115 protein-coding genes, 2 tRNA genes and 1 pseudogene (2 of these 118 cut by a window edge) are annotated in these 115,343 nt (G+C 36.6%); 44 read left to right on the forward strand and 74 right to left on the reverse strand.

Features of this window, described 5'->3' with window-relative positions; translation table 11 throughout:
- From WC614_01695 to WC614_01885, 39 genes are all read right to left on the reverse strand, one after another.
- Positions 1-559: the 5' portion of a class I SAM-dependent methyltransferase gene (locus WC614_01695; GenBank protein ID MFA5031708.1), read on the reverse strand. 239 nt of this gene lie to the left of the window's left edge; only the first 559 of its 798 coding nucleotides appear in the window; it begins with the start codon at positions 557-559; the stop codon falls past the left edge of the window.
- Between the two features lie 33 nt (positions 560-592).
- A complete protein-coding gene (locus tag WC614_01700) occupies positions 593-1,864 on the reverse strand; it encodes a hypothetical protein (GenBank protein MFA5031709.1) in 1,272 nt (423 codons plus the stop codon).
- A gap of 11 nt (positions 1,865-1,875) precedes the next feature.
- A complete protein-coding gene (locus tag WC614_01705; protein ID MFA5031710.1) occupies positions 1,876-2,400 on the reverse strand; it encodes a GNAT family N-acetyltransferase in 525 nt (174 codons plus the stop codon).
- Between the two features lie 8 nt (positions 2,401-2,408).
- Positions 2,409-3,155, reverse strand: a complete 747-nt coding sequence (locus WC614_01710; protein MFA5031711.1) for an HAD family hydrolase — start codon at positions 3,153-3,155, stop codon at positions 2,409-2,411.
- 5 nt (positions 3,156-3,160) lie between these two features.
- Positions 3,161-3,835, reverse strand: a complete 675-nt coding sequence (locus WC614_01715) for a class I SAM-dependent methyltransferase (GenBank protein ID MFA5031712.1) — start codon at positions 3,833-3,835, stop codon at positions 3,161-3,163.
- 19 nt (positions 3,836-3,854) lie between these two features.
- Positions 3,855-4,574, reverse strand: a complete 720-nt coding sequence (locus tag WC614_01720) for a polysaccharide lyase (protein MFA5031713.1) — start codon at positions 4,572-4,574, stop codon at positions 3,855-3,857.
- The gene (locus WC614_01725; GenBank protein MFA5031714.1) at positions 4,571-5,506 is read right to left on the reverse strand and encodes a methyltransferase domain-containing protein; all 936 of its coding nucleotides are present in this window, start codon (positions 5,504-5,506) and stop codon (positions 4,571-4,573) included. Before WC614_01725 ends, WC614_01720 begins: the two co-directional genes overlap by 4 nt.
- Before the next feature lie 3 nt (positions 5,507-5,509).
- Entirely contained in the window at positions 5,510-6,328 is an 819-nt protein-coding gene (locus WC614_01730; protein MFA5031715.1) for a sugar phosphate isomerase/epimerase family protein, read from the reverse strand.
- A gap of 48 nt (positions 6,329-6,376) precedes the next feature.
- Positions 6,377-7,357, reverse strand: coding sequence for a hypothetical protein (locus tag WC614_01735; protein MFA5031716.1), 981 nt, complete (start codon positions 7,355-7,357; stop codon positions 6,377-6,379).
- The gene (locus WC614_01740; GenBank protein ID MFA5031717.1) at positions 7,354-8,031 is read right to left on the reverse strand and encodes an FkbM family methyltransferase; all 678 of its coding nucleotides are present in this window, start codon (positions 8,029-8,031) and stop codon (positions 7,354-7,356) included. Before WC614_01740 ends, WC614_01735 begins: the two co-directional genes overlap by 4 nt.
- Positions 8,028-8,609 (reverse strand): hypothetical protein, encoded by a 582-nt coding sequence (locus tag WC614_01745; protein MFA5031718.1) that lies wholly within the window; start codon positions 8,607-8,609, stop codon positions 8,028-8,030. The genes WC614_01740 and WC614_01745 overlap by 4 nt, the downstream gene beginning before the upstream one ends.
- 27 nt (positions 8,610-8,636) lie before the next feature.
- Complete coding sequence (locus WC614_01750; protein ID MFA5031719.1) at positions 8,637-9,434, reverse strand: class I SAM-dependent methyltransferase; 798 nt, start codon at positions 9,432-9,434, stop codon at positions 8,637-8,639.
- A 27-nt stretch (positions 9,435-9,461) separates the two neighbouring features.
- Complete coding sequence (locus WC614_01755; GenBank protein ID MFA5031720.1) at positions 9,462-9,860, reverse strand: GNAT family N-acetyltransferase; 399 nt, start codon at positions 9,858-9,860, stop codon at positions 9,462-9,464.
- Positions 9,861-9,878: 18 nt separating this feature from the next.
- Positions 9,879-10,463, reverse strand: coding sequence for a GNAT family N-acetyltransferase (locus WC614_01760; GenBank protein ID MFA5031721.1), 585 nt, complete (start codon positions 10,461-10,463; stop codon positions 9,879-9,881).
- Between the two features lie 13 nt (positions 10,464-10,476).
- Complete coding sequence (locus WC614_01765; protein MFA5031722.1) at positions 10,477-11,241, reverse strand: class I SAM-dependent methyltransferase; 765 nt, start codon at positions 11,239-11,241, stop codon at positions 10,477-10,479.
- Positions 11,238-12,347 (reverse strand): hypothetical protein, encoded by a 1,110-nt coding sequence (locus tag WC614_01770; protein MFA5031723.1) that lies wholly within the window; start codon positions 12,345-12,347, stop codon positions 11,238-11,240. The genes WC614_01765 and WC614_01770 overlap by 4 nt, the downstream gene beginning before the upstream one ends.
- A 13-nt stretch (positions 12,348-12,360) precedes the next feature.
- Positions 12,361-13,359, reverse strand: coding sequence for a hypothetical protein (locus tag WC614_01775; GenBank protein MFA5031724.1), 999 nt, complete (start codon positions 13,357-13,359; stop codon positions 12,361-12,363).
- 40 nt (positions 13,360-13,399) lie between these two features.
- Positions 13,400-14,194 carry a sugar phosphate isomerase/epimerase family protein gene (locus WC614_01780; GenBank protein ID MFA5031725.1) on the reverse strand — a complete coding sequence of 265 codons (795 nt, stop codon included), beginning with the start codon at positions 14,192-14,194 and terminating at the stop codon, positions 13,400-13,402.
- Between the two features lie 33 nt (positions 14,195-14,227).
- The gene (locus WC614_01785; GenBank protein MFA5031726.1) at positions 14,228-15,973 is read right to left on the reverse strand and encodes a metallophosphoesterase; all 1,746 of its coding nucleotides are present in this window, start codon (positions 15,971-15,973) and stop codon (positions 14,228-14,230) included.
- 57 nt (positions 15,974-16,030) lie between these two features.
- The gene (locus tag WC614_01790; protein MFA5031727.1) at positions 16,031-16,666 is read right to left on the reverse strand and encodes a hypothetical protein; all 636 of its coding nucleotides are present in this window, start codon (positions 16,664-16,666) and stop codon (positions 16,031-16,033) included.
- 57 nt (positions 16,667-16,723) lie between these two features.
- The gene (locus WC614_01795; protein MFA5031728.1) at positions 16,724-17,515 is read right to left on the reverse strand and encodes a class I SAM-dependent methyltransferase; all 792 of its coding nucleotides are present in this window, start codon (positions 17,513-17,515) and stop codon (positions 16,724-16,726) included.
- 84 nt (positions 17,516-17,599) lie between these two features.
- Positions 17,600-19,387 (reverse strand): ABC transporter ATP-binding protein, encoded by a 1,788-nt coding sequence (locus WC614_01800; GenBank protein MFA5031729.1) that lies wholly within the window; start codon positions 19,385-19,387, stop codon positions 17,600-17,602.
- A 477-nt stretch (positions 19,388-19,864) separates the two neighbouring features.
- Positions 19,865-20,560, reverse strand: a complete 696-nt coding sequence (locus WC614_01805; protein ID MFA5031730.1) for a hypothetical protein — start codon at positions 20,558-20,560, stop codon at positions 19,865-19,867.
- Entirely contained in the window at positions 20,535-20,930 is a 396-nt protein-coding gene (locus WC614_01810) for a hypothetical protein (protein MFA5031731.1), read from the reverse strand. Before WC614_01810 ends, WC614_01805 begins: the two co-directional genes overlap by 26 nt.
- A 57-nt stretch (positions 20,931-20,987) precedes the next feature.
- Positions 20,988-21,680, reverse strand: a complete 693-nt coding sequence (locus WC614_01815) for an HAD family hydrolase (GenBank protein MFA5031732.1) — start codon at positions 21,678-21,680, stop codon at positions 20,988-20,990.
- Entirely contained in the window at positions 21,677-22,696 is a 1,020-nt protein-coding gene (locus WC614_01820) for a phosphotransferase (GenBank protein MFA5031733.1), read from the reverse strand. Before WC614_01820 ends, WC614_01815 begins: the two co-directional genes overlap by 4 nt.
- Positions 22,697-22,703: 7 nt before the next feature.
- Positions 22,704-23,462, reverse strand: coding sequence for a class I SAM-dependent methyltransferase (locus tag WC614_01825; GenBank protein MFA5031734.1), 759 nt, complete (start codon positions 23,460-23,462; stop codon positions 22,704-22,706).
- The gene (folK, locus tag WC614_01830; GenBank protein MFA5031735.1) at positions 23,455-23,946 is read right to left on the reverse strand and encodes a 2-amino-4-hydroxy-6-hydroxymethyldihydropteridine diphosphokinase; all 492 of its coding nucleotides are present in this window, start codon (positions 23,944-23,946) and stop codon (positions 23,455-23,457) included. The genes WC614_01825 and folK overlap by 8 nt, the downstream gene beginning before the upstream one ends.
- A 113-nt stretch (positions 23,947-24,059) precedes the next feature.
- On the reverse strand, positions 24,060-25,583 hold the full coding sequence (locus tag WC614_01835; GenBank protein MFA5031736.1) for an NAD(P)H-hydrate dehydratase: 1,524 nt from the start codon (positions 25,581-25,583) through the stop codon (positions 24,060-24,062).
- 284 nt (positions 25,584-25,867) lie between these two features.
- Positions 25,868-26,356, reverse strand: a complete 489-nt coding sequence (locus WC614_01840; GenBank protein MFA5031737.1) for an NYN domain-containing protein — start codon at positions 26,354-26,356, stop codon at positions 25,868-25,870.
- 252 nt (positions 26,357-26,608) lie between these two features.
- Positions 26,609-27,550 (reverse strand): hypothetical protein, encoded by a 942-nt coding sequence (locus tag WC614_01845; protein MFA5031738.1) that lies wholly within the window; start codon positions 27,548-27,550, stop codon positions 26,609-26,611.
- Positions 27,551-28,085: 535 nt separating this feature from the next.
- Positions 28,086-29,030: a serine hydrolase gene (locus WC614_01850; GenBank protein ID MFA5031739.1), complete on the reverse strand. Its 945-nt coding sequence runs from the start codon at positions 29,028-29,030 to the stop codon at positions 28,086-28,088.
- 308 nt (positions 29,031-29,338) lie between these two features.
- A complete protein-coding gene (locus tag WC614_01855) occupies positions 29,339-31,510 on the reverse strand; it encodes a T9SS type A sorting domain-containing protein (GenBank protein MFA5031740.1) in 2,172 nt (723 codons plus the stop codon).
- Positions 31,511-31,679: 169 nt separating this feature from the next.
- The gene (locus WC614_01860) at positions 31,680-32,249 is read right to left on the reverse strand and encodes an N-acetyltransferase (GenBank protein MFA5031741.1); all 570 of its coding nucleotides are present in this window, start codon (positions 32,247-32,249) and stop codon (positions 31,680-31,682) included.
- Positions 32,250-32,339: 90 nt separating this feature from the next.
- Positions 32,340-33,152 (reverse strand): UbiA family prenyltransferase, encoded by an 813-nt coding sequence (locus WC614_01865; protein MFA5031742.1) that lies wholly within the window; start codon positions 33,150-33,152, stop codon positions 32,340-32,342.
- Positions 33,153-33,367: 215 nt separating this feature from the next.
- Positions 33,368-34,567, reverse strand: a complete 1,200-nt coding sequence (locus WC614_01870; protein ID MFA5031743.1) for a radical SAM protein — start codon at positions 34,565-34,567, stop codon at positions 33,368-33,370.
- Complete coding sequence (locus WC614_01875) at positions 34,564-35,877, reverse strand: acetyl ornithine aminotransferase family protein (protein ID MFA5031744.1); 1,314 nt, start codon at positions 35,875-35,877, stop codon at positions 34,564-34,566. The genes WC614_01870 and WC614_01875 overlap by 4 nt, the downstream gene beginning before the upstream one ends.
- Before the next feature lie 184 nt (positions 35,878-36,061).
- Positions 36,062-37,303, reverse strand: a complete 1,242-nt coding sequence (locus WC614_01880) for a DUF1015 domain-containing protein (GenBank protein ID MFA5031745.1) — start codon at positions 37,301-37,303, stop codon at positions 36,062-36,064.
- A 182-nt stretch (positions 37,304-37,485) separates the two neighbouring features.
- Positions 37,486-38,634 carry an FG-GAP-like repeat-containing protein gene (locus WC614_01885; protein MFA5031746.1) on the reverse strand — a complete coding sequence of 383 codons (1,149 nt, stop codon included), beginning with the start codon at positions 38,632-38,634 and terminating at the stop codon, positions 37,486-37,488.
- Between the two features lie 267 nt (positions 38,635-38,901).
- Between WC614_01885 and WC614_01890 the strand changes: the two genes are divergently transcribed.
- Genes WC614_01890 through WC614_01910 form a run of 5 tightly spaced genes read left to right on the forward strand, consistent with a single transcriptional unit; the run spans position 38,902 to position 42,503 of the window.
- Positions 38,902-39,885: a beta-ketoacyl-ACP synthase III gene (locus WC614_01890; GenBank protein ID MFA5031747.1), complete on the forward strand. Its 984-nt coding sequence runs from the start codon at positions 38,902-38,904 to the stop codon at positions 39,883-39,885.
- Positions 39,886-39,892: 7 nt separating this feature from the next.
- A complete protein-coding gene (locus tag WC614_01895; protein MFA5031748.1) occupies positions 39,893-40,105 on the forward strand; it encodes a 4Fe-4S binding protein in 213 nt (70 codons plus the stop codon).
- Entirely contained in the window at positions 40,095-41,225 is a 1,131-nt protein-coding gene (gene vorB, locus WC614_01900; GenBank protein MFA5031749.1) for a 3-methyl-2-oxobutanoate dehydrogenase subunit VorB, read from the forward strand. Before WC614_01895 ends, vorB begins: the two co-directional genes overlap by 11 nt.
- Positions 41,222-41,968, forward strand: a complete 747-nt coding sequence (locus WC614_01905) for a thiamine pyrophosphate-dependent enzyme (protein ID MFA5031750.1) — start codon at positions 41,222-41,224, stop codon at positions 41,966-41,968. The genes vorB and WC614_01905 overlap by 4 nt, the downstream gene beginning before the upstream one ends.
- A 1-nt stretch (position 41,969) precedes the next feature.
- Entirely contained in the window at positions 41,970-42,503 is a 534-nt protein-coding gene (locus WC614_01910; GenBank protein MFA5031751.1) for a 2-oxoacid:acceptor oxidoreductase family protein, read from the forward strand.
- A 26-nt stretch (positions 42,504-42,529) separates the two neighbouring features.
- On the opposite strand, the gene WC614_01915 is transcribed toward WC614_01910, so the two are convergent.
- The 12 genes from WC614_01915 to WC614_01970 form a co-directional block, all read right to left on the reverse strand.
- The gene (locus WC614_01915; GenBank protein ID MFA5031752.1) at positions 42,530-43,702 is read right to left on the reverse strand and encodes a DegT/DnrJ/EryC1/StrS family aminotransferase; all 1,173 of its coding nucleotides are present in this window, start codon (positions 43,700-43,702) and stop codon (positions 42,530-42,532) included.
- A gap of 70 nt (positions 43,703-43,772) precedes the next feature.
- Positions 43,773-44,477, reverse strand: coding sequence for a 50S ribosomal protein L25 (locus WC614_01920; GenBank protein ID MFA5031753.1), 705 nt, complete (start codon positions 44,475-44,477; stop codon positions 43,773-43,775).
- 13 nt (positions 44,478-44,490) lie between these two features.
- The gene (locus WC614_01925; protein MFA5031754.1) at positions 44,491-45,447 is read right to left on the reverse strand and encodes a ribose-phosphate pyrophosphokinase; all 957 of its coding nucleotides are present in this window, start codon (positions 45,445-45,447) and stop codon (positions 44,491-44,493) included.
- 8 nt (positions 45,448-45,455) lie between these two features.
- Positions 45,456-45,527: transfer RNA gene (locus WC614_01930), tRNA-Gln, on the reverse strand.
- Positions 45,528-45,533: 6 nt separating this feature from the next.
- Positions 45,534-45,800, reverse strand: a complete 267-nt coding sequence (gene spoVG / locus WC614_01935) for a septation regulator SpoVG (protein MFA5031755.1) — start codon at positions 45,798-45,800, stop codon at positions 45,534-45,536.
- Positions 45,791-46,675: a 4-(cytidine 5'-diphospho)-2-C-methyl-D-erythritol kinase gene (gene ispE / locus WC614_01940; protein MFA5031756.1), complete on the reverse strand. Its 885-nt coding sequence runs from the start codon at positions 46,673-46,675 to the stop codon at positions 45,791-45,793. The genes spoVG and ispE overlap by 10 nt, the downstream gene beginning before the upstream one ends.
- 7 nt (positions 46,676-46,682) lie before the next feature.
- The gene (locus WC614_01945) at positions 46,683-47,267 is read right to left on the reverse strand and encodes a D-sedoheptulose 7-phosphate isomerase (protein ID MFA5031757.1); all 585 of its coding nucleotides are present in this window, start codon (positions 47,265-47,267) and stop codon (positions 46,683-46,685) included.
- A 20-nt stretch (positions 47,268-47,287) separates the two neighbouring features.
- The gene (locus WC614_01950) at positions 47,288-47,701 is read right to left on the reverse strand and encodes a putative toxin-antitoxin system toxin component, PIN family (protein ID MFA5031758.1); all 414 of its coding nucleotides are present in this window, start codon (positions 47,699-47,701) and stop codon (positions 47,288-47,290) included.
- Complete coding sequence (locus tag WC614_01955) at positions 47,677-47,907, reverse strand: hypothetical protein (GenBank protein ID MFA5031759.1); 231 nt, start codon at positions 47,905-47,907, stop codon at positions 47,677-47,679. Before WC614_01955 ends, WC614_01950 begins: the two co-directional genes overlap by 25 nt.
- A 129-nt stretch (positions 47,908-48,036) precedes the next feature.
- Positions 48,037-48,903, reverse strand: a complete 867-nt coding sequence (gene rfbD / locus WC614_01960) for a dTDP-4-dehydrorhamnose reductase (protein MFA5031760.1) — start codon at positions 48,901-48,903, stop codon at positions 48,037-48,039.
- Positions 48,830-49,600 (reverse strand): sugar phosphate nucleotidyltransferase, encoded by a 771-nt coding sequence (locus tag WC614_01965; protein MFA5031761.1) that lies wholly within the window; start codon positions 49,598-49,600, stop codon positions 48,830-48,832. Before WC614_01965 ends, rfbD begins: the two co-directional genes overlap by 74 nt.
- Before the next feature lie 10 nt (positions 49,601-49,610).
- Positions 49,611-50,333 (reverse strand): geranylgeranylglyceryl/heptaprenylglyceryl phosphate synthase, encoded by a 723-nt coding sequence (locus tag WC614_01970; protein ID MFA5031762.1) that lies wholly within the window; start codon positions 50,331-50,333, stop codon positions 49,611-49,613.
- A gap of 528 nt (positions 50,334-50,861) precedes the next feature.
- Between WC614_01970 and WC614_01975 the strand changes: the two genes are divergently transcribed.
- Positions 50,862-52,079, forward strand: coding sequence for a T9SS type A sorting domain-containing protein (locus tag WC614_01975; protein MFA5031763.1), 1,218 nt, complete (start codon positions 50,862-50,864; stop codon positions 52,077-52,079).
- A gap of 100 nt (positions 52,080-52,179) precedes the next feature.
- A tRNA-Met gene (locus tag WC614_01980) sits at positions 52,180-52,256 on the forward strand.
- A 257-nt stretch (positions 52,257-52,513) separates the two neighbouring features.
- Here WC614_01980 and WC614_01985 read toward each other — a convergent pair.
- From WC614_01985 to WC614_02035, 11 genes and pseudogenes are all read right to left on the reverse strand, one after another.
- Positions 52,514-55,930 (reverse strand): DUF5107 domain-containing protein, encoded by a 3,417-nt coding sequence (locus tag WC614_01985; protein ID MFA5031764.1) that lies wholly within the window; start codon positions 55,928-55,930, stop codon positions 52,514-52,516.
- Positions 55,931-56,013: 83 nt separating this feature from the next.
- On the reverse strand, positions 56,014-57,810 hold the full coding sequence (locus tag WC614_01990; protein MFA5031765.1) for a sodium:solute symporter family protein: 1,797 nt from the start codon (positions 57,808-57,810) through the stop codon (positions 56,014-56,016).
- Between the two features lie 107 nt (positions 57,811-57,917).
- Positions 57,918-58,196 (reverse strand): annotated as a pseudogene (locus WC614_01995) (GIY-YIG nuclease family protein).
- A gap of 357 nt (positions 58,197-58,553) precedes the next feature.
- Complete coding sequence (locus WC614_02000; protein ID MFA5031766.1) at positions 58,554-59,633, reverse strand: galactokinase family protein; 1,080 nt, start codon at positions 59,631-59,633, stop codon at positions 58,554-58,556.
- Between the two features lie 226 nt (positions 59,634-59,859).
- A complete protein-coding gene (locus WC614_02005) occupies positions 59,860-61,128 on the reverse strand; it encodes a T9SS type A sorting domain-containing protein (GenBank protein ID MFA5031767.1) in 1,269 nt (422 codons plus the stop codon).
- On the reverse strand, positions 61,118-61,885 hold the full coding sequence (locus WC614_02010; GenBank protein MFA5031768.1) for a sugar phosphate nucleotidyltransferase: 768 nt from the start codon (positions 61,883-61,885) through the stop codon (positions 61,118-61,120). The genes WC614_02005 and WC614_02010 overlap by 11 nt, the downstream gene beginning before the upstream one ends.
- A gap of 545 nt (positions 61,886-62,430) precedes the next feature.
- Entirely contained in the window at positions 62,431-62,946 is a 516-nt protein-coding gene (locus tag WC614_02015) for a hypothetical protein (protein ID MFA5031769.1), read from the reverse strand.
- A gap of 2 nt (positions 62,947-62,948) precedes the next feature.
- On the reverse strand, positions 62,949-63,152 hold the full coding sequence (locus WC614_02020) for a hypothetical protein (GenBank protein ID MFA5031770.1): 204 nt from the start codon (positions 63,150-63,152) through the stop codon (positions 62,949-62,951).
- A 29-nt stretch (positions 63,153-63,181) separates the two neighbouring features.
- Positions 63,182-63,385, reverse strand: coding sequence for a hypothetical protein (locus tag WC614_02025; GenBank protein MFA5031771.1), 204 nt, complete (start codon positions 63,383-63,385; stop codon positions 63,182-63,184).
- Between the two features lie 5 nt (positions 63,386-63,390).
- Positions 63,391-64,893: a sodium/solute symporter gene (locus WC614_02030; protein ID MFA5031772.1), complete on the reverse strand. Its 1,503-nt coding sequence runs from the start codon at positions 64,891-64,893 to the stop codon at positions 63,391-63,393.
- A 15-nt stretch (positions 64,894-64,908) separates the two neighbouring features.
- The gene (locus WC614_02035) at positions 64,909-67,188 is read right to left on the reverse strand and encodes a glycoside hydrolase family 9 protein (GenBank protein MFA5031773.1); all 2,280 of its coding nucleotides are present in this window, start codon (positions 67,186-67,188) and stop codon (positions 64,909-64,911) included.
- 31 nt (positions 67,189-67,219) lie between these two features.
- Between WC614_02035 and WC614_02040 the strand changes: the two genes are divergently transcribed.
- The 22 genes from WC614_02040 to WC614_02145 all read left to right on the forward strand — a co-directional run bounded on the left by WC614_02040 (position 67,220) and on the right by WC614_02145 (position 85,646).
- Complete coding sequence (locus WC614_02040) at positions 67,220-67,540, forward strand: hypothetical protein (protein ID MFA5031774.1); 321 nt, start codon at positions 67,220-67,222, stop codon at positions 67,538-67,540.
- Between the two features lie 17 nt (positions 67,541-67,557).
- Positions 67,558-68,697: a THUMP domain-containing protein gene (locus tag WC614_02045; protein MFA5031775.1), complete on the forward strand. Its 1,140-nt coding sequence runs from the start codon at positions 67,558-67,560 to the stop codon at positions 68,695-68,697.
- 336 nt (positions 68,698-69,033) lie between these two features.
- Positions 69,034-69,471 carry a DUF192 domain-containing protein gene (locus WC614_02050; GenBank protein ID MFA5031776.1) on the forward strand — a complete coding sequence of 146 codons (438 nt, stop codon included), beginning with the start codon at positions 69,034-69,036 and terminating at the stop codon, positions 69,469-69,471.
- 341 nt (positions 69,472-69,812) lie between these two features.
- Positions 69,813-70,532, forward strand: a complete 720-nt coding sequence (locus WC614_02055) for a biosynthetic peptidoglycan transglycosylase (protein ID MFA5031777.1) — start codon at positions 69,813-69,815, stop codon at positions 70,530-70,532.
- A gap of 302 nt (positions 70,533-70,834) precedes the next feature.
- On the forward strand, positions 70,835-72,118 hold the full coding sequence (gene serS, locus WC614_02060) for a serine--tRNA ligase (protein MFA5031778.1): 1,284 nt from the start codon (positions 70,835-70,837) through the stop codon (positions 72,116-72,118).
- Between the two features lie 9 nt (positions 72,119-72,127).
- Positions 72,128-72,682, forward strand: a complete 555-nt coding sequence (gene frr / locus WC614_02065; protein ID MFA5031779.1) for a ribosome recycling factor — start codon at positions 72,128-72,130, stop codon at positions 72,680-72,682.
- Positions 72,683-72,713: 31 nt separating this feature from the next.
- Entirely contained in the window at positions 72,714-73,430 is a 717-nt protein-coding gene (gene uppS / locus WC614_02070) for a polyprenyl diphosphate synthase (protein MFA5031780.1), read from the forward strand.
- Between the two features lie 77 nt (positions 73,431-73,507).
- A complete protein-coding gene (locus tag WC614_02075) occupies positions 73,508-74,413 on the forward strand; it encodes a phosphatidate cytidylyltransferase (GenBank protein MFA5031781.1) in 906 nt (301 codons plus the stop codon).
- A gap of 135 nt (positions 74,414-74,548) precedes the next feature.
- Positions 74,549-75,466, forward strand: coding sequence for a phosphoribosylaminoimidazolesuccinocarboxamide synthase (locus tag WC614_02080; GenBank protein MFA5031782.1), 918 nt, complete (start codon positions 74,549-74,551; stop codon positions 75,464-75,466).
- A gap of 85 nt (positions 75,467-75,551) precedes the next feature.
- On the forward strand, positions 75,552-76,949 hold the full coding sequence (gene gltX / locus WC614_02085; GenBank protein ID MFA5031783.1) for a glutamate--tRNA ligase: 1,398 nt from the start codon (positions 75,552-75,554) through the stop codon (positions 76,947-76,949).
- 206 nt (positions 76,950-77,155) lie between these two features.
- Positions 77,156-77,515: a hypothetical protein gene (locus WC614_02090; GenBank protein MFA5031784.1), complete on the forward strand. Its 360-nt coding sequence runs from the start codon at positions 77,156-77,158 to the stop codon at positions 77,513-77,515.
- Between the two features lie 276 nt (positions 77,516-77,791).
- Positions 77,792-78,211 (forward strand): nickel-responsive transcriptional regulator NikR, encoded by a 420-nt coding sequence (nikR, locus tag WC614_02095; GenBank protein MFA5031785.1) that lies wholly within the window; start codon positions 77,792-77,794, stop codon positions 78,209-78,211.
- A 75-nt stretch (positions 78,212-78,286) separates the two neighbouring features.
- Complete coding sequence (locus WC614_02100) at positions 78,287-78,916, forward strand: hypothetical protein (protein ID MFA5031786.1); 630 nt, start codon at positions 78,287-78,289, stop codon at positions 78,914-78,916.
- Positions 78,917-78,925: 9 nt separating this feature from the next.
- Positions 78,926-79,555 carry an energy-coupling factor ABC transporter permease gene (locus WC614_02105; GenBank protein MFA5031787.1) on the forward strand — a complete coding sequence of 210 codons (630 nt, stop codon included), beginning with the start codon at positions 78,926-78,928 and terminating at the stop codon, positions 79,553-79,555.
- A 9-nt stretch (positions 79,556-79,564) separates the two neighbouring features.
- Positions 79,565-79,855 (forward strand): PDGLE domain-containing protein, encoded by a 291-nt coding sequence (locus WC614_02110; protein ID MFA5031788.1) that lies wholly within the window; start codon positions 79,565-79,567, stop codon positions 79,853-79,855.
- A 3-nt stretch (positions 79,856-79,858) separates the two neighbouring features.
- Positions 79,859-80,665: a cobalt ECF transporter T component CbiQ gene (gene cbiQ / locus WC614_02115; protein ID MFA5031789.1), complete on the forward strand. Its 807-nt coding sequence runs from the start codon at positions 79,859-79,861 to the stop codon at positions 80,663-80,665.
- On the forward strand, positions 80,662-81,354 hold the full coding sequence (locus WC614_02120) for an ABC transporter ATP-binding protein (GenBank protein ID MFA5031790.1): 693 nt from the start codon (positions 80,662-80,664) through the stop codon (positions 81,352-81,354). Before cbiQ ends, WC614_02120 begins: the two co-directional genes overlap by 4 nt.
- A 351-nt stretch (positions 81,355-81,705) precedes the next feature.
- Complete coding sequence (locus WC614_02125) at positions 81,706-82,086, forward strand: GntR family transcriptional regulator (protein MFA5031791.1); 381 nt, start codon at positions 81,706-81,708, stop codon at positions 82,084-82,086.
- 318 nt (positions 82,087-82,404) lie between these two features.
- Complete coding sequence (locus tag WC614_02130) at positions 82,405-83,103, forward strand: ABC transporter ATP-binding protein (GenBank protein ID MFA5031792.1); 699 nt, start codon at positions 82,405-82,407, stop codon at positions 83,101-83,103.
- Complete coding sequence (locus WC614_02135) at positions 83,100-83,828, forward strand: ABC transporter permease subunit (protein ID MFA5031793.1); 729 nt, start codon at positions 83,100-83,102, stop codon at positions 83,826-83,828. Before WC614_02130 ends, WC614_02135 begins: the two co-directional genes overlap by 4 nt.
- A 196-nt stretch (positions 83,829-84,024) precedes the next feature.
- Positions 84,025-84,423 carry a hypothetical protein gene (locus tag WC614_02140; protein MFA5031794.1) on the forward strand — a complete coding sequence of 133 codons (399 nt, stop codon included), beginning with the start codon at positions 84,025-84,027 and terminating at the stop codon, positions 84,421-84,423.
- A 236-nt stretch (positions 84,424-84,659) separates the two neighbouring features.
- Positions 84,660-85,646, forward strand: a complete 987-nt coding sequence (locus tag WC614_02145; protein ID MFA5031795.1) for a DUF4097 family beta strand repeat-containing protein — start codon at positions 84,660-84,662, stop codon at positions 85,644-85,646.
- A gap of 289 nt (positions 85,647-85,935) precedes the next feature.
- Here the strand turns inward: WC614_02145 and WC614_02150 are convergent, their stop codons facing one another.
- The gene (locus WC614_02150; protein ID MFA5031796.1) at positions 85,936-87,441 is read right to left on the reverse strand and encodes a PQQ-binding-like beta-propeller repeat protein; all 1,506 of its coding nucleotides are present in this window, start codon (positions 87,439-87,441) and stop codon (positions 85,936-85,938) included.
- 382 nt (positions 87,442-87,823) lie between these two features.
- A complete protein-coding gene (locus WC614_02155) occupies positions 87,824-88,687 on the reverse strand; it encodes an EFR1 family ferrodoxin (protein MFA5031797.1) in 864 nt (287 codons plus the stop codon).
- Between the two features lie 388 nt (positions 88,688-89,075).
- Between WC614_02155 and WC614_02160 the strand changes: the two genes are divergently transcribed.
- The gene (locus WC614_02160; protein ID MFA5031798.1) at positions 89,076-89,723 is read left to right on the forward strand and encodes a hypothetical protein; all 648 of its coding nucleotides are present in this window, start codon (positions 89,076-89,078) and stop codon (positions 89,721-89,723) included.
- A 61-nt stretch (positions 89,724-89,784) separates the two neighbouring features.
- Here WC614_02160 and WC614_02165 read toward each other — a convergent pair whose 3' ends face one another.
- Genes WC614_02165 through pilB form a run of 4 tightly spaced genes read right to left on the reverse strand, consistent with a single transcriptional unit; the run spans position 89,785 to position 95,187 of the window.
- Complete coding sequence (locus WC614_02165; protein MFA5031799.1) at positions 89,785-91,353, reverse strand: ATP-binding protein; 1,569 nt, start codon at positions 91,351-91,353, stop codon at positions 89,785-89,787.
- Positions 91,350-92,411, reverse strand: a complete 1,062-nt coding sequence (locus WC614_02170) for a type II secretion system F family protein (protein MFA5031800.1) — start codon at positions 92,409-92,411, stop codon at positions 91,350-91,352. Before WC614_02170 ends, WC614_02165 begins: the two co-directional genes overlap by 4 nt.
- A 7-nt stretch (positions 92,412-92,418) precedes the next feature.
- On the reverse strand, positions 92,419-93,483 hold the full coding sequence (locus WC614_02175; protein ID MFA5031801.1) for a type IV pilus twitching motility protein PilT: 1,065 nt from the start codon (positions 93,481-93,483) through the stop codon (positions 92,419-92,421).
- A gap of 6 nt (positions 93,484-93,489) precedes the next feature.
- Positions 93,490-95,187, reverse strand: a complete 1,698-nt coding sequence (pilB, locus tag WC614_02180; GenBank protein MFA5031802.1) for a type IV-A pilus assembly ATPase PilB — start codon at positions 95,185-95,187, stop codon at positions 93,490-93,492.
- 138 nt (positions 95,188-95,325) lie between these two features.
- On the opposite strand from pilB, the gene WC614_02185 reads away from it, so the two are divergent.
- From WC614_02185 to WC614_02205, 5 genes are all read left to right on the forward strand, one after another.
- On the forward strand, positions 95,326-95,874 hold the full coding sequence (locus tag WC614_02185; protein MFA5031803.1) for a Mov34/MPN/PAD-1 family protein: 549 nt from the start codon (positions 95,326-95,328) through the stop codon (positions 95,872-95,874).
- Entirely contained in the window at positions 95,871-96,836 is a 966-nt protein-coding gene (gene purM, locus WC614_02190) for a phosphoribosylformylglycinamidine cyclo-ligase (GenBank protein MFA5031804.1), read from the forward strand. Before WC614_02185 ends, purM begins: the two co-directional genes overlap by 4 nt.
- 69 nt (positions 96,837-96,905) lie before the next feature.
- Positions 96,906-97,544: a 50S ribosomal protein L4 gene (gene rplD / locus WC614_02195; GenBank protein ID MFA5031805.1), complete on the forward strand. Its 639-nt coding sequence runs from the start codon at positions 96,906-96,908 to the stop codon at positions 97,542-97,544.
- Between the two features lie 97 nt (positions 97,545-97,641).
- Entirely contained in the window at positions 97,642-99,084 is a 1,443-nt protein-coding gene (locus WC614_02200) for an HD domain-containing protein (protein ID MFA5031806.1), read from the forward strand.
- Positions 99,081-99,494, forward strand: a complete 414-nt coding sequence (locus WC614_02205; protein MFA5031807.1) for an OsmC family protein — start codon at positions 99,081-99,083, stop codon at positions 99,492-99,494. The genes WC614_02200 and WC614_02205 overlap by 4 nt, the downstream gene beginning before the upstream one ends.
- Before the next feature lie 469 nt (positions 99,495-99,963).
- On the opposite strand, the gene WC614_02210 is transcribed toward WC614_02205, so the two are convergent.
- The 3 genes from WC614_02210 to WC614_02220 are packed head-to-tail and all read right to left on the reverse strand — an operon-like array spanning position 99,964 to position 102,810.
- Positions 99,964-100,602 (reverse strand): tetratricopeptide repeat protein, encoded by a 639-nt coding sequence (locus tag WC614_02210; GenBank protein ID MFA5031808.1) that lies wholly within the window; start codon positions 100,600-100,602, stop codon positions 99,964-99,966.
- Entirely contained in the window at positions 100,586-102,271 is a 1,686-nt protein-coding gene (gene recJ, locus WC614_02215) for a single-stranded-DNA-specific exonuclease RecJ (GenBank protein MFA5031809.1), read from the reverse strand. The genes WC614_02210 and recJ overlap by 17 nt, the downstream gene beginning before the upstream one ends.
- Positions 102,268-102,810, reverse strand: coding sequence for an epoxyqueuosine reductase QueH (locus WC614_02220; GenBank protein MFA5031810.1), 543 nt, complete (start codon positions 102,808-102,810; stop codon positions 102,268-102,270). The genes recJ and WC614_02220 overlap by 4 nt, the downstream gene beginning before the upstream one ends.
- A 152-nt stretch (positions 102,811-102,962) precedes the next feature.
- Between WC614_02220 and dnaJ the strand changes: the two genes are divergently transcribed.
- From dnaJ to WC614_02235, 3 genes are all read left to right on the forward strand, one after another.
- Positions 102,963-104,078: a molecular chaperone DnaJ gene (gene dnaJ / locus WC614_02225; protein MFA5031811.1), complete on the forward strand. Its 1,116-nt coding sequence runs from the start codon at positions 102,963-102,965 to the stop codon at positions 104,076-104,078.
- A 564-nt stretch (positions 104,079-104,642) separates the two neighbouring features.
- Positions 104,643-104,819: a hypothetical protein gene (locus WC614_02230; protein ID MFA5031812.1), complete on the forward strand. Its 177-nt coding sequence runs from the start codon at positions 104,643-104,645 to the stop codon at positions 104,817-104,819.
- Positions 104,820-104,915: 96 nt separating this feature from the next.
- Positions 104,916-105,407, forward strand: a complete 492-nt coding sequence (locus WC614_02235; GenBank protein MFA5031813.1) for a T9SS type A sorting domain-containing protein — start codon at positions 104,916-104,918, stop codon at positions 105,405-105,407.
- 84 nt (positions 105,408-105,491) lie between these two features.
- Here WC614_02235 and WC614_02240 read toward each other — a convergent pair whose 3' ends face one another.
- Positions 105,492-106,733: a hypothetical protein gene (locus WC614_02240; GenBank protein MFA5031814.1), complete on the reverse strand. Its 1,242-nt coding sequence runs from the start codon at positions 106,731-106,733 to the stop codon at positions 105,492-105,494.
- 504 nt (positions 106,734-107,237) lie between these two features.
- Between WC614_02240 and prfA the strand changes: the two genes are divergently transcribed.
- From prfA to WC614_02270, 6 genes are all read left to right on the forward strand, one after another.
- The gene (gene prfA / locus WC614_02245; GenBank protein ID MFA5031815.1) at positions 107,238-108,326 is read left to right on the forward strand and encodes a peptide chain release factor 1; all 1,089 of its coding nucleotides are present in this window, start codon (positions 107,238-107,240) and stop codon (positions 108,324-108,326) included.
- Positions 108,277-109,194, forward strand: coding sequence for a peptide chain release factor N(5)-glutamine methyltransferase (gene prmC / locus WC614_02250; GenBank protein MFA5031816.1), 918 nt, complete (start codon positions 108,277-108,279; stop codon positions 109,192-109,194). The genes prfA and prmC overlap by 50 nt, the downstream gene beginning before the upstream one ends.
- Before the next feature lie 182 nt (positions 109,195-109,376).
- Entirely contained in the window at positions 109,377-109,946 is a 570-nt protein-coding gene (locus tag WC614_02255; GenBank protein ID MFA5031817.1) for a hypothetical protein, read from the forward strand.
- A 221-nt stretch (positions 109,947-110,167) separates the two neighbouring features.
- On the forward strand, positions 110,168-110,938 hold the full coding sequence (gene dapF, locus WC614_02260; GenBank protein MFA5031818.1) for a diaminopimelate epimerase: 771 nt from the start codon (positions 110,168-110,170) through the stop codon (positions 110,936-110,938).
- 8 nt (positions 110,939-110,946) lie between these two features.
- On the forward strand, positions 110,947-112,905 hold the full coding sequence (locus tag WC614_02265) for an elongation factor G (GenBank protein MFA5031819.1): 1,959 nt from the start codon (positions 110,947-110,949) through the stop codon (positions 112,903-112,905).
- Between the two features lie 237 nt (positions 112,906-113,142).
- Positions 113,143-113,442: a polyhydroxyalkanoic acid system family protein gene (locus tag WC614_02270; GenBank protein MFA5031820.1), complete on the forward strand. Its 300-nt coding sequence runs from the start codon at positions 113,143-113,145 to the stop codon at positions 113,440-113,442.
- Between the two features lie 129 nt (positions 113,443-113,571).
- On the opposite strand, the gene WC614_02275 is transcribed toward WC614_02270, so the two are convergent.
- Both WC614_02275 and WC614_02280 read right to left on the reverse strand, forming a co-directional pair.
- Positions 113,572-114,177: a sugar transferase gene (locus WC614_02275; protein MFA5031821.1), complete on the reverse strand. Its 606-nt coding sequence runs from the start codon at positions 114,175-114,177 to the stop codon at positions 113,572-113,574.
- Between the two features lie 22 nt (positions 114,178-114,199).
- Positions 114,200-115,343, reverse strand: partial view of a T9SS type A sorting domain-containing protein gene (locus WC614_02280; GenBank protein MFA5031822.1) — the 3' portion only. 1,115 nt of this gene lie beyond the right edge of the window; only the last 1,144 of its 2,259 coding nucleotides appear in the window; its start codon lies off the right edge, out of view; its stop codon occupies positions 114,200-114,202.

Consider the following 115,343-nt stretch of genomic DNA (forward strand, 5'->3'; position numbering starts at 1 on the left):
GATTTTGTTTTTCTCTTTTGGAATAGTTATCAACCCCGCGATATTGGTAATCGCCCTCTTTTATCCACCATACGTGTCCCGGCATAGTGGTAAAACAGGGATGAGGAATAGAAAATATGAATTTCCCTTGTTTTTTTAATACTCTATAAACTTCTTTTGCAACAGGGAAAAATTTCTCCATATCCATTATTGCCATAAACGACACGACAATATCAAAATACGAATCTTTTAACACTTTCATCCTCCCGGCATCACTGCAATAATATTTTATACCCAGTGGTTTTTCTTTTTCGGATTTTTGAGCCAACTCAATCATTTTATAAGAACCGTCTATGCCTACAAGCTCTTGAATATCTTTTTGAGCTAATATTCTTGTATTATACCCTTCACCGCATCCTAAATCCAGGATCTTTTTGCCTTTTATGTTTCCCAAAACTTTCAGTATTGCCGGCAAAGAATAAAATTCACGATAAATATCACCTTTTTCCCTGACTGCTTCAGCCCATTTAGGTGCTATCTTATCCCATTCTTCAATAAGAGAGATAGGTTCCTTTTTCATTCCGTTATATTACTATATACTATACATCTATTCTTATCTTTGTAAAAGATTTCTAACCTCACTTAAATCAATATTAGGATATTCCTTTTGAATAAGACTCAATGTATCATCCCATAACTGAAAAAACTCTTTTATCTTCTCCTGATAGGTTGAAAAAGAAAATTCTGTATTAACAATATGAACTAATCTTGAATAAAAATCTTTGGGCTTAATCTTCATTCGCGACTCGGTTTGTTTCATCCACTTCGGGAAAACCAGGAATACTCCATTTAATGCAAAAATGACATTGCATAAAGCATACATTCCTTCTACCAGATAAAAATATATACTAATCAAATCTTTTGAATCTATGCCTTTCTTCAGCGAAAAACTCCACCATTTTGTGTCACTCAGATAAACATTAATGCGATTAATGGTTGTATCATGAGAAACATTTTCTAATCTATCTTTCCACTGAAGTACCCTATCATTAGAATCAAAGCAAATAATACCCGATTGCACGGCTTCTAATTGGTCATCATCGCTCCAGTAAAAATTTGGAAATCTGGCAAGTATCTCATCTATTTTGCGTGATTCTACAAAGTTAATGTGAAGGTAGTGACCTTCTATCCAAAACGTATCTTCATCATCAGATTGCTTAAAGTCTTTAACTTCGGGAATTATACTTTTTATCGTCTCCATTCTCATATCTTTGGGAGGAATAGAATCGCAATATACTTGCATATCAGCATCTGAATCACTATCAGGTTGTCCCATTGCAAATGAACCATATATAATAATTGACCATGATTTATTATCTTCGTGAAGCCCGCGGATAATTTTATCCGCAATACAACGAAGATTATTAACATTTCGGGATGAATTATTTGTTAATTTCTGCGTGTTTTGTTCCAACAAACATTTGCATTCGTTGCTTAATTCAGGGTAATTATCGGCTATAAGGGAAAGGATATCTTTTATGAGCACAAGAATTTGTTCTATCTCGTCTTTAAGTTCAACATTACGAATACTTGCTTTTAACCGCTCAATAGTATTCTGTGGTTTAATAGGCAACATATTTGAATCTTTTTCAAACTCATATCCATAGCCTTTTTTTATGGATAATCCATTAATGGCAAAAAGAGTATCTACTATTTGACCTATTTGAAAATACTTGCTAATAGCAAGACGGATAAAATCCTCTCGCCGGAGTTGGCTGAATACAGGCAAAAGAAGCCAACCTGCAAATTGTCCATCAATAGCCCGGTGCAAAATAATTTTAATACAATCTTTCCTTTTCTCTATTTGAAATTTATTGTTTAACATTTTAATTTATCTTATAATTCCTTTTCCATATCAACAACCCAGTCTTCGTAAATTTGCTCTTTACCATCATTATCAATATAAGGATACTTGCCATCTAAATGAAACGAATCTTTAATTTCCTTGTAACCCAATCGTTCATACCCTTTCTTTATTTTAGCATTATCTTTCGGATTAGCTCCAAGCCCTATTCTTTTAAAACCCCTTTCCTTGCATAAAGATTCGGCAAATTCTAATAATCGGAACCCTATGCCTAATTGTCGTAATGCGGGGACAAGAAATATATCTTCAATTTCAGCATAATCTAGTTCATCTTTTCTTTCTTTCCACTTTAATAATAAGATACCAACGGGAAGTTCATTTATTGTAGCAATTAAATAAGTAACTTCTCCTTTTTCCTGTCTGTTAAATCTATCTTTGTGTAATTCCAAATCATCTTTAACGTATTTCAATACTCGTATATCTTCCTTCTTTACCGGTCGTATGCATACCTTTATCCCATTTAAAATAAAACTTATTTCATTGTCGTTAATTTCCATTTTTTTTCTTATTTTTTAGTCGCATTATTCATAACAGTTTTCTTTTCTAACAAATCCGGCAATTCATTTAAACTTGTTATTCTCTCTGCCCATTTTGGTGTCTTAGCTTTTCCTTTACGGACTATATGAACAAATCGTATGCTTGATACACGAGCCCCTATTCCATCAATTTTAACCTGATCTCCTACCATTACGGCATTTTGGGGAGATATTTTTAGTTCATTTAACACCCCTTTATAACATTCCGGAGAGGGTTTTTTAGATTGATAAGTGTTAAAACCTGCAATCACATTGAACAATTTCTTGTCAATGCCTGTGATGTTGAAAGCATCATATATCTCTTCTTCAAACGCGTTTGAAAGTATGGCAAGTTTATAGCCATCCGACTTAAGTTTATTTAGGGTTTTTATAGTATCATTAGGGGTAATTATTTTATTATAATCAAGCCACATATCCTGTATCTTTTGGGCAAGACTTGTTAAATTTCCTTTAATCCCTAGATAACTCAAAATCTCCTTGTCGTAAAGGGTCCAGAATTTATTCATTCCTCCTTCATAGGTCTCAGGTGAAATTCCTGCTTTTAGTAATTTCATCTCCACTGTTTTCATTGATTTTCTTATCTTTTTCAGGGATACCCGGTATCCTATGTGTCTTAGCACGTTTTGCCATCCGACATCTCCAGTTGAACCAATGACTAAGGTATTCCCAAGGTCAAAAATAATTCCGGTTGGCTTTGCTAAACTAAGTGTTGTCATAATTTTCACCCCAATTTTTTCCTCACTTCATAACATACATACCAGAAACACTTGCCAAAATATATATCAACAATACTTACGTTTTTTCCTAAAATATCTACGATTTGTTTTTCAGAATAATAATTTTTCAATATTTTATATTCTTTGTCATCTTCAAGAGTTCTTATCTTATAGGTATTATTGTCGCCCTTCCTGCCGTTAATCAGTTTCCCGCCAACGCCTTCGTTATATATATTATCACACATAAAAACTATAGCTTTATCTTTAAGCACTCTGTGGAAATTATTTAAGAAAGACTTTATCTTGCTCTTTGGAATATGGGAAAACCAGAAATTTGCAAGCCCGCCGTCGAACTCTCCTTCTGTAAATGGTAATTTATAAGCATTCCCCTTACGAAAAGTTATCTTGCATTTATAGGATTTTGACTTCGCAGATGTTAAAACCGCCTCACTGCTGTCGATAGCTACGATACTTTTCGCCACCTCAGATAAAAAAGTCGTCCAATACCCTGTTCCGCAAGCAATTTCAAGAACCTTTCTGCCGGAAAAGTATTTCTTTATTGCCTTTGTAATGTCTCTTTGCTCGCCTTGCCTTACAGGCTCATCCCTGTGATAAATAGATTCGTAATAATTTTCCATCTCTTTAACACGCTTGGAATAATATTCAGTTAGTTTATCCATTTTCTCCTTTTGTAATCTTCTATACCCGTACTTTTGTTTGTCCGACAGATAATTGATTTTTGCGATACTCATCTAAGTAAATAGTCATAGGTTCGTCCATTTGGTCTCGATAAAGCCCCATCTTAAAATAAAAATATCCCAGCTTCAGGTAATTATATTTTTCGGAATAGGCAGTTATACCTGTATAATTAATAATTTCTTTTCCATTCATCCATACCTTTACAAAACCGGATTCTATGCGTGTAAATTTCATATGAAATACATAGTCTATCCACTGCCCTCTTATTTCTTCTTTGGTTTGAAATAAACGTATACTTTTTTCAGTTGTTTGTAAGGTTATATATAATTCTCCGTTTTGATATCGTAAAGCAAGAAGAGGATTGATTACCAGAGCAGTATTATTTTCATCGCTTTGCTTCCATTGAGCCAAAACTAATCGAGTAGGGACTATTGGAAAATCTTTAGGAATATAAAGGCTAAAGGAATAACTATAACTTTTGCCTTCTTTGGGACCAAGTTCTTTTCGTTCTACCAACTCATCACGTTCACTTGTTTTAACTATTCCATACCCTGGCTGAATACGATCCCCTTTGTGAATAGTAATCTTTATTGCGCTCTTTCCTTTTCGCACAATATCTGACTGGATTTCTACTGCCCCAGGTTCAATTTTTGTTTGATCCCATATGTTACTTAAGGTCTTTTCTTCGAACCCATCATAAAGTTCTTCTAATTTATTCATTTTTCCCCTATTATTACATAGAAAAAATTCGCTCCTACAGAATACAAACTCTCTTCCTTTAACATACGAATTACCTCTCCGGATTCCTTACCCCATTTTTTCTCCTGGTTTTTTATATAACTTTCAAATCCCTTTTCACTGCCTCCGCCTGCTAAATAAAACTGCTTCCCTTCTAAAATATTTTCCTTTCTCTTCTTTTTTGTGGATTTTAAAAAATCTTCTAAACTTTTTAGATGTTCGTTACTCCTTTTCTTGAGTTCAGGAGTGTTATAAGGTGGAATAATTGCATGAATTTTCTCATTCATCCGTACCTCAATATTCTTAAGTCCACATTTCTTAAAAAGATATGGCATCTTTTCTCCTATACGCCAATCCCCGAATCCAAGTTTTTCTAAGCCCTTGTATATCCGGTAAGTATGCTCTACCCTTTCAAGTAAATCTTCAAGAGGAGTTTCCTTTAAATTATTCCATCCCGAACAAATACCGCCAAAATTATTGGGTTCAAAGGCAATTACTTTGCCGCGTTTTTTCGTAATACGAATCATATCTTTTATGGCAATCTCAGGTTCTTTTAAGTGTAGTAACAAAGTATGGCACATCGCAAAATCAACGGATTCATCTCTTAAAGGAATTTTCTCCGCACCACCTCTTATGAACTTAAAATCCTTATTCGCCTTACTTCCCATAATTAAAAGTTTTCCGTTTTTGTCAACCCCAATGTATTTCCCACTCGGAGTTATGAATTTACCATATATGTGGCCGAGATAACCAAGCCCACACCCAATGTCTGCAATGATATTCCCCGGTTTTAAACCGATAAGTTTTACTAATAAATCAATATAATCTTCGTTCCATAGGAATTTCCGCTGCTCGACAAGAGTCCTGACGTGTTCCCGGTCACTCCAGTTAATTGGTTTTTCAGTTTTTTTCATCTTTCACCTCTTACTAGAACTATCCGAAAATATTTTATCATAAATCAAACAACCTTCTTTATATGCTGATTCTAAAAATAATGGTACTTCTTTTACCCTTGAATACTTCATCATAAGTTCCAGAAGAACAGGAGAATTAAAACTGGAATTTTTTAATTGTCTTATTGTTTCATCCCATTGGATAAAACCTTCCCCCGGTATTGCGTGGTCTTCAAAGTCTTTTATCCTGTCAGATAAATGCACGGCAAATAATCGGTCTTTAAACTTTTCTATTAAATTGGAATTTCTCGGCCCTCCAATCTGGTCATGTGAGGAATCATAACAAAATCCAAAATGTTTTGGGTCTAATTCCTTCAAGGCGCATTCCATTAAATCTGTTGCCAAACCGGGTAAAAGATTTTCAAATGCAAAAGTAACACCCGTCGCTTTTAGAATTGGCTCAAGAATCGTACAATTTTCTAGTAAAAAATCTAGATTCTCAGAAAACTCTTCCTGCTGTATCTCAAACAGACTTCCATGTATAACAATAACGGGTATGGATAAATCTTGAGCCGCAAAAATAATGTCTTTGAATCCTTGTATGCTGGTTCCCATTGAACCAATCTGCGGTCCATGAATGCTGTCGATTTGAAGTTGATAGGTGTCTAAAAGTTCCTTAATCTTCAACCGACCTTCTTTCGAAAGATACCGGGAATGGTTTATATAAGAACCAAGCGAAAAATGAGAAAACCCTGCCTTGCTAATCAACTCTACTTGCTTATCAAAAGAGATGTTGTAGTCAAAACAAGTAGAAATTGATATTTTTCTTCTATCTTTTAACATATCTTTTGCCTACTCATTAAAACTTATTTTTTGGGACTCAAATTGCTTCTATAGTGTATCTATATCTGGCCAACCTTCCATACTCTTCCGTAATTTTTGATATTCAGGTCCAAGACTATCAATCAAAGAAACAACCTCCCGGGTAAATTGTCTCATATTCTGATAAGTAACGCTGAGTTCAGTTCGCTTCAACGAACCTGTTGCTATTTTTTCGAGTTTTTCAAGACCACCGACAGGAATTATCTTAAAATTCTTTGCGTCCGTAAGTACTCTTTTTACCCCACGGAAGTAAGTTTTGTTTATTGCCGAGAGAATTCGAAGAGTACAAAAGAGTATCTTTGACTGCACAAGACGACAAAATATTACGTCATTAAGCTCAGAAGCCCTTCTGAGAAAAGACAACATAAAGAGAATGTCGAAGTAGGATTCACCGATAACTTCTCTTCTAAACCGCTCAGGATAAACTTCTACTTTTTTCTTCCAAGCACAGATAAGTCCCTCGGGATCCCATATCACTGTGCTGCGAATTATTTCTCCACAAATAGTTTCCGGACACAGACCAAAAATAGCCCCGTAAGCTGGTTGATAAGCAACATTTGGATTTCCGAATACTTTCTGTAGTGATTGTTCAACTTCATTAACAAGCCAGTAGTCTACTCCGCCTAAGTTGCGAGAATTAACCTTGAATCGGTCACAAGTATGCCCGCAGACAACTTCGCTTATTCCCGGTAGATGCGCCAATTGTTTCTGCCAGAATTTTTTACGCTCTTCTATAGGCAGAATATGGGGAACAATTACGGTTACATCAATATCTGAACCTGAATCAGCTTGGTCTGCACCCATAGCAAGCGACCCGCCAATCATTACTCCCTTGGTTCCCGGGAGTTCCTTGGATAAATCCACAAGCGAATAAGCTATTTTGAGAAGTTCTGCAATCTTCTGACTTTTCTGCATATTTATGATTTCGCTATTCTTGATAATATTACTATTGTCTTCTTTCCTTTGCAACTTATTTTCTAAATTTTTCACTTCTTTGCAAACAACTCGCCATCTTCATCAATTACTTGAAAGCCTTTCTTTCTCAGAACTCTTACAATGTCTGAAGCTTTATATTTTGGATGACAGGGATGACACTCCATTCCAATCTTTTTCACCTTGTCCAAAAAAGAAATATCTCCTTCTAAAAAGATATCATATTCTGCGCCTTCCGCATCTATTTTCAGAAACTCAACTTGTTTAATTTTCTCTTTAGACAGGAACTCTGGCAAAGTAATGCAATTCACATTAATTGCTTTCCCGAACTTAAAATCTTTATGCTTGTAAAATGTATGCCCGTCTGTACGTTCTGTACAAGTGAAAAGGTTTCTTTTCCTGTTAATATTACTAATAGCGAGTTTGTAAGGAGTAATAACTTTATCCAAATTGTTTTCACAAATGTTTTTCTTTAACAGGGCAAAGTTCTCGGGAAAAGGCTCAAAAGCATATACTTTTACATTTTTTGCCGCTGTTGCCATTCGCAGGCTGACAGTGCCTATATGAGCGCCTATATCTATAATTACACTGTTGTCTGGTATAGATAACCCCTTAACATTATAAACAGGTTCCCCATGTATCCAGTAGTAAAAAACGGTTTCGCAATCCTTTGAATGTGGTCTGACGTGAAAAACAACTCCAGCTGGAGTAGTTAAAGTAAATGTTTTCATAATACCCCTTTATTTTTTGCAAGCCAAATTGAAAATTCTTCAATGGTTTTTACATTGTCTTTAATTACCGCATTGTAAATATCCATACTTGTGAATTTTTTTCGGTGTTCGGGATGCCTGTGGTACAGGTTCTTTATTGTTAATATTGTAATACGATTTTCTTTATTGATTTTTGATTTCAAATCCTCAAATTGTCTTTCATGAACTTCTGTCTGATTTGAATCCATAGCCCAGATATCAATTTTCCACGTATCCTGTGAAAGAATTTTTGTGTATACGCCCCAGTAAAGTCCCATCGGAAGCCTAATATCTTTCATAATAAGCTCATTCCTGTAATGCATCCTGTCAGGTTTTAGTTTTGACATTATCTCCTTGCCCAGTTCAAAGAATTTATGTCCGTCAAACTTTTTTACTTCAATGTGTATGTCCAGATCCCGCCATGTCATTAGTTTTAACACATAACTTCCGGTTATAATGGGAGTCCCATATTTAGATAATGTTTTCAATAGTCCGAAGTCCTTTAATAATATATCCGCTTCCCTGACAAGCTTTGTGTTTAATCTCTCTACCTTATTCATTTTTATCTTTTCAATTCTGTCTTGTATTTAATTTTTTATTCGCGGCCCTTCACGGATGAACTTTATCACTAGTTCCTTCCCTTGACCATACTTCTCACCGTGATACCCACCGTATTTTTCCTGAATCTCAAACCCTGCATTTAATATGATTGATTCAAATTCCTCAGGATAATAATACTTCATAACAATGTCCTGTCTTACCTCATTTATCAACTTGTCCCCATCATATACCCTATATATCATTGTAGGGTATAAAACCTGATTTGCAGGGTCTATTTTTTGTCTTTCATCAAAATGTATTATTTTATGTCCTGTCTCAGAGTCAATTTTTTCCCAGCAGAATGTTTCTCCCTCTTTTCGCCACGATTTCTCCATTTCTTCTTTTAAAAGAGACGGATTGAACGCGTTTAAGATACAAAACCCTCCCGTAGATAGATGTTTTTTAATACAATCTAAACAGTTATTAAGTTCTTCAATAGTTTCAAGCGCTTGTATAACACGGAAAGAAGCAATAATCATATCAAAAGTCTTATCCAATTGAAAATCACAAATATCTCCCATAATAGCATTTGCTTTTCCGGTTAATTCTTGTTCTTTTATTTTCCGTAAGCACTCCGTAATCATCGCCGGGGAGTAATCAATTCCTGTTATGTTTACTTCTTTTTTTGCTAATGGAATAAGTACTCTTCCTGTCCCACAGCCTAATTCCAGGACATTATGAATCTTTTTGTCAATTTGCGACAGGTAGAATTCGATATCATCAACTGCATTACTTAAGTCATATAAATGGGGAGAATATTCCCGCTGGTCTTTAATAATTTTCATATATTCCTTCCCTCTGGAATAAAAACCTTAATTGTCATTTTCAAAATCTATCACCCCGCCGGACATTATCGTAAATCCCACCTTTTTATAAAATCTGGTAAGTTCCGGGTCGAAAATAGTATTTATCATTTTTATACCATCTGATTTAACTTGCTCAATAACCATATTGAGTAACTTTGTTCCAATATTTCGACGCTGATAATCAGGATGAACCATTAAATCCCTTACATACGCATCATCAATTTTATCACTTACCACATCTATATATCCTACTAATTTGTCCTCTGAAAAACACACTGCGCAAAAATAAGTATTCCCAAGAATTTTCTTATATTTTTCAACCCTGCTATCCCACCCAACGGATTTTCGCAAATCAGCAACCTGTTCAGCTTTTAGCCCGGGATTCTTCTCAAATCGTAAATCCATAGCTTGTCTCCTTTTAATTTAGTTTATCCTTTTGTACCATAACAATTGAATTTCATCAGGACATTCCTTGTAAACACCATAATGTATTCCTTCCAAATAGCATCCTTGTTTACTATAAAACTTACATGCGTCTACATTGTTATTTTGCGTTTCTATTTTAATACGTTTACAATTTCTTTCTTTTGTATACTCTACTGCTTTATTAAACAATAATTTCCCTATTCCTTTTCCTCTATATTCAGGTTGAACTCTAATATCCCATAGAACTGTCAAATCTTTCCGACCTTCAAGCATACATAATTCAGGAGTGTCATATGCGATAACAACTCCACCTATTGTTTCGTTTCTATCATTTTTTGCTATGAATAATCCCCAGTTTTCAAGATTCCATTTATCTTTCCATTCTATTGGCTTTTCGTAGTTATCATAATCTTTAATAAGTGGATTAGCTGTGTTTTCTTCATAAATTTTTATTCCACCTAAACCATTTTCTAAATGATTAATTCTTAAAATACTAGAAACTTTAAAAGCACCGGATATCTTTGAGTATTCGTTTAATTGACTCGGTTGTATCGGTATTATTTTTATCATTTTATCTTCCATATTTAGCTGCTTTTTATGTTTCACGGAATGATAATTTGCCTTTGAGACCTGCTATAATAAGCTGATTATACTTTTGATATATCATTTTAGCTTCATTAAACCCTGCTTTTTTAAGTTTAGCAATATGGCATTCAGCCGAATAATATTTCACTACTTTCAGTATGTCTTTTCCATTAACTTTCTCAACCCATTCTTTACGGGAAGTAAATTCACGCCAGGGTTTAGTTGAATTGTCTTTTGTTTTGGTATCGTTTATCATATCGCCTATCATTAACAATTTACTGGTTCGTCTTATGGGTAATGCATCCTCTCCTATGAGTATTACCCCATTTTTTTTCAAAATGTTATAAAAATTCAGGTATAACTTAGAATAATCTACAAAAGACAATCTCATTGCATCAGTAGTATAAATTGCGTCGTATTTACCTGAAAAGGAACAATCCGAATTATCTTTTTTCAAAAACCGTATTCTATTACCGAATCTTTCCGTCTTTTCCCTTACTATCTTTAGTGTTTCTTTAGAAATATCAGTAACATCAATTGAAATATCATCTAATTCTTTCAAGAGCATTTCTGCCAATATCCCGGTTCCACAAGACACCTCTAATATATGAGATTTCGGCGGCAATATCACCTTGAAAATATCAACAATATAATTCAATAAGTCCAAATAAAAAGGTTGTCCTAATAGAAAATTATCTCGTATTTTATATTCCTTCGCAATCAGGTCGCTTCCTATTTCCATATTTCTTTTATAATATTCAATATCCTTTTTCATTTTTCTCCTTTTTTATCTCTTTTCCCTGATGGTTTGGTCCCAAGTAATTTGCCAAGATTATCATGTTTTTCTAAAAGTTGTAGTTTATGTCGTAGTATCCTTGCAAGCCAGTGCTTAACGGGAGTTATTTTTCCAAGTTCATTCAAAGCTTTAGAATCGCCTTTAAGCCAACCCGATAGGGAAGACATAAAAGAAGAGTGCCATTTATTACAAGATAAGATATTTGGATATGTGTCTTCGCATTGGAGTATGCCTTTCTTTTTGGGAATATTCTTTGAATTAAGATTCCCGATTTTTATGATAACCTTTTCAAGATGCCTGAATACTTTTGGCGCGCATAACCAGATTTGTTCGGTATTATCCAATAGATTCTTGCCATCAGATACTTTTTTACAAATCTTTGCTCTAAGTTTCTTTATTTCCGGTAACTCCAATTCTGCAAAATACGGGTCCCCAAAAGGAGAGTTTCCATACGCGCTCCAGTTTGTTTCATCTCCACATATATCACCGGAATAAACGTCTAACATATAACGATTTCTCTTATCATCCGACCATATAAGCGTTTTTATCCACCAACGGAGTCTATGTATCAATCTCGTCACAAGAAGTATCTTCTGCTCCGAAGGTTTCCCTAAAGTAGCATAAATCGCTGTAATAATACTATCCCAATCTTTGCCAAGGTTATCTCGCATAGCGAGTTCGGCTTTAGCTATATCAAGAGGCGCATTTTTAAGCCACGCATCAAGACAATATACATAATAAGACATCAAAGTTTTCCGTTTAGAGTCAGCCGTATAACATCCATAAATAAATTCAGGACAGGTTTCTTTTTTAATAGCCTCGCAAACCTGCATTAAAGGGTTTGGAAACGTATAATGCCCACAGGGAGGCAAATGTTTTATCATTCTATTTAATATTTCGGATGCCCAATTTGGAATCTTACCAATAGCAACTTCTTCCTCAAATATCGCTTTTAATTCAATAGATGAAGGAATATCTTCGCCATATTTCTTACTTTTATCCCAACCGGCATCATATGGAGTTGAATTCCATGCCCGGCTTGTGATACTTTTTTCGTAATTCTCTTTACACCATTCTTTTTTCATTGGTATTTACAATTTATTTTAGTTGCTTTGCTTCCAAATAAGCCATATGAGCCCATGTTTTTGGAGTATATCCGGAAAAATTTCGAAAAATAACTTTCGTAATAATATTTTTTTCTTCTGCTAATTTTATCAATTCGGAAGACTTTGGTAATCCTTCAGGGATAAGAAGCATAACAAGCAATGGTTCTAAATCTAGCTGATTATGGATTTTTACCATATGAAGCCCATCGCAGCAAAACTCAGGATGATTAGTTAAATCAATAGTGCGAAAGAAAAACTTAACAGCAGGTTGAAAGTTTTCTTCAAACTCTTCCCATGTCGGAACTCTTCCAATAATTCGCTCATACACAACTTTGTCCGGAGAAGGACAATTTCCTGCAGTAAACATAATATATTCAAAGTAATCAGACGGATCCCCGGCAGCATTTCGTGGACCATTTGCTAAAAATTCACCCGGCATATTAAGAGCTTTACAGGCGGATAGAATACATCCTGAAGCAAGTATCTTTTTCGCAGTTTCTACAGACGTGCCATGACATAGCATATCAGTTAGACATCCTTCCGCAGTGCAGAAACGACATCTGGTAAGCTTCTCTACTTCAGGTAGGACAAGTCTTCGATCGCGTTGTGTCTTCATAGCCTTCTGGATAAATGCATCGAGATTGTCAATTCCGGGATGAAAAAATGTACGTATTGAATCGGCAACAATGTTGCGAATTTTTGAGTCCTCAAACCAAATTGGTACTTTTCGCCCATGAACTAACTCATAAAGACAATATTCATTTAAATCCTGTAAATCCCTTTTTGTGGGATTTTTATAGTCAGAAAAACTACATTGATAGTGTCTTAATTTTGTATCAAGTCCCCAACTAAAGGTGCAATCGTAATCCCCTACGGTGATTATAAGGGAAAAACCCTGTTCCAGAAGCCATTTCTGTACTTCTGGTGATTCTACCGGGTTTTCTGTATTAAGTAAGCAAATATGCTTATCCACTAACCGTTCTATATTCATTTGTTAATATTATTTTTTCTATCGTTTACAACTTATTAGCTTATTTCAATAATATTTGCGCCCTTTTAAAAGCTTCATTCAAAAACTCCTGTGGTTTTTGAAAAGCCGACCTTCGCATTTCTACCTCGAGAAGAAAAATGCCTTCAAATCCTATCTTGTGAAAAACCTTAGTAAATTCATCCCACTTAAATGTCCCCTCAAAAGGCAGGATATGGTCATCTTTTTCGCCTCTGTTGTCGGAAATATGAGTAGTAAATAACCTATTCCCGTATTTGCCCAAAATTGTAAGAGGTTCGGATAAAAGATTATCATGGGACGAATCATAACATAAGCCATATTTAGAGTTGTCTATTCTATCCAGCGAGAAATAAACTAAATCGTTTATTAGTCCGGATGGCAGGTTTTCAATGGCTAATTGTATATCTTTTTTCCCTATATATTCAAGCAAAGAATAAACCTGTTTAAGAAGGATTTCTTTTCTATCTTCAATAGAATCAACCCTTGAAATAGAAACAGGATGAAATATAATCGTTTTTGCTCCCAAAAACAAAGCAGAATCTATACACCTTTTAAGTAAATCCATAGCATTTAATGAAATACTTTTCTCGGGAGAGGAAACATCAACATCCTTGAACGGAGCATGAATAGAGCAAATTTTCAGTCCCGAATCCTGTATCATTTCTTTAAGATTTCTTTGTCCGGTTATGTTTAAATACCCGGAATGTTCGAGATTGCCTCCTCCCAAGGAAATATGTGTAAATCCGGCTGCCTTTATCATAGGCAATTGTGTTTTTAATGGTATATCGTAATTAAAAGTAGTCCCTATAGATAACATTTTCTTTCCTCCACTCTTCTTTGTTTTTACTGCTTACTTCATAATAAGGATTCCGTATGTATTTGGGTCATAACTTATTGGGACTTGCCAATCACCGGCATTATCCATTCTTTTTTGCTTACGTCTGAAGTTCAGTCTCCATTCTTGTCCATTTTTGCCTGATACTTCAAATTGGTTGAGCGGAATACGTGCTTCTACAACCCAAAAATTATTCCCTTTTGTTGCCTTTACTTCATAATTTCCATTCCAATTTCTATCAATACCTTTAATTCCCCCATTATTGTCTGTTGATATTTTTTGGTCAAAAGCCGTTCCAAGAGGATTAAAATAAATCTGGTAAACTATACCTTTTGACGGGTCCGGGCATAAAAAGAAACCTATGCAATCCTCTGCATAAACAGCGTCATCTTGTTTCACTGCAGTAGCAAAAATGGAATCCATTTGGGATTCTTTACAATGTGCAGCAACATAAAGGTTACTGTCATCATAAGAAAAATAGAAATATGTAGAATCTATCTTCATCGGGTTTCCATCAGCAGAAAAAAGCAATGAAGCAGGTTTTCGCCATATAGATTCGGATAATTTGGCATCCATAACAGGTGAGGTTTTTGCCCGATTAGCATATGCTTTACGGGTAATAGACAAAGGTTTTGTAACGCCATACTTTTTGCCTTTAGCATAAGGAAAATTAATGGAAGCCTGTGGAACAGGGTAAAGCTTTTTGCTTTTGTTTTTAATACTGAATTTTAATATGGAGCTATCTTTTGCCGAAATCTTTACCAAAAGACTCTTAGGTGTTACAGACCATCCTTCCGGTATTTTCCATTGTAGCGTATCCTCAAGAACACAATCGGGACTTAAATTAGTCAGTTTTACAATTATGGTATCAGAAATGGGAACATTTTCACTTGCCGATAAAGAGTTCCTGAATGTAAGTCCTGCAACTGCTATTGTATCCATAAATATGCCTTCTTTTATTGTAACTTCTTCCCATGGCAACACACTACCTATTTTTACCGGGGCAATTGAAATTCCATTTTTATCAACGGTTACCCATGTAAAATGATATTCCAAACCGGTTGGTCCGGGGGCACAAGCGCCGCCAGAACTTCCTACGATAGTATAAAGAATGTTATCAAGTTTTCCGCTAAAATAAGAATGTAAATGTCCGTTAAACACCGCATCAACTCCATAATTACGGAATAAACTGTGTAATGTATCCGTTTTGCCGTTAAATATGGTTTCAATCCAGAGGGGTTTATGAAAAAAAGCAAAAGTATAATCGGCTTTTTGATGTTCTTGTAAATCTTTAGTTAGCCAGTCAATCTGTTCTTTGGGGAGTTCTACGGTGGATTCCCAGCGACTATTATCAAGAAAAATAAAGTGTAGGTTCTTATAATCAAAAGAATAGTATGGTTTGCCGATTTGATTTTCATATATCCTGCAAGTTGTGTCGTCACGAATATCATGATTACCCGGTGTAAAATAAATAGGCATTGAAAGAGGAGATATTATTTTCTTATATTCTTTCCATTCATTATCCTTGTTATCCCCTTCTATCATATCTCCCACTGTAATTACAAAATCGGGTTTTACCCTTTCAACTTCTTTGACAATTTCGTCATATATACCCGGCATAATCTGACCTGCGCGGTCACCGATAATTGCAAAACGAACAGGAGATTCGTTGTTTGTTACTACCTGTTTAGCCGCATACCCAACGTTCAAACTTAACAACAAAACCAATAAAACTTTTACAGATAAAACATATCTTTTCATACATCCTCCTTTATATTTTTAATAAAATTATACGTATACTTGTAAAACTGTTTCCTCTCAACACTTTATTTTGCTGTTTATCCATCCGGTAATTTTAAGAATAGTATCCTGAACAGTAATATCGGAATTATCCAAAACATCTACGGAGTATTGTTTTTTATAAAAATCTTTCAAGAATGACTGATTCCAATCAAGATGAACTTGTATTTGTTTATCCCTTTCCTCAGGAAAACGCCAGAGTTCTCTTTTATACAACCTATCTTTAAGCTCTTCATTTCTACAAACCAATGCCAAATAATGTATTTCAGAAAAATATTTTCTATTAGGGCATTTTTCAAACTCTCCCGGACTTATACTTAAAAATAAGGCTACAGGCAGTTTATTTTGTGAAATATGAGAACAAACTAATAACCATACATTCCGATACTCCGGAATCCCACCTTCTGCATCCGCAAACCCTTTTCGCCATAAAAGGTCACCCTCCAACATAATGGCATTCGGTTTCTTATCCGAATATAAAAGTTCCTTGTAAGCTGAAGATTTACCTGTCCCACTTGCACCGGTTATAACGAGTAAAGGCATTCTGAGAAATTTCTGCCTGTAGTTACAGAAAGGACATATAAGAAATGACCCGTCAGGAATAACTTCCTTGTCTTCACTATATTTCCCACAATTCGGGCAAATTCCAAACATAGTTTCACCTCTCTTAAATTATGCCTGCATCCCCATTTTTGCGGATAGTAGGTTCACTCAATCTTTCACGGCTACCAGAGTAACAAACGCAAATCGTGATTCAGGATTCTGTTCTCCCTGAAACCGTATGATACGCAAATTACATTTTTCAACTTCTTCCCAAATTTCTCGTGGGTCTACTGAATAATTTGGGACCAAAGTCTTCGCATTAACATCTCCCTTGCAAGGATGGTAAAGTTTTACCTCCACGCCTTTTTCTTTCATAAGGTTCCATTCTTGTTTCTTTTTTAGATTTTCTATACGCTTTGGTTCCCATTTGGGTCTTTTAAGATTTATATTTGGATGTGTCCTATCCGCTCCTTGCATCATAACAACACCACCCGGTTTCAAAACTCGAAAGCATTCTTTAAATACTGTTTTTCTGATGTCACGTGATGGCAAATACGTTAGAAAGTTAGCTAACATAGATACAGCATCACACGCACTATCTCTAACAGGCCAGTGAAAGTCATTCACCAATTCAAATCTTGCCCTGTCTTTGAAGCCTTTTTTATGAGCTTGCTTTCGTGCAGCTTCTATAAACTCAGGAACGATGTCTACACCTGTCACCTGATAGCCGGCTCTGAGAAAAGCAAAAGATTCCTGCCCTCCGGCACAGCCGGCAACAAGAATATGTCCGTTTTCCTGAATATATTCCTTACAAAGTGATAACTCCCAACCACAAAGCCCTTTTCTGTTAATATTCCTGTCCGGGTTGGAAAAATGTGCCAGAATATCAGGTTCTTGATACAGAGTTCTGGCTCTTTCTATCATTATCTGAGCAAATGTTTTAGTTCCCTTGTTTTTCATAAAACCTCTCCTTTATCAAAGCTATTCTTTTCCTAATATATTTTTTAATTTCATCTTTGCAAGTTATTTTTTGAGGAAATATCCTTACTTAATATACCCGCCTTTTTGCATATTCCAGAGTTTCTTATAAGAGCCTTCCTGTTTTATCAATTCCGTATGAGTGCCTTTCTGGACTACTTTACCTTTTTCTATTACGATTATTTCGTCCGCGCTCATAATCGTTGATAACCTGTGGGCGATAACGACCGAAGTCCTCCCTTTTAACAGGTTCTTTAAATCTTTTTGTATTTCATATTCCGTCTCCGAATCAAGAGATGATGTCGCTTCGTCAAGAATTAGTATTTTCTTATCTGCCAGAATAGCGCGTGCAATAGAAACTCTCTGTTTTTCCCCGCCTGACAGTTTAACTCCACGTTCACCGACTATCGTATCTTCCTTTTTAGGAAACCCTTGTATAATTTTGTCCAACTGCGCGAAACCGATGGCTTTCATTACTTCTTCCCTGGTTGCATCCGGTTTTGAAAACTTTATGTTATTGTAAATCGTATCATTAAAAAGAACACATTCCTGCGGAACAATGCTCATCTCATCACGCAGGGATTCCTGTTTGACGCTATTTATGTTCGTACCGTCAATGGTTATTTCTCCCGAGTTTATGTCGTATAGCCTGTAAAGCAGTTTTACTACGGTTGTTTTACCTGCGCCCGAATGTCCTACCAATGCAATTTTCTTTTTCTTAGGTACTTTCAAGTTAAAGTCTTTTAATATAGTTCTTTCTCCATATTTGAAATTAACGTTTTTGAATTCGATTGCGCCTTTTGTTATTTCAAGTTCTTTTGCGCCGGGAGCATCTTTTATTGCGTTTTCCAATTTCCCGAATCTGAAAAGGGATTCAAAGTCTGCCATTGATCTGTAAAAACTTCGTATTCCCCATACAAAACCGAACAGGTTGCCGAATAAAGAACTGAATACGGAATAAACGAAAACCAGCGTTCCTGTTGTGCACTTACCTGCAATAAAATCGGTTATCGTAAAATAAATTAAGAAAAACGTGCCCAACCCGAGTATCAAGCTTTGTACCGAATCAAGAAACCTGAAATAATTCCAGAATCTCAGTGTTTTTTCTTTCGTATTTTCGCTTATTTCGATATATTTGTTTTTTACGAAACTTTCTTTGCCAAAACATTTGACGGATTCGATATTGGTAAATACGTCGGAAATGTTTGCCCGTTCACTATCTTCCGCCAGGTTTGATGCTACGTTTGCTTTTTCCTGCAGTCTTTGAATGAAAAAACTGTAAGAAATGAACACTATCATAGTTATGAATGTAACGACTCCCGATATCCAGTTGAAATATACCAATGAGAGTATTGAAATTGTAAGTTGAAGAAACAGGGGGGTAAAATTAAAAACAATTGAGTCAGTCATTCCTTCAACGGCTCCGCCTATTCTTGTAAGTTTTGAAATCAGGCTTCCCGTCCTGTTAGTCGTATGAAAATTATAATCCATATGGACGAGATGATTGAAAAACTTTCTTTTTACGTCCGCAATCATCCTGACTTCAAGTTTGTTTATAAAGCCGAGGTGTGTTATTTTAGCGAAGACTTTGAACAAGGTAATCCCTATATAACATATTGCAATAAAGATTAGGGTTTGAGTAAAACCCGGCAAATCAAGAGTGTGTGAAAGGAATTCGGCACCTTTGTCTATCAAAGCCTTAAACAAAAACTTATCCACCAGTGCTGAGGATTCTATCAGCAATATAAGTACTAATATGCTCGCAAAAAGCAGTTTTTGTTTCTTTACGAAACTCCAGTACAACTTAAAGTTGTACTTAAAATCAATTTTTTCTTTCTCTTCCATTTTTGCCATAAGTTTAAAATAAAAAAGCCATCCGACACTCCCATGGAGAGTGCGAATGGCCTGTAGTAGTCATTAATGTCTACCTAAGCATAGACACTCTCCTTTATAGGAAGTTTATTGGATATAATCATTATGCTTTACATTTTAATCAAATATCTTTACCTCGCTATCACTTTATTTATATCTGAAAGATTTGTCAAGAAAATAATGACGGCAAATATAAGAGTAAGAGTAGTAACTTATAGTGACAGATAATCAAACCACAGAGACCACAGAGAACCAAGCTGAGCTGGATAAGTTGGTCTAATGCTCCTACGTCGCAAAGTCCAACTAAAAAAATGGAGGGCGCAGAGAAAAAAATTTTCTATCGCAGATTAACAGGATAAACACGGATTTTTTAGTCGGGGCAGTTGCCCCGACCTACCCATTGAGGATATAAAAGAAGCGACCTTAAAAGGTCGCGCTACGGTTCCACTCTGATTTTAATTACCATAAAGTAAAGGCATATCTCCTTATTTTTAATCCTATTTTTATCCCATCAAAAGTTGAATGGTTAGAATCGTTATTTATAGGGTCATTGTATACAAATGGGAAGTTTATGCCGCCTTTTTCTATTTCTGCACTCAACAAGACTACTCCAAAAGGTAATTTATATCCTAAAGAGATTATTCCGTCCAAAAAACCTATCCAGCTATTTTGTTTTCCTTTATATAAATTTACTTCTTTTCCATCTCTAATTATGTTTATTCGTAAATCGTAAGTTCCTACAGCAAAACTAGGGTCTTCAGCAATCTCAAGATATAGGTTCCCTTTGCAAGGTATTAAAAACGAAAATCCTAATCCGATAGAAGCCACCTTCAGCGATACTTCAGTAAATGCCGGGTATCCATAAATATTGGAGATGCTTCTCCTGCTATTACCAAAATAAAAATTTAATGAGGGGGCACAACTAAATAATGCAGTGGTTATTTCATCAAAAGAATGCTCTTTATCTTCATCTGCAAACATCGCTCTTAGAAATTTTACTCCTGCCTTCTGTAATGGAAATTCTGATGAAATATTAAAAGGAAAAGAAATAGAAGACATATTGGTTTTAATAGAAGAATAATAGTAAGGTTCTATATTCCATTTACCCGGCTCTTTTGAGATTAAAAAACTACTTAATATAACAAGTATCTGCATATTCGTATCCTTCTTTATTTATTCCAACATTGAATGTATCTTCGCCTACATATTTATCAAAGTTATTAGAATCTCCTGCTGTAAAAAAACTAAATATAGTTTGAAAATTAAATGTATAACCCGGCTCAACAGGCCCACCTCTTATTTCTATTGAGTCCTGCCACTGCCATAGATATTGTTGTTTAGACAACACGAAAACTCCAATAAATCCTACATCCCCATTTTTATTCTTAATAAGAACCTCTTCGTTTAATTCGTTGATAAATAAAAGAGATATCTTCCCTGTCTTATATGAAACACTGGGAGTGTCACACCCTGAAGCAACAACCAATAATAAAAACAAGATAATATATTTTCTTATCATTTTCATTACTATTGAATTAACATTTCCCCTATACCGTAGTGTTTTTTATGTATTAATTCTATATTAATCAACTAACTCATTAATGTTTTCGATTACGTAATCGGCGTTGACTTTTATGGAATCGATTCTATCTGGCCATAGTTCTTTCATAATTCCCGTTATCATAATAGTCGACAACCCGACCTGTTTTGCGCCGTATAATTCGTTCGAACCGCCGTCTCCTATAAAAACGGATTCTTCAGGGGTTATATTCAATTCTCTAAAGGCATATTCGTATATTTCTTTCTCGGGTTTTACAAATCCGACATCGCAGGAAAATATTACCTTGTCAAAGTAAGGAACTATTGGTGATTTGTTCCATCCCGCCATTTCGGATACGTCTGCGTTGCTTATCAGCCCGATTATTTTATTCATTTCTTTTAACTTTTTTAATGTGTATTTTGTGTTATCAGGAATATTAATTAAAGCGTTTTCAAATCTTTTTAGCCTGTTGTTTGTGGCTTTCTGAATTAAATCCAGAGGAATATTTGGGTTAATCGAATGAGCCAGTCTTTTTACCAGAGTAAACGGATCTTTTTCTTCCCCGGAAAGTCTATAGCGGGATTTTTCCGTTAATTCTCGAGTCCATACTTCTCTATCAATCCCTAAAAAGTCAGAAGTATATTGTCCCCATTTTGACTCAAGGGAAGTCAATGTATGGAAAAGGTCAAAAAGAATTGCTCTTTTTAATGAAACGAAATCCTTAACTGTTTTCATTGTTTCCCCAAAAATATATTTAATATTTTACCGTGTTCTTTTTTATAACGCTGTGCGGCTTTCATTTCAAGCTTTATAGCTCTTATAGAAGGAAGGTCTCCTAAAAATAAATGTCCTACAGCATAATACAAATCATGCGCACACATCAATAAAGGTAGTGTTTCTATTTCTTCTTTGCTAAGCTTTGCATATTTTTGAAATTCCTTAAACAGACTTGCGTTTTCGGAGTTACTATGCTCCTTATAATAAAAATTAGCTGCTTTTGCAAAGTCCGTAATTCTTGGTTCAAAAGAATAGCAATCCATATCCAGTATTACGGCTTCTTTCCCGGATATTACAATATTACTTGCCCAGAAATCACCATGGGTAACAATATGAGGTAATTCGTGGATGCGATGTTTCTTAAGTAACTCCTCGAATTCACATATATTAGATTGTAGTTCAGGCAATAGACTTGATAAAATCTTGTGATGTTTCCCTGTAGGAATTTTACGAATTACAGGATGCTCTTTTGCAAATTCCGGAACCTTATCTAAAGGTACTACCCATGCCCAGGACTTTCGACGGCGAAACTTTTTGGCGCTTTTTATAATAGGTTTTAACTCCGGATGCGAATTTAAAGTTGTAGAACATTCAACCCATTTGCCTTGCGTCGAAACAAGAATTTTTAGATCTCCCAGTTTTTCCTTTCCACCTGCTTGTCCATTACACCAAGGAAATAAAGCCCACAACCTATCATCTACTTTGACAAATTCTTTACCATTTCTTGTAAGGACAGGACGCGGAGTCTTAAGACCGGAAGTGTTTATTAATTTTGCCAGTAGGAACTGCATACTTAAGTCTTTGGCATTCATATAACGGTTAAATTGCCGTAATGCGTATAGTTTTTTATCAATTTTTACTTGAAATGCAAGATTTGTAGCTTCTAATTTACACTTAATCCCAGCCGTTTTGGAAGAACTGTATTCTTTAATAACCTTCATCATTGTATCTTCCGGAAATTTTCTTTTTGCCATATTTTAGTTAAGAACTCTTTATTAGCTTTAGTATTAAAAAATGACTCATTCTCAAATCATCCTTAAAATTAGGGTATTTCTCAATACTTTCTTTTGAAGGGAATGGCTCAATAAGTTCTCGAATAAGAAATCCCGCTTCAGTTAGTGTTTTGAAATAACTCGTTATTGTCCGATGAAAAGTAATGGGATTGTTCTCCCGGGTTTTTGCCCAGAAATTGTATTCGCGTTCAAAAAAATAGTTATCCGTTTTCCAGTAGAGTTTTTTATTATCCGTGTCCCGAACCCAACTTCCATCAGAAGAAAAACAGGGATGTGGAATAGCTAAAATAAATGTTCCTCTTGTTTTTAATACACGGGACAATTCTTTGATTGCAGATTTGTAATCGAGGACGTCTTGCACGGCGCAACAGGATACAACCGTATCAAAAAAATCATTTGTCAATGAATTAAGATGTTCGAGGTTCTCATGACGGTAATCAATATTAATACCTTCCGGAGTCCTTTTACGGGCTATTTCTACTAATCCTTTTGAATAATCTACTGCTGTGACAGAAGCTCCACGCTCTGCAAGAAGTCGGCTAAGAAATCCTTCACCACACCCGGCATCGAGTACTCTTTTTGAACTAACATCTCCTATCATCTTCAAAAATGTGGGCGTTAATAACACTTCTTTGTTGCGATCTCCATATTTTGAACAATAAGAAGCATATTCTTCGGCGTGAATGTCCCATCGTTTTATGATGTCGTCTGTTTTGTATTTATCCATCGGATTTTACCTCCTTGCAGGTTTCATCGCTTTTCAGGTCGTGTAATAATACGGATATAGTTCTTTTTAATATAGGATGTATGAAACCGGAATTAAGTTCATTCATCGGGACAAGAACAAACTTTCTGAGATGCAATAACGGATGAGGAATTACAATATTAGGGAAGATAATTGATTCGTCATTATAAAATAAAATGTCCATATCTATAGTACGAGGTCCGAATTTTTCTTTTTTTGGGTCTTTTTTTAATTGTTTTTCAACGGATTGCAGTTTTTCTAATAATTCTAATGGTTTTAGAGATGTTTTCCCGTAAACCACACAATTCAGGAAATCGGGTTGTTTTTTATAGCCCCAGGGAGAAGTTTCGTATATAGAAGAAGATTTTTCTATCTCTAAAAAAGAAGATAATTCTTTAATTGCGGTTTTGATGTTAGCGAGCCTGTCGCCAAGGTTCGAACCGATTCCTAAATATATTTTATTCATCTTAAATTACTATCAAACATAAAGATAGGTGTTTTACCACAAATAGATTCTTCACTTCGTTCAGAATGACAAAATAGAGAGTTTTCTGCCGTATTGTCCACGGATAATAGAAATTATGTGATAATATTTTTTATTGTCAAAGGGATAGCTTTTATTATATCGCTTGCAAGAACGGAATATTTTGTAGATTTCTTGCTCATTATTTCTGCGGCGTTCGCGTGCACCCATACTCCGACTTTTGCCGCATTTACGGGAGTGAGTTTTTGTGCCAGTAACCCTGCAATTACCCCTGTTAATACGTCTCCCGTTCCTGCTTTGGCAAGAGCGGAATTATATACGGGATTTAAATAAGTTTCTTTTTTATAGGCTATTACGGTAGGCGCTCCTTTTAGAACTAAAGTGATATTGGAATCCTTAACTACCGTGGAAGCGATATCAATTCGTTTTGCCTGAATGTCCGCAATCGGTAAGTTAATCAGTCTTGATAATTCTCCCGGATGAGGTGTTATGATTACGGGACAGGTAAGTTTCTTTATGTCTGACAAAGACAAATTATTTAACCCGTCTGCATCTATTATAAGCGGAACATGAATCTTCGGCAATACTGATAAAAGTAATTCTTTAATTTCCTTAGAAACGGATAATCCCGGGCCTATTACTACTACGGTTGCGTTGGAAATTTCTTTTAGTATTTTATCTTTTGCTTTGATTGAGAATTTGCCTTCGGATGTATCAGGTAAAGATACGGTTATTACTTCTTTCGCGAGATATTTTACGATGTCGTTTAATGATTCGGGGATGCCGAGTCTTACAAGCCCTGCGCCTATTTTTAACGCGCTCAGGGATGTAAGAGCAGGCGCGCCTGTCATACCTTTGGAGCCTGCGAGAATAAATACTTTACCGAAACTGCCTTTGTTTGAATTGTCAGAACGAACGGGGAATATTTTTTTAATATCGTCGGGTTCAATTATGTTCGTGTCAATGTCGGCAAATAATTCCGGCGGGACGCCTATATCGATTATATAAACATCCCCGGTATAATCTTTACCGGGATATAAAACTAACCCGCGTTTTGGAAGACACATTGTTGCCGTGAACGAAGCTTTTACGCAGACTCCATGGACGCTGCCGTCGTTGGCATTTAATCCCGAAGGAACATCTACTGAAAATATTGGGATGTCTGAGTTATTCATAGCGGTAATGATTTTTTCTGCTATTCCGGTTATTTTTCCTGTAAAACCGGTCCCGAATATTGCATCAACGAGCAAGTCGTAGTTTTTTAATGAGGGTATTTGTTTTTCATTGGTTATTTCTGTGACTTTGTGCCCTGATTTTAGAAGTATATCAAGGTTAATTTTTGCATCACCTTTTACTTCATTGGAATTGCCGAGCAGAAAAACATCGGTATACACATTATTATTTAAGAGGTGTCTGGCAAGAACAAAGCCATCTCCGCCGTTATTGCCTTTTCCGCAGATTATGGCTATACGCGGGTTTTTTGTATGATGAAACTCTTCGTGAATGATTTCAAATAATTTAACTCCGGCATTTTCCATAAGGACCGTTCCCGGGATGCCAAGTTTTTCAATGGCTTTTTTGTCTATATTACGCATTTGTTCGGATGTAAGGAGTTTCATTTTAGTTTGCCTCCTGTATTAAATACAAATTAAAACCACGAGATTTCCAGCAGAGCAGGATAAGTTGGACTAATGCTTCTACGTCGCAAAGTCCAACTAATCACACGATTCCCACAGATTAAAGAAAACAAATAACAGAGAGATTCTTCGCTACGCTCCGCTTCTGGATAACAAAGCCCTAAATAAATTAAGGGTTTGTAATCGTTACACTCAGAATGACAAATGAGAGAGGTTTCACTCCCTGGTGCGGGCAGGAATAAATTGTGGTTTATTTTCTTCATAGTTTATAAAAATCTTTTTTTTGTAGTTTGCGGTCTTTCTTTTGCCAATAATTCCGAATTGATTTCTCTCATATCAGTTGCGGAAAGTGATGGTTTTGAAGTACCTTTTGGTTTATGTGTCATTTTGGGCGCAAAGAAGTCTTCGACTCCTATATAAGAAGCATCCAATGTTTTTGCGCGGAGCTGTAATTCCCTGTCATCGGTTACAAGAGTTATCATTTTGGGAGTAGGGGATTTTTCTATTAGTTTTATAATATAATCGTCTGCGCTGATTTTATTTGCGAATTTCACTTCAATGCCGGAAGGTATGGGGTAATCGGTTATGAGTTGGGAAGAGTCAAACACAATGGTTACGGGGTTTCTATGACTACCCTGCGGGCTTTTTATTCTGATATAGTGAATAAGTTTAACCCTGCTGTTTTTGATGTTAGGGCTGTTGAATAAAGAGGATAGTTTGAAGATTATGTTGTAGCCGTCGAGTATGAAATGCATTTCTATGGATTGTAAATATTAAATTATAAATGTCAAGAACAGATAAGAGAAACATTTTCACCGCAGAGTCGCAGAGTTCGCAGAGAAGAAAAAGAACAAAAATAAATTAGCCACGGATAACAGACACGTCTGCCTTCCGGTAGGCAGGGATTTGCACGGATTTTTTTAGTCGGGGCAGTTGCCCCGACCCACCCATTGCAAAAGAAAAGGGGCAGACCGCAAAGCGGACTGCCCCTGAAGAGTTAGTTTCTTTTACTTATTTGAGTAAGGATAGAACCAATCATCACAATCATAAGCATATTCCGTGTCGTGTATGGTATTGACATTGATAAGGTCGAACACTGCGTGCCTTACGGATGGGATCGTCTGTATACACCATTTCTGAGCATTGGTATAACTTCCGTCCCCGTTATTTTTCATCAGTATTCTCAAATGGTATGGGAAGATCGGTTCAAAGACATGAAGATATGCTTCACCGTTGCTTGTATTCGTGTATAATGTAACGGTTACGCTTTCTTCGGGGGAAAACTTCATAATCCTGTCCATTTTAAGAACGGATGTTAACGGGTCTTTTAAGATTGTATCCGGATAAGTTACCGACTGTATTCTTATACTGTCTATTCTTACTGTATGTGTGGGTTGAGAATAACCGTATATTTTGGATATCTGTTTCAATTCCCATCCCTTGTTTCTGTTGCTTCTGTTTCCTGTTCTTAAGAAAATTGCGTTTCTTGTTAATACTTCTTCCAGAGGTTTTGCTCCTGCCCACCAATCACTACCGTTCTTTTTCCCTATAATGTTGAATTTGCCATTGCTGGTAAGTGTCCAGCTAACATAAGCTGAATCTCCTGATACTTGTACGTTAACGTTATAATGTCTGCCTGTATCGGGAACGCTTCTCCACCAGAATAAAGTATCTCCGAGTGCATCGCCTTTGCCTTTGCTCTGAGTAGTTGCCGAAGAGTCATTTTCCTGGTATGATGTGCACTGAAACCATTCTGAAGAACGGACAATGGACTCAACTGCTTCTTCATCTGTTACTTTATTCCTTCCACAACCAACTACCGTTAGGACAGTGGCTAATACGTAAAAATAGAAGCCTACGCCTAAACTTGTTTGTAAGATTCTTTTCATCTTACCCTCCTTTTCCTCTTTTATCTCTTTCGAGATTTTTATGGTTGATAGTTTTTTCATTTTCTTTTTCCTCCTGCAAAAGGTATATAGCAAACACCGTGACATTTTATGTTTGATTGACGGAATTCCTTTTGTATAGATGGAAAAGAGATTTGCTGTTTTGATAAAACTTTATAACCATAGAGTGGTTTGTGTCATATTTGATACAGGGTTTTTATCATTTTTGAGTGGGGGGGGAACCACAGAAAACACAGAGGAAAAGAAAAGTTTTTGGGTTGAAGAAACTAATAAAAAGAGGAGACCACAGAGAAAAGAAACGAATTTTTGGACGCAGATTTACTCAGATTAAGAAAGATATTTATCCCATCATAGCTGGATAGGAATCTCTAATTGCTAAAGCTTCAAGGGCTTTCTACCGTGAATTAACCATGCCTTCGGCAGGCAGGCGTGAATAAGCACGAATTAAAAAGAGTAAGAGAAAATAAAAAATTGAAACCACAAGATTCCACACGATTTACACGAGAAAAAAAATACAGGAAACAGAAATTTTCAACAGGGATTGTAAGAGAATAAAAGAGATAAAAACTAAGAGGGGTTATTTGCCGGCCATCAAGTTGGAAGGTTTTTCGTACTGGATAATTTTTCTTGCGATATCGTCGCGGGTTTTTCTTGATTTTGCGCCGAGTATAATTACCATTATTTTACGTTCTCCGCAGAGGGATGTAGCTACTATGTTCCAACCGGCATTAGGATAGAAACCTGTTTTCATTCCATCAACAAGGTCGCAGTTTCTCATTAAAGTGTTTGTTGAGCGTTTCATCTTTGCATCTTTGCGAAAAGAGAATGATTTCGTGCACATCCATTCTCTTATACAAGGGTATTTTAATAGCTGTAAAGAAACGGTCGCGAGGTCCATACAGTTGGAAATATTTGCTTCGTATTTATGTTTTTTGGGAGGAAGCCCTGTCATATTCCAGTATTTAGTATGTGACATTCCAAGTTCACGAGATCTCTTGTTCATCATTTTGATGAATTTCTCTTGTGAGCATCCGCCGATGTAATAACCTGCAAGATGGGAAGCATCATTCGCCGAGAAAACAAGAGCTGCCCTTAACAGGGATTCAAGAGGAAACATCTCACCTTTTTTTAAGCATACGCGTGTTCCCCTTATACAACTTGCTTCTTGTGTGACAGGAACCATATCGTCAAGGGTTACTGCTTTTGCTTCCAATTTTTCCATAGCCAGGAGTTCTACCATAATTTTGGTTAACGAAGCGATTTCACATTCTTTTTTACTGTTATGTTCCCAGAAGATTTCCCCTGTTGTGATGTCAAAAGCTAAACCGGCTTTAATAGATTTTTCCATTGATTGAACTGCACGTTCGCAATCGGGGTCTATTTTTTTTGTGAGGTGAGTATATGTTGGAATTTCTACGACACCAGGTTCTTTTATGGGCAGATTTCCCGAGAAAGGAAAAACTTTAGGGATAATAAAAGTAACACTCGCCAATATACAAATATTGAGTTTACTTTTAAGCATACAAAAAATATGTTAAAATAATTATTTTAATATGTCAATTTATCTTTCTATTATTATCGTAGAAAAAATAGAAAACTTTAATATTTTTTTATATTTTTTTTAGCCACAATGGAATTTTCACCGCAGAGACGCCAAGGACGCAAAGAACAGAAACAAAATCAAACCACAGAGAACACGGAGAACAGAATACAGAGAAGTATAAAAGGATATTAGGAAAATAAATTGAGAACACAGAGAGGAAATAGAGGGCACAGAGAAGGAAAAAGAATTTACCACGAAAGCATGAAAGAAGAAAAGCAGAAAATTATTTATTTTATAATCGTAATCTTCTTTGTTGTTTTGGAGAAGCCGGTGGAGAGGGTTAGAAAGTAAACGCCTGTTTTGAGGGTGTTTGCGGAGAGAGTTGTGGTGTAAGTGCCTGCAGGTTTTTGTTCATTGATTAAAGTTTTAACGCAACGGCCGGAAAGGTCATAAATAGTTAATAGTGTATTAGTGTAATAGTTATTGGGAGAAGAGGAATTAGGAGGAATAGTATAAGTAATTACTGTTGATTTAATAAACGGATTCCTCAGTATTTTTAATTCCGCATTCCGAAGTCCAAAATCCAAATTTGACTGTTCCTCTATCCCTGTGGTATTATATACTGCAAGACCACCAAAATAGCCATTAACATCATAAGTTCCAACCCAGATATTATTTCCTTCTATTGCGAGAGACCAGATTTCATTATAAGGCAAACCTGAATTTGAAGTATTATAAACTGTCCAGTTAGTTCCGTCAAATTTTGCAAGTCCACCATAAGTACCAATCCATTTATTACTTCCTTCTACTGCAAGAGCATATACAATGTTAGAAGGCAAACCGGAATTTGATTTATTATAGACAGTCCAGTTAGTGCCGTCAAATTTCGCAAGACCAACATACCCAGTGCCAATCCATATATTATTCTCTTCTATCCCGAGGGCAAGGACATCATTACCAGGTAAACCTGAATTTGAGGTGTTATAAATAGTCCAGTTTGTTCCGTCAAATTTTGCAAGTCCACCATAAGTACCAATCCATTTATTACTTCCTTCTACTGCAAGAGCATAGACAATGTTAAAAGGCAAACCTGAATTTGAAGTATCATAGACAGTCCAGTTAGTGCCATCAAACTTCGCAAGACCCTCACCAGTACCAATCCATATATTATTTCCTTCTATTGCAAGAGCAGAAACGCTGTTATCAGGCAAACCGGAATTTGAGGCATTGAAGACGGTCCAGTTTACACCGTCAAACTTCGTAAGACCACTATAATAAGTTCCAATCCATATATTATTCCCTTCTGTTGCAATATCAGATATGTCATTACAAGGTAATCCGGAATTTGAGGTGTCATAGGTAGTCCAGTTAGTGCCGTCAAACTTCGAAAGACCACCAGTAGTGGCAATCCATTTATTACCACCTTCTATTGCAATAGCCCAGATATCGTTAGAAAGTAAACCGGAATTTGCGGTAGAGAAGGTACTCCATTTGGTACCGTCAAATTGTACAAGACTATCAACATAATAATAAGGTGGTATACTTAAAATACTAGCCCAGATGTTATTTTGTTCTATCAAAAGAGTGCTAACATAGTTAGAAGATAACCCGGAATTTGAGGTATCATAGACAGTCCAGTTGGTGCCGTCAAACTTTGCAATTCCACCATAAGTACCAAGCCAAACATTGCTTCCTTCTGTCTCAAGAGTAAAAACACCATTAGACGGCAACCCGGAATTTGAGTCGTTGAATATAGTCCAATTAGTCCCGTCAAACTTCACAAGTCCATCGTCATAAATGCCAATCCATATATTATTCCCTTCTGTTGCAATATCAGATATGTCATTAGAAGGCAACCCTGAATTTGAGGTGTTAAACGTAGTCCAGTTGGTGCCATCAAACTTTGTAAGTCCAGTGTGATAAGTAGTAACCCAGATATTACTTCCTTCTAGTGCAATATCATAGATAATGTTAGAAGGTAATCCGGAATTATAGGTAGTCCAGTTCGTCCCGTCAAACTTCGTAAGCCCACCAGGGGTGACAATCCAGATATTACTCCCTTCTATTGCAAGAGCGGTGACTTCATTATGAGGCAAACCAGAATTTGTTTTATTATACACAGTCCATGTAGTGCCATCAAACCTTACAAGTCCATAATCAGGGTAATTACCAATACCAATCCAGAGATCGCCAGTCGTCCCTTCTATTGCAAGAGCAGAAACACTCTTATAGGGCAACCCCGAATTTGAGGTATTATAAAATATCATTTCCCCGGTAGTTTTGTTCATTTTTACAAGTCCACCCTTGGTCCCAATCCATAAATCATTCCCCTTAGCAGCAATGGCCGTAATAAATTGCCCATCTGCATTATAACTAGTCCAGCCTGCATGTTGAGCAAAGGAATTGGAGGAGATTGCGGTAAGGGAAAAAACAGAAAATAAAATCAAATATCTTTTCATCTTTTGTCCGCTTTAGTTTGTAGATGGGGATGCCCAGCAGAGCTGGATAAGTTGGAGTCCCGCTAGCGGGATAGCGACCTATAAGTCCCTATAAATCGGGACAAGAGTCGCTATAATCTTCCTTACGTCAAAAACTCCAACTAAACGTCACTCCATCCACCCTTGTGAATTACTTTACTTCTTCACATTTATTATCTGTTTTCTTGTAGTTTCGACCACATTTATCACAATGAGCTTTGCCGTCTTTGAATTCCAATTTGGCTCCGCATTCGCACATCCAGCCTATTATACGGGCAGGAGCGCCTACGACTATTGCGTAATCGGGGATGTCTTTTGTTACGACTGCGCCTGAACCTACCATTGCGCATCTGCCAATCGTATTCCCGCAAACTACAGTACAATTTGCACCAAGTGATGCACCGTATTTAACAAGTGTAGGAACCCATTTCCCGCCTTTTGGATATTTTGAACGGGGATTTAAGTCGTTTGTGAACACCATTGATGGACCGCAAAATACATAATCTTCAAGTGTAACAAGCGCATATACGGATACGTTGTTTTCTAATTTTACGCCGTTTCCCAGTATTGCATTCGGAGCGATAAAACAGTTCTGACTTAACAAACAGTCTTTACCTATTTTGGCGCCTTTCATTACGTGTGAAAAATGCCATATTCTTGAGCCTTCTCCAATTTCTGCACCTTCATCTATGATTGCAGTTGGATGAACGAAGTAATTCATTGTGCCTCCCTTTTTTTATTTGTTTATATGTTCTTTATATCCGATTTCAATAAGTAAATAATATATATTTATGTAAAAAAGTCAAATCCTTTATTTGTAATATCCTAAAGCCAGAACTACCAATCCTATTAACATATTGAATTTAAGGATGTTACAGGCAGTTGGGACAAAAGAATTGTTTTTTAATACTTTATAAATTAAAAATATAATCGGTATATCAATAAATAATATAACGGTTATAAGGTAAGCAAACCCGTATAAATTCAAGAGAAAGGGGATAGGCGTAAATAAAATAAGTATTATTAGTATTGAGACAGTTAGACGAATGGATGGTTTTATTCCGTATTTTATTGGGAACGAGACTGCGTTTCCGACTTTATCTCCGTTAATATCCTGGATGTCTTTTAATAATTCCCTTGCGAGGTGCAGTAAAAAAGCAAATAAAAACGGCGGGATAGTTGCCGTCCAGTTGTTTTGTAACACTCCTCCATAAACGAAAGGCAACCCGCCAAGAAAAGCTACGAGTAAATTTCCGGAGATGCCTGCTTTTTTTAAGTTAAAGTTGTACAGGAAAAGCAGTAAAGAAGTTGAAAGGGCAACAAGAAACATAGGTGAAGATAGTTCTATACTAAGGACAAGTCCGATTATGAATAATATTATACTTATTCCCAATGCCTGATTAGGTTTTAATTTTCCGGATGCGATTAGGGTTTTAGGTTTATTTATTTTATCTATTTCTATATCTGCATAATCGTTGAGGACGTTTCCTGCGCTTATTATAAAAAAGCACACTAAACAGGCAAACAGGACTTGAACGGGGTTAAGGGGGGTATGAGTAAGGAGTGCGCCAATAAAAACGGATACAGCTCCGATTAATCCGTTTAGGGGTCTGATAATGGTCATATTAATGTGTTATTTTTAATGAAAATCCATATATGTCAATGAATTTTTTGTGGCAAACAAAAAACGGAAGAAAAGCAGAGAAATATTCACCGCAGAGTCGCAGAGTACGCAGAGGAGAGAAAAACAAAGAAAATTTTTGAGTTAAAAAACTAACAAATAGAAAAGAGTTCTGCAAAGAGACCGCAGAGAACAAAAATGAATTTTTTGGATAGCAATTACATTTCTTCCCAGAGGAAGAGTTGTTTTTGTAGAAGTTTTCCTACTGCGCCTGCTTTGTCTGTATATTTTGCTTCGAGTTCGGGACTTTTTGTAGGAAAGAAATGATTTTCGAGCGTTATGAAGTTGCGGGCTTTTGATATAGGAGCGCCAAGTCGTTTAAGTGTATCGAGAGTCGTTATCTTATTTATCTGGCGGGCTTCTATTATTTTATCCGCGGATATTTTACCAAACCCCGGCACTCTTAACAGTTCTTCAAAAGAAGCTTTATTAATTTCAATCGGGAACAAATCCAGATGTTGTTTTGCCCATGCCAATTTCGGGTCTTCATTAATAGGAAGAAGTCCTTTACTGTCAAACGGCAATTCCTCGGAAGTAAAATTATATTGTCGTATTAAAGAATCAGCCTGATAGAGTCGTAATTCTCTTTGAGGAAAACAAGGAGATAAGTTTTCCAGCGGTGTATTTTCGATTGGCATAAATCCGCTATAATAAACGCGTCTAAGTTTGAATTCTTTATAAAGTTTGGATACGAGGTTCATTATTTCTTTATCGGATTCGTTTGTCCCGCCTACCATAAATTGTGTAGTAACGCCGGATTTAAGTTTCTTTTCTTCGGAAATTTTTGCTATGCTCTGCAATTGAGACAAAATATTCGAGAATTTCTTGTGTTTGGACATTTTCGAGAGCCATTCATCTCCGGGGGCTTCAAGGTTTATGGAAAGTCTATCGCTGTACTTGGCGACTTCACGAATCATTTCTTCATCTACGCCCGGCAATATTTTGGTATGGATATAACCTTCATATTTGTATTTCTTTCTTAAGAGTTTGATAGTATCAAGGACGCTCTGTTGGGAAGCTTCTACACCTTTATTGATGGCAGATGATATAAAACATCCTTCTACGAGGTTTTCTTCGTAATAATACATAAACGTTTCTGCAAGTTCTTTCGGGGTAAAGGAGAGTCTTTCGAAGTTTCTGTCTTTTCTATTTGCGCAGTAAGAACAGTTATGTTCACAGGCATTTGTCTGGAGGATTTTAAATAGTCTTGTAGAATTTCCTTCGTTGTTTTCACCTATTGAGTGGTATATGAAAGGGAAACGTGGAGAAGTTTTATGAGTTACGAATGCCTGTGGGCTTCCACAGACATCAAACTGGGACAATTCCCCGAGTACTTTTAATTTAGTATCTGCTCTCATTTTTCTATTTCCTTTAATACCGTGCTAAATATATCCAGCGCGATATCAATTTCTTCTTTAGTTACGATTAACGGTGGTATGAATCTGATTGTATTTTCGCCGCAGCTGAGTACCATAAGTCCGTATTCAAAACATTTTTCAAGAACTTTATCGGTTTCTTCGATGGCTTTTTCTTTTGTAGTTCTATCTCTTACTAGTTCGCAAGCAAGCATCAATCCTTTTCCTCGGACATCACCTATCATTCTGTGTTGTTTTTCAAGTTTTTTCAATTCGGTCATAAAGTATTCGCCCATAACTCTTGCGTTTTCAACAAGTGAATCTTCCATTAATTTCAGAGTAGCGAGGGCAGCTGCGCAGGAAACCGGGTTTCCGCCGAACGTTGATGCATGCGCGCCTTTAGGCCAGTCCATAATTTCACGTTTTGAAATTGTTACGCCTATTGGCATTCCGGAAGCCAGAGCTTTGGCGCTGCAAATTATGTCAGGTATAATACCCCAGTGTTCAATTGCGAACATTTTACCGGTTCTTCCGATACCTGCCTGAACTTCATCATCTACGTATAATATACCATGTTTTTCAAGCAATGCTTTTAATTTTTTGAGATAGCCATCGGGTGGAACTATATAGCCACCTTCTCCCTGGATAGGTTCAACGAACATAGCTGCAACATCGTGGGGAGGAGCTACTCTTTTTAGGACTTCATCTTCGATATATTTTATGCAAGAAAAATCACATTCAGGATATTTCAAATTAAACGGGCATCTATAACAATAAGGATAATGAACATGAACTACACCCGGTACGAGAGGCCCAAATCCTTCTCTTTGTGTTTTCTTTGAGGAAGTGAGCGACATTGCGCCGTAAGTTCTGCCGTGGAAAGAAGAATAAAAAGCAAGAAACATCTGGCGTTTTGTTGACCATCTTGCAAGTTTCATTGCTGCTTCTATACTTTCGGCTCCCGAATTAGAGAAGAAAATTCTTTTATCGAATTTCCCGGGAGTTATCTGGCTCAGTTTTTTAGCAAGAGTTACGTTTATTGCGCAATAAAAATCGGTTTCCGAAATATGGAGTAAGGTTTCAGCCTGTTCTTCAATTGCTCTAACGACTTCGGGATGACAGTGTCCTGTGGAGCAAACGGCTATACCGCTTGAGAAATCAAGAAGTTTATTACCGTCTACATCCCACACCCATACGCCTTTACCTTTTTCAATAACTGCTTTGTAGGAAGGTCGCCCGTAGGGGGAAATAAATTTTTCGTCGTCTATCAAAACCTCTTTAGCTTTTGGACCCGGAATGTTTAACTTTTTCATAAATCCCCCTTCCTACAAAAACAAAACTAACTAAAGGCACACAATTAATTAAAAACAAAAGTGATAAAATGTGATAAAATGTAACAAAGAGTTTTTAACATATACCATTTTTAATTTTTGTCAAGGAAGTAATTTCTAAATAGAGCTTAGAAATTACTATTCTCAGCAAACTTGTTTGATACGGTTAGAGTTTATTGATTACAAGCCCTGAAATGAGCTTAGGATAGAAGTCCGTAGATTTCTGCGGCATAGTTTCCTGCTTATTTGCAATAAGGCTGACCTCTTTCATTTTAGTAGGATTCAAGATAAAGAATAACGAGTATTTTTTGTTATCAATACCTTTAATACCATCTTCGAGGCCTCTTAAGTATTCGATATTTTCTTTTCTTGCCACAGCTTCTTTTGAAATGCCAAGCATTTTTTCTATGATTAACGAATGTAAAACTGTTACGTCTAATTTCCTGTATTCGTCGGTTCTGTCTTTTTCAACAAACTTATCTATGATACTTTCATCTTTAAGCGTAAGGAAATAAAATTTGCCGTTATATAATCCGTAACTATGGGATTTGGCTTTATCGAGTTCGCTCATCAGGTTTTCTTTATTGGCGCATTCTTTGACCGTGAAGAATTCCTTTGCATTTTCTATGAAGTTTTCCGCTTTTATTCCGTACATTGCTCTATGAGTCGGGAGTATTAACAAGCCGGGGTCTTCAATAGCGATAAAAGTTGCCATTATATATTTCGCGTTAGGATTTTCTTTCATATAATTAAGAGAAGTTTCATAGCGATGATGTCCGTCTGCAATTAGCAAGGATTTCGGATCCATAAGTTTTTGTATTTTTGCAATCACGTCCTGGTTATCTATTTTCCATACTTTATGTTCTACGTCTTTTTCATAAGATTCGCAAACGTCAATTAAAGGAGTAGTATTTTTAATGTTTTCGTCAATTAGTTTCATTATGCTGTTTTCAGCGTCAGGATAAAGTAAAAATATCTGTTCCATATTTGCTTCCGTTGCCCTGAGAAGTTTTAATCTGTCTTCTTTTGGACCGGATAAAGTTCTTTCGTGTGGTAGGACTATTTTAGTTGAAAAGTCTTCTAATTTCAGAAGCGCAATAAATCCTTTTCTTGTTTTGGTTCCGCCTTTTGGAGTGGCATATTCCTGAAAATAAGGATAAATGCAAGGATTATTGTCTTGCGGGGTTAAAATGTCATTTTGCAGCCATTCGGTTAAATGTTTTTTTGCATCATTATAAGGATCTTTTTCTTTATTTAGAATAAGTTTAACTACATTATAAGGATTTTTATTATAGTAATCTGCCTGCATTGCAGGAGTTATTTTATCATAAGGTTGTGTAACTACGTCTGCGGGTTTTACTTTTTCTTTATTATATCGTATTCCCTTGAATGGTTTGATTTGAGCCATATTTCCTCCCTGATTTTTGGTTTATAAATGTAAATAGATTGAAAAAATATCTAAAAAATTCTAACTGTCAAGTGTTTTATTAAATAATATGAAAGGGGTTAACAACAAGAGGTTTCCCGGGGAAAAATCCTATAAAGTATTTGATAAATCATTATAAATCGTTTTTAGAATTCCGGAGACTATTATCTCGTTATAATCATTTTTTTACTTTCTTTATGTGTATCTGTGGAAAAACTGATAAAATAAATACCGGAAGTGAGGACTTTATTTCCGGATAATCGGCAGGTTTGTCTGCCTGCTGACCGGTATCCATCAACAAGAGTGTAGCTTTTTCTTCCTGCTAAGTTATAAATGTCTATCTTTACATAAGCAGATTTCAGCAATTTGTATTTGATTTCAGTAAGAGTGGTTAAGGGATTAGGAAACGTTTCTAATTTTGGATTTTTGATTATGGATTTGGGATTTTCATTCACTCCCGCAACGTGATCGTCAATATCTACAAATTCTGGGTAATTCGCCGGAAATTGAGAACTGTCGGGAGTAAGCCAGCTTAATTTTTGTGTCCATACCGGATTTATTGAATCTCCGGTATTTTCAAACGCAAATACATATGCAGCATAATCGCCTGAACAAATCAAGTCGGCATCATTATCTCCATCCAAATCTCCAAGTGCAGGCTGTGATTGACGTCCCGTAATGCCCCATGTTGGTTTTTCCTGCCATGATGGATTAGTTGGAGTTCCTGTATTTTCAAAAGCCTTGATTTCGCAAGTGCCTCCCCAAATTCTTACCATAACGTCATAATCTTTATCATTATCCAGATCAGTGTAAGTATGTGCAAGGTTAAGATTTCCCTGGATAGGCAGATCCCAAATAGGTTCTCTTGTCCATGCGAACAATGTCGTTCCCGTATTCTTATAGAACTTGATAGTATCGTGTTTTGCTATGCTTAAATCTTTTTTACCATCCCCATCTATATCAATAAAATCAGCCCAAAATATTTGTGACATACCTGCCGGGTGGACCCCCCATGATGATTTGCTCTGCCAGATAGGAAAAGTATCTGAACCTGTGTTTTCGAAAGCTATGATAGTGTCGACGTCTCCGGTAACGTATGCGTCAAAATCTCCATCGTTGTCCAGATCGCAGAAGCTTGTATGAATGTATGGTCCTCCCGGGGCATAAGGAATATCCCATAATTGCTCCCTCGCCCATAAGCTAGTCAGGTTGCCTGTATTTCGCCAACAGTAACATCCGATGAATATATCCGGTCCGGCAAATAAAATCCTGGGCAAAATGATTAAGGTTAGTGTAATTAATAACTTTTTCATAATGTTTTCTTTTAATATATATTAGTGAAGAGTTTGTCAAGTGTTAAAACTATAACTTAATGGTTTTTGATACAGGGGATAAGCCTAAAAGTTTTAAGATAAAGAGTTTTATAACAAAAAAATCGTTATGTGTAGATGTTTTCAAGGAATAAAAATTTATTTTCTTAGGAATGGCTTTAATTTACAACACTATCCCTGTAAACATAGTCATAGATTAGAAATTAAAGGCTTGACAAAAATCATTTTTTAATTATTCTTCCTCACATAATGCAAGCGATAAAAATCCTCGCAACGGGTTCTTATCTTCCGCCGAAAGTCTTAACTAACTTCGATCTTGAAAAAATAGTTGATACTTCAGACGAATGGATAAGAACGAGAACAGGAATTTCCGAACGTCATATTGTAGATGAAAAGACGGCTACGTCTGACCTTGCATTTGAAGCTGCAAAAATAGCTCTTGATAATGCGGGATTGAAACCTTCTGACCTTGATGCGATTATAGTAGCTACTGCTTCTCCGGATACGATTTATCCTTCAACTGCCTGCTGGGTTCAGAAAAAATTTAACATTCCCGGGATACCTGCATTTGATATTTCTGCTGCCTGCTCGGGTTTTATTTATGGATTAACAATATCTGCTTCTTTGATAGAATCCGGTAAGTATAAACATATTTTACTTTGTGGTGCGGAAGTAATGTCAAAAGTAGTGAATTGGGAAGACCGTGAAACCTGTGTTTTATTTGGTGATGGAGCGGGCGCTTGTATTATTGGAAAATCAGAGGATGGGGCAAGTGGAATAATATCGTCCTATTTAGGAGCAGATGGAACACTTGGAAATTTACTTATTCAACCTGCCGGGGGCACAAGAATGCCTGCTTCTCATGAGACGGTAGATAAAAGACTTCACTCCGTTCATATGGAAGGAAAAGAAGTTTTTAAACATGCCGTTAGAACTATGGGCAGCACGGGAGAACGTGTTCTGAAAGAAGCGGGAATGACTGCAGATGATATTGATATTTATATTCCCCACCAGGCCAATATGCGTATAATTGAAGCTACCTGTAAAAGAGTAAAAATTCCTATGTCAAAAACACACATTATAATACATAAGTACGGGAATGTTCCTGCAGCATCAATTCCCCTTGCTCTTGATGATGCCGTTCGCGCTAATAAAATAAAAAGAGGCGATATAGTTCTTACGACAGGTTTTGGTGCCGGATTTACATGGGGTGGAATGATAATAAAGTGGTAATAAAAATATGAAAATAGAAATAAACATTGACGAATCTTTATGTAAGGCATGTGGATACTGTATAGAAGCATGTCCTAAAAAGAATCTTGAATTTAGTCCAAATATTAATAAAAGTGGCTATCATCCTGTACGAGTTATAGATAAATCTAAATGTACGGGTTGTGGTATGTGTTATCAAGTATGTCCTGAAATAGCAATAATTGTCGAAAATGAATCCTGATATAATAAAATATAAAACAGGTGAAAAAATCCTGTTAAAAGGAAACGAAGCTTTTGCGGAAGGGACCGTTAGAGCCGGTTGTAGGTTTTTTGCAGGTTATCCAATAACTCCACAGAATGAAATTCCTGAATATCTCTCTTGGAGACTTTTTGAGGTCGGAGGAACGTTCATTCAGGCTGAATCCGAAGTGTCTGCCATAAATATGATATACGGCGCGGCTTCTTGCGGCGCAAGAGCATTAACTTCTTCGTCCGGTCCCGGGATAAGCTTAAAACAGGAAGGTATTTCTTATATAGCTTCTGCCGAGTTACCTTTCGTATATGCAAATGTAATGAGAGGGGGACCCGGTTTAGGAAACATTGCTCCGTGTCAAAGTGATTATTTTCAGGCTACTCGTGGTGGGGGACATGGTGATTACAGAATAATCGTTCTTGCTCCTGATTCTGCTTATGAAATGGGAAATTTTCCTAAACTTGCCTATGATACTGCAGAAAAATATCGTAATCCCTGTATGATTCTTGCGGATGGCTTGATTGGGCAAATGATGGAACCTCTGGAATTTAACTTTGATTTTGTGAATGTAGATAAATTACCTGTTAAAGATTATGTTGTTGGAAATTGTAAGGGAAGAGATATTCGAATTATAAATACTTTACATATGTCTACTGATATACTTGAAAAACATAATTGGGATCTTTATAGAAAATACGAAAAAATAAAATCCGAATTTACATTATTTGAAGAGAAATATACTGATGATGCAGATATAATTATAGTAGCTTACGGAACGGCAGCAAGAATTTCCATGGCGGCAATTATGAAGGGACGGGAACAAGGCATTAAAATAGGGCTTTTGAGACCAATAACGTTATGGCCGTTTCCCGAAAAGATCATAAGCCAATTAGCGCAAAAAGTGGGTAAAGTATTGGCTGTAGAAATGAATACAGGTCAACTTGTCGAAGACGTTCAAATGGCGGTTAATGGCAAAGCAGAAGTATATTTTTACGGTAGACCGGGAGGCAATATTCCGACCGGGGAAGAAATTCTTGGAGTAGCAAAAGAAGCATTAAAAACTAAAAATGTAGAACCCGGCAAAATCAATGTTTTAAATAAACTATGAAAAGGGAATATAAAAGACCTGAGGGCTTAAGTAAAACAATAATGCGTTACTGCCCGGGATGCGGGCACTCTATTGTTCATCGCATTATAGGTGAAACTATAGATGAACTTGGCATACGGGAAAAAACAATAGCCATAGCTCCGGTGGGATGTTCGGTTTTTCTTTACGAGTATTTTAATTGTGATTCGGTTCAGGTGGCTCATGGTAGGGCGCCTGCAGTATCTACGGGTATAAAAAGAGTAAATCCCGAACTTATTGTTTTCAGTTACCAGGGAGATGGTGATTTGGCCGCTATAGGGACGGCAGAATTAATACATTCTGCTACAAGAGGAGAAAATTTTACTATTATATTTATAAATAATGCTATTTACGGTATGACAGGTGGGCAGCAGGCTCCAACAACTATGCCGGGACAAAAAACAACAACAAATCCGTATGGAAGAGATCCGAAATTAGCCGGTTATCCTATAAGAGTATCCGAAATGGTTGCTACTCTTGATGGACCTGTATACATAGAAAGAACAGCCGTAAACAAGGCAGTTAATGTTTTGAAAACTAAAAAAGCAATAAAAAAAGCTTTTCAACTTCAAGTTGAAAAAAAAGGTTTTTCACTTGTTGAAATTCTTGCGCCTTGTCCTACGGGTTGGGGGATTTCACCATTAAAAGCCTGTGAATATGTAGATAAAGTAATGATTCCTTATTATCCTCTTGGTGTATATAAGGATTTAACTCAGGTAAAATAATATGAAACAGGAAATAATACTTGCTGGTTTTGGTGGGCAGGGAGTTATAAAAGCCGGTGTTTTATTGGCTTATGCGGCAATGAAAGAAAATAAGCGTTGCACGCATTTCCCGTCTTACGGAGCAGAAATGAGAGGCGGAACTGCTAATTGTTCCGTTATAATATCGGATTTGCTTATTTCATCTCCTGTGATTGGAGAAGCTGATACGGTTATTGCAATGAATGAGCCTTCTCTCATCAAATTTGAGCCTCGTTTGAAAAAGGGCGGATTGCTTATTTATAATTCATCCATTATTGCATCAAAACCCAAGCGTTCAGATATAGAACTTTTGGCTGTCCCTGCGAATGAAATTGCAGAAAGTGTTGGCTCTGCTAAATCTGCCAATATGGTAGTGGTAGGCGCGTATATAGCTAAAACAAAGATAGTTTCTCCTGAATCTGTAAAACTTTCTATCCCAATAGTCTTTCCTGGCAAAGAGGCATTTTTAACTATAAATATAAGTGCTGTTGATAAGGGAATGGCAGTTGTGAAATAAAGAAAATATCTAACTAACTTGAATTATTAACTTCTCCTAGAATTTTTTGCGGTGATATCTTTTACCTTTTTGATAACATACTTAATATCTTCAGAGGTAAGACCGGGATAGAGAGGTAAAGAAATTGTTCGTTCATACGCCCATTCTGCATTAGGAAAATCTCCTTTTTTTAATCCAAATTGTTTTTTATAGAAAGGCATAAGATGTAACGGTATAAAATGAACTCCTACTCCGATGTTTTCAGTTCTCAATAGTTCAATGAATTTATTTTTGTCTATTTTTAACAATTCCGGAATAATTTTTATAATATAAAGATGATATGCATGCCTAGTGGAATAATCTTTTATAACGGGTATTTGCAGTTCCTTTACTTTTGAGAATGCTTTATCATAAGTATTTACACATTTTTCTCTCATTTTTTGCATCTTCTCAAATTTTCTGAGTTGTTGTATGCCTAACGCAGAATGAATATCGCTAATATTATATTTATAACCGGTGGTAAGTATTTCATAGTACCATGAACCTTCTTTACTATATCTTTTCCATGCATCCTTGCTCATACCGTGAAGTCTTAAAAGTTTTATTTTTTCTGCTATTTTTTTATTATTGGTAGTTATCATTCCGCCTTCACCAGTAGTCAGGTTTTTTGTTGCATAAAAACTGAAACAGGTTGCATCTCCTATGGTGCCTATTTTTTGATCTTTGTAGTATGTTCCGAATGCATGAGCGGCATCTTCAATAACTATTAAATTATGTTTTTTTGCTATTCTCATTATTTCGTCCATCTCGCAAGGATGTCCTGCGATATGAACCGGGATAATAGCTTTTGTTCTTTTTGTTATTGCTTTTTCTATTCTTGCAGGGTTAATATTGAGGGTGTCCTTATTAATATCTACAAAAACCGGTTTTGCTCCCGTATAAAGAATAGATTCTGTGGTTGCTACGAAAGTATATGGACTTGTGATTACTTCGTCTCCTTCTTTTATATCATAAGCACATAATGCCAAGTGTAATGCAGCTGTGCAGGAACTAACGATTACGGAATATTTGGTGCCTATATATTCTCTTAGTTTTTCTTCTAATTCAAGGGTTTTGGGACCTGTGGTTATCCATCCTGAACGTAAAGCATCTACAACTTCATCTATTTCTTCTTTTGTAATAAAAGGTATCCCAAAAGGAACAAAATACTTTTTCCCCATATATAAAGATTTAGAGTATTGATCTCTAAATCTTCTTGCTTGATGGCAAGTTCAGCTATTCAAAAAATACTTAAGCTTTAGGCTTTTTGGTTGTAGGTTTTTCAGCAGTTTTATCGCCGGGTTTTGCTGCGGATTTATCCGTAGCTTTTTCGGCAGATTTGTCTCCAGATGTTTTTTCTGCACCTGTTCCTGCTTCTGTTGTAGCTTCTGCACCAGCTTCAGTGGTAGCTGCCGGTGTTTCTTCTACGATAATCTTAGGTATTTTAACAGAGACGAGAAGAGTATCTTCTTTGGTTATAAATCTACCTACGAGTCCTTTCAAGTCTTTAACATAGAGAGATTCGCCATCTTTCAATTTACCTGCGTCTATCTTGAATGAATCCGGGATGTCTTTTGGTAAACATTCTATTTCTACTTCATCCATACCTCGTTCCATTACCCATCCATGTTTTATGACTAATTCTTCACCTTCAATAATAACAGGAATCTTGACTTTGATTTTTTCTTTAGCTTTTAATTCCTGAAAATCTATATGTATTGTTCGCATAGCAATAGGATCTATTTGTATCTCTTTAATTAAAGCATCATATTTTTCTCCACAATCAAGAGTTATATGTTCTCCTTCGTGAAGTGTTTTTGTTTGTTTTTCATCCAACTGCAGGTACATTGAACTTTTGCCTTTACTATAGAGCACAGCAGGAACTTTTTTTATTTTTCGAAGCTGTTTAACCCCTGTTTTACCTACCTGATTTCTTGATTCAATTTTTAATTCCATGGTTTCTCCTTTTTTAGTAATCAATAAACAACGAACTAACAGAGTCTTCACTATGTATTCTTGTTATTGCTTCTCCGAGTAAATTGGATATTGATAACACTTTTATTTTACTTGCCTTCCCCTCAGGCAGATTTTTTTGTTTTTTTATTAATATTGTATCCGTAACAAATAATGCTTCTAGTTCAGAATTTTCTATTTTTTCAACAGCTTCTCCGGCAAGAACGGGATGAGTACAAAAACAATATACTTTTTTTGCGCCTCTTTGTTTTAATGCAGTTGCGCCGTTTATAATTGTTGTCCCTGTAGATATTATATCGTCAAGTATAAGGGCATTTTTGCCTTCTACATTTCCTACTACGTTTGTAATGTAAGCTTTGTCAGGGGATGGGCGTTGTTTATTAAGAATACAAAGTTCCAGATTCCCCATTCTTTTTGCAATGCCTGAAGCTCTTTTTGCTCCACCAACATCAGGCGCAACAATGACAAACTCTTTCAGGTCAAATTGTTTAAGATGTTCAATAATAATAGGAGTAGAATATAAGTTATCCACGGGAATATCAAAAAATCCCTGAACTTGTGCAGCGTGCAAATCTATTGTCAAAACTCTATTAGCACCTGCTTTAGATAATAAATTAGCAATTAATTTAGAAGATATTGGAACTCTTGGTTCATCTTTTTTATCCTGTCTTGAATATCCAAAATAAGGTATAACTGCGGTAATTCTTTTTGCGGAAGCTCTGCTTGCCGCGTCTATCATAAGTAATAATTCAAATAAATTGTCTGACGGTGGGTTAGTAGATTGTATTATAAATATATCGTTTCCTCGTACACTTTCTCCTAATTTAACTTCAATTTCCCCATCTAAAAATCTGTCCACAGTTGCGGAAGACGTAGAAGTTTTAAGATACTGGCATATTTTTTCCGTTAACGGAATATTAGAATTCCCTGTGAAAATTTTTAATTTTTCCATATTTCTCCCTCGGGGGGATGGATTTGAACCACCATTGATGGCTCCAAAAGCCACTGTCCTGCCGGTTGAACGACCCCCGAAATGAACTAATTTTCTTCAATCTTCACTGTTTTATTGTATTCACCCAGGACAGCTTTTTCTATTTTTTCCCTTGTTTCATTATTAAGGGGAAATGTGATATCTCTGAAACTGCCATCAATTAACTTCTTTGCCGGCATAGAAACAAATAAACCATTAGGCCCTTCTATTACTTTCAAATCTCTTACTACAAAACACTCGTCTATTGTGATTGAAGCGTAAGCTCTTAACTTACCATCATTTCTAACAATGATTTTTGCTTCCGTTACGTCCATCTTTTCTCCTTTCTTTTTGTTCTTACGATATTTACATAATATTTCGGAAATAACCTAATAAATCTTTCCTTGCCGGTAGGCAGGTCTATACCTTTATTTTTAAGGATTCCATACATACAGGATCCTGATCCTGATAATGAAACTCCTATTGCACCTTCTTTCAGTAAATTCTCTTTTACCGTTAATAATTTAGGGTATTTTTTGAATACCACCCTCTCGAAATCATTATATAAACTATTTGCTATACCTTTGATATCATTTTCAAAGAACTTTATTCTTATTTTATTAGTATAGTTTTTCCTGTTTGTCAATTTTTTTTCACATCTTATTTTGTCCATTTCTTTATATGCCCATTTTGTCGATATTTGAAAGTCAGGATAAACCAGGACGATTAACATAGGTTTAACAAGAGAAGGCAACCTTTTTATAATTTCGCCCCTTCCTTTAACAATGGCCGGATATTCTTCAAGAAAAAAAGGGACATCCGAGCCTAATTGAGAGGCAAGTTCGTATAACTTATTTTTTTTTAAGGGATAATCAAATAGTTTGTTCATACCCGTAAGTATAGTTGCTGCATCTGAGCTCCCGCCGCCAAGACCTGCTCCCTGCCATATATGTTTTTTTAATTTAATTGATACTCCTGCCTTAATGCCGGTTGTTGTAAAAAACAATTTAGCCGCCTTAAAACAAAGGTTTTCTTCTCCAAATGGGGGAGAGTCAGAGATAAAATCAATGTCGGTTTTTTGAGGTTTAAGTGTTATTTCATCAAAAAAATCAATATGCTGGATTAAAGTCTCTATATTATGATAACCGTCGGGTCTTTTATCCAGAACCGTAAGTCCCAGATTTATTTTTGCATAAGCTTTGAGTTTCAAGTTTTTGTTATTTAGAAATCTTACAAAATTCTGTTTCAACAAGTTCGCATATGATATGTCCAATAAGTATATGAGATTCTTGTATCCTTTGTGTGCTGGACGACGGAACTTTTATTCCTATGTTAACCTTTTTTGCAAAAGCATCTCCTTTTGCTCCCGTAAACCCTATTGTATACATTCCTATGGATTTAGCGGATTCTACGGCTTTGAGTATATTAGGGGAGTTTCCTGAAGTTGAAATTGCTACTAAAACGTCACCTTTTCTCCCGAGTCCTTCAATCTGACGGGAAAAAATATCCTCAAAGGAAAAATCATTAGAAATTGCCGTTAAATGGGATGTATTTGTCGTAAGTGCAATTGCCGGGAGGCTTTTTCTTTTTTTAGTTAATTTTACGATAAATTCACAAGCAATGTGTTGAGAATCTGCCGCTGAACCTCCGTTACCACAAAACAAAACTTTTCCTCCGTTGTGAAGACTTTTGATTATGGCATTTGCGGATTTAATTATCAAAGGTATTTCCGATTTTAGCGATTCTTTTACGGAAATACTTTCTTCTATCATTTTTTTGACTTCTAAATTTATTTTTTCCATTTTCACCTCTATCTTGCCAGTTACGGAATTGTTTTCAAAAAATCATCTACTGAAAAAACTTTTATTTTTTTGATTTTTTTTAACATTAAAAGATGTTTATCTCCCGATACAATGTAGTCAACATTGCCTTTTATTGCACACTCAACAAATTTATTATCTTGTGGGTCTATTTTTACTAAATTAAAAGTAACTTCAGGCACAACAAGTTTTGAATAAAATGATATAAACTCAATTATCCCCGCTTGCATTCTATATGAGAAGTTAAGTTTTTTATATGCAATAACTCTTTCTAATTCTTCTATTATAGGGGAACTGATAAAGTTTTGTATTTTATTTGTTTCAAGTAATGTTAAGATTTTTAATGGTTTTCCGTTCCATCCAAAAGCTGAAAGAATAACATTGGTATCTATTACGACTTTTGGGATCTTGCCCATTTTATTGCCTCTTTTATTGTTTTTTTAGGTAACTTACGTAATTTAATAACTTTTTGTCCTTCTGCGGATATGTCTTTTAGTTCCGGTGGAGTATAAAGTTTCTGAATAAAAAGATTTTTTATCAAATATTGAATTTCTTGAGGGGATAGGTTATAAATAATTTTTAAGATATCATCTTTTGTTTTCTCTGCTGTAGTATTAGACATTTTGCCTCCTTACTTATAATCTGTATGAATTTAATGTAAGATTTAAGAATGTCAAGCAAAACCCTATCCAAATGATATTACGAATTTTTTGACTGTAACGTTGATAGCAAATTCATAAAATAAATGGTTTTAACGGCAATTTTGTTTTTTGTTAGATTTTATGTATTCTTCTACTGCCGAATGCCAAGCAGGAAGAGTTTTTTTGATTGTATTTTCCAGGAAGAAGTTGGCGAGTCTCCAATTTTTAGGACGTTTTGCCGGACGGGTAAGTTCATCGGAACTTATGGGTTGAATTTCACATTGAATATTTGCAATATTAATAATTGACTTGGCAAATTCATACCATGTACAATAATCGGAATTAGTAACGTGATATATCCCGTATTCTTCAGTTTTTATAAGTTCTTTTATTGCTGTGGATAAGTGTTCTACGTAAGTAGGTGACCCGAACTGGTCATTTACTACTTTAAGAAATTTTAATTCTTTTGCTTTAATTATTATAGTATCAACAAAGTTTTTACCTTCTTTGCCATACAAGCCTGACGTTCTGACAATCCAATATTTTTTTAATAAAGCTTTTACCGATTTTTCTCCATCTTCCTTAGTTTTCCCATAAACACTTATGGGGTTAGTTTTATCCCATTCATTGTAGGGAGTTTGTTTCTGTCCGTCAAATACGTAATCAGTAGAAATATAGAGAAGAGGAATGTTAAGTTTTTTACAGGCAAGAGCTACATTTTTTGTGCCTTCTGCATTTGTTTTTTGGGCGAGGTTGGCGTTCTTTTCACAGCCATCTACATCAGTATAAGCTGCGAGATGAAGAACATAGTCAGGAGATTTATTAATGATTAATTGAGTAGAGTTTGGTTTTGATATGTCAAGATTTGGCAGGTCAGTTGGAATAAGGGTATACTCAGTAAGCTTATTTACCAGCGCTTTGCCCAGCATTCCTGAAGCACCAGTGATCAGGATTTTCTTTTTTTCTCTTTGCGACATAATTATTTACCTCAAGAAGCGTATCAACGGATACTCCTGCATCTCCCCACCAGCCTTTAAATATTTCATACGTTAATTGTCCTTGTTTTGCATACCAGTCATTTACGTCCGATATTTCAAGTTCTCCTCTTGCAGATGGTTTTAATGTTTGGACAACTTTAAAGACGTCAGGATTATACATATATACGCCAATGACTGCGTAGTTGCTTGGAGGATTTTTAGGTTTTTCTATCACTTCTTTAATTTTGTTGCCTTCAATCACGGGAACGCCGTAATCTGATGGGTTTTGTACTTCTTTTAATATTATTTTTGCGCCTTTTTCTTTCTGAAAATCTTTTACTGCATTTTTTATACTTCCGTCAAGAATATTATCGCCGAGTATAACTACGCATTTTTCGTTTCCTATAAATTCCGAGCAAAGCATCATAGCTTGAGCGATACCGCCTTCTTTTTCCTGGTAAGTATAAGAGAGAGTTTTAATGCCGAATTGTCTGCCGTCGCCCAATAATCTTAAGTATTCACCTGCCGAGTTGCCACCGGTTACGAGTATAATTTCGTTGATTCCGGCTTCTACGAGAGTAAATATGGGATAATATATCATAGGCATATCATAGACAGGTAGCAGATGTTTATTTGTAATTTTTGTCATCGGGTAAAGTCTTGTTCCGAGTCCTCCGCCAAGAATAATACCTTTCATAGTTCTCCTTTTATTTATGTATTGCGTCGGCAAATTTTTTAGCTAATTCAGGATTTCGTTGTATTACATTACCGATTACGACACAGGATGCGCCTGCTTTTGCTTTTGCTTTTGCGTCTTCAGGGGTTTTTATCCCTCCGCCTATTATAATGGGGATGTCCACATAATTTTTGATTGCCGTTATCATTTCGTCCGGTACGGACTGTTTTGCCCCGCTACCCGCGTCAAGATAGACGAATTTCATACCAAAATATTGTGCGGTAAGGGAATGCGATTTTGCGATATCCAGTTTGGAACGAGGTATTGGAGAGGTATTGCTCATAAACAGAACGCTGGTCGAAGAGCCTGATTCTATAAGCAAGTATCCTGTCGGGAGAACTTCCAATTTTAACCCTTTTATGATTGGAGCTGCTTTCACCTGTTCACTGATAAGATATTCAGGATTCCGACCTGAAAGCAGGGAAGTAAAAAGAATGGCATCAGCGTATTTGGATACCTGTGTAGCGCCACCGGGAAATATAATAACAGGAACGGTAGAATTGGATTTTATGGTTTTCATTCTTTCTATGAAATCAGAATTTTCAATAAAGCTACCGCCGACGAGTATGGCATCGGCTCCATTTTTGCATATGGATTTAACAGAGTCTCCGGTAATTTTGTCTCCCGGGTCAAGCAGAGTGAAAAAAGCTGAGCCTTTTTGGCGGATAGTTTTGATAAGGTATTGATAAACCATATAATGGTATAAAACCATAAAAGTTAATAAAGTCAACTTTAAAATATGAATGATAGAGAATTACTGTTCAATGTGTTAAATGTGAGTAACTTTCATGACCATACTAATCTCGGAAAGTACTCGGGACTATAAAAACAGAATACAGAAAAATAAACCACAGTCAACTCAGAGAAAAGGAAATGAGTTAAGAGAACAGATAACAAAATAGAGATAAAAAGCAGAGAGGACACAGAGAACGGAAGATGATTAATAGTTGATAGTAGATAACAGAATTTCTCACGTCCCGCCTGCTTCGGGGTAAACTTCGCCGCTAAGACGCAAAGGAGAGATTCGAAGATTGGAGCTAAAAGGATTTGCTCAGTAAACTTTGATAGTTATGTTTAAGTTATATTTAATTTGACAAATAAGTTTTTAGTTGGCATAGTACCATAAAGTAAAATTGAATAACATTTTGTAGATATAAACAGCCCAGCTATGCTGGATAAGAATCCCTAAAGGCTTTCGCCCAAGGGCTTCTAAGGAGGAAAAATGGAAAAGATTAGTTTTATAAGGAAAACAGTATTGAGTATGTTTTGTAGTTTTGGAATTTGTAATTTATTATTTGGGGGAATAACTTGGGTAGAGACGACCGGTTCTGCAGGCTGGTTAGGAAGAGGCGCTCATACGTCAGTTGTTTTTGATGGTAAAATGTGGGTAATGGGTGGAAATAATTTTTCAGGTTCAACCATTTGTCAGGATGTTTGGTCTTCCACTAATGGAGTGAACTGGACACAAGAAGCTGTTTCAACGGCATGGTCAAAAAGATGGGATCATACATCTGTAGTATACGATAATAAAATGTGGATAATTGGAGGAATTTATAACAGTATTTTGTATAATGATGTTTGGTATTCTACTGATGGGGCAGGATGGACACAGGCAACAAGTTCCGCGGTGTGGGTGGCAAGGGGTTCACATGCATCCGTAGTTTTTGACAATAAAATGTGGATACTTGGAGGAGCTGCTGATGCCACAGGTTGTAACGACGTGTGGTATTCTACGGATGGTGCAAACTGGTCACAGGCAACTGCAGCTGCAGGATGGTCAAAGAGGTTTTCTCATTCGGCACTTGTTTTCGATAATAAAATGTGGGTAATAGGTGGATTCGCTTCCGTTGACGGAAATGATTGCAACGATGTATGGTATTCTACGGATGGCGCAAACTGGTTCCAGGCAACCGCTGCAGCAGGGTGGGCACCAAGAGACTTTTTTGGAGCAACCGTTTTTGATAATAAAATGTGGGTGTTTGGAGGAGAAGATACGCTTAATTATTTCAATGATGTGTGGTATTCTACTGATGGAGCGAACTGGACGCAAGCGACAGGAACGGTTGGGTGGGCAGTAAAAGCTGCACATACGGCTTTATCGTTTGATAATAAAATGTGGGTAATAGGCGGGGCCAATAATAGCGCTTCATATAGTGATGTCTGGTATTCTACGGGAACAGGAGTGGAAGAGAAATTAAATATCAAAAACCCTTCGACTACGCTCAGGGCAAGTCAAAATCCATTTGTGCAAACAACAGTGGTTAGTTGTGAGTGCTCAGTGGACAGTAAAACAAACATAAAGATTTATGATATTACGGGAAAATTAGTAGAAGAAACAAAAGATAATACTGTCTGTAAAACATTAAAACCCGGGATTTATTTTGTTAAGGTATCCGGATATAAGCCGATCAAGATAACAAAGATGGGGGAGATAAAGTAGATAGTAGAAAGTAGATAGGGGAAAAATAAAAGAATGAGGGAGCTCCCTATAATTAACATCTTGACAAAAGCAGAAGATTAGATTAGGTTAAACAATATATCGCGGGGTGGAGCAGTCTGGCAGCTCGTCAGGCCCATAACCTGAAGGTCGTAGGTTCAAATCCTACCCCCGCAACCATCTTAGAATTCCACGCTTACCATTTTTAATAAGCTTTTAATATTCGCTTATTTTCCGTCTATCATTTTAACTTTCCTAAAAAACAAATCACATAAAAAAGTAGATTCTTCACTTCGTTCAGAATGACAGAGTGTAGGGTAGAAAACAAAGGGGTGTACCAAGTAACAAAGTATGTAAAATATATTTTTTCTGACAGACAAGAATGCCTGCCTGACGGTAGGCAGGTCTGTCCTACCACAAATAACAAAATAGGCTTTTTATTTACTTTTAAGCTCCACTAACATAGTTTTGGCTTGTTTATAAAGCGGATTCGTAGTTGCACCTATTTCTTCGTAAGATTTTACGGATATTTTAAGATGTTTGATTGCGTTATTTTTGTTGCCTTTGCCTTTATAAGCGATTCCCATATAGAAGTTATAGCTTGCCGTTGCATCTTTATTATAAACCGAACCTGGTCTTGATATTGCCATTAAATTAGCATACTCTATAATCTTATCAAATATTTTGGCAGTCTCTTTTTCCCTTCCTACTTCCTTAAGGGAAAGAGCATAATAATATCTTTCTTCCAATGAATATTCCGGCGGGACAGAGGCGACTCCTTTATTAAATGCTTCTTGTGATAATTTACTATTTCCCAGTTTCTTATATAGGTTTCCCAACTTCCAGTAAGCTTTCGATTCTCCGAGATATGATTTATCATACGAAAGTCCACCAATATCCCCGATATTCTTTGGTGGAACAAGTGATTTTTCCATTTCTTTTGCTGCATCTTCCAGCGCATTTTTCTCCATAAATTTGTCTGCTTTTCTTATATGAGCATCCTTATACCAGTTCAATACGGCATACTCCCCTTCCCAGTTTTCAAACTCGTTTGTTTCTATCAATTGGATAATTTTATCATCATCACCTTTCTGGACATACAAAGGTATAAGTCCTCTTACAACAAGGGATGATTTATTAATTTTACCCATTACCGGCTCTAAATATTTTATGCCTTTTTCTATTTCCCCGGCAGACGCCGCAATTTCTCCACATTCCCTGTAGTAATCCGCAAGGGTGGGATTATATTTTAATCCTTTTTCATACCATAAAAATGCCGTTTTGGGATCGTTTTTTACTTTGTTATAAGCATACCCTAAGTTCCTATATATAACCGTAATAAACTCACTGCGTTTGCTAATTTCCCCGGCAGGTAATTTTTCAACTATTTCCGATGCCTTTTTCCAACGGGCTATGGCTTCATCTTCCCTGTAACTGTTCATCAGAAGATTGCCTAACCCTGTATACGCAAGGTAATCATCGGGACATTCTTTTATAACATCTTCAAGTATCGTGAAATCTTCAAGTCTTGAGGGGAACATATAATCCCAGTTTTTAATTTCATAAACTTTTTTGTAATATCCTGCATAATCTTTCACATCGTTCATTTTTGAGAAATATCCAAGAGAATAATATACCATTGGGAAGACTGCATTGTCGGTTACAAACTTTTCAGTATCGGTAAATTTTTCTCCCGATTCATCCGCAAAATGTTCGGAAGTAACAGAGACTTGTTTGTTGCCCTTTACTTCTATTACGTCTTTAAGAACTTTACAGGCATCTCCATACAAGCCACAACTTGCATAATCGCAAGCAAGTTCAATATAATTATGGTCGTTTGAGCGTATAAGTTCTCTGAAATCCGTAAGATATTTAGTATCTCTCGTAATATTGTATTTTTCCCATAGTGCCAGGTGATTTGTTGGGTCGTCAGTCAAAATTCTATCATTAAGTTCCAGCGCACTTTTTTTATCACCGGTTTTGCGGTATGCAATTGCAAGCAAGTTTTGCGCTTTTGTCTCTTTTGTATTTTTTGCAAGAGATTCTTTAAAATGAGATATTGCTCCTGCAATATTATTTCTCATAAACTCCGTTTCTCCAAGATAGTATTGAGCGCTTGCTTCCGTTTCTAAATATTTTGCCGCTATGGAAAGTTCTCTAATTGCATCATCTAATTCAAGTTTTCTCTTGTGAATAAGTCCTAAATAATAATGCGGGACTCCCTGGTCTTCGTTCCTTTTAAGAGAAGTTTCAAAGTGGGTAACGGCTTTGTCCCATAATCCTCTCTGGTAATAAACCGTTCCCAGTACATTATGTGTTAAATAGTGACTTGAATCTTTTTCCAAAGCGCTATTAAAGTAGGTAAAAGCTTCAGCGTTTCTTTCATATCTCAAAAGCTCCATACCTCTTACATATGATTCTTCCGGAGTCATATCTTTAACGGGTTTTTCCTCATTAGGGATAAGTCCGGGTTTGGGGAGTTTATCATCTGGGACGGGTGCTTTTTCGGCATAGTCTATAAATTGTTTTCCATCCTTAGCAGTCAATTTTACCGAAATCATTCCGCTTTGTTTTGAGTATGGAATTTGCTCCGAGTATACTTTCCCGGGTTCCATTGAGGCGGATTTCTTCAATATTTCTTTATCCCCTGTATTCACTACAAGTATTGCATCTTTAAGACTTTCATTAACATTAACAAGAATCTCTGCGGTTGCATCTTTTTTTACAATGTTCAACGCTGCTTCAGGATTTGCCGTTACCAGTCCTTTTGTGTTGTTTATGGGAAACCATTGTTCTTTCCACGCAACAACCTGATGTGGTTGTAAAAGACGGAAAATTGCCTGTGTTAAAAACGGGCTGCTGTCTATTTCATTATATTGACCGTCATTATCGGTTAATCTAACGGCTGCAGAATAGTGTCCGTACGGGTTATTCCCGAAATCCCAGAATTTTGTTCCCGTTAAAACGTTTCTGTCGGCACAATGGGCAACGCCCTTATTAATTTGGTAATCGTAATATCCGAAGAAATTGTCAGTCGGGAAATATGCACTCAAAGCAACGGAATGTGGTAAATTCTTATGTAAGCTTATATCTGTCCCTTTAAGTGAAGGTTCTACAATACTGTCTGCTATAGGCCATGAATATATTGCAGTTAATTCGTGGTCAATTGCTCTTTGCGCCGGGTATATCATCCTGCAATCTTCATTTACGTGAACTGCGCATATTGACCAGAAATGATACCTGTGAGGAGAATCACTGCCGTTATATAACTTTACGGACTCTTCCATATAGTATTTTCCGGGATAAAGTGTAAGTGTTACGCTCCATTTCATTCTGTATCTTCTTTCAACGTTGCTTATGATTATTGAAGCGCTGCCGTCAGGATTTTCTTTTAAAGTGTTATCAACCGTAGTAAAAGCAGTAATCGTATGGGCATAGGGAAAATTGAATGAAATTCCGCCCGAGCACCATGCGCCACGAATACCATAAAGAGCAGGTTTTACTACATGGTTTGTATAAAGAACTTCTCTTTTGTTAACCTTATCGTATATGTCATAAAGTTTACCGCCTAAAAACGGCGCAACGGTTACTTTTAGATATTCGTTTTCAATTGTAAGAAATCTGTGCTTCTGGTTTATTTTTTCCTTATTTGACACGTCTGCCTGCATAGGATAAGGATATATGTGGGTACGATAATATTCAGCCATATCAAAAAAGGGATAAGGGTTTTCAGGGTATACCTTATATGTCGGCAAGGTTATTTCTTCTTCGTATGCTTTTACTTTTTCTGCATTAATATTTCCGGCAATCCCAAAAGAAACTGCCAGTATTAAAAACCCAATCACTTTTTTCATTACGACCTCCTAATTAACGCAAGACTCAATCCGCCTAAGACGGACTCTACATTATTTTCCCCAGATGCTACTTTTAATAATCTTTATTTTACTTCTTTTGACCATCCGAAATTGCTTCGCATACGAACTATCAAGAGAGCACAGAGTATGGTAACGACATAAAGAAGAAATCCGATAGGTCTTCTGTAGAGTATATATCCTGTGCCGAATAGCGCGCTATATACCATAACACATCCCAGTATCCATGCAAAGAATGCGCTTCCGATATTCATATCGGGTTTTACTTCAGGAGCCTCTTTTGCTATCATTTTCCAGCCTGGACCTGCAGGTTTTATAAACCTATAGAATGACAATAATTTTTTCTTTTCTTCATCGGACGGTTTAACTGCAAAAGTTGCGATTAACCAGACAATCGTCGTAATTACGATTGTAACCAAAAGAGCAATATGGTCAGGCATTTGTGGGTATCCCAGCACTTTTGTATGGATAAACTTAATATAAATAGAAACAATAAAAGCTGAGAACATTGCCGTGATTTCGGTCCATGCGTTTATTCTCCACCAGAACCAGCGGAGTATGTAAATAAGACCCGTTCCTGCGCCAATAGTCAGCAATATTTGAAATGCCTGGAGCGCATTTTCCAGAAGAAGTGTTATAAGACCGGCGAGAAACATTAATCCCAAAGTTATCCATCTTGACACCATAATGTAATGTTTTTCCGATGCATTTTTGTTCATAAATCTTTTATATGTGTCATTTACAAGGTAAGATGCTCCCCAGTTAAGATGTGTGGAGATAGTTGACATATAAGCTGCGGCCAATGAAACTACCATAATTCCGAGGAATCCGGCAGGTAAAAACCGTAACATCACGGAATATCCTAAATCCTGTCTTATGTTTTGTACTCCGCCTATTACCGATATCTGTTCAGGAGACAATGCTGTTCTTAAGTCAGGGAAAACTATTATTGAACAAAGTGCAACTATAATCCAAGGCCAGGAGCGCAAGGCATAGTGTGCAACATTAAACAAAAGCACGGAGAGTAATGACTGTTTTTCATCCCTGGAAGCGAGCATTCGTTGAGCAATATAACCACCGCCGCCGGGTTCTGCGCCGGGATACCATGTTGACCACCATTGAATTGCCAATGGAACAATAAATATCGGTAACATAACACTCCAGTTTGAGAAATCCGGTAACATAGAAAGTTTACTCATATCAATTTTTGATATCATTCCGGATAATCCGCCTACTTCAGGGCGTTTAAGTGAAAAATAAGCTGCTGCGATTGCACCCGTCATAGCTAGAATAAACTGTACAACATCAGTTACGACGACTCCCCACATTCCGGAAAGCATTGAATAAAGGACAGTAACGGAACAACATACTATTATAACGGTTACTTTACTCCATCCAAAAAGTACCAATCCGATTTTTGTAGCTGCAAGTGTAACGCTAGCCATAATCATAATATTAAAAAAGAGTCCGAGATATACCGCTCTGAATCCTCTTAAGAAAGAGGCCGGTTTGCCGCTATACCTGAGTTCGTAGAATTCCATATCGGTTAAAAGGCCTGCGCGGCGCCATAATCTTGCATAAAAGAATACGGTTAACATCCCCGTCAGCAAGAAAGCCCACCAAACCCAGTTTCCCGAAACTCCATTCTGACGAATGATATCCGTAACAAGATTCGGCGTATCCGTAGAAAAAGTCGTTGCGACCATTGATATTCCTAATGCCCACCACGGGAGAGAGTTTGAAGATATGAAAAAATCTTTTAAACTTTTACCTGCTATTCGAGTATGAATTACTCCTACGTACAAAGAAAGGGCAAAATACGCGATAATAATTACCCAATCAATAAGCGCTAAATGTACCATTGTTCCTCCCTTTTCTACTTAATTATTTTGTTATAATTTTTATTTTTGTCATTCTGAGCGCAGCGAAGAATCTCGTTGTATTTTTTTTGATATTCTACTGACCCCAAAAACTCTTCACTTAAATCTCGCCACTCAGGATTTACAGTCTCTATTAAAGCAATTTTTTTCTTTCTTAACCAGCCTTTTATTTGTTTTTCTCTCATAATTGCTATCCTTACATCATCTGTATCCTCAAAATATACAAGTTTAGAAATATTATATTTTTTTGTAAAACATTCAACTAATTTATTTTTATGTTCAAGGACTCGACGTTCTAAATCATTTGTTACCCCGGTATATAGAGTCTTTGTCCTGTTAGTCATTATATATACATAATAACATCTCATTTCATTAATTAAAAGATAGATTCTTCATTCCGCTACGCTCCATTCAGAATGACAGACTCAAATCTTGCCACTTATATACTTCGTTCAGAGTGACATAAATATGTTTCACTTTGTTCAGGATTTCATGTCCGAATGACAGAAAGTGATATGCCGTATAATTGTCATTCTGAGCGTAGCGAAGAATCTCGCTGTTCCTTTCAGTAGAAAGTCCAGCGGCTTAATCCACGTTATACTGCTTAGATTCTTCATTTCGCTGCGCTCCATTCAGAATGACAGACTCAAATCTTGCCACTTATATACTTCGTTCAGAGTGACATAAATATCTTTCACTTTGATTTGACATTATGTATTTGGATTTTATAAAATTCTATTAACTCCTTCAGCTACATTTATAATATAAGATTTTCCACCTGCTTTTTCTATTGCCTCTGCGACGGCTTCCGGATTTGAAGGCGCGTATGCAAACATACAACCACCTTCACCGGAACCTGTCAATTTGCCACCTAATGCGCCTGCTTTAATAGATGCGTCTATCATTTTATCCAATTTGGGTTTAGAAACAAAGATTTTATCTCTTAATACTGCCTGGTGGGCGTTTAATAAGTCCCCCATTTTTTCATCAGTCATTTTGTCTGACAAAAAGAGGCTCTTTGCTTCTCTTGTAATATCACGGGTAGTAATTCCACCTTCAATTAAGAGTTGTTCCTCTTTATCAAGGGTTGTAAGTATTGATTTTATTTCTCCAAGAGTAATTGTTTTAAGATTAAAATCCGGTTTTTGTTTTCTTATCGTATCTACTGCTCTTAATGTACCTTTTTTAACTCGGGATAAAGTTTTTGTAGTATCTTTTGCCTGAAGGGAGTCTCCTAATACGAAAGCTCCCAGTTTAGCGGTTAGTCTTGTTATTTTGAATTCGGGTTTAAAATCAACGAATATTATAGACCCCATTGCGGATGAGCACTGGTCCATCATACCGCCGGGTTCGCCAAATTCTTCAACTTCGGAAAGGTATGCTAAATATGCGATTTTTTCCGGGTCGTCTTTGTATTTATGTTCTGAAGCAGATAAAAGAAACTTTATCCAGGCAACACACATTGCGGATGAACTTGAAGCACCGGCATTTATGGGAATTTTACTGCGAATTTCGCAATCGTAGCCGTGGTCAAGTTTTGCGCCTTCCCGCCTGACAACGTTAACTCCGCTGCGCAGGTAATCCCGTTCCGATATGTAAGGAATTTTCCCGTCAATGTCAAATGAGAACTCTTCTTTGCTTGATATATCAGGTAATTGAATGTTAAAGGTTTTATCTTTTCGGGGAGTTCCTTTTATTGTAATACGCAGGTCAATTGCTGCGGGGATAACGGGGAGTCCTAAGTAATCCTGATGCTCGCCGAATAAACAGATCCTGGCAGGCGCCGATACGACTAAATTAGTCATTAAATATTAAAAATTGATTATTTTAAACAATAATAAATACAGTTATGAGAATAAGTCTTATTTGTCAAACTTTTTAAAAATAGTTTACTAAAATTATTAACCGCAGATAAACACAGATTAACACGGATAAAAAAGTTTTTTACCGCAGAGATGTTACACAAAGCAAACAGATTGTTTTATTTGTTTTTCTTGTGTAAATCGTGTGAAATCTTGTGGTTCTATTCGCTTATCTCATCAAAACTATTTTCTTAGTTATTGTGGATGTTGCGGTGTTTAAACTTACAAAGTAAACCCCTGATGACAAGTCTTTTGTATTTACTTTTACGTTATAAGTACCTGCTTTTTTCTCTTCATTTAGAAGTGTTTTAACTACTCTGCCTGAAAGGTCGTAAAGTTTTAATGAAACATTACTTTTAGCAGGTATGTAGTAATTAATAATTGTAGATTTAACAAACGGATTCTTCAGTGTTTTTAATTCCACATTCCGAAGTTCAAAACCCGAAATTGAAGGTTCTTCTATCCCTGTTTCATTATAACTTGTCAAACCGCCACCATCTGTTCCAATCCATATTATACCATTTTCTATTACTATTGAGTTAACATAATTACTCGGTAAGCCCGAATTACTATAATCATAAACTGTCCAGTTAGTGCCGTCAAACTTTGCAAGACCGTTATAAGTTCCGATCCAGATATTACTTCCTTCTATCTCAAGAGCAGAGACATAATTATAAGGCAACCCAGAATTTGATTTATCATAAACAGTCCAGATTACCCCATCAAACCTTGCTAATCCGCCATCGCGAGTACCAATCCATTTTGTGTTGCCCAATGTTGCTATTGACCGAACACGATTATCTGGCAAATTAGAATTGCCCATATTATAAACAGTCCAGATTACCCCATCAAACCTTGCTAATCCACTATCGCAAGTACCAATCCATTTTGTGCTTCCTTCTATTGCTATAAAACTAACCCAATTATCCGGCAAACCAGAATTCGAGGTGTTGTAAACAGTCCAGTTAGTGCTGTCAAACCTTGCTAATCCATTACGAGTGCCAATCCATTTTGTGCTCTCTTCTACTGCTATTGAAAAAATAAAATTATCTGGCAAGCCAGAATTACTCGTATTATATACAGTCCAGTTAGTTCCATTAAATTTTACTAAGCCACCATGAGTTCCAATCCATTTTGTGCTTCCTTCTATTGCTATAAAACTAACCCAATTATCTGGCAAGCCAGAATTACTCGTATTATATACAGTCCAGTTAGTTCCATTAAATTTTACTAAGCCACCATGAGTTCCAATCCATTTTATAGAGTCTTCTATAGCTATTGAATAAACACGATTATCCGGCAAACCTGAATTGCTTGTGTTATAAACTGTCCATCCGGAATATTCGGCATTCAATTGATGCCAGACACTTCCAGCTAATAAAAAAATCCAGCCTAATCGGCAGGTAAGTATCTCCAAAAACTTTCCTTTAATTTCCATTTTTCTTAATTACCCCTTTCATTGTCTTCTCTGCTTGTACAAAATCTTCCATTGTGTTGATTGCCATACCAACAACAGGATCTTCTGCCTGAACTGTTTCAACTAAATTATTATGTTTAAGGAGCATTTCTATTATATCAGTTAGATAGTATTCTTTTTTTGCATTGTTGTTTTTGATTTCGGAAAGTAGTGGTAAAACTACTTCTGCACGGAAACAATAATGTGATGTATGCACTTCTTTAATCGCCAATTCATCTTTGTTCGCATCTTTAACTTCAACGACCTTGAGCAACTTACCTTTTTTATCACGAATAATACGACCATAATCAGGCGGTTTATCATAACAGGCAGTAAGTATCGTAGCCGCTGCTCCGCTTAAGCGGTGTTTATTTACCAGAGTATTTATGACTTCAGTCGTCAGAAATGGGCTATCTCCAACTACAACAAATAAATCGCCGGTATAATTTTTTAAGTGATCCCTGACTTGCATTAAGGCGTGACCGGTTCCTAATCTTTCTTTTTGAAGAACAAACTCAAATCCATTTCCCAATACCTGTTTTATTTCATCCGCCTGATATCCGACAATTATGATATTTCTTTTTATACCGCTTTTAATTAGCGTATCGGTTACGTATTTTATTACAGGTTTTCCTGCAAGTTCAAGAGCAAGTTTGCTCTGTTTTATACCTGCGGCGGACATTCTTGTGCTTTGTCCTGCTGCCAAAACTACGCCCGTAATTTCTCTGTTTTCGTTCATTCTTATTGCCGTTAATTCTTTCAAGTTTTAATTATTTCAGGCTGAAATGTCAAGGATTATTTTGTTAACAGACAAATCTAACCACCCCGCTCCTCCTCAGGCGGATCTTCGACACAGCGGGGTAAACTCCGGACAGAGAGGAGAAGAACAGAGAAGAAAGACTACCACGAAAGCACAAAAAAACAAAGAAAACACGAAAAACAGAATATTAACAGGGATTGAAAGAGATTAACACAGAACAAAAAGACGCAGAGGGCGCAGAGAAAAAATTTTCATAGTTAGAAGATAAGAGAAAAATATATAGAGCACACAGAGGGAACGGAGAGTGCAGAGAAGAGAATTAATTTATTGAATGGGGCAGAGGCAACATAATCAAATCTAACCACCCCGCTCCGCCTAAGGCGAGATCTTCGACACAGCGGGGTAAACTCCGGACACAGAGAAAAGAGAATTTCATAGTTAAAAGATAACAGAAAGACATAGAGAACACAGAGAAAATAGAGAGCACAGAGAAAAAATAAAGATTAGAGTTAAAAAAAATATACCTATGTTTGTTGAGAGAATGCTTTTAAGAAAGTTCTTTGCATCTTTACTCCCGTAAACTTTCCCGATATTGCATCAATAGTCTTGAACTCATACCCGTTTATTCTTTTATAATAAGCTATCCAGTAAGGATAAAAGAATTCTTTTGTATCTTTTATCCTGTTAACCTTAACACGAATCTTTCTGTCGTTATTGCCTTTTACTAATATCCATTGATATTCGTCCCGCATTCTTTTTGTAGCTTCTTCCCTGCCAATCGTAAACTTAAAACATAGGTTCTTTGTTTTTTCAGTAAACTCAAGATGTTTGGTTTCAAGAAACCGAAATTCTCCCTGTATTCCATCAACGGATAAAAACACTTCTTTTTCTTTATTATTGATTAGAACAAGGATTTCAAACGAGTAATAAGGGAGATAAATTAATTCTATTTTTTCGGGTTTTTGTTTGCGGCGCCATTTACTACCTTTATCAAAAAGCAGTAAGGCTTCTTCTTTAAGAATCAGTGGTTTTACGAACACTGTTATTTCTCGCAGGTTTTTACTTTCCCTTTAAGGAGAGCTATTATACCTATTATGAGAAGTATTCCCCCGGATAACAGGTCTGTAATTTTTCCAACCCTTGTAGCAGGGGCATAAGCAGTAATCATTACTACTATCCCGAACGTCGTCCAGAATACTCCCATTATCTGCAATGGAGTAAACTGTTGTTTCTTTTTTTCTGTCATTGTCAACCCACCATTCCGCCTGAGGCGGATTAAAATTTTATGTATATAATTATCTGGACAACTAAAACAATAACTGCCCACAGCCGTAAATCTCTCCACAGTTTTTTATCGGGAGCGCCTTTGAATATGTATTCTTTCGGCAGTAATATTGCCCAGATTATCATTAATAGAAAAAAAGCAGTTGCGATACCTTTTACCCAGATTGACGAAAGACCGCTTAACCATTGCATCATTTTTATTATTCTCCTTTTACCCTTTTGGATAAATTATCCTGCACCTGTTTATCTTTTAGTACCAATCCATATACCAAACCTCTGATTTTCTCCATTGGTTCCGGTTTAGTCAACAAACTTATAATAAAATTAAGAATTAAAGACGCTACAAATGACCACCAAGCTACGTATAGGAAATTCATCTTGGAAATTGTCAGTACCAAAGCTACCGCAACTCCTCCAAGCAATCCAAATAGCCCTCCCCACTGAGTCGCTCTTGCCCATACTATTCCGAGAAGCATTGTTGCAAAAGTCGGTCCCTGGAACAGGGAAAGTATGTATTGCATAGCTAAGTATATACCGAATTTTTCCGTAATCGGAGCAAGTATAATTCCAAGAATAACGAAAGCAAAAGTTAACCATCTCCCGAAATCAAGATAATGTTTATCCGTTGCGTTTTTCTTAATAAACTTCTGATATATATCTCTTGTCCACAACGTTACGGAAGAATTAAGTGTAGAGTTTACCGATGAATACAGCGCGGCTAAAAAAGCCGAGAACACAAGTCCCGTAAGTCCTGCAGGTAGGAGATTTTTAACAACCCACGGCAATGCTTCATCCGGATTAGTCAACGGAGTCGTGCAGCAGGCAAGCGCAAAAAATCCCGGGAGCACGTAAAGGAAAGGTACTAAAGTTTTCAAGAGTGCTGCGCTTAACATACCGGCTTTTGCATCCCATTCCGAACGCGCTCCTAATGCTCTTTGTAAAATAGCCTGGTGACAACACCACCATGCAGGAGACAAAACTATACCCAATCCAAAAATCATTCCCAACCACGGATAATCAGGGTTACTCAACGGAAGGAACAGCTTAAAGTGGTCAGGATGTTGGGGTGTTATTTTGGCTACAAGTCCGCTCCATCCTCCCACGGTGCTAAATCCAATTATTGCAACCGCTATTCCACCGACTACCATAATTACGACCTGAATTACGTCTGTCATAACCACTGCAGTAAGACCGCCGGTTATTGTATATATTCCTACCATCAATCCCGTAAGTATAATACCAAGCCACATATTCCAGCCTAAATACGTATGAATCATTATACCGCTTGCCCAGAAGAAAATAGCAAGACAGGCAACAAGGAAAAAACCCCAGAGCAAAGCTTCTATTAACCTAACCGCTTGATTATATCTTTCGCCAAGGTATTCCGGGATAGTATAAACTCCTGCTCTCCAGTAATAAGGTACAAAGAGCAAAGCAGATATTACCATAGCCGGGATAGCGCCAATCCATTCGTAATTCGCCTGCGCAAGCCCGACACGAAAAGTTGCGCCGGCACCTCCGATATAGTCATATGCGCCAATGTTCGTCCCGATTATGGACATTCCGATTACCCACCATGTAAGGTTTCGTCCTGCAAGGAAATAATCCTCAGTCGTGGAGATATATTTTTTGAAATATATCCCGACAAGCAACTGGGATAACATAAAGAATATTATGACAAAAACATCTACACCGTTTATCATTTTGTCTCCCCTATATTATTTGGTTTGCATTGAAGCCAATGCTTTTTGTAACTGTATTGCGCCTAATATAAACCATGAATTATTTGGTATCCAGTATTCACTTGTCATCCAGGAATAAGTCCAACCCCATACGCCGGTATCCATTATAGGATAATCAACGGGAAATTCTCCTGCTACGAAGTTTCTTGTATCGGTATCCCCGAGGTCTAGTAACTTACCGTTCCCCGGAACTATACCATTTAATATGCCACCCGGTACAATACCATCCTCGCACCCTTTCATAAAACAATACCGGTGGTGATAACACCCGGGATTCTTCCCGATTCCAGCCATCATTGATATGTCCGCCGAATTAAAACCTATTATCCACCGTAAATTATTTTCTGCTGTTGTCAAGTATTTATGCTCTTTCAGTAAAAGCGCGGCAGTCGACATTCCCCAGACAAATGCCCCAATTTGGGAATTTGCACGATACCGTATGTTTCTTACGGTTCCATCTTTTTCTTTATTTCCGATTAATCCAAAGTTAGATACATTTACAAACTGCATATTATAATCTGCCCATAACTTAAAGGCAGTTTTTATTTGAGGATTCAAATTGTTTTCCGGGTTCCGTCTAAAAAACTCGTACAACGCAACTAAGTAAAAAGAGCACATTTCATTTTTCCCGGAAGTCCTTGCTTCATCGGAATAAAATATCCCATCTTTGTCCTGTAGTTTTAATATGTTTTTAGCGTTTGCTTCCGCGCCTTCTTGGTACTTTTTATCTCCGGTAATTTCATATAACTCAAGCGCAGTCATAAGTAATCCTGTCTGAATTCCGAGATATGAATTTGGATTTGCTTTGATATCTCGATGACTGTCAATTTCATATAACTCTTTTGCAATATATACACATTTTTCTGCAGTTCTTTTGTATCTTTCAGGGAGTTCTTTATTATAGGATAATATCTGTCTTGCTGTTCTTGCCATTGAGGCGCCTACCAAACTTATCCCAGGGCTTTTGTATATACCATATATATTTTGTAACATATCCGTTTCGTGAATGATTCGTGGTGATTCCGTTTCGGGCGCTCCAAGCCAGGTACACACATCGTCGAAATCGGGTGTGAACCCTTCGTGAAAAGCACTGTCCCAGTATGCCTTACAAAAATATTCGGCTTCCCATAAAGCTTCTTCCGTTAGCCCGGAGATTGGAGAAGTTGAGGCTTCTGTTTGCTCGTTTTTAATATCTTTTCCAAATGCATCCTGTAAAGTTGTGAGAGCCAATACTCCGCTTGCTCCCGAGTATATCCATTTTCCGTAATCCCCGGCATCATGCCAACCACCGGTAATGTCAACGGTATCGCCGTTTGTCTTAATTACGGCATCTTTTGTATGGCAGAGTTCGTGGAAACCGGGAACTTCTGTCCCGCACCTCTGGTAATAAAACCACTTAGCCGCCTTCTGTGACAGGTCAATATATAAGCCTTTTTTAATCGGGAAAACGTAAGAATCCGTAACTTCATCCGTCTCATTTATCATTACTCTTACGAGATATAATCCTTCTTTTTTGAAATCCGAGAAATCGGCAATATAGTTATTGCCGCCCCAGATATGAAAACCTGTTTCTTTCAATTTTCCGGTATATACGACAGGTTGTGTTGCAGGAAATTGCCTATTATTAAGAGCGTTTATTATTTCAAATCTACCGGTAAGTTTTTTATCATTTCCCCAGATGATTGCTATTTTTTCACTGTTTATGTCGTACCCGCCGTAACATATTATTGGCCTTAATGTGGTTTGGGCGATTATTTGATTTTTAGCTAACGGAGACCAGCTGTTCGTTTGGGGCGAAATTCTCCTAATTGTCCGCGCTTGTTTAAGTTTATCTTCCGTTGTTAATGCCCCCTGGTTTCCTAATTTGCGTGAGATTACATCCATCTCTATGTATTTAGGTTTGTTCGTTACATCTACTTTAAATCTTAACCTGTCATCTTTAAAAGTATAATCTATATTGCTTTGTTCTTTTGTGAGAGTATCTACTAAAACAGGAGTCCCTTTGACAAAGAAGTATTTCGGGTCAAACATTAGAACGGTATTTACTTTTTTTGTTTTCTCCGGAGTATAAAATACAAGCCGAAGTTTTGTATTTTTCTGGTAAATATATGCAGAGAGTTTTGTGTTTTTTACGCTTGAGAGTACCGGGATATCTTTTCTGAAAACCCAATCATTGCCGAAAATTCCTGTTGGTTTTTCTGCTTCCAGTCGGGTAAGCCCAAGTATAAGAAATAATATAACAAATAATTTATGCATTTAACTTTTACACTTTAACTTTATTTATAAAATGTCAATAAAAAATTTTGTTGTAAAACTATTTCAACTAAAAATTATTTATCTCTTACGAAAAAAGATTGACGAGTTAAATTATTTGGTTAACTTAAAATTAAATTTTATGGATGAAATAACCAAAGATATGAGTATTGAGGAAGTGCTGGACATTTCCGTTGATACCGTAGACGTATTTATAGAGTACAAAATCCCCTGTATGGTAGACGGTGAACCTTTATGGGGAACGATTGAAGAAATTGCAAAGAAGTACAAAATTGACCTCGATAAACTACTTGCCAGCTTGAATGGAGTTATCTCGAGAGAACTCCCGGATTAGTTTTTCCCAACAAAATTATGCTTGAATACCAGACAACAAATAGATTTTTTGCTCAAGTCTCCACAGGAATAGAGGAACTTGCTATCAAAGAGCTGTCAGATTTTGGCGCAAAAGACATTGTACCTGCTTACAGGGGAATTTATTTCGGAGCGGATAAAGCCACTTTGTATAAAATAAATTATATGTCCCAGCTTGTTACAAGAGTTTTAGCTCCGTTGACATCATTTCTATGCCACAATACCCCATATCTATATAGAAAAGCAAAGACAATAGAATGGAGTGAGTTTTTGAACGTAGATAATACTTTTGCAATATTTGCCAACGTATCCAATAGTAAGATTGGACATTCTCATTATGCGGCACTTTGTTTGAAAGACGCCATTGCAGATTATTTCAGGGAGAAGTTTAATAAGAGACCTAATATTGATACTGAAAAACCTGATGTCTGGTTAAACCTGCATATTGAAAACAACAGGGCGACAATAAACTTTGATACATCAGGAGGGTCGTTACATCGCAGGGGATATCGTAAAGAAGCAGTCGAAGCCCCTATGCAGGAAACGTTGGCGGCGGCAATTATTAAGTTTACCGAATGGGACGGGTCAAAACCTCTTTATGACATAATGTGCGGTTCGGGAACACTGATTAGCGAAGCATTGATAAATTACTGCAAGGTTCCTGCGGGAATGTTCAGAAAACGATTTGGGTTTGAATTATTGCCGGATTTTGATAAAGATATATGGGAAGAGGTAAAAAACGAAGCTAAGTCGAACTCCCGTGAACTTCCGGACGGGATGATTTCGGGATGTGATATTTCCGGGCAGGCAATAAAATACACAAGAAACAATATTCGTAATTTGCCATATAGCGATAAAATAAAACTTAGTATACTGAGTTTTAAGAATATTAAAAGCCTGGAAAATTTTATCATAGTATGTAATCCACCTTATGGAATTCGCACGGGCGAAAAGGATGAAGTTGCGGAATTATATAAAGACTTGGGAGATTTCTTAAAGCAGAAGTGTAAAGGGGCGGAAGCTTATATTTATTTTGGAGACAGGGAGTTGATTTCAAAAATCGGATTAAAGCCTCGATGGAAGAAACCGCTGATGAATGGTCCGCTGGATGGAAGATTGGTTAGGTTTGATATGTATTAGGACAGATAGTAACAAATGGTAACAAGTAGAGACAGATTGTAACTAATTGTAACAGAAAAACAGAGAAGAATTCTTCACCGCAGAGAACAGAAAAGTCTAACCACAGAGTACACAGAGAAAAGAAAATTATAGAGAAACTGCAAACAGAGAAAAGAAATCAGACAGGATTAACAGGATATAAAAGCAGTAAAAAAGTTGAAAATAACAGAAAACAAATAAAACAAAAACTATAGAGAGCACAGAGAAAAAAGGAGAACTCAGAGAAGAGAAAGGAAAAGAAGAATAGGGATAATTTATTGACATTATAGTAAATTAATATACCATCAAAATATGAGTATGGATTCTAAAAAATTAAAAATGGCGGGTTTGGTTATAGTAGTTGCCGGACTTTTCTGGGGATTTGGTTTCAAAAATACTCAATTCCATAAAATAAAGATGGGAAATGCCGACTTACAGGTAGAAATAGTAAACACACCTTCTACAATGGCACGTGGACTTATGTATCGCAAAAAAATGCCGGAAAATAAGGGAATGCTTTTTGTTTTTAAGGAACCCGATTATCACTCTTTCTGGATGAAAAATACGTATATTCCATTATCCATTGCCTTTGTTACAGAAAGCAAAAAGATAGTCCAAATTGAAGATATGGCGCCGCTTGATACTGTAAGTTTTCATATATCCATAATACCCGTTAAATATGCCATAGAAGTAAACCAAGGGTGGTTTAGAAGACATAATGTGAAAGTAGGGGATAGGGTAAAGGGAATACGGTAGAAAAATTAAATATCAAAATGCAAATATCAAAAATAGCTTACAGATTAGAGATAATACATATCAAAAATTAAAACACCTACAAACTTGCCCCTAGGATATCTAATGACTATCATCAAAGAGCTTGTTACCACGAAATAAAGACAAAGATAAAATAAGAAAGACAGGATTATACAAAAAAAGATAATTTACATGGTAAAAGAAAGATAAAAGTAAAAACGAGATTCTTCGCTTCGCTCAGAATGACAGAAAAAACAATACATAAATAAAATGGATTCCCGTTTCCACGGGAATGACAAACCGTATGCAAGATAGTTGGTAAGTTGGAAGACAGAGGAGTAAAAATGAAAAGATTTTTAAAAATTACTTTTAGAGTAATTATATTGTTTGTTGCAGTAATTTTGAGTTATTGTACAATCGTAGTAATAAAAGCTCGAATAGATACACCTAAGATAATAAAAAAAGCATTGAACGCGGATAATATGACTTTAAAACTAAGCGACTTAAATCAATGGCAGATAGATGCTTTATTAACAATTGAAGACCCTAATTTTTACAAACATAACGGTATGGATTTGAAAACTCCCGGGGCAGGAATAACAACGATTACCCAGGGACTTGTAAAAATATACTATTTTAGTCATTTCAAACCCGGTTTCGCCAAACTCAAACAGACTTTAATAGCAGTATTTGCATTAAATTCTTTGGTTTCAAAAAACGATCAGCTCCGGTTATTTATTAATAATGTTTATCTTGGGAATGTAAATAACAAGCTGGTTATTGGTTTTGATAAAGCAGCAAATATTTATTATAATAAACCAATAAATCAGTTAACCGAAAGAGAATACCTGTCTATTGTTGCTATGATAATTGCACCCCAAAACTTTAATATTTTAAATAGACCTGAAGCAAATTTGGAGCGGACAGAAAGATTAATAAGCGTAATACTGGGAGAATATAAACCAAAAAGCTTAATGGATATTTATTACGGACAATTAGATGAAGAGACTCAGAAAGGTTTGGCGCCCTCGTCTTATTTTCCTTCGATTTACGATAAGAAGTAATAGCAAGAGATTAGCACAAAACAAAAAGGCGCAAAGTTCGCAGAGAGTAGAGAATATAACCAAAGGGACACTCTGATAATACTCCGAGAGAACACAGAGAATATAAAAACAGTCCAGCTGAGCCGGATAAACTGGAATAATTCTCCCATATCACAAAGTCTAACTAAACGCAGATAAAAAAGAGAAGGGCAGAAAGAATGAAAAAGGGAAATATTTTGATTATTCTGAAAGTGGTTTGATATCATTTATGGGAACATTTTTTAAGCTTGACAATAAGCGATTGAGTATATAACATAGACACTATGTTTGATTTTGAGTTTATAAGGAATAATTTTGAGCTTATAAAAAGGTCGGCAGAACTCAAGGGCGAATCCGTTGATGTTGATAAGTTTACGCTTCTTGATTTAAAGAGACGGGACCTCGTAAAAAGAAGAGATGCTATCAGGGCTGAACAAAAACAAATTTCCCTCAAAGTAGCAGAGCTTAAAAAGTCCGGGCAAGGTGACAAAGCAGAGGACTTGATAAAACAATCCCGTCAGTTATCCGAATCCGAATCCCAATTGACAGTAGAAATTACAGAAATAGAAACCGAACTCTATACGTTAATAAGCTGGATGCCAAATATTCCGGATGCATCGGTTCCTCTTAAAACCGTAACAACAATAAAAGAACACGGGACTCCTCTTGCATTTGAAGAATTTGCCCCGAAGACTTCCGATGAGTTATGTGAATCATTGGATATGGTTGATTTTAGACGCAGTACTAAAGTAGTGGGTTCCAATTTCCCGTGTTACAAGGGATTTGGAGCAAGATTTGAACGGGCGCTTATTAATTTTATGTTAGATTTGCATATTAAACAGGGGTATACCGAAATTTTACCGTCTTATTTGGTTAACCCGAAATCGATGTTCCATACGGGACAGTTACCAAAACTTGAAGAAGATATGTATTTTATAGGAAAAGATAATTTATTCCTTAATCCGACAGCTGAAGTGCCGGTAATAAATTTATTCCAGGAAGAGGTATTGGATGCAAAAGATTTTCCAATTAAATACGTTGGGTATACTGCGTGTTTCAGAAGAGAAGCAGGTTCTTACGGAAAAATGACAAAAGGATTAAGACGATTACACCAGTTTAATAAAGTTGAACTTATAAAATTTGTCCATCCTGATTCTTCTTACCAGGAGTTGGAAATATTACTTGAAGAAGCAGAAGAAGTATTAAAGTTATTAGGGCTAACATACAGGGTAATTCTATTACCCGTAAACGATATGAGTTTTGCTTCTGCAAAGACTTATGACATAGAGCTATGGGCACCTGCGAGCAAGGAATGGCTTGAAGTTTCTTCGTGCAGTAATTGTGAAGGGTTCCAGGCAAGGCGCGCAAAAATAAGGTTCAGGGATAAAGGTGAGATGAAGGCCGTTCATATATTAAATGGGTCCGGTGTAGCAACGCCGAGATTATTTATTACTTTAATCGAGCAGTACCAGACTGCGGACGGAGGAATAGTAATTCCGGAAGTTCTCAGACCATATATGGGTGGAATTGATAAAATAGATTCTAAAAAGAAAACTCAAGAAACTTAGGGGGGGAAAATGGGACCTTTGGATGAAATATATAAAAATATGAAGGAGAAAATGGCTCACAGTATAGAGCTTTTTAAACACCAACTTGGGACTACGAGAACAGGGCGTGCTTCTACTGCTTTAGTAGAAGGGTTGAAAGTTGATTCTTACGGGACATCTTTACCTATAAAACAAGTAGCTTCAATAGCTTGTCCTGACCCAAAACTAATAGTAATAAAACCATGGGACCGCAATCTTATTTCTGAAATTGAGAAATCAATACTAAAATCCGGTATAGGATTAACGCCTTCCAACGATGGCGCAGCGGTAAAACTTCCTATTCCTTCATTAACGGAAGAAAGAAAGCAAGGTTTGATAAAACTTGTTAAAAAATTCGCAGAAGATTCAAGAGTTGCTTTAAGAAACATAAGAAGAGATGAGGTTATAAAAATAAAAGCCATTAAAGACCTTCCCGAAGATGATGGTCATAGGGGAGAGAAAGAAATCCAGCGTATTATGGAAGAACAGATAAAAATTATAGATGAGTTACTTTCCAAAAAAGAAAAAGAGATAATGGAAGGATAAAGAAAGGTGCAGGAGAAAAAAGGATAGAACTATGAAAAATATAAACATAGAAGAGCATGGTTTAATAAAGAATAATCTTCCTATTCACGTTGCAGTTATTATGGATGGCAATGGAAGATGGGCAACACAGCGAAAAAAGCCTATAGTTGACGGGCATACACAAGGCATTGCTTCTGTCAGGGAAATGGTCGAATCTTGTGGGTCTTTAGGAATAAAATTTCTTACACTTTATACATTTTCCGAAGAAAACTGGCAGAGACCTCCTGCAGAAATAAAAGCGATATTAACTCTTCTCGAGAAACATTTAGAAAAAGAACTCCCCGAACTAAATAGAAATAACGTAGCGGTTCAATTCATTGGTAGATTGAGTAAATTTCCGCCTTCTATAAAACAAAGAATGGATAAAGCGCTAACATCCACAAGTCATAATACCGGCTTGCAACTAACGCTTGCATTATCATATAGCGGGCGAGCAGAGATAATAGATGCCATTCATAAGATTACGGGACCTACAAAGCGTATAACTGAAAATAGTTTTCGTAATTATCTTTACGCACCCAAATTACCGGATCCCGACCTTTTAATAAGGACATCCGGCGAACAACGGGTTTCTAATTTTTTCCTTTACCAGCTTGCTTATACTGAGATATATACTACGCCTATTTTATGGCCTGATTTCAAAACTCCCGCTCTTATCGAGGCTCTAAAATGGTATCAGCAAAGGAATCGGAGATTTGGCAGAAGATAGAAAATTTTGGAATTTGGAGTGCGGATTAAAAGAGATAAGACAGAAAAAAATGAGTTTTGTAACTAAAATCAAGGCAAGTGAAAAGTGAACTTTTTTATAGGGTAATAACCTCGGTTTTATTTATTCCTGTCCTTATATTCGTTGCCTACACAGGCGGTATATATTATTTGTTGTTTATTGAATTAGGCATTGCTTTAGGAGCTTATGAATTTTATAAGATATTGGAGAAACGCGGGCTTAAACCTTTTATTTTTATAGGTGTACTTGCAGCTTTAACTCTTGGTTGGGCATCTTTTTATGCATCGCATCTTTATACTCTTTTGACTCTTACTGCACTTTTAATGTTTGTATCCATTTCCGAATTATACAGAAGAAATATGGACAGAGCAATATACCATATTTCGGGGACAATGTTTGGAGTTTTGTATGTAGGATGGCTTTTTAGTCATTTAATATTATTAAGACAGATTCCGGTATTATTATATCATCACGAAGCGTTCCATAATATACATAATCTTAAATTTTATATGTTTAATCCAAGGGGTAGCATATTCGCAGACGCTTACAGTTTGGGCGCAGTATATACGCTTATACCGTTTGTGCTTGCATGGTCAAATGATATCACTGCGTATTTCGTAGGGAATAAATTTGGCAAACATAAGATTTTAAAGCGTGTGTCGCCGGGGAAATCGTGGGAAGGTTGTATATCCGGTGGGCTTATGGGAATAATCAGTATGTTTTTAGTAAGAGCATTTCTTGCGCCGTGGTTAAATGTTCTGGATTGTTTAATACTTGGTGGGGGGAGCGCCTTTTTGTCTCCAATGGGAGATTTGGTAGAATCTTTATTAAAGAGAGATGTCAGGATAAAAGATGCATCCTCAACCATTCCCGGACATGGTGGATTTCTTGATAGGTTTGATTCGGTTTTGTTTGTAGCCCCTCTTGTTTACTATTATTTGACGTTGTTTGTTGTAGGCAGATAAGACCACTCCGGAAAAAACTCATAAATTAATTCATAGTTTTTTATTTTTTAGTTGCAGATTTAATATTCAACATTTAAGGTATATCAAATAGATATTGGGTATTATACAAGTATCAGAAAGAATATAGGAGGAATAATGGTATTAGAAACTAATCTAAAAGGCATTCCTTTGATTTCTCGCGGAAAAGTTAGAGACATATATGATTTGGGCTCAGAGTTGCTTATCGTGGCTACGGACAGGATTTCTGCTTTTGATTTTATACTCCCCACCGGAATTCCCGATAAAGGTAAAGTCCTTACGCAGCTATCCAAGTTCTGGTTCGAACTGACCAAAGATATTATCCCAAACCATTTAATCGCAACGGATGTGGATGAATTCCCATCTAATTTAAGAGAATATAAGTCCATTTTAGAAGGGCGGTCAATGCTTGTTAAAAAGACTTCGGTTATTCCCGTAGAATGTGTCGTAAGAGGATGGCTTGCAGGGAGTGGGTGGGAGGAATACCAAAAAAGCGGAACGGTATGTGGAATCCAGTTACCAAAAGGGCTGGTAGAGTCGTCAAAACTGCTGGCAGCAATATTTACACCTACAACAAAGGCAACCGAGGGGCATGATATGCCGATAAATTTCGAACAATGCAGAAAACTTGTGGGAGATGAAGTTGCAGATTCGTTAAGGAGAAAAAGTATAGCTTTATATACGTTTGCGGCTGAATATGCACGAAAAAAAGGAATAATAATAGCAGATACGAAGTTTGAATTTGGGATGTTGAATAACCAGATAATATTAATAGACGAAGTTTTCACGCCGGATTCATCAAGGTTCTGGTCGGTTTCGGATTACGTTGAGGGAGAATCGCAAAAGAGTTTTGATAAACAGTTTGTAAGGGATTATCTTTTAAGCATAAAATGGAATAAACAGCCGCCGGTACCTGAGTTGCCGGATGAAATAGTGAAAAAAACAAGAGAAAAATATATGGATGCAGTACGGTTGATAACGACAGGGGAAAAAGAAAAACCTCTTTATGAGAAAGGGAAGTATTTTGTGAGTTAGTAAGGGAAAAAAGATTCTGGAAACCACTTAACTTACTTAACCACTCAACTTACTTAACTAATTGAGTTGGTATTGGGGGAAAAAAATGATAAAAGTTAGAATAGCGCCGTCACCGACAGGATACTTACACGTAGGAACGGCAAGAACTGCAATCTTTAACTGGTTGCTTGCAAGAAATCAGAAAGGAAAGTTTGTCCTTAGAATTGAAGATACCGACATTAAACGTTCTTCACAGGAAATGACTCAATCCATAATAGACAGTTTGAAGTGGATGGGTTTGAACTGGGATGAAGGTCCCATATTGCAGTGTGACAGACTGGAAAATTACAAAAAGAATGCAGAAGAATTGATAAAGACCAAACTCTGCGATTTCTGTTACTGTACCGAGGAAGACTTAAAACCACGTAAACAGAATGCTCTTGCAGAGAAAAAATCGTGGAAATGTAACCGTCCCTGTCTTAGTTTACCTGCGGACGAAAGACAAAAATGGATAATGAGACCTTCGGCTGTAAGGTTTTTTACTGAATCAGACGGAAAAGTAAGTTTTATGGATAAACTGCACGGGGAACTTACAAAAGACTTACACGACATAGAAGATTTTATTCTAATGAAATCGGACGGAACGCCTTCTTATAATTTTGCCTGTGTAGTGGATGACCACGAAATGGGAATTACACATATTTTAAGAGGAGAAGACCATATTTCAAATACGTTCAAACAAATCATAATATATAAAGCATTTGGGTGGAAACCGCCGGTGTTTATTCATGTACCAATGATTCTTGGGGCAGACCGTTCAAAACTGTCAAAACGGCATGGAGCAGTTTCTGTGCTGGAATACAGAGACAAAGGGATTTTACCTGAAACGCTTGTTAATTTCCTTGCTTTGCTCGGTTGGTCGCCGGGAGGGGATAGGGAAGTTTTGAGTATGGAAGAACTTATATCGGAGTTTTCTCTTGATAAACTGGGTGTAACGGGTTCAATCTTTGATTACCAGAAACTGGAATGGATGAACGGGGAGCATATTAATAGGTTAAGTGATGATGAATTACTTGAAAGAATAAAGAATTTTGAGCCAAGCAATAAATTATTAATGGGAAATGATGAATATATTAAAAAGGTAATTGCGTTATTAAAACCGAGGATGAAGACGTTATTGGATATGGAAAGTTATTTCTTTATTGAGCCGACGGAGTATGATGAAAAGGGAGCGGGAAAATATCTTACACAGGAAGGGAAGCAGAGGTTGGAGTTATTAAAGACAAGGTTATCCGAATTAACGGAATTTAGTGTTGAGAACATAGAGGCGGTTATAAGAAAAATAGCCGAAGAGCTTGGAATCGGTGCAGGGTTATTAATTCATCCGTTGCGGCTTGCATTGACAGGGAAAACCGTAGGACCAAGCCTTTTCCATTTGGTTGAAGTGCTGGGGAAGGAAAGAGTTATGCAGAGGATTGAGAAAACGATGAAGTGGATAAAGTGAAAACAGATAAATTCAACCACAGAGAGCACAGAGTCCAGCGGAGCTGGATAGAAATCTCTCCAGTAAAAGACTCTGGACAACAATCCCTAATTAACATAAGGGCTTGTAAGTAAGAACTAAAGTTCTAAGAGCTTGCTATAAGTTGAGTAGGGTAAGTAAGGTAAGTAAGTTGAGTGGGTGAGTATTTGAAATTTAAGATTATGCTAATGAAAAAATTGATTATAATTTTGGGAATGATTGTTTGTGGGGCGATGACTGTTGTGGCGGAGGAGGATACGGCAGGGCAGAATACGTTGGTTGAGGAGTTTGAGAGGCTTAATGCCAAAAAAAAATTAACTAATGAAGAGTATGAGAGGTTTGTAGATTTAAGCGGGAAAATAGAGGTAAAAGAAGCTGCCAAGGAAAAGTTTCAAAAGAAGTTTGAGGGTAGGTTTGTCAAAAAAACGCGATTTAGTGAATATTTGAAGGAAGAGTTTTTACATCCTTCGCGTTCTATGGAAATCTTTGAGTGTCTTGCAGTTATTGGTTTGGCTGTTTTTTTATTATTTAAGTGGTGGGCTGCGTGAAAAGTAAGGTAAGTGAGGTGAGTAGGTTAAGTAGGTTAAGTACGGGATAAAAAAGAAAAAGACAGAAATATTTATCCACGAATGAACGCGAATTTACACGAATAAAAGAAAAATCAAACAGGGATTAAAAGAGAATTCCCAACAGAACATGGCAAGTTGGACTAATGCCCCAACCTACCCTTACAGAGGTTGAGATTCTTCGCTACGCTCAGAATGACAAACGGAGATTACCTTTTTCTTGACAAACAGTATTACTTATTATAAAAAAGTAATACTATGGAAAATATAATAAGGTTTGCGGTATCGCTGCCTGAGAAGTTATTGGAATCTTTTGACAAACTTATTGCGGAGAAGAATTCTCCCTCGCGTTCGGAGGCTATAAGGGATTTGATAAGGGCACACCTCATAGAGCAGGAATGGACGGAAGATAATAGGGAAGTTGTGGGGACTATTACAATCGTATATGACCACGACACAAGAGAACTGTTGGATAAATTAATGGATTTTCAGCACCATCATAACGATATTATAGTTTCTTCAACTCATATACATCTTGATAACCATAATTGCCTGGAAGTTATTATCGTAAAGGGAAAAGGGAGAGACATAAAAGATATGGCAGAAAAGCTGATAAGTATACGCGGAGTAAAACACGGCAAACTAACCACAACAAGCACCGGAAAAAACATATCCTAATGTTTAAAAATTTTTTATCATATAGTATTACTATTTTTATTTTTGTAATATCTTAATATGGGAAATGGGGGTAGTATGAGGAAGGGGAGCGGTAGGGTTTTAGGAGGTCTCTGTTTGTTTTTGTCGAATTATGTTTTTATTGCTGTTGCTTTGGGGGCGAGACCGCTTTGCACGGATGATGCAGGCGTGGTTGAAAAAGGAAAATACGAGTTAGAAACAGGATATGATATAACTTCCGATGAGCAAATTGGGAATATAAGTTTTAAACACGGGATAACAGACAGGATGGACATCGGCATTTCTTTGCCATTGCAGGTAAAACCTTTGGAAGAAGACATATTTTGTCCTTCGGGAATTGGTATGAAGTTTATGCTTGTAAAAGATATGGTATCGTTTAGTTTTACGAATGAACTTGGGACATCCGATTACATCATCAATGGTATTTTTTCAAAGGAACTGAGTTTCATAAGCGTACATTTTAATCTAGGGTATGAATACACGGGAATCTCAGGGGAAAAAGGTGAAATAAGTTATTCGGGCGCATTTGAATTTCCGGTTAAGAAAGTTGATATTGTGGGAGAAATATTGAACGAAGAAGGTATTTTATTTGGGGGCAGAATACATATAAAAGATTGTATAGCATTGGATACGGGTTACAATATAAAAAATAAGTTATTAACGGTAGGTTTACATTATGAATTTTAGGAGGATAAAATGCATATACCTGACGGATTTTTAGATGCAAAGACTGCCATAACGGCTGCGGCATTTTCCGGGACGGTTTTAGTGTTAGCCTTTGCAAAAGCTAAGAAAAAAATAGGAGATAAACATATTCCTTTATACGGAGTATTAGCTGCTTTTATTTTTGCGGCGCAGATGCTTAATTTCCCGGTTGCAGGTGGAACATCGGGACATTTTATCGGAGGAGCTTTAGCCGGCATATTGTTGGGTCCCCTGGGGGGTACAATTGTATTGACTGTAGTACTTGTCGTCCAGTGTTTAATTTTCCAGGATGGCGGACTAACTGCTTTAGGAGCGAATGTACTTAATATGGCTATAGTGTGCCCTTTTATAGGATACTACCTTTATATTGCTTTCGGTAAAAACAAAAAAAACTTATTGAGCCGGGTATTTATTGCAGGTTTGGTATCAACAGTAGCTGCAGCAATAGCCTGTTCTCTTGAGTTAGGCATTTCCGGGATTGTGCCGCTGAACATTGCGCTTCCTGCGATGACTATTGTCCATATCTTTATAGGTATCGGAGAAGGGGTAATCACATTTTTTGTTTTCAGTTTTTTATTAAAAGTAAGACCTGATTTACTGGAGCTTGATAAGTTGGTCTAAGGGGGTTCTATGAAAAAGATAATTTTCACCGGGTTAGTAGTTTCATGTTTTCTTGCGCTTTTTATTTCTCCTTTTGCATCTTCATCCCCGGATGGATTGGAAAGAGTAGCCATAAACAAAGAATTTATTGAAAAGGGCGAAGGGCATAACGTTATAAAAAGTCCATTACCTGATTACTTAATTCCGGGCATAAAACACGAAAAGATATCCACTTCCGTCGCAGGAATAGTAGGGACTTTGCTTGTTTTCGGGTTAGCTTTTGGAGTAACTGCATTGGTTTCCAAGAAGAAAGAGCAATAAATTATGACAAATTATTTAGATAACTTTACCTATCTGTCTAACAAGCAGGCAGGTAAAGTCGGTAACAGCGTTATTTACAGGTTAGACTCAAGGATAAAATTTCTATTTTCTTTATTCTTTATTTTTTTTGTAGTATTCACTCCGCCCTCTTATTTCATAAAATTTCTTTTTTACTTGATATTTATCCTTATAATAGCGATAACATCAGGCATCCCGCTATTATATATTCTTAAAAGGTCTTTAGTAATTATTCCGTTTGTTTTATTAATCGGGATATTTATTCCTTTTTTGAAAAACGGGGAAATAGCCGGTTCTTACAATTTCCGGTTATTTAAGGTAAACGTAACATATGAGGGTCTTCTCATTTTTTGGAATATATTTATTAAGGCATTTTTGTCTGCGTTAACATTAATTATCCTATCGGCTACCACACAATTCAACAGTTTATTGGAAGGACTGAAAAAGTTACGCATTCCTTTTATTTTTATAATGATTCTGTCTTTGATGTATCGTTATCTTTTTATTATACAGGAAAAGGTTATTCTTATTGATAGGGCAAGGAAGTTACGGTCTTTTAAAGGCAAAAAGAAAAGCATTTTTTTATCACAGGCAAGAATATTAGGGAATATCATTGCCACGCTTTTTATTAAATCGTATAACCAGGGGGAACAAATTTATACTTCTATGTGTTTAAGAGGTTTTACCGGGGACACAAAAACACTGGACAGATTAAAAATCAATGGATATGATGTCTTATTTCTGTCTTTATCTTTAGTTTGTATGGTCGTTATAAGGTTTCTAATAAAATGAAAGCAATTGAATGTCGTAATATAAGTTATCTTTATCCAAACGGATTGAAAGCAATCAACGGGATAGATTTCGTCGTAGAAGAGAATGAAACACTTGGAATAATCGGTCCAAACGGCGCGGGAAAAACAACGTTATTTCTTGCGTTATGCGGGATAATCCCTTTTGAAGGGGAAATAAAAATTTGTAATACGGAACTTACAAAAAGCAATGTACAAAGTATAAGAAAGGATTTAGGCTTTGTTTTTCAAAATCCGGATGACCAGTTATTTATGCCGACAGTGTATGAGGATATTGCTTTTGGCCCTATGAACCTTGGATTTTCAAAAGACGAAGTGGACTGTTGTGTAAAAAAGGCTCTTCTTAATGTTGGATTATCGGGATTTGAAGAGAGGATTACTCATCATTTAAGTTTTGGCGAGAAAAAAAGGGTTGCATTAGCCACTGTATTATCAATGTCTCCCAAAATCTTATTACTGGATGAGCCGACGAGTGAGCTTGACCCGTGGGCAAAAAATCGGTTTATTGAGTTGATTTCTAAAGTTGAAGGAACTAAAATAATTGCGAGCCATGACTTGCAGATGATTATAGACCTCTGCGATAAAATTATGTTATTAAATAAAGGTAAAATACTTGAAATAACGGAAAATGTAAAAGATATAAAAGAGCTATATAGTAAGTTTAATCTATAATATCATTAACAGACAACAGAAGGATTCACCGCAGAGAAAAAAATATCAAACCACAAGATTACACAGATTGACACAGGATTCATAAAAAGCAACACAGAAAACATAATACAGAAAAAATTAGACAGGATTTACAGGATTAGATAAAAAAGGCGGCATGGACAGCAGAAGAAAGACACTTAAGCAATGGATTCCCGCTTTCGCGGGAATGACAAAACGCTACTAAAAAAAAGAACACCCCCATAAATCACAAACCATAACCCCAGAAACACACACAGAAAGCGGGAAAATAACATTTTTCCTTGACAAATAAAAATAGTGTATTAGTGTGCTAATACACTATTAAATAATACAATGGAAATAAAGATTGATATAAACAGCGGGGCGATATACCTGCAGATAATGGATAGGATAAAGAGGGCTATAATCAGAGGGGATTGGAAAAGAGGTGAGCAGGTTATATCGGTGAGGGATATGGCAATAAAGATCGGGGTAAATCCGAATACGGTTGCGAGGGCTTATGCCGAATTGGAAAGGGAAGGGATGCTCATATCAAAACGTGGGATGGGGACTTTTGTGACGGAAGACGCAAAGAAAATAGAAGAAGAAAAAGAGAAGCTTGCCACGCAATACGCGGAAAGGTTTGGAAAAGAAATCAAAGAGATCGGTATTTCTGTAAACGTGATGACAAAGTTGTTAAATAAGATTGTAAAAGAAAATGAGTCAACAAAATAAAATGAAAGAAATAAAAAAACACAGAGAAAAATTCACCGCAGAGACGCAGAGATCGCAAAGGGAAGAAGCAAAAAAAAGATAAAAAAAAGATAAAAAAAAGAAAAATTAAAAGTTATGGAAACAATAAATAACAAAATGGAGATAAAAAAGAGAGGGCGCGGAGGGGAAAAAGTAATTTTGGGTTTTTGGCTGAAGCCCGGGAGAGTGTTTTTTTGAGAAACGCATACTCCCGCTCCGCCTACGGCGAGATCTTCGACAGGGCAGGGTAATTTTAAAAAGAACTTAAGTGGATTTAGTTTATAAAGTAAGGAGGAAATAATGGGATTAGTATTGGACTTAAAAAACGTTACCAAGAAGTATCCCGGTGTTGACGCGCTCAAGGATTTCAGTCTTTCGCTTGACCGCGGAAAAATTGTCGGGCTTCTGGGACCTAACGGCAGCGGAAAAACTACGCTGATGAAGCTTATTATGGGTTTTATAAAGCCTCAAAAAGGTGAGATAAAGGTTCTCGGTGGGGTTCCCAATCCTATGATTCGGGAAAAGATTGCTTATGTTTCGGAATTAGACGTTCTTTATCCGTGGATGACGGTTCGCGAGATTCTCGATTTTACTTCTCATTTTTACAGGGACTGGGAAAAGGGAAAAGAGTCGGAACTTCTTCAGCTTTTAGCGATTGAGCAGGACAAGAAGATAGGGACATTTTCTTACGGTATGAGGACAAGGGTGCGAGTAATGCTTGCGCTTTGCCGCAAACCGGAACTCGTTTTACTGGATGACCCGTTTTCCGGAATAGACCTTGTTTCGAGAGCAAAAGTACAGGATGCATTACTCAAGACTTACCATTATAAAGAGCAGAGCATTGTTTTAGCTACGCATATAATAGATGAAGCCGAGCCTCTTTTTGACGAGATAGTTTTCATAGAAAAAGGGCAGATTAATCTCCAGGGGAAGGCAGATGATTTAAGGGAAAAATACTCCAAAAACATAACGGATATTTACAAGGAGGTATTCAAATGAAATTCAAATCTCTGTTCCTAAAAGAGTTAAAGCAGGAGAAAGCGTGGTTTATTTATATTTTACCCGGGTTTGTAATTCTGGAGCTTTTGTTTTTGTTGTTTTATAAGCATTATTTATGGCAATGTTTTGCTTTGAGTACGATTTTTATCGTTGTAATATTCTTTGCAGTTATATTCAGCGCAAGTCATTCTCTTGTGAATGAGTGGAAGCTTCATACTTCGCAATTTTTATTTTCTCTTCCTGTTCGCGGATGGCATATTCTTCTGGCAAAATTTGCCGTACACAGCATTGTTTTTATTATATTTTCTTTTATTGCATTTTTTACGGTTTATCTTATTGCAAAAGGGCAGTGGGGAGAATCGGTATGGATTAAATCAACGGATGTTGTGAAATTATGGTTGATTTATTTATGTATTGGGATTCCGAGTATGTGTATAGAGATATTTCCACGAATAACATCCAATTGTTTTCTAAGGTTTAGGAAACTCGTCGCTTCTTTTACTGCAATAGTTTTGTTTATTGGATTTTTCCGTTATTTTCTTCCATTAGGATGGAAAGTGTTTAGTTTTTTACCGGAAGCGAGTTTTAACGTATCTATACCGGGGACGGAAATACAGTCTTCAGTCTCGGGAGATTTTTTTCCGGGGTTAGCGACGTGGATTTTGTTTGCGGTTTTAGTTTTTGTGGGGGATTGTTTATTGCTTGAGAAGTGTGAACAGGGCTAGGAATTTTGGATTTTGGATTTCAGATTGCGGAATTAACAGAAAATAAAAGAAACTAAAAAAGAAGTGCGGATTTTGGAATGAAAAGAAACAAAAGGCAGAAAAATTAAGAGTGGAATCCCGCCAATGGGAATCAATTTCCGCAAAAGGCGGAGATGCTTTAAAGGAAAATTTTGGCAAATTTGGCAGAGGGGGGAAGATGGGAAGAGAGAGGATTTTGGGGTTTGTTTTAGCGGGAGTTTTGTTGGTTTCGCTTATGGGGAGCAGAGGATATTGTGAGTTGAGTACTCAAACTCAGGATTCAAGCTATGTGACAAAAGGGCAGGTCAGCGTAAAAGTAACGGAGGGAAAAATGGCAAATAAACTTTCGGTAGCAGGACCAAACTCAAAATACAAATTACCGGGAGCAAAACCTGCGGGTTTTTGGGCAGGGTTATGGCATGGGATAATCATTATTGTAACGTATATTATCAGTTTGTTTAATTCCAACGTCAGGATATACGAGGTTAACAACACCGGACGCGGGTATGATTTTGGGTTTATGATTGGAGTGAGCGGGTTGATTTGCGGTGGGGTAAGAGGTTTCGGGAGGAGATAAAACAGAGAAATGTTCACCGCAGAGTCGCCCCGCCTCCTGCGGGGTAAACTCCGATCGCAAAGGGAAAAAAGAAATAAATCAGGGTTAAAACAAAAAAACAAATGAACAAGAAACAGAGAGATTCTTCTCCCGATAAATCGGGATCAGAATGACAACTCCGCAGAGGAATAAGACAGGATTAACAGGATTATAAGAAAAACAGAAAAACAAGAATTGAAAGATAGGGAGGAGGGGAGATGGATAGACATAGTATTTGCAGTTTTACGTTGATAGGAATTTCGTTACTTTTGCTTATGGGAGCGAGAGAACAGTGTCAGATTATAGATGTGAAAGTTAAGAATAAAGATTTGAAATATGTTACGCTTTTAAAGGAATTTGAATTTCACAAGAACTATTCTTATTTACCAAAACAACAATCTTTCAAGGTAGAAGTCCCGGGAAGTTTCGAATTTACTATTCAAAATTGTAACGGAAATATTACAATAAAAGAGAGCACAGATAAAGAAATTAATATAAGAATTAAAGAAGTGTTACGAACAAATTCAAAAAAGAAAATAGAAATAAACAATTATCCTCAAGTTATAAGTTATGAAAAAAACGATAGCGCTTTGGATATTAAAGTCTTGCCTCAGGAAGAATTAGCAAAAACTTTTGAATTAGGGAAAGATGATTTTTACTTTGAAACAGAATTTACTATTATGGTTCCAAAAGGTCTAAAAAAGGTTTCGATAATTTCTACATCGGGGGAAGTAAATGCGAATTTAACCTCTAAACTTAATATTACAACTACAAATGGAGATATTCGTGCAAAAGTTGAAGACAATGATGCAGAATTTTCAAGTACAAACGGTGATATAGGTTTTACACATATACGAGGCAAAATTTCCTTATCCAATACAAACGGAGACATAGTTGGAGATATTGACAGCAGTTTAATTAATTTTTCCGGAACAAACGGTGATATAAAAGTTGCATTAAAGAACCTACAGGGTGGGGAAATAGCAGTATCCAATGGTGATATAGAAACATATATACGTAATACAAAAAATTTAAGTATTAGCGCTTGTAATTCCAGAGGAGACATTAAGATTGATTTAAAAAACGTAACGAAAAGCGATAACGGGAAAGAAATAAAAGCTGTTATAGGAAATCCCGATAAGGAATTAAAAATACAGAATAGTAATGGGGATATAAAGATAATAACTATTAAGAAGAAAAGTTGAAAATAACAGATAACAGAAATTTTGCACACAGAATTGCACAGATTAATACAGATTGACACAGATTAAGACATAAAACAGAGTTTTAACAGAGATTGAAAGAGACTGGCATGAGAACAGAATACAGAAAGATTAACCACAGAGAACACAGAGGATAAAAAAATTGAGGTTAAAAACAACAGATTAAAACTATAGATAGCACAGAGCCCAGCAAACCTGGATAAAGTTCCTTGCGGAACAAAGTCCAACTAAAAAAATGGAGTGCACAGAGTTTTAAGATACAAACAGAGGATTAAAATTTTATTATTTTCAGGGGATAGGTAGCATTGTCTGCTTTTAGTATTGCGAAGTATATGCCGGAGTGCTTAATTGTCGGAGTAAAAGTATAGCTGCCGGAAGACAAACTACCGTCATAAATTACATTTAATAACCGACCGGTAATATCATATAAACTCAATTTGACAAAAGCAGAATTTTGAAGTGAAAGATATATTTTATCTTTAATGCTTTTTGCAGTTACGGTTAATTTTTTATTGTTCACTGTTGACTGTTCTTCCACAGCAAATGGGCCACAACCAGTTGCATTCGCCATATCATCTAAGACCCATAACTTATTATCATGGTATGTTCCAACCACTAATTCCACACAATCATCACCGTCTATATCGGCAATCGTTATGTCATGAACATCACTTGCCAATGTCTTTGCCCATAAGAGTGAACCGTTTTCACCATTTAAGGAAATAAGCGAAGCAGTGTTATAGTTTGGGACAAGCACTTCAATTTTATTGTCACCATCAATATCTGCAATTGATGGGCTACGATGAACTTGACCGGGAGCAAAATAACTCCATTTAGGGATACCAGTTGAGCCATTAAGACAATAAACTTTATGGTCATTACTCCCGACAACCACCTCTACACTTCCATCACCATCTACATCAGCTATTGCTGGAGAAGACTCCACCGCACTTCCCGTCGTATAGTTCCATTTAGGAATACCTGTTGAGCCATTAAGACAATAAACTTTATAGTCATTACTCCCCACAACTACTTCTTCACTTCCATCTCCATCTAAATCTGCTATAGCTGGCGAAGAATTTATCTGTCCTCCTGTTGCATAACTCCATTCCGGGATACCTGTTAAGCCATTAAGAGAATAAACTTTATCATCACTCCCAATAACCACTTCTACACTCAAATCCCCATCTATATCTGCTACCGCTGGCGAAGAATACACCCCACCCCCCGTTGTGTAACTCCATTTCGGGGAACCTGTTGAGCCATTAAGACAATAAACTTTATGGTCATTACTCCCGACAACCACCTCGTAATTTCCATCCTTATCTACATCTGCTATTGCTGGCGAAGAGTTTCCCCCTCCTGCTGTACAACTCCATTTCAGAATGCCATTTGCACCATTAATACAATAAAGTTCAGAACCACCGCAAACAACTACTTCTATATTCCCATTTATATCTGCTACTGCTGTTGAAGAATAGATAGAAATCCCTGTTGCATAACTCCATTTTGGGATGCCAGTTGAGCCATTAATAGAATAAACTTTAGAGTCAAGACTTCCCACAATCACTTCTATACTCCCATCAGCGTCTATATCAGCAACTGTGGGGCCAAAACTTTCAACGCCACTTCCTGTCACATAAGACCACTTAACGTCAGGCGTGCCACTCATAGCGCCTTTCATCCACTGAAAATGTGTATTCTCAAGTGTTCCGCCGTATTTAGGCCAAACCCCATAGGTAGAGGTGACGTTTAAGATAAATAAGATTATAAACATATTAGCTTCTTTATATATTTGGAATGGGAAAAGTCAAGGGGAAAAAGTTTAGATGGTTTAGAGATTGTAGATAGTTTAGAGAGGAGCAAAAGAATATATAGAAAGTGAAATAGGACAGAGGATAAGATGGTAGGAGCAAACCCACTTTTTTTCATTTAGGACTGAAGCCAAAAAGAACCCTCAGCTTCCTCCAAACAGACCTGCCAAAAAGATCGGTAGGCAAGCTGGCGGGACAGGAAAGTCAGGTAGAAACAAAACGGGCGAATGCTCCACCGCCTGAGCGGGATCTTTGATATTCGCCCCTACGAACAGATAATGCAACAACATCGTTGTTGCACTCCAAATAAATAACAAAGGACAAGAAAGTCAGGTAGAAAAGAAATTAATCTTCGGTAAGGTATTTGATGAGGATTTTATAATAACCTTTTGTTTCGCCGGTGATATAATTTCCTTTAAGCTGGTCGTTTTCTGTTATTTTTCGTATATCATACCCGTCTTTTAAGATGGCAAAATTATATAATCTCCCGGCAATTGCTTTATTCGGGCAACCATATACACACCTATAACAGGCGATACAATTCCATTTGAACTTAATATGATTGTTCTTTATGTATATATTATTTCGAGGGCAGGATTGGATACATTTTTGGCAAAGGTTGCAGGATTTTAAAGTTTTGAAATCTTTTGCAAGAGCCCACCACCACCATTTCTCAGAAATCAATATCCACTTGAATAAATTTGGAATAAACCCATCTTTTCTTACGTTTTCTTTATTTAGTTTAATATCTTCTGCCATTTTTTCTGTCTTTGGGATAACCGCATTACAGAGTTGTTTATTGACTTCGTCTTCGTATTTAGTGCCAATATTCGGTGGCATATAAAACTGTCTTTCATAAAATACGTGATATCCTTTTCGGGTTAATTTTTGTTTCAACCTATAGGAGGCAACGTCATTTAAGTATGTGGGGCCTGCGCAGGTAGAAAAAAGAAAAACCTTCTTTTTGTCAGATACATTTAACGAATTAACAAAATCATATATAATCAAGGGAGCGTTGAACCCGTAAATGGGGTATCCGATTCCGATGATATCGTATTTGCCGGGTTCGTATTTTAGTTTTTGTTTGAGAATCTCTTCAACTTTGAAGACATCAACAGTATATGTCTTGCTTAAGTTTTGGGATAAGAGATTAGCAACAAATTCGGTATTACCTGTCCCTGAAAAATATATAATTGATATAGATGGCATTTTAATATATGTATGGTATAAATTGCCATTTATAGTAGGGTTGTCAAGAAAAAAACAGACAACAGAAAAAGTTTTTGCACGCAGATGATCGCAGATAAACAGGATTAACATAAAAACAGAAAATTTAGAGTTCCAACGAAAAGAAAAAAATAGATATAATTTAGTTGATTAACGCAGATAACAGAACAGAGAGTTGGGGCACAGAGAAAAATAGGAGAGTGATAGAAATCCAAATTTCAAAACTCAAATTTCAAATCAAGCCCCAAGTCCGAATTTCAAATAAACCCCAAAAATAGAACACAGGGCATGGGGAGGGAAAAATTATTATACAGAATACTTGACAGGGGAGGGGAATAGGTTTAAGTTAGCATTTAATAAAGGGGGGAAAATGAAAAAAGCATTAACTGTTGGTTCAATTTTCTTAATGGTTTTAACTATGTCCTGTGTTACTTTTCCAAAAAGAGAAAGGGTAACGTATCCACCTACTATTGACTTAAAACAATGTGAAATAGTTGGAATTATTGAATTCAAGAACGTCAATAAAGGGAATCTTGGTTCGTACACAACGAAAAGATTTATGCAAGATATCAGACGCGACCAAGGGATGGTCAGAATTATAGAGTTAGGAACTGAGAAAGACGTTTTAAAAGCAGTAGGACAGGACAAACTTGGTTCGGAAGCATTAAAGGCTATAGGAGAAAAATATAACGTAAAAACCATAATAAAAGGTAATTTAGTAGTATCCGATGTGCAACCGGACGTATCACTTTTCACGGGTGGGAGTTTTGCAAACGTATCGGCGAAAGTGATGGCGACATTGGCTTGTGAGATGGTTGAAAGCGCGTCTGGCGCGTCTATATGGAGCAAGTCGGTAAGCGCAGTAAGCAAGGTTGGAGAGGTGAGCGTATTCGGGGGAAAGGAATTTGGGTTTGACGCAAAAGACCCGGACAAGGCTTATGGGGAACTAATGAATGCGCTAGTCATACAGGCAACTCCTGAGTTTAAGGCAACATATGGATGGAAGGAAGTTAAGTAGGGTTAAGTAAGTTGAGTAAGTTGAGTAAGGTAAGTTAGTTAAGTAGGGGAAGAGAATAAAATTACGTGGAGGGGAGAGTAATTGAGAAAACGGTTCCTTCGTTTAGTTTACTTTTGAGTTCTATTTTCCCTTTGTGATTTTCTATTATCCTCGATACGATTGACAATCCAAGCCCTACACCTGCGGGTTTTGTCGTGTAAAAAGGAGTAAAGACTCTTTTTAACTGATCTTCGGGAAGACCTGTGCCATTATCCCTGACATTTATTACTATTTCTTTTGCAGGGACAACTTTTTGTTCCCCGAATAAAGAATAAAAATCTCCGCTTGAAAGGACTTCTATTCCTATCTGTTTAGTAGGATTGTTAGTTGCATTAATAGCGTCAATAGCATTAAGAATAAGGTTTGAGAATACGATTTTCATTTGTTCCGGGTCAATAGTAAGCCATATTTCTTTTTTCTGTTTGAGTTCAATAGAGGGAAAACCTATCAACCGGATTGTTTCTTTTATTAAATGTCCTATTTCGGATAGTTTGTAAGTTACGTTTATAGGTTTTGCGAATGCAAGAAAGTTAGTTACTATGTCATTAAGTCGTTGGGATTGTTCTGAAATGATAGTTACCAATTTTTGTTTTTCCTGTTCGTTAAGTTTATCTTCTTTTAGTAACTCACACGGACCTAATATTGCAGATATGGGGTTGCGAACTTCGTGAGCAAGATTTGCCGAAAATCTTCCAATAGTGGCTAATTCTTCCGTCAGCTTGGTTTCGGTAATATCCTGGATAATAAGCAATATACCTCTTTTGCGTCCTCCCGTGGTCTGCAGGGGATATATATTTATGCCAAGTATTCTGAAGTTCAATGTAATTTCCTGAAATCCCTGGTATATTTCGCCGGTTAATATTTTCTGACTCCACTCTTTAAGTTCGGTTATTTCTTTTATGTTCTTCTTTATGGTAAACCTGAGTATTTTATCTATTTTGCTATTTTTATAGAGTAAGTTCCCATCATAATCTATTGCTATAAGTCCGGAATAGATACTATGTAATATTGTATCGGTATCGAGTTTTACCTGTTCAAGAGCTTCACTTTTCTGTCTGAATCTTTCACCGAGATAACCTGAAGTAGCGGCCAAAAGGTAAAAAAATATGGTTTTTATATAGAAATCCAAATATAATGCGTCGGGGTCGTGTGTTAGGGATGAAAGCAAGACACTATTAAGCGCTCTGTTGAATTCCATTAAAAGTAATCCTCCATAAGCTGCAGAGCAAAGTGTGGCAATAACAGTCCCGCCTTTTAAGAAAAAGAACATACTTGCGGCGATAATAGGAATAGCGTATAAAAAAGTGAAACCGCTTTCTATGCCACCTGTGTAGTGAATCATTGCAGTAACTATAAAAACGTCCATAATTACACTGCTCCAGAGTATAAAGGGTGCAATTTTTTCTTTTTTAAGGAATATCCAATGAATAAAGGTAAGGAGATAAGAAAGCCCAATGATTATCCAGAGTGGTCCAACTGAGAAGTCAAGGGCTTTTTTACGAAAAAAAATAGCCAGACCGCCTATGACTGAAACGGTAATGAGTCTGAAAAAGACAACCCATTTGAATTGATTAGTAAAAGAGGTTTTCACTTTACAACCGAAGCAAGCTGGAACATTGGCATATACATAGCCAGAAGGAGCACGCCTACTATGCCTCCGAGAAAAATTATCGTAATCGGTTCTATCAAAGAAGTAAGCGTAGCGACTGCGGTATCTACTTCATCATCGTAAAAATCGGCAACTTTCTCCAACATTTCGGCAATATTTCCACTTTCTTCGCCAACTCTTATAAGGTCGGTAACGAGAGGAGGAAAAATCTTACTTTCTCTCAGTGGTTCATAAATAGTTTTACCTTCGGATATACTCTGTCTCGCTTTAAGAACAGCTCTTTCAATAACCATATTCCCTGCCGTAGTAGCCGTTATTTCGAGCCCGGCAAGAACGGGCACGCCTGAAGAAGTAAGTGTGGATAAAGTTCTTGAAAATCTAGCTATGGCTGCTTTAAGAATAAGCGGACCGAATAAAAACATATTCAGTATAAAAGCATCAATTCTATATCTTCCTTGTTTAGTTTTTGAATAAAGATTAATTGCAACTATAATGCCAACAACTACGAGTACTATAAGAATCCAATATTTTTTAAGAAAATTAGATAATCCGATAACCGCTCTTGTTATAGCCGGTAATTCAGCTCCGGAACCGGCAAATAACTGTGCAAAAGTTGGAATTATGCAAGTCAACATAAAAACGGAAGCTGCCATTGCGACCGTAAAGATAACGGCCGGGTATGTGCAAGCGCCTTTTATTTTACCTTTCAAAGATTCGGATTTTTCAAGATGGTCAGCAACTCTTAAAAGAGTCTTGTCAAGAACACCACCTGCTTCACCGGCTTTTACCATTGATATGAATAAAGTGTCAAAAGGAGGTCTGTGTTTACCCATTGCTTCTGATAAAGTGCTTCCACTTTCTACATCATGAGTTATAGTTTTAATTATTTGTTTGAATACTTTGCTTGGAGTCTGTTCAGAAAGAATTTCAAGGGATCTTACAATAGGCACACCTGCTTTAACCATAACCGCAAACTGTCTCGTAAAAACCATAAGGTTTTTCGAACCAACTTTTTGGGGTATTTTAAATTTGTATGCCATAGAGTTATTATTCTCCCTTATCTTTCATTCTTTGTAATTCTTCAGGGTGAGCAGAAATTAGAAGCGCAGTTGACCATGATATAAGCCCCCTTTTCACTAAAGCATAAAGAGACATATTCATTGTTTGCATTCCGAATTTCTGGGATGTTTGCATTGTCCCATAAATTTCATGAACCCTGTTATCCCTTATAATAGCCCTTATCGCTGGAGTTGTCATCATAACTTCAAGTGCCAAAACCAACCCTTTCCCCGAAGCGCGAGGCAATAACCTCTGGACTAATACTCCTTCTAAAGTAAGGGAAATCTGGGACCTTACCTGCTGCTGCTGGTGTGGAGGGAATACGTCTATAATTCTATTTATCGATTCTGTAGCGGAATCCGTATGTAAAGTAGAAAAAACAAGATGTCCCGTTTCGGCAGCCGTAAGCGCCGCAGATATAGTTTCCAAATCTCGCATTTCACCTACTAATATGACATCAGGATCTTGTCGGAGAGCATATTTCAATGCGTTGGCAAAGGAGAGGGTATCGTGCCCAACTTCTCGCTGCTGGATTAATGCCGTTTTATGTCGATGAATGTATTCAATCGGGTCTTCTATTGTAATGATGTGACAAGGTTTTTCCATATTTATTTTGTCGATCATTGCAGCAAGAGTTGTAGATTTACCTGAGCCTGTAGGGCCTGATACAAGAACAAGTCCACGATTTTTCTGAACCAAACCATCTATTGTTAAAGGCAATCCTAATTCTCTAAGAGTAGGTATCTCAATGGATATTCTTCTTAATGCACAACATATATTTCCTCTTTCGTAAAAAGCATTTCCTCTAAACCTGGCTAAACTTTCAAGGGAAAACGCAAAATCTACTTCAAGATTTTTTTCAAGCAACTCTTTCTGTTCAGTAGAAAGCATAGAGTATATAAGGTCTTTACATACATCAGGCAGCAAAGATTCACAATCTGCAGGAACAAGTCTTTGGTCTATACGAAAAGCAGGCGGAATACCGGCAGTCAAATGTAAATCCGTAGCACCTTTTTCTACTGCTTCTTTTAATAAATCTAAGACATTAATCATAATCTTTTAAACACTTGCCGTCACTCTTATAACTTCTTCAAGTGTTGTTACTCCTTTTTTGAATTTTAGTAGCGCTTCTTCTCTAAGTGAAAGCATCCCTTCTTTTATTGCAGCCTCGTTTAGTTCGCTTGTAGGTCTTCTTGCAAGCGTTAAATCTTTTAGCTTGTTTGTCATTGGCATAACTTCATAAATGCCGGCTCTCCCACGGTATCCCTGATTACATTCCGGACAACCCTTTCCATGATAAGCAATAATGTTTTTATATTCCTCAGGGGGAATCCCCATTTCCTGATAAGTAGTCTCGGGTATCTCAACGGGTTCCTTACATTTTGTACATATTTTTCGCATAAGTCTTTGAGCTATTATTATAACTACGGAAGAAGTTATTAAAAACGGTTCCATTCCCATATCTACTAATCTTGAGATAGCAGAAGGGGCATCATTAGTATGCAAAGTGGATAACACTAAATGTCCTGTTAATGCAGCTCGTATAGCTATTTCTGCAGTTTCGGTATCCCTGATTTCACCTACCATTATAATATCGGGGTCCTGACGAAGAAAACTTCTCAAAGAAGCCGCAAATGTAAGTCCGATACTTTCATGCATTTGAACCTGGTTAATGCCCACAAAGTTATATTCTACCGGGTCTTCTGCCGTCATAATATTGACATCTGTTGTATTTAAACGAGATAACGCAGAATAAAGAGTAGTAGTTTTTCCTGAACCTGTTGGACCGGTAACCAATATAAGTCCGTATGGCGCACTTATGGCACGTGAAAATTTTTCCAAGTCTTCTTTTTCAAAACCAAGATTTTCCATGTCCACACATAGGGCTGTTTTATCAAGGACCCTCATAACTACTTTTTCCCCATAAATCGTAGGCAATGTGGAAACCCTGAGGTCAACCTCTCTTTCCTGAAGACGCATTTTTATTCTGCCGTCTTGTGGAACTCTATGTTCAGCAATGTCTAATGTTGCCATAACTTTAATACGAGAAATAACGGCATTTTTCAACTTGAATGGGGGAGACGGTTCTTCATATAAAATACCATCTACTCTTGTCCTGACTCTAAATATTTTTTCATAAGGCTCTATATGAATATCACTCACTCCTTTACGGATAGCAGTTGTAATAAGGGAATCAACATATTTCACTACGGGGGTTTCCTGAATAGTTGCCTGAAGTTGAGCGAGATTTATTGCTTCTTCATCAACATCTTCTTTCAATACTTGTAATTCTTCCTGCTGAATATCTTCCATTAACTTGTCGAATTCAGCTGCTTTATAGTGTCTATTTATTACTTGTTGAATCTGATTTTTAGTTGCAAGATACGGTTCTATATCACAACCTGTAGTAAATTTAATATCATTGATTAATATCAGATCTGTGGGGTCAGTCATTGCCACTTCAATAAGCCTGCCTACCTTTTTGAAAACAACAACCATAGATTTCCGTGCAAACTCGTAAGGGATAAGCTGAACAACGGTAGAAGATAAATCAACTTCTGCGAGATTGATGAAAGAGACTTTAAGCTGTTTACTCAAAAATTTAATAAACTCGATTTCCGATAATATGCCCTGTTTAATAACGGCATCTTCAAGAGAATCGCCTACTCTAAGTTGCCTGTTGATTTTTTCTGAGGCTTCTTTTGTAATTATGTTGGCAGCTAAAGCTATATCAATAAACTTTTTATTATCTATCATAAGGCAGATTAACTATTAGAGCATACTATTATTTGTTTATTTACTTGTCAAATAAATTTTAAGTTTTGTTACTCAAAGATAAAATTACATAATTCTTGACACTTCTCAAAATTAATATATAAACTTTAGTCTTTAATTATGCCTGATACTAACTCTGTTAAATACCCCGTTGTAACCAGCGTTCTTATACAAGAAAGGGCATTGCTTTCTATGGTTCTTTCTTGCATTGAAGTCTATCATCATGAAGCTCTTGGGCTCTTGCTTGGCCATGTAGGAATAGACAAATACATAGTTGAATATGCAATTCCTTATCAAACTGCAATGAAAGGTTATTCCTGGGTGGCACCAAAATCAAATGCTGCCGATAGAATGAACAAAATCCTTAAATGTCTTCCTCTTAGTCTTATTGGAGACTATCATTCCCATACCCAGTGGAAAACATTAAGAGGCGAACCTACTCCTTCCGGCGACGATATTGCCGATATGGAATGTGGTAGAGTTTACATTATTATGGCTATAAACGATAAAGTTAAGCCGGAGCCGTGGAAAATCACTGAAAATGGCTTTATAACAGGAACATTAAATGAATATAAAATTGATATTGGGGCTTATACTTGTCCCGAAGATTATAAATCAAAACCAGTAAAAATCATTTGTCCAAGCGCATTAGGATTATTTTTACCATGAAATATAAAGATGCAGGTGTAGATATAAATCTCGCAGATAGCTTTAAGAATCATATTAAAAAATTAAACCCATCTATAGGCGGTTTTGCAGGAACAATTTCCATTCCCAAGGGCTATAAAGAACCACTAATCGTTAGTTCGGTAGACGGTGTCGGGACAAAACTAAAAATAGCTTTTGAACTTGGTATTCACAATACGGTAGGCGAAGATCTTGTCAATCATTGTATAGACGACATCCTGACCGTAGGCGCAAAACCCTTATATTTTATGGATTATATAGGAACCGGAAAATTAACCCTAGACATACAAAAAGAAATAATCAAAGGTTTTTTATCTGCCTGCAAAAAAAATAAAATAACGTTGCTCGGTGGGGAAACTGCCGAAATGCCAGGTTTTTACAATGATAAGGAATACGATCTTGCCGGTTTTATCACGGGAATTGTTGAAAAAAGAAAGTTCATAGACGGTAAAAAAATAGTTCCCGGAGACAAACTAATTGGGTTCTCATCTAACGGCCTACATACAAACGGTTATTCCCTGGTTCGTAAAATAATAAAAGAAAAAAAACTGTCATTGAACACCAAAATAAGGGAATTCGGATGTACTCTCGGTGAGGAGCTGTTAAAAATTCATAAACCTTACCAGAACTTGTTATTCCCGTTTTTAGATAAGATAAAAGGATTGGTTCATATAACCGGTGGTGGCTTTGAAGGAAACATCCCACGAATTTTACCTAAAAACATAGGAGTCCAAATAGACGCTTCCCAATGGGAAATACCACCTATATTCAAGTTTTTACAAAAAGAAGGTAAAGTGGATACCAAAGAGATGTTTAAAGTATTCAATATGGGAATAGGTATGATAGCTATTGTGGAAAACGAAAACATATTTGACAATTTAACTGAAAAACCCTTTGTTATTGGGAAAGTTATTAAAGGCAGCAAAGTAATTATAACCAATTAAAGCATAATAATACATAAATTATAAAAAATGAAGTTGACAAAATTAGTTTTTAAGTTATTTTAACAAATTATGTTGATTAAAGTCCATTCCATCCAGGGGAGTCAGGTAGGCGAAGAGAAGCTTCCCGACGAGTTATTCGGGATTACTCCGAACTATGAAGTAATTGCCGAAGCCGTTCGTATGTATATGGCGAATTTACGTAGGGGAACAGCATCAACCTTAAGACGCGGTGAAGTGAGTGGTGGCGGTAAAAAACCATGGCCTCAAAAACACACGGGATGGGCACGTTCAGGTTCAAACAGGTCACCTGTATGGAGAGGCGGCGGCACGGTATTTGGTCCACATCCAAGAAGTTATTATTATCGTTTGCCAAAGAAAAAACTAGCTCTTGCATTTCGTTCTGCATTATCTCATAAAGCCAAAGATAACAAAATATTGTTGGTTGATAAGTTTGAATTGCAGGAAGCAAAGACAAGATTATTCGTAGAAGCGTTAAAGAGTTTAAGTATGGACATTAAAAAATCCGCACTTTTTATAGTAACGGAAAAAGATACGAATTTCTGCAGAGCAGGACAGAATATTGAAAAGATTAAATTCAAAAATCTAAAATCTCTGAATACGCTGGATATTGTAAATTCAAATACGGTAGTATTTTCCTTAAATACCCTGCATTCTCTGCTTGAGAGTCATTCCCCTAAAGATGCTTAGTTAGGTTTTCTAAGCAATCTATTATTTAAACTCACTTGATTTATTAATTCACCTAAAAAGCTTGACTTTTTAATACAATAATGTAATTCCTACATATATGAAGATTAACATCCCCGAACTTACCCAGTTTATCCCAGTATTGATGTCAACTCTCTCCGAAACAACATCAAAAACCAATAGGGGAGAGGCTTCAACAAAAGACATCTCCAAGAAAGAAATATATCTGGTTGGAGGAGCAATACGAGACAGCATAGTCAATAGTGAACAATCAATAGTTAATAGCAAAAAAACAACAAATAAACAGACAATACCTACCATAAAAGACTTCGATTTCGCTCTAAACGGCTCAGCCATAAGCTTTGCAAAACGATTTGCTAAAAAAATTAACGGTAGTTTCGTTATTTTAGATAAAGACATTGACGAAGTAAGGGTAGTATACAAAAATGGCCATAATGAGCTTATTTTTGATTTCTGCGGTATAACCTCAATAAACACAGACCTTTTGAGGCGAGATTTCACTATAAATGCTATTTCGGCAAAATTACCAGATATGGAAGTACTCGATATTTTTAATAGTGTAAAAGACATCCATCAAAAAACCATAAGAATTATTTCCGAGCAAAATATAAAAGATGACCCCCTGAGAATATTGAGGGCATTTAGACTAAAATCAACCATGGACTTCAATATTTCCCCGAAAACCACTCCAATATTGATAAAACACAGAAAATTACTCAAAAATATCGCAGGCGAAAGAATAAAACAGGAACTTTTTAGCATCCTAAATTCCCAAAAAGCATACGAAACACTGCGCTTTATGGCAAAAAAAGAAATTTTACAGGTCATAATCCCGGAACTAAAGAAATTGACAACCACTCCCCAATACAAACCGACAGGAAATTTATTAGACCACTCACTTTTAACCATAAAAAAAATCGACATAGCAACCCACGATTTTCAAAAATATGCCTTTAACAAAATACATATACTTAAATTTGCTGGATTACTTCACGATATTGGTAAGCCATATTGTTATAGTAAGGATAAATTAAATAGGGTGCATTTTTATGGTCACGAGAGAAAAGGTGTGCGGTTACTTGAGGGTATCCGTGAAAGATTAAAGTTGAGCAACTCTGATTTTCGGAGTTTGTCTAATCTTATTGAGTTTCATATGAGGCCTCATTTGTTAGGGGAAGAGAAAATGCCGACAAACAAAGCCATATTAAGGTTTATAAGGGATGGGGGGGGGGATTCTATTTTGATATTGCTGTTGGCTTATGCGGATGCAATGGCATCCGGTAATAGGGGTAGGGCAGGGCTGTTAAGATTAATCGACAGGAGTATAGAGATATGGGAAAGAATGCAACAGCCTAAGTTCAAAAGATTATTAACCGGTAACGATTTAATCAGGATGGGGTATAAGCCGGGACCTTTATTCAAAAAGATTTTACAGACCATAGAAGAGGAACAAATAGGCAATGAATTATCTACACGTAAACAGGCAATAGATTTTGTTAGAAAAAACTGGAGGCAAAAATGACAGAAATTAAAACTACCTTTATAAAAGATATGGAGTTTGTTGCTATGACTAGTTCCGGGAATAAGGTAGTTATGGATACATTAAAAGAAAATGGGGCAGGGGCAACGCCAATGGAACTATTGCTTGCCGCCCTGACAGGATGTACCGGCATGGATATTGTTTCCATATTAAAGAAGATGCAGCTTGAATTCAGTAAATTTGAAATAGTAGTCCAGGGAGAAAAATCAGAAGAGCACCCCAAGATATACAAAAAGATAAGACTCATATACAAGCTGTATGGAGATTTGCCCCCGGACAAAGTAAAGAATGCAATAGACTTATCGATTGATAAGTACTGCTCGGTTTCGAACATGTTAAAATCGGTAGCGGAGATAACTTATGAATACCAAATATTGGATAGTGAGCAGTAGATAGCAAAAGAACACCTCCTTGCATACCTAAAACTTCCTATCTACAGGAGAAAATTGCCCCTTTTTTGAACCAGCAAAACACAATCAATATTCAAATCTCCTTATTTCAAAATAATAATTATATAAAAATAGTAAACAAAAACTGTCGAATAGAAAGAGAAAAGAAATTTAAAAGAATACCTACGGATAAATTTAAAACATTTTAAGCAAGTTTGTCACAAAACTTGCTTTTCTTTTAAATCAAAAATGAAAAACTTTCTAAGAGAAAAATATCGAAGTTTTCCAACTCTTTCAATTCTTTCAAAAAAGGAGGTTTTTTATACACCTAAATACACACAAATTATACCTATTTTTTTTAAAATGGGGGAGGATTAAGACAAAACCTACTCCACGTTGTCTCAATCCACACACCTAATAAACATTAGTATTTTCAGTTGGTTTACATAAGGTTTATTATCAGAAGGTGGTTTTATAAGGTGTATTGTGAATTTGGGAAGTTTTTGTTAAGGGTTGTGGTTAGTGTGTTTATGCGTTCTGTGTTGCCAAGAAGCTTGTAGCATTTGATGGCGTTGGATATGGCCTTTGGAGTTAGTAATGATTTCGGGTATTTAGAGTTGAATTCTTCGTATTTTTGTGCAGCTTTCAAATTATCACCAGTTTGGAGATAGGAATCCGCGATTCCGAGTTGAGAAGATTGGATAAGTAATTCATCTTTTCCTTTTTTAATGTAAGTTTCGTAAGCTTCCTGTGATTCTTTATATTTTCCTTCAAGGTAATAGATGTTTGCCAACCAGTAACCGGCATTTATTCCATATTGTGTTTTGCCATATAACTTAGATATGTCTTCAAAATTTGTTAATGCGCCTTCGATATTTCCTTTGTTATATTCAATAAGAGCAGTAGTATATGCTTCTTTTGCCCTGTTGTTTTTGGTTTGTCCCGTCCAGTAGAAATAGACTCCTACTGCTACAACAATTACTGCCCCAATTATTATATACTGTGCAGCGTTTTTGTGTTTATACATCCATTTTGCAAACATCATTCCTTCTTCTACAAACTTGTCCTTTTTTAAGTCCTTCTTTGTTATTTTTCTATGATCTTTTGCCATTTTTGTCTATGTCCTTTGCATAAAGCATTATCTTGGAGTTTGCACCCCGGTTTTCTCTTTTTAATTCATAAACCAAATCTATGTACTCCCCGGTTCCCATTAACATTTCCTTCAATCCAAAACCTATCACCTCCCCCATTTTATTATCGCCTCTAACCTTAAATTTTATATGGTTATTACCAACAATTCTCGGATATCCTATCACCTGAAGTCCAGTACTTACAAACATCGGTTTCGAATTTCCACATCCAAAAGGTTCTATCTTTTCTAATTCATTAACCAATTTTTCACTTATAGATTGGATACTTAACTTCTTATCTATTATAATCTTAGGTATCAAATCTTTTACTAAAACTTTAATGTTAGTTCTTTCTATTATTCTATCTTTAAGAAGGGGAATATTTTCTTTTTTTATGGTAAATCCTGCAGCAGCTTTATGTCCCCCAAAAGCGGAGAAAAGTTCTTTACATTTAGACAGGGCTTCATAAATATTAAATTCTGGTATTGATCTTGCCGATCCTCTGCCTATATCTCCATTTAATGCGATAAGCATTGTCGGTCTATAGAATTTATCCGCAAGTTTGGAGGCGGCGATACCTATTACTCCGGGGTGCCATCCTTCTTTTGCAATTATGATAACTTCGGAAACGTCCTTAATTTCCTGTTCTGCTTCCTGGATGATTTGTTTTTGTATTTTTTGCCTTTCGTTGTTTTCATTTTCTAATGCCTGTCCAATTTTAGATGCCTCTTCCCCATCTTGAGTCGTAAACAAATTTACGGTTTCTTTGGCATCTCCCAATCTTCCTTTTGCATTTATCCGGGGACCTAAAATAAATCCTAATTGATATGGACTCAACTTCTGACCACTGAGTCTTGTTTTTTCCATTAACTTTTGCAACCCTATATTTTTTGTCTTTGATAAAACCTTTAACCCTTCTTTTACGAATATCCTATTTTCATCTATTAAGGGAGTTACATCGCATACTGTTGCAAGGGCAACTAAGTCTAAATAATTCCACAACTCCTCTTTGTCCATTTTTGTTCTCTCGAAGATTGCCTGTCCGAGTTTAAATACTATACCGCAAGCCGACAGTTCTCTGAAAGGGTAGTTTTCAATTTTGGAATTAATCACCGCAACCGCCGGTAATATTTCTCCGGTTCCTTCATGGTGGTCAATAATGATTACGTCTTTTCCATTTTTCTGTAACAACTTAACTCTTTCCCCTGCGCCCATACCACAATCTACTGTTATTATTAAGCTTGCAGAAGATGTCATACAGTATTCAACTCCTGCTTCCGTTAATCCATATCCTTCACTTACGCGATTCGGGATATAGAAATCAGAAACAGTACCCATCTTTTTTAATATATGGTATAAAAATGCAGTTCCTGTTGTTCCGTCCACATCATAATCACCATATATAAGAATCTTCTCTTTTGCTTTAACCGCTCTTACTATTCTTTCAACTGCTCTTTCCATTTGAGTAAATAAAAATGGGTCATGAAGATTACTAAGTTCCGGATTAAGAAAACTATAAATCTCGTCGGGAGTCCTGTAATTTTTACTCATCGCCAACTCCGCAGTCGTTTTTTCTATATTCAACCTATTAGCTATATTCGTTACCTCACCAAAATCCAAATTTTCTTTCAACAACCAATTCGTTTTCATATTGATTTTCCAAATTCACAACCACAGTATGACTGCCTATAAATATCATACTGTTTTGATAAGGTAACACTTTTTTGAAATCCATTATCTTTTTTGAAGTCATACTTTAGAAAATTTATACTATACCTCTCCCCTATTTCTTGTCCGATATAGTTGATTAATTTTTCATTTTTGTGAGGAGACAGGGTAAGTGTAGTTGTAAAATTTGGCATACTTTTCTCTTTGGCTTTTTTAGCGGTAGCTTCCAGTCTGAACCTAAAGCATTCCGCGCATCTTTGCCCGCCTTCCTTTTCTTTTTCCATTCCTTTGACTGTTTTTTTCCACTCTTCCGGCTTGTATTCTTCTGTAATCAAGCCAATATCAAGTATCTTTGATAGTTTTTGAGCAGATAGCAGTCTTTTTTGGTATTCTTCTTTAGGATAAATATTTGGGTTAAAAAAGTAACCTTCTATTTCACACTGTTCTTTTTTTAATGTTTCTATTCCAACGGTAGCACAAGGGGCACAACATATATGTAATAATACTTTTTTATCCACCATATTTAGTGATTATTGGTAAAGATTAATATATCAACGAAGAATGTCAAGATATCTTTGATTTTTTGTTTTGACAAAATCTTATTTAATTGTAAGTATATTGAATCCTTTTAATAAAAATGTTATCAAATAAGTAAGGAGTCGTTTAACTTAATATGGGTACAAAAAGAGACTATTACGAAATTCTTGAGATTTCCCGTGATGCTACATCGGAACAGATAAAAGAAGCATACAAGAAATTAGCCCGCAAGTATCATCCGGATATGAACACCGAGAAGGATAAGAAAACTGCGGAAGAGAAGTTCAAAGAAGTTTCCGAAGCGTATGAAGTCCTTATCGACCCAAACAAAAAGCAAATCTATGATATGCGTGGACATGAGGGTGTAGATTCCCAATTTGGTCCCGGTGGATTTACATGGGATAATTTTACACATCAGGAAGACCTGAATGATATAGTTGGCAATCTATTCAAGGGATTTTTTGGCGGCGGGTTCGAGACTAATTCCGGAGGAGAAGACATTTTTGGCAGGCGAATGGGTAGAGGCAGAGGCGGTGTTAGAGGGCAGGATGTTCAACTAAGAGTTACATTGACCTTACAGGAAATATACAAGGGAGTAACAAAAGAAATCCGAATCAGAAGATATGAAGCATGCCCCGTATGTAAAGGATTTGGCGGAACCGGAGATAAAGTCTGCAATACGTGCAAAGGGACGGGACAAATAAGAAGAACCGTTTCTTCTATATTTGGTCAAATGGTAAACATAACGACCTGCAATGCCTGTCGTGGAAGAGGGAAAACGGTAGAAAAGATTTGTGCAGAATGTAAAGGCAAAGGGAAAACGGAAAAAATTTCAAACGTATCGGTTAAAATCCCCGCAGGTGTAAAAGAAGGAAATTACATAGTTTTGAAAGGGCAGGGAAATGCAGGAAGTGACGGTGGTCCCGCCGGTGATTTAATTGTCGTAATAGAAGAGACTGAAGACCCCGTATTAAAAAGAGACAACAATAATTTGATAATACGGGTACCAATATCTTTTCCGGTAGCTACTCTTGGTGGAAGCATTGAAGTCCCAATCATAGATGGCAAGGTTTTGTTGACTATCCCCAGAGGAACACCTACGGGAAAAGTTTTCAGACTGCACGGCAAAGGAATGCCGGTCTTAAATGGTTATGGAAGAGGCGATGAACTGGTAGAAGTCTATATAGATACCCCGAAAAGCCTATCAAGAGAAGCAGAACAAAAGATTAAAGAGTTAAATAATTTGATTTAAGCCGGGCTATAAAAAAATAATTACCCTTGCCCCTTACACAATAATCCATAAAACCTTTCAATAAAGGTTTCTTCACAAAACAGATTGTAAAAAATTTGATTTAAGCTCTTTTTTCTGTAATTCGATATATTTCTATCATCTCTTTTTATTTAAATTGAATTTTTGGCATTTTTTTAATTTTCATCCTCAAAAAGCTTGATTAATGAGCAATTCAAAAACCACTTTTTTTTAACAAATATTTGCTTTTTCCTATATATAGTGGTTTTGGGGTATTATGTCAATATATTGTAAATATAGTAACCAATGGTAATTATTGTAACGAATAAAAAACAAAAAGGTTGAACACCAGAGATTTGCCACGAAAGCACGAAAACACTAAAAATAAGAAATATAAACTATAGAATACACAGAGAAAAGTTTTCACTATAAATCTTTGTATCAAAAAGATTGACAGGGGTTAACTTAAAATTTTCAATTTTTTACTTGCCAAAAAAGAAAAATATGTTCATATAATTACAATTAAGAATAAAGTATATTAAAGACAAAATAGAAAAAGGAGGTAGGATGAAAAGATTTGTTTTGATAGGATACATGATGATTATGGCATCATCGTGTTTTGCATACCCAACTGCAGGACAAACAGCTCCAGCATTCACACTTCCAGACACTAACAGTGTTAGCCATTCGCTTTCCGAGTTTTATGGTAAAACAGTTTGGCTTAATTTCTGGCGTTCCACATGAGGAACATGCACAACAGAACTGCCAAGGTTGGCAGTTATACAAGACCAATACGGAACATCCAAGTTAAGGGTACTTGCAATTAATATAGCAGAAAATATGGACATAGCAAAACAGTATGCAAGAGGCAACAGTGCTCTTTTTCTGGAGGATGCCTCAAGTTCTGTATTTGATCAATATAATATATGTGGGACTCTCCCTGTAAATTATGTTGTTAAACCAAACGGGAAGGTATATCACGGGTTATACGGATATTGTGAATCACAAATCAAAGACTGGATAGATTCATGCGTAATTGCAGTAGAAGAAAATAATGCAGTTTCAACAATACAAAACCCTACATTAGTATTATCTCCTAATCCATTTAAGGTTGTTATGATGATTAGTGTTAAAGGAGTGAAAACTGTCGGAGACTTACAGATTCAAGACTTAACCGGAAGAGTAGTAAGGTCTTTTTCTTTAGCTCCTAATGCTACTATAAAATGGGACAGGAAAGATAACAACGGCAGAGAAGTTCCTGTAGGAATGTATTTTTGCAGATTTAATAATGGTACTGTGAATTTAACGGGAAAAGTAGTAATGTTTAAGTAACTGATATTTATTTCAAACAAAGGAAGGGCGATGGAAACATCGCCCTTTTCTTTTATAGAATATTAGCAAAATAGAGATTCTCCCCTACCTTGTCAGGATATGTTCTTTTGTATCGTATTCTATGATTTCGATGATGATGGAGATGCCATGTTCGCCGTCTATCGTATCTTTAGTTTCGCCGGGCAGGAAGGTTTCCATTCTTCTGCAAAGTGAAGGACTATATTCGGGTTTCTTTGTCACGGGCGAAATTCTCTTGTAGTAATTGTAAATATAAAACCGCAAATGTTCTCTTCGCATCCACCTGCTTAAATTGGCACAAATAGACATTCCTGAGTTTGGCAAGATTATTGGTTTGTGTCTGGACTTATCCGGCGGCGGTTCCGGCGGGATTTTAGTCCATCTTATTTTTCTTTTTTTAGGGCCTTCTGATTTATCATCCGGCTGATTTCTCGGCATCTTTTTTTCTTCAAGTGGTCTTATATTCTTCAACTCCCATTGGAATCTCAACGGTTCTATAACGGAATTTTTCGGAAGCCTTCTTAAATGTTCCGTTGTAAGTCCGGAAGCTTTGAGTTTTTGTTCTATTTCCTGATTCAGCCATTCCGGTGATATATGAAGGAAGTCTTCAGTTATCCTGTCAAATATTCCGATACCCATTTGGTTGATTGTTATTGGTATACGTCCGACAGTTCGCGGAATGGATATGTGTATCTCTTTTTTTTCAACATCGTATCTATTAGCGCATATACATTTAGGAAGGCTTACAGGACCGGCGGATATTTGAAGTTTTTTCCAGTTAAGAGAAGTTCCGACATTTATATTATTTACGCTTGCAAAGTAGCGGCATCCGTCCCAGGGGAACTTGTTTCTATTTTTGACAAGAGGGTCCCAGATAGGGTAAATTATATCACGCAGATGGTTGGAAAGTATTTTACCAATTACCCTCATTCGCTCCTGTCTACATTTCACTCCTTTTGTTGGAATTCCGCTAAAAGACATCAGGCTTGTGGCAAAAATTCCTGATTTGACTTTTCCGTTTTTATCAACGTATCTGCGTCTTGACAGCAAGACTCCTTTTGCTCCTTCTTTTGGCGTAAAGCCCATTGCTTTTTGTGCCTTATCCCCGGTCATACCTATCTTTCCCCAAACAGTTCCAAAGGCAGAGAGGGTACCATCAATAGAACCTTTTGCGGTAATCAACCTGCCGGGGGTACGGGCATGAATTCCCATTGCACTCAGTTTCTTTTGGGTTTTTTCATCCAGTCTTGCCCAGCCGGTTTTTATTGCTTTGTAGTCAGGAATGTTAGGTTTCTTTTTATTTTTCATAGTTTTTCAAATTATTAGATGCAGGAATAGAGAAAAGGATTCTAAAAAAAATAGAAAAATACTTCACCGCAGAAAACAAAAAATCAACCACCCTGCTCACCGCTACGGCGGGATCTACGACCACCGCCTAAGCGGGGTCTTTGACTTTCGCCGTGTCTCCAATAGGCAGACGGGAATAACAAACAACAGTAATGGCTTCAACCTACCCAACTTGCAAAGGAAAAGGGTGAATGTCCATTCGCCCCTACAACAAAGAGATTCTCAGAATGCCCAGCATAGCTGGAAAGGGCTTCCTATAACTTATTGTAACGAAAAACAAACAATAGAAAATAGCGAAAAAATAAAGAAGTAGAAAAAAAGCACAAATTGAATTTGTGCCTACAAACTAATTATTCAGAGACGGAAAAACAGAAAGGAGGGCAACAAAGTGTGGGAGAAAAAGAAAGAGCAAGCTACTATTTAAAAGTTGACATTTACTCAAAAAGTAGTAATTTTTCCACCTAAATGCAGACTGGACTAATAGAAAAACTAAAAGAAGCGGAAAAACGACTGAACGAAATCCACGAGTACCTTTCCTCTCCCGATGCCATAAAAGACAGAAACAAATTCGTTTCTCTTTCCCAGGAAGCTAACGGTCTTACCGAAGCCGTCAGGATTTGGGAAAGGTATCAAGTTGTAGAAACAAAGATTTCCGAAGACAATAAGGTTTTATCTTCTAATGATGATGAATTGAAAGCCCTCGCTAAAGAAGAAATTGCCGAACTTGAAACGGAAAAAGCGGGCATTCTGAAAGAAATAATTGACTTTTTTACCCCTAATGACCCGAACGATTCCCGCAACGCAATAATGGAAATAAGACAGGGCGCCGGCGGCGACGAAGCTTCTATTTTTGCAGGAGATTTGTTCAGAATGTATCTTAAATACGCTGAAAGCAAACGATGGCAGGTTGACATTATGTCAAACCACTCAACTGAAATCGGCGGCATTAAAGAAGTTATATTTAATGTAAAAGGTAAAAACGTATATAAATTTTTGAAATATGAAAGCGGAACACACAGGGTGCAAAGAGTCCCGAAAACTGAATCCAGCGGGAGAATACATACTTCTACCGTTACCGTAGCCGTTTTACCTGAAGCCTCCGAAATAGATGCAAAAATTAATCCCGAAGACATACGAATTGAGACTTATAGAGCCGGCGGACACGGCGGGCAGAACGTAAATAAAGTTGAATCCGCGGTGAGACTTATATATATTCCGACTAACCTGATTGTAACTTGTCAGGATGAGCGTTCACAATTACAAAACCGCGAACGCGCAATGAAAATATTATATGCAAAAATTTATGCCGAAGCGGCGGAAAAACATCATTCCGAAATCCAGGCTACGAGAACCCAACAAATAGGGTCAGGCGACAGGTCCGAAAAGATAAGAACTTATAATTTTACACAACAAAGAGTTACCGACCACAGAATAAACCTTTCCCTGCACAAACTTGATATGATACTTAACGGAGATTTAGATGAGTTTATAACCGCACTACAAGATGAAAATAGAAGAAGTATTGAAACAGGTAACACAAACCCTAAAGAATAAAGGCTTTGAAAGTCCCCAAACAGAAGCAGAAATAATAACCGGCTATGCCCTGAAGATAGATAAAGTAACTCTTTGTCTACAACACAACAGAATCATTACCGACAATGAAGCGCAAACCATAACCAATCTTTTAGATAGACGGCTTAAACACGAGCCAATCCAATATATAACTTCCAGAGCATTCTTTTATGGACTGGAGTTTATTATAGAGCCTCCAATACTCATCCCCCGTCCCGAAACGGAAACTTTAATTGAAACTGTCTTAAAGTTGGCAAAAGACAACCCCAATCCTAAAATCGTTGAAATAGGCACAGGAAGCGGGATAATTGCGATTACGCTTTCAAAATATTTACCTTCAGCAATAGTATATGCGACAGACATAATTAAACCAACATTAGCACAAAGGAATGCAAAAGTACATAGTGTAAATAATAGGGTACATTTTATAGAGGCTGATTTATTAGGCGCAATAAATATAGAAGCAGATTTCATAGTATCAAATCCCCCTTATATACCAACATCGGTTATACCGACATTACAGGAAGAAGTAAGGACGTTTGAGTCAAAGTTAGCGTTGGACGGCGGAAAAGACGGGTTGTCTGTTATTCGGCGGATTATAAATGATGTTTCTATGTGTTTCTGTAAAAATGGCGTTCTTGTATTAGAATTTTCTCCTGAACAAAAGGACGCATTGGAACAAGAAGCAAAAAAACGATTTAAGAAGATAGAGTTTGTAAATGACTTGTCAGGCAATCCAAGAGTAGTTATTTGCAGAAATAGTTTACCCCCAACCCCAACAGAACGAATAGATAAAAACACTCCGTCAAGGTCTAGTAATCCGCCTACGGCGAACCGGAAAACAGAGTAGAGAAACGATTTCATCCACGAATTAACACGAATAAAAAACAAAACAATTGATAGTAAAAAACAACAAAATACAGAGACCATAAGGAAGATATAGGACACAGAGAATACATACTCCACAATTAGTTATTTACCTTAAAAAAAAGTTGACATTAGCATTAAAATACTATAGGTATTCAACCTGAAATGGATAAGAAAATGCGATTAAAAAATATAATAGCAATTTTTGTCGCGGTTGCTTGTTTTTCAAGTATTTTAAGGGCTCAACCTGAGGAAACGGAAGATATTATTTATCTTAAAAATGGTTCAATTATACATGGCATGATAATTGAGCAAATTTTAAATGTATCTACAGCAATTGAAACAGAAGATAAAAAAGTTTTTGTCTTCAAGACAGATGAAATCAGTGAAATTATCAGAAGACAGATCAAAACAGACAAAATAATTTCTCAAAATAAAATAGGTGATGCAATAAGGGATGCGCGTGTTCTTGCTCGTAAAGATGCCAGTGGGAAGCAATGGGGTTGGTATTTGGGGTCTTGTATTTTCCCGCCGAATATTATCCTCGCATGTTGTCTTCCTCCTTCTAATCCCCCAAAGGAAAAATTAATTTATACGTCTTCGGATTTTGTGAACAGTTATACAGAATGTTATAGAGATAGAATTAAAAAAGAACGAATTAGGGATGCTATAGATGGTGGACTTCTTGGTAGCATTGTCATTATTACGGTCTGCATAATAACATCTACCAATTAAGTACAACAAAAAAAGCAAACGCAGAGACACAGAGAAAAAAAGTTATTCCCCCCAAGCTTAACTGCTACGGGAAGGCATGATTTTTCAAGATTGGGGGAGGATTAACTCAATCTGACGGCTTGACGGTAGTTATGGAAGCTTGCGTTAGATTATCCTTTTTCACAATCAACCTTTCATTTTTACTTGACAAATTCAATGAATGTCAATAAATTACAACACTAATGCAATTTATAAAAGCTTATTCTGGGGAGAATGACTTCATTATCATTGATGCTCGTAAAGAAAAATTGCCGGAGAATTTAGGCAAACTTATCCCCCGTATTGCAAACAGACACAAAGGTATTGGCGCTGATGGCGTCATTATTATTGAAAAAAGTAAAACCACAGATTTCAAACTCAGATACTTTAACCCTGATGCGACAGAATACAGTGTTTGCGGAAATGGTTCCCTATGTGTTATGCTTTACGAAAACAAACCTAAATTAAAGTTTACTACTGGTGCAGGAGTATTTAAGGGAGGCAACAAGGACAACAAAGCTTTTATCCAGATTCCAAAGCCCAAAGATATTATATTGGATTTCTATCTAACTGTAGGAGATAAAAAAGAAGAACTAAACTTTGTAAATATCGGTGTCCCCCATACTATATGCTTTGTTGAAGATGTTGAAGATATAGACATTAATAAGTTAGCTAAACCGATAAGATTTCATACGTATTTCAGGGAATCAGGAACCAACGTAAATTTCGTTCAGATAGTAAAAAGAAATGAAATTATAGTAAGAACTTATGAAAGAGGCATAGAAGGAGAAACTGATTGCGGATCCGGGAGTTGCTCTGCTTCTATTGTAGGCTGGATGAAAAAGAAATTAGACTCTAATGTCAAGGTTACTACAAGAGGCGGTGTTTTAGAGGTAGAAATAAAGAAAATAAATGATGTTACATTATACGGAAATCCAAAAATCGTTTATAAAGGAAATTTCACAGAATCTTAGGGGGATAAATGAAGAAAGTAGATTCATCTGATATAAGAAATATCGTATTGCTGGGGCACGCAGGTTCAGGCAAGACAACTTTTGCTGAAGCGATGATGTTTAACGCAGGTGTAACTTCAAGAATCGGGAAAGTGGAGAACGGCACTTCTATGTTTGACTATACAACAGATTCTATTGACAGAAAAAGTTCTATAAACTTAAGTTTGGGATGGTTTGAATGGAAAAATAAATATTTGATAAATATAATTGATACTCCGGGATATGACGATTTTTACGGTGACGTTATTACAGGAGCAAGAGCCGCAGATATAGCTATTCTTATTGTAAATAGCTGTTCGGAACGACTAGAACTCGGAGCAATGAAGGCTAAAAAACTTGCAGACTCTCTTAATATCCCAATTGTAATATTCGTTAACCAACTTGTGAAAGAAAACGCAAACTTTGACAGAACACTAAATCTTTTAACTTCATTATTTGGGAAAAGCGTTGCTCCTATTACTGCCTACGAATCAGGAAAAGTAGTAAATACTCTTGAAACAGACAGTCTTTACAAATCAACAGCTATTGAAGCGATTGCAGAAGTAGATGATGCTCTTACTGAAAAATATTTGGGCGAACAGGCTTTTTCTCCTGAAGAGATAAATAACGGTATACAAATGGGTATCAGAAACAGAAAACTTGTTCCTCTGTATGCCGGGGATGCATATAATAATATTGGAGTTAAGGAATTGCTCGAAGCAGTTGCATTTTTACCATCGCCTCTGGAAAGACAGGAATCAAAAGAACCGGGATTAAGCGCATTAGTATTTAAGACGGTAGTTGATCCGCATTTAGGTGATTTAAGATACATAAGAGTTTTTTCGGGGAGTATTGAACCCGGCGCAACAGTATATAATTCCAATAAGAAAGCAGACGAGAAATTAAACCAACTTTATGCCGTAAAAGGCAAAGACAGGGAAGAAGTCCCGACAGGTTTAGTTGCCGGAATGATTGGAGCAATTGTAAAATTAAAAAATACCCAAACAGGAGATACTTTAGCCCAGAAAGATAAACAAATAGTTTTCCCGGCTTTTGAGTTTCCACCTTATCAAACCAAAACAGCTATTGTCCCGAAAACTAAAAAAGACGAGGAAAAAATATCCAACGGCCTTAGTAAATTACGTGATGAAGATCCTTCTTTTAATTCCACATTTGACCCGGAAACGAAACAAACCATCCTTACCGGTATGGGTGAAGTTCATATTAACGTCCTGCTTGGCAGACTAAAAAACAGATTTGGAGTGGACGTATTACAGGAAAAACCCAAAATCCATTACAGGGAAACAATATCAAGAGCAGTTGAACAACAGGGAAAATACAAACGTCAAACGGGCGGACACGGACAATACGGAGATTGCTGGGTCAAATTTGAGCCGCTCGAAAGAGGCAAGGGATTTGAATTTGTTGATGGTATCACTGAAGGCAGAATTCCAAGAAGATTCATTCCTTCCGTAGAAAAAGGATTGCGTGAAGCAATAGAAAAAGGAATTTTAGCCGGATTTCCCACTACGGACCTCAGAGCAACTCTTTATGATGGTTCTTATCATGATGTAGATTCTTCGGATATTGCTTTTAAAATTGCCGCAAACATAGCATTCAAGGAAGGACTGACTAAAGCAGGTATTACATTGATTGAACCTATAATGAGGGTAGAAATTCTTGTTCCTTCCGAATATATGGGTGATGTTATGGGAGATATTTCTTCCCGCCGTGGCAAAATAGAACAAACGGAATCCGTAGATACATATCAAAAACTTTTTGCTCTTGTTCCGGAATCCGAATTATACCAATTCTCCACGGTTCTTCGTTCCCTGTCACAAGGAGCAGGGACTTTTACTCAAACGTTCTCGCATTACGAAGAAGTGCCGAGAGAAACTCAATCGAGGGTTGTGGAAGAGTATAAAAAGGAACCAACAGAGGCAGAATAAAGAAGAACCGCCGCAAAAGGTTGTGGAAGAGTACCTACCAAGAAGATTGGCAGGCAGGTAAAAAGGAACCAACAGAGGCAGAATAAAGAAGAAACGCCGCAAAAGGTTGTGGAAGAGTACCTACCAAGAAGATTGGCAGGCAGGTAAAAAGGAACCGGCCGAGACAGAATAAGCCTTTGGAGCTATTCGTATTTCAACAAAACTGAGAGAATAGTATATTTAATTCGTAACTCAAATATGAAAATAGAGACTAAACATAGTTTAACAAACGAAGAAACTTACAAAAGGATAAATGGGCTATTTTCAGGGTTACAAAAGAGATATCCCGACAATATAAGTAATCCAGAGATAAAATGGGATGCAGGTCATACTCAAATGGATTTCACTATGGAGATTATGACGCTTACAACGAGCGGGACAGTTTATTTGAAAAAGAGTCAAGTTGCTCTGGATGTGGAAGTTCCTGCTATAGCAAGAGTGTTTAGCGGACAAATTGAAAGTATGATTCGAGAAGAATTAGAAAAGATACTTTCGTGATTTTTGAGAGAAACAATAGGGAACGAGCCCTATTCTGCCAGAGGTAGACAAGCAAACAAAACGACAAACAGGGGCGTAAGATAAAAACAGAAAATTTGGACGCAGATTAACGGAATTCTTTATTTTGTATTATTTCGTATTACCCCTGCCTTTTAACAATATTGACAAAGTTTGGAATAGGATTTTCAAATCAAATATAAAAGAGTATTTTTTGATATATTCCATATCTAAAACCAGTTTTTGAGGAAGTATATTATGAAGATAATCCTCATGTAAGTTTTCTTCTTTTAGTATGCTTTCTTCTGCAGGAAATTTTAACTGGGCTAACCCCGTTATGCCTGGTTTAACATCCAAAACTTTTAACTGTTCTTTATTGTATTTTTCGACATAAAAAGGAGATTCCGGTCTTGGCCCTACAAAACTTATCTCTCCTTTTAATACATTTAAAAGTTGTGGCAATTCATCTATTTTTGTGTTGCGTAATAACTTTCCTATTTTTGTTATACGGGGGTCATCACTGTAAGTAATCGCCGGGCCTTTTTTGCTTGCATCCGGGTTCATTGTCCTGAATTTGCAAAGTTTGAATTTTTTCCCCTTTTTGCCAACTCTGGTCCCGCCGTAGAAAATAGGCCCCTTTGAATCGGACTTTATTAAAATAGAAACGATAATAAAAATTGGGATACAAAGGACTAATCCAATTAATGAGGCTAAAATATCAAATACTCGTTTTAACATAAAGACGAAGCATTTCGTTGATTTACAGGTTTATAATCTTTCTCGTTAAAGATGGTTTATTTTCCCTGTCAAATCTTAAAAAATAGATACCTTTTTTTATTGTTTTTCCGCTAAAATCAATTTCTTGATATCCTGTTTTTAACTCGTTACTAATAATTGTTTTTACGCATCTCCCGGTTAAATCATATAATTTCAAGCTTATTTTTTCTGTTATTGGTAACATAAATTTAATGGAAAGATTTGTTCTAAAAACTGTCGGGGAAACGCTAATATAAAAATTACGGGCTTCTCCCCCATCTTCTACAGCACCACTGTTTTTATAAAGTTTTACATCCAGGGTAACGACTTCCCCATTTTCAACAAGGTCTTTTGTAGAAAACACAACATACCATTTTTTATCAGAACATATAAAACTTACATTTCCTGAATCCACATTATGTCCAATTTCAAAAGCTTCTAAAGCTGTTCCATTTTCATAAGCATTAAAATTTCCAGAATCACAAATAAAAAACTCAATATTTTTGGCCACATCTATATAATATCCATATTTTTGGAAAGGTGTATACGAACCTAAATTCACCGGGAACATAGCGAATCCATGAACTATTTCCTGGTTAACTTTAAAATTCGCCTCAATTTTGTAAAGCTGCACCGTATCAGATAAAGTATCCTGAGATATTGTCATAGAAGGCTGGTGCCCCGGAAGATTACAAGACCAGTTATAATGCTCTCCCGCAACAGCATAAGATATGATTTTAGTTGTCTTATTTGGAGCCGGATAAATCCCTCTTAATATGCCATTTACGTTTACATAAAAATTCACCGTATCCGCGAGCAAGAATTCGGCTTTCCCTTCTGAATCCGTGTATCTCCTATCGGATTCAGCAATTTCTTTTGAGACGTCATAATCATAATATTCACTATATATCGATACTTTTGCTCCATCCACAGGTAATCCCGAGATATCATTTACGATAACGCTTAAAGTGCAGTATGGTGTATATCTTGGAGTAACATCCCAGATATACCCATCGCCTCTCCAGTTAAATACGGATCTAAACTCCCAGGTCGGGTTGTTTAATTCGTAATGTACTGTAGAGTTAAGGAAACCGCCGCCCGGTTCCCATCCTCTCCATTCAGTATCCCACCATTCGTTCCATGTATGG

This window comes from bacterium, assembly GCA_041649255.1.
Classification (GTDB): domain Bacteria; phylum Hydrothermota; class UBA3073; order JACQXS01; family JAQTXJ01; genus JAQTXJ01.

Coding starts and splice junctions, on each gene's coding strand:
- WC614_01885 (MFA5031746.1), bottom strand. CDS start 38,634: ATGAAAAAGTTATTAATTACACTAACCTTAATCATTTTGCCCAGGATT.
- WC614_01805 (MFA5031730.1), bottom strand. CDS start 20,560: ATGCAGATACTTGTTATATTAAGTAGTTTTTTAATCTCAAAAGAGCCG.
- WC614_01775 (MFA5031724.1), bottom strand. CDS start 13,359: ATGAATATAGAACGGTTAGTGGATAAGCATATTTGCTTACTTAATACA.
- WC614_02090 (MFA5031784.1), top strand. CDS start 77,156: ATGAAAAAATTGATTATAATTTTGGGAATGATTGTTTGTGGGGCGATG.
- WC614_02140 (MFA5031794.1), top strand. CDS start 84,025: ATGGGAAGAGAGAGGATTTTGGGGTTTGTTTTAGCGGGAGTTTTGTTG.
- WC614_01890 (MFA5031747.1), top strand. CDS start 38,902: ATGCAAGCGATAAAAATCCTCGCAACGGGTTCTTATCTTCCGCCGAAA.
- WC614_02135 (MFA5031793.1), top strand. CDS start 83,100: ATGAAATTCAAATCTCTGTTCCTAAAAGAGTTAAAGCAGGAGAAAGCG.
- WC614_01975 (MFA5031763.1), top strand. CDS start 50,862: ATGGAAAAGATTAGTTTTATAAGGAAAACAGTATTGAGTATGTTTTGT.
- folK (MFA5031735.1), bottom strand. CDS start 23,946: ATGAATAAAATATATTTAGGAATCGGTTCGAACCTTGGCGACAGGCTC.
- WC614_02220 (MFA5031810.1), bottom strand. CDS start 102,810: ATGGTGGATAAAAAAGTATTATTACATATATGTTGTGCCCCTTGTGCT.
- WC614_02200 (MFA5031806.1), top strand. CDS start 97,642: ATGAAGATTAACATCCCCGAACTTACCCAGTTTATCCCAGTATTGATG.
- WC614_02125 (MFA5031791.1), top strand. CDS start 81,706: ATGGAAATAAAGATTGATATAAACAGCGGGGCGATATACCTGCAGATA.
- WC614_01800 (MFA5031729.1), bottom strand. CDS start 19,387: ATGGCAAAAATGGAAGAGAAAGAAAAAATTGATTTTAAGTACAACTTT.
- WC614_01985 (MFA5031764.1), bottom strand. CDS start 55,930: ATGAAAAAAGTGATTGGGTTTTTAATACTGGCAGTTTCTTTTGGGATT.
- purM (MFA5031804.1), top strand. CDS start 95,871: ATGAAATATAAAGATGCAGGTGTAGATATAAATCTCGCAGATAGCTTT.
- WC614_01820 (MFA5031733.1), bottom strand. CDS start 22,696: ATGGCAAAAAGAAAATTTCCGGAAGATACAATGATGAAGGTTATTAAA.
- WC614_02030 (MFA5031772.1), bottom strand. CDS start 64,893: ATGATAAACGGTGTAGATGTTTTTGTCATAATATTCTTTATGTTATCC.
- WC614_01795 (MFA5031728.1), bottom strand. CDS start 17,515: ATGAAAAACAAGGGAACTAAAACATTTGCTCAGATAATGATAGAAAGA.
- WC614_02105 (MFA5031787.1), top strand. CDS start 78,926: ATGCATATACCTGACGGATTTTTAGATGCAAAGACTGCCATAACGGCT.
- cbiQ (MFA5031789.1), top strand. CDS start 79,859: ATGACAAATTATTTAGATAACTTTACCTATCTGTCTAACAAGCAGGCA.
- uppS (MFA5031780.1), top strand. CDS start 72,714: ATGAAAAATATAAACATAGAAGAGCATGGTTTAATAAAGAATAATCTT.
- WC614_01955 (MFA5031759.1), bottom strand. CDS start 47,907: ATGTCTAATACTACAGCAGAGAAAACAAAAGATGATATCTTAAAAATT.
- WC614_02045 (MFA5031775.1), top strand. CDS start 67,558: ATGCTTGAATACCAGACAACAAATAGATTTTTTGCTCAAGTCTCCACA.
- recJ (MFA5031809.1), bottom strand. CDS start 102,271: ATGAAAACGAATTGGTTGTTGAAAGAAAATTTGGATTTTGGTGAGGTA.
- WC614_01870 (MFA5031743.1), bottom strand. CDS start 34,567: ATGAGAGCAGATACTAAATTAAAAGTACTCGGGGAATTGTCCCAGTTT.
- WC614_02005 (MFA5031767.1), bottom strand. CDS start 61,128: ATGGAAATTAAAGGAAAGTTTTTGGAGATACTTACCTGCCGATTAGGC.
- WC614_02185 (MFA5031803.1), top strand. CDS start 95,326: ATGCCTGATACTAACTCTGTTAAATACCCCGTTGTAACCAGCGTTCTT.
- WC614_01925 (MFA5031754.1), bottom strand. CDS start 45,447: ATGGAAAAATTAAAAATTTTCACAGGGAATTCTAATATTCCGTTAACG.
- prfA (MFA5031815.1), top strand. CDS start 107,238: ATGCAGACTGGACTAATAGAAAAACTAAAAGAAGCGGAAAAACGACTG.
- WC614_02000 (MFA5031766.1), bottom strand. CDS start 59,633: ATGACTAATTTAGTCGTATCGGCGCCTGCCAGGATCTGTTTATTCGGC.
- prmC (MFA5031816.1), top strand. CDS start 108,277: ATGAAAATAGAAGAAGTATTGAAACAGGTAACACAAACCCTAAAGAAT.
- WC614_01750 (MFA5031719.1), bottom strand. CDS start 9,434: ATGAAAATTATTAAAGACCAGCGGGAATATTCTCCCCATTTATATGAC.
- WC614_02210 (MFA5031808.1), bottom strand. CDS start 100,602: ATGGCAAAAGATCATAGAAAAATAACAAAGAAGGACTTAAAAAAGGAC.
- dapF (MFA5031818.1), top strand. CDS start 110,168: ATGCAATTTATAAAAGCTTATTCTGGGGAGAATGACTTCATTATCATT.
- WC614_01895 (MFA5031748.1), top strand. CDS start 39,893: ATGAAAATAGAAATAAACATTGACGAATCTTTATGTAAGGCATGTGGA.
- WC614_01855 (MFA5031740.1), bottom strand. CDS start 31,510: ATGAAAAGATATTTGATTTTATTTTCTGTTTTTTCCCTTACCGCAATC.
- WC614_01765 (MFA5031722.1), bottom strand. CDS start 11,241: ATGAAAAAGGATATTGAATATTATAAAAGAAATATGGAAATAGGAAGC.
- WC614_01865 (MFA5031742.1), bottom strand. CDS start 33,152: ATGACCATTATCAGACCCCTAAACGGATTAATCGGAGCTGTATCCGTT.
- WC614_01825 (MFA5031734.1), bottom strand. CDS start 23,462: ATGGATAAATACAAAACAGACGACATCATAAAACGATGGGACATTCAC.
- WC614_02110 (MFA5031788.1), top strand. CDS start 79,565: ATGAAAAAGATAATTTTCACCGGGTTAGTAGTTTCATGTTTTCTTGCG.
- WC614_01720 (MFA5031713.1), bottom strand. CDS start 4,574: ATGAATAAATTAGAAGAACTTTATGATGGGTTCGAAGAAAAGACCTTA.
- WC614_01860 (MFA5031741.1), bottom strand. CDS start 32,249: ATGAATTACTTCGTTCATCCAACTGCAATCATAGATGAAGGTGCAGAA.
- serS (MFA5031778.1), top strand. CDS start 70,835: ATGTTTGATTTTGAGTTTATAAGGAATAATTTTGAGCTTATAAAAAGG.
- frr (MFA5031779.1), top strand. CDS start 72,128: ATGGGACCTTTGGATGAAATATATAAAAATATGAAGGAGAAAATGGCT.
- WC614_02050 (MFA5031776.1), top strand. CDS start 69,034: ATGGATTCTAAAAAATTAAAAATGGCGGGTTTGGTTATAGTAGTTGCC.
- WC614_01740 (MFA5031717.1), bottom strand. CDS start 8,031: ATGAAAACATTTACTTTAACTACTCCAGCTGGAGTTGTTTTTCACGTC.
- WC614_01850 (MFA5031739.1), bottom strand. CDS start 29,030: ATGCTTAAAAGTAAACTCAATATTTGTATATTGGCGAGTGTTACTTTT.
- WC614_02230 (MFA5031812.1), top strand. CDS start 104,643: ATGAAAAGATTTGTTTTGATAGGATACATGATGATTATGGCATCATCG.
- dnaJ (MFA5031811.1), top strand. CDS start 102,963: ATGGGTACAAAAAGAGACTATTACGAAATTCTTGAGATTTCCCGTGAT.
- WC614_01880 (MFA5031745.1), bottom strand. CDS start 37,303: ATGGCTCAAATCAAACCATTCAAGGGAATACGATATAATAAAGAAAAA.
- WC614_01845 (MFA5031738.1), bottom strand. CDS start 27,550: ATGAAAAAACTATCAACCATAAAAATCTCGAAAGAGATAAAAGAGGAA.
- WC614_01715 (MFA5031712.1), bottom strand. CDS start 3,835: ATGGATAAACTAACTGAATATTATTCCAAGCGTGTTAAAGAGATGGAA.
- nikR (MFA5031785.1), top strand. CDS start 77,792: ATGGAAAATATAATAAGGTTTGCGGTATCGCTGCCTGAGAAGTTATTG.
- WC614_02205 (MFA5031807.1), top strand. CDS start 99,081: ATGACAGAAATTAAAACTACCTTTATAAAAGATATGGAGTTTGTTGCT.
- spoVG (MFA5031755.1), bottom strand. CDS start 45,800: ATGGACGTAACGGAAGCAAAAATCATTGTTAGAAATGATGGTAAGTTA.
- WC614_01725 (MFA5031714.1), bottom strand. CDS start 5,506: ATGAAAAAAACTGAAAAACCAATTAACTGGAGTGACCGGGAACACGTC.
- WC614_02025 (MFA5031771.1), bottom strand. CDS start 63,385: ATGATGCAATGGTTAAGCGGTCTTTCGTCAATCTGGGTAAAAGGTATC.
- WC614_02035 (MFA5031773.1), bottom strand. CDS start 67,188: ATGCATAAATTATTTGTTATATTATTTCTTATACTTGGGCTTACCCGA.
- gltX (MFA5031783.1), top strand. CDS start 75,552: ATGATAAAAGTTAGAATAGCGCCGTCACCGACAGGATACTTACACGTA.
- WC614_02240 (MFA5031814.1), bottom strand. CDS start 106,733: ATGAAAAATAAAAAGAAACCTAACATTCCTGACTACAAAGCAATAAAA.
- WC614_01945 (MFA5031757.1), bottom strand. CDS start 47,267: ATGGAAAAAATAAATTTAGAAGTCAAAAAAATGATAGAAGAAAGTATT.
- WC614_01755 (MFA5031720.1), bottom strand. CDS start 9,860: ATGGATTTACGATTTGAGAAGAATCCCGGGCTAAAAGCTGAACAGGTT.
- WC614_02010 (MFA5031768.1), bottom strand. CDS start 61,885: ATGAACGAAAACAGAGAAATTACGGGCGTAGTTTTGGCAGCAGGACAA.
- WC614_01810 (MFA5031731.1), bottom strand. CDS start 20,930: ATGAAAATGATAAGAAAATATATTATCTTGTTTTTATTATTGGTTGTT.
- WC614_01790 (MFA5031727.1), bottom strand. CDS start 16,666: ATGTTTGGAATTTGCCCGAATTGTGGGAAATATAGTGAAGACAAGGAA.
- WC614_01910 (MFA5031751.1), top strand. CDS start 41,970: ATGAAACAGGAAATAATACTTGCTGGTTTTGGTGGGCAGGGAGTTATA.
- WC614_02175 (MFA5031801.1), bottom strand. CDS start 93,483: ATGATTAATGTCTTAGATTTATTAAAAGAAGCAGTAGAAAAAGGTGCT.
- WC614_02130 (MFA5031792.1), top strand. CDS start 82,405: ATGGGATTAGTATTGGACTTAAAAAACGTTACCAAGAAGTATCCCGGT.
- WC614_01780 (MFA5031725.1), bottom strand. CDS start 14,194: ATGTTATCTATAGGGACTACTTTTAATTACGATATACCATTAAAAACA.
- WC614_01710 (MFA5031711.1), bottom strand. CDS start 3,155: ATGACAACACTTAGTTTAGCAAAGCCAACCGGAATTATTTTTGACCTT.
- WC614_02275 (MFA5031821.1), bottom strand. CDS start 114,177: ATGTTAAAACGAGTATTTGATATTTTAGCCTCATTAATTGGATTAGTC.
- WC614_02170 (MFA5031800.1), bottom strand. CDS start 92,411: ATGGCATACAAATTTAAAATACCCCAAAAAGTTGGTTCGAAAAACCTT.
- WC614_02270 (MFA5031820.1), top strand. CDS start 113,143: ATGAAAATAGAGACTAAACATAGTTTAACAAACGAAGAAACTTACAAA.
- WC614_02150 (MFA5031796.1), bottom strand. CDS start 87,441: ATGTTTATAATCTTATTTATCTTAAACGTCACCTCTACCTATGGGGTT.
- WC614_01920 (MFA5031753.1), bottom strand. CDS start 44,477: ATGGAATTAAAAATTGAATCAAGAAATCAGGTAGGTAAAACAGGGGTT.
- WC614_02155 (MFA5031797.1), bottom strand. CDS start 88,687: ATGCCATCTATATCAATTATATATTTTTCAGGGACAGGTAATACCGAA.
- WC614_01705 (MFA5031710.1), bottom strand. CDS start 2,400: ATGGAAATTAACGACAATGAAATAAGTTTTATTTTAAATGGGATAAAG.
- WC614_02040 (MFA5031774.1), top strand. CDS start 67,220: ATGTCAATAAAAAATTTTGTTGTAAAACTATTTCAACTAAAAATTATT.
- vorB (MFA5031749.1), top strand. CDS start 40,095: ATGAATCCTGATATAATAAAATATAAAACAGGTGAAAAAATCCTGTTA.
- WC614_01745 (MFA5031718.1), bottom strand. CDS start 8,609: ATGAATAAGGTAGAGAGATTAAACACAAAGCTTGTCAGGGAAGCGGAT.
- WC614_02020 (MFA5031770.1), bottom strand. CDS start 63,152: ATGACAGAAAAAAAGAAACAACAGTTTACTCCATTGCAGATAATGGGA.
- WC614_02120 (MFA5031790.1), top strand. CDS start 80,662: ATGAAAGCAATTGAATGTCGTAATATAAGTTATCTTTATCCAAACGGA.
- WC614_01875 (MFA5031744.1), bottom strand. CDS start 35,877: ATGAAAAAGTTAAACATTCCGGGTCCAAAAGCTAAAGAGGTTTTGATA.
- WC614_01965 (MFA5031761.1), bottom strand. CDS start 49,600: ATGAAAGGTATTATTCTTGGCGGAGGACTCGGAACAAGACTTTACCCG.
- WC614_02255 (MFA5031817.1), top strand. CDS start 109,377: ATGGATAAGAAAATGCGATTAAAAAATATAATAGCAATTTTTGTCGCG.
- WC614_01990 (MFA5031765.1), bottom strand. CDS start 57,810: ATGGTACATTTAGCGCTTATTGATTGGGTAATTATTATCGCGTATTTT.
- WC614_02145 (MFA5031795.1), top strand. CDS start 84,660: ATGGATAGACATAGTATTTGCAGTTTTACGTTGATAGGAATTTCGTTA.
- WC614_02055 (MFA5031777.1), top strand. CDS start 69,813: ATGAAAAGATTTTTAAAAATTACTTTTAGAGTAATTATATTGTTTGTT.
- WC614_02080 (MFA5031782.1), top strand. CDS start 74,549: ATGGTATTAGAAACTAATCTAAAAGGCATTCCTTTGATTTCTCGCGGA.
- WC614_02160 (MFA5031798.1), top strand. CDS start 89,076: ATGAAAAAAGCATTAACTGTTGGTTCAATTTTCTTAATGGTTTTAACT.
- WC614_01905 (MFA5031750.1), top strand. CDS start 41,222: ATGAAAAGGGAATATAAAAGACCTGAGGGCTTAAGTAAAACAATAATG.
- WC614_02265 (MFA5031819.1), top strand. CDS start 110,947: ATGAAGAAAGTAGATTCATCTGATATAAGAAATATCGTATTGCTGGGG.
- WC614_01785 (MFA5031726.1), bottom strand. CDS start 15,973: ATGAAAAGATATGTTTTATCTGTAAAAGTTTTATTGGTTTTGTTGTTA.
- WC614_01915 (MFA5031752.1), bottom strand. CDS start 43,702: ATGGGGAAAAAGTATTTTGTTCCTTTTGGGATACCTTTTATTACAAAA.
- WC614_01730 (MFA5031715.1), bottom strand. CDS start 6,328: ATGTTAAAAGATAGAAGAAAAATATCAATTTCTACTTGTTTTGACTAC.
- WC614_01760 (MFA5031721.1), bottom strand. CDS start 10,463: ATGGAAGATAAAATGATAAAAATAATACCGATACAACCGAGTCAATTA.
- WC614_02235 (MFA5031813.1), top strand. CDS start 104,916: ATGGACATAGCAAAACAGTATGCAAGAGGCAACAGTGCTCTTTTTCTG.
- WC614_01840 (MFA5031737.1), bottom strand. CDS start 26,356: ATGCATTTCATACTCGACGGCTACAACATAATCTTCAAACTATCCTCT.
- WC614_01970 (MFA5031762.1), bottom strand. CDS start 50,333: ATGGTTTATCAATACCTTATCAAAACTATCCGCCAAAAAGGCTCAGCT.
- WC614_01815 (MFA5031732.1), bottom strand. CDS start 21,680: ATGAAAACAGTTAAGGATTTCGTTTCATTAAAAAGAGCAATTCTTTTT.
- WC614_01950 (MFA5031758.1), bottom strand. CDS start 47,701: ATGGGCAAGATCCCAAAAGTCGTAATAGATACCAATGTTATTCTTTCA.
- WC614_01700 (MFA5031709.1), bottom strand. CDS start 1,864: ATGTTAAACAATAAATTTCAAATAGAGAAAAGGAAAGATTGTATTAAA.
- pilB (MFA5031802.1), bottom strand. CDS start 95,187: ATGATAGATAATAAAAAGTTTATTGATATAGCTTTAGCTGCCAACATA.
- rplD (MFA5031805.1), top strand. CDS start 96,906: ATGTTGATTAAAGTCCATTCCATCCAGGGGAGTCAGGTAGGCGAAGAG.
- WC614_01770 (MFA5031723.1), bottom strand. CDS start 12,347: ATGAAAAAAGAATGGTGTAAAGAGAATTACGAAAAAAGTATCACAAGC.
- WC614_02100 (MFA5031786.1), top strand. CDS start 78,287: ATGAGGAAGGGGAGCGGTAGGGTTTTAGGAGGTCTCTGTTTGTTTTTG.
- rfbD (MFA5031760.1), bottom strand. CDS start 48,903: ATGTCGCAAAGAGAAAAAAAGAAAATCCTGATCACTGGTGCTTCAGGA.
- WC614_01835 (MFA5031736.1), bottom strand. CDS start 25,583: ATGAAACTCCTTACATCCGAACAAATGCGTAATATAGACAAAAAAGCC.